Genomic DNA, 112,388 nt, shown 5'->3' with positions numbered 1-112,388 from the left:
AGCGGTAAGCCAGATTCATGCCGACTTCTTCGCACAGCCTCCGCTCGGAACGTATACCGTAGCAATAGCCAATGATCAGCATGCGGGCCATGAGCTCGGGATCGACTGATGGTCGACCGGTATGACTGTACGACTGAGCCAAGTTCTCGCGAAACTCGGTCAGGTCGAGGTACTGATCCACCGCTCTCAGTAGATGGTCTTCGGGAACGTATTCGTTTAGACTAATCAAGACGAACAACTCCCGTTTGGTTTCCTGACGTCCCATCATCGCAGCCTCCGTCTTTTCTTTGCTTAGACAGCGGCAAATCGTGAAGATCGCGTGCTCAACTGGAGTTTTTCAACGCAATAGGCCGGTTGCCGTCGTTGACCGGTTGAATCCGCAGCCGATAGCCGCCCCCCCCCGAGAATAGCAAATTGTCAAACGGAAAACTACACGTATTATTACGCCCGTGCAAATGACTCCCCACGCGCCAGACAGTCGCCGCCATGTCGAAATGCAAGCGGGAACGCCGCTGCCCAGGCCGCCAGCACCGGTATGCCGGTTATCTGGCGCGCCCGCCTGAGCGCTTCCGGACGGCGCCCTGCGGCATGGCCAGTCTGGGCGGTGGCGACGGGTCAGGCGGGTGCGCCATGCGCTCCAGGCCGGTTGCTGCGGCGGCTGCCACTGCTCCACTCGATGCGTGCAGCAGCGCATAGCGTGCCGCTTGCCCTTCGGCCATGGCCGATGCGTGGCAGGTCAATCCGGCCAGCGCGCCACATTCGGCAACCGTGATGGCGCTGCCACTGCGGCAAAGGTCGGATGCCAGGCGGGATGCCGCCTGGCCGCGCAAGGCGTCGGCGACTGGGTGCCTGGACAGTTTGATCCAGGCCTGGAAGCGGCCATGCTGCACTTCCACCACGGCGGCGCTCTGCCAGCCGCGCGCGTCCAGGCGCTGCACATCGGCCTGTTGCAAGCCGTCGAGCAGCAGCAGGCCATGCGGGCCTGCGGGCCGCACGGTGACGTCGTAGCCGCGCGCATTCATGCGCATGAGCCAGGCCAGGCTGCGCAGCAGTTCCAGCCCGCTCCACTGCCGCGTTTCTTGCTTGCCGTTTTTCGCCTCTGCCAGCCTGACGACGAACTGCGCGCAGCCCATTGCCGTCATTTGCCTTCGCACGGCTTCCAGGCTGCGGTCGCGGGCCGGATCAGCGCGGCCAGCTGCTGCGCGTCCAGCACGTTCTGCAGCCTGGGGGCAGGTGCCAGACAGAGCCACAATGCGCTGGCGAGCAGACCCGTCATCATGCCCACCAGCGCGGCCAGCAGGTACTGGCGCTGCGACAGCGTACGGCTGCTGCAGTCGATTGCCTGGGCGCTCTCGCGCGCCGCCTGTTCCGCACTGCGCCAGGCGCTCGTCGCCGCCTCGATCTGGCGCCGGAACTGCTCGCCCTGGCGCGTGCCGTCGAGGCCCAGCTGCTGCATCGTCTGGCGCGCCTCGTCCGTCAGGGCCGCCATCGCCTGCGCCAGCGGTTCCAGGAGCGCCGCCAGCTCCTCGGCGCTGGCCAGCCTGGCCTGGTGCAGCTGCGCCATCCTGCACGCCAGCGCGTCCAGCTGCGCCGTATTCTCGGCAGTGGCCAACTGCCGCAAGGTCTCGCTCTTTGTCATAGTGGACTCCTCGTTTCGCCAATCCCATGGGACTGTATCCGCGTCCCAGATCGCTGCCCTTCATCACTACGCCATCGAGGCGGTAGGACAGGCCCGCCAGGGTGCTGTCATTGCGCTGCGTTACCGGCACCAGGGCCACGCCCACCACTGCCAGGCGCTGCATGAAAGCGGTGAAACTGCCGCAGCCGGTAATGGCGGCATCGCACAGCTGCTGCAGGCGCTGCCGCGTCGAGGCGATGCCGGTGCGCAGGCCTGCCTCGATCTCGCCCCGGCTCGCCGCGCGGCGCGGCGCCTCGACGGAGGGGCGCAACTGCTGCAGGCCGAAGTCGTGTTCGACCGCGCGCATGATGACTTCCTGGCGCCGGTAGTCGTGGCTGTCGCTGGCCACGCCGCCATCGCAGCGCACGCGGTTGACCAGCAGGTGCACGTGTTCATGCAGGGTGTCGGCATGGCGCGTGAGCAGGTACTGGTTGTTGTCCAGGCCCATGCCCGCCAGATAGCGGCCTGCGATCTGCGTCCACTGGGCGTCGGACAGCTGCTCTCCCGGCGCGGCCGACAGCGATACATGCAGCACCGCCTTGCCCAAGCCCGGGCGCAGCTTGCGCACGGCGCCGAATTCCTGCGCCAGTTCGCGCGGCGTGCGGCCGGTCATGTTGGTGTCGATCACGCGCGCGTGCTCCTTGCCCAGGTCATACGCCAGCACGCCGCGAAAGCCGCGTCCCTTGATGGCCTTAGCGATCATCGTCCTGCTCCTTCACTCCCAACAGTGCCAGTCGCAGGCGGCGCGTTTCCGCGATCAGCCGCTGCAGCAGGGCGTCGGCCACGGCGACGCGGCCACCCTCGTTGGCGAGATGGGTCAACTGATTCAGGTTGGACGCCAGGCGGGCCAGTTCCACGTAGTGTTCGCGGTTGACGGCGGCGACGGGCGGCGGGGGCAAGACGCGCGCCAGCGCTGCGGCGCGCAGCCATTGCGCGGGACGCATCTGCATGCGGGCGGCGCGTTCCAGCAGCGCCGCATGTTCGGCGGCCGAGACGCGCACGCCGATGGTGGCGCCACGCACGGCGGCCGGGTCGCCTTTCGGGCGGCCGCCTTGTCGCTTGCGTGGCATGGTCTCGGCGTGCATCGATGCTCCTGGCGTGGTGGGCGAGCGCAGCGAGGATGGCCCCGCAGGGCAAGCCGGTTTGAGCGAAGCGAAAACATGGCTTGCTCCTCGCCAGCCCACGCGCCCGCGGCTCCCCGGTCTTTAATGTAGGCGCGGGCCAGCCGCTTTTCTTACGCGATATCAAACAGCGCGGGCGCTGTCGCGAAACAGGACGACGGCGGATGCGGGTGGACGCACGCCTTGTCGCCCATCGTGGCGCGCAGGCGACAGGCATGCGTATCGCCGCACCTGTTCCTGCCAGCGCCGCCGCTGGTTTTCTTTCTCCAGGCGGGCGTCGCCGTCAGGCTGGCGGCGTGCCGACGCCGTCGCGCAGGGCGTCGAGATAGTCGGCCCAGCGCTGCATCATGGCGCGGCGCGCAGGCAGGTGCGCCGTGCGGTTGTAGGCGCGCCCGTTCGGGTCGATGACGCTGTGCGCCAGCTGGTGCTCGATCAGGTCCACGCGCTCCTGCAGCACTTCGTCGAGGATGGTGCGGGCCATGGCGCGGAAACCGTGGCCGGTCATGACTTCCTTGGCATAGCCCAGGGACCGCAGCGCCGCGTTGATGGTGTTTTCGCTCATGCAGCGCTGGCCGCCGCGCAGGCCGGGAAATACGTAGCGGCCTTCGCCGGTGACAGGCTGCAGCGCGCGCAGGATCGCCACGGCCTGTGTCGGCAGCGGCACCAGGTGTTCGAGCTGCATTTTCATTTTCCTGGCCGGGATGCGCCACTCGGCGGCATCGAGATTGATTTCGCTCCATTCGGCGGCGCGCAGTTCGCCGGGACGCACGAACAGCATGGGCGCCAGTTTCAGCGCCGCCACCGCCGTGACGTGGCCCTGGTAGCCATAAATGGCGCGCAGCAGCGGCGCGACATCGCCCGGTTCCGTCAGTGCCGGATAGTGCGTTCTCGGCACCGGCGTCAATGCGCCTTTCAGGTCCGCCGTGACGTCGCGCTCGACGAGGTCCATCGCCACGCCGAAGCGCAGCACCTGGCCGCACAGCTGCTTGATGCGGTGCGCCGAATCGATCGCGCCGCGCGCCTCGACGCGCTGCACCACGCGCAGCACGTCGCGCGGGCGGATGGTGTTGAGCGGCATCTTGCCCAGGTAGGGGATGACGTCGCCTTCGAGCCAGTTGCCGACTTTCTTTTGCGTGCTGGCGCTGCCGTTGCGCTGGATGGTGAGCAGCCACTGGCGCGCCAGCTTGTCGAAGGTATTCAAGGCGGCGCTGCGCTGCTCGGCCTTCTGCGCGCGCTTGACGGCGTTCGGATCGATCCCTTCGGCCAGAGCCTTGCGCGCGTCTTCGGCCTTGCGCCGCGCCTGGGCCAGGCTCACGCGGGGGTAGACGCCGAACGCCAGCGTTTTTTGCTTGCCTGCATGGCGGTAATTCATGCGCCAGTACTTGCCCGTACGGGTGACCAGCAGGTACATGCCGTACAGGTCGGGATATTTGTCGCCGCTGGGCGTGCCCTTGTAGACGGCATGGCGGATAAGCAGATCGGACAGTGGCATGGCGCACTCCCTGATGGTATTTTTTTAGAGAAAATCCTAAATCCAGCAAAAAGTACCAACAAAGTTCATCGCTTTTAATGTACGCCGATGGACGCGAATGGACAACAAAAAACCCGCTCTCCTATGACGGAGGCGGGTTTTTGGACGTTCTTGGATTTTTACGGCTGAGTTCTTGGTGCCCGGAGCCGGAATCGAACCGGCACGCCCTTACAGGCGGGAGATTTTAAGTCTCCAGTGTCTACCAGTTTCACCATCCGGGCAGCGCGGCAAGATTCTAGCACAGGTGATGCTCAATACGCCATCTTGTGCCTGAGCCACGCTGTCCGGTTTATCTACCCGCCATCAAAACGTCGCCTTGAACTGCACCCCATACGTGCGCGGCTCGTTGACGATGCCCGTCAGGTTGTCGAAATCGATCGCGCCCAGCGACTGGATCTGGTTGGTGATGTTGCGCCCGTATGCGGAGACTTCGTATTTGTCCCATTTGTAGCCGACGCGCAAGCCGCCTTCGAGCAGTTCCTTGGCCTTGTATTCCTTCGCTTCATACAGGAAGAAATTGTAGCTGGTGCGATACGCCCAGTCCGTGTAGGCGTAGAACTCGCCATTGGCCAGGGGAATGCTGTACTTCAGGGTGAAGTTGGTTTGCCATTCCGGCGCGCGCGGCAGCGGGTTGCCGTCGATGTAGGCCGTGCCCTTGAACGGGCCCAGCGGGTCGGTGACGGTGCAGCCGCTGGCCGGGTTGTTTTGCGCGTTGCCGCAGCTTTGCACGAACAGCTTCTTGTCCTGGATTTCCGTGTGGTTGTAGCTGCCGCCCAGGGTCATGCTGAGCGAATCGCTGAGGTTGGCCTGGAAATCGAGTTCCACGCCACGGCCCGTGGCCTTGTCGGCGTTGATCAGCTGGTTCATGTTGACCGCGCCGCTGCCGGCCGTCAGTTGCTTGTCCTTGACCCGGTACTGGAAGACGGCCAGGCTCAGGCGCGCGCGCTTGTCGAACAGGTCTTGCTTGATGCCGGCCTCGACGGACAGGGCTTTTTCGGCGCCCGCAAACGAAGGCCGGTCGGCCAGGCCGTTCAGGCGGCCCTGCATCGACGGAGCGCGGTAGCCGGTGGCGATGCGCGCATAGGCGTTCGTTGCCGGCGTGAGCACATAGGTGCCGCTCAAATCCCAGCTGACGTTGTGCGAAGTGTCGTGCAGGTCGAAGGGGCCGGCCGTGGTCGCTTCCACGCGCTTGGCCGAGAAATCCTTCTTGTCGCTCGTGTAGCGCAGGCCGGCGCGCAGTTTCAGGGCGTCCGAGACCGTGTAGTTGAGCGAGCCGAAGGCCGCGTACGATTTCGAGCTCTGGTTTTGCGTGGCGTAGGCGCTGTTTTGCGGATTGCCGGGCGCCAGGCTGTCAAAGCTGATGCTGTCGATCCGGATATCTTCCTTGAAGTAGAACAGGCCGGCTATCCATTGCAGCGGGCCGCGGGCAGACGATTCGGCGCGGAATTCCTGCGAAATCTGCTTGTGGTTGGGGATCACGTCGGCCGTTTCCACGACGAAGGGGATGTAGCCTGGGCCCATCGGCGGCGCGTACACGGCGCCATAGCCGCCGTCGACGTCGGCGCGGCTGAAGAAATCGAGTTTTTCGTAGCCGGTGATCGAATGCAGGGTGACGCCGGGCAGGTCCCATTTCAGGCGCATGCTGCCGCCCTTGGTTTTCAGGTGCTGGCGGTTGATGCCGTCGGTCGGATAGTTATCGTAATCAAAACCGTCGACCAGGTCGTTGGTCCCCTGCTTGAGAATATTGGCGCGGAACAAGGTGGCCGTGCCGTCGAGGTTGCGCGCGTGCACGTTGAACAGGGCCGTGAAGTCGCGCGTGGGCTTGACCAACACCTGCAGGCGGGCGGCGCTGTCTTCATAGCCTTCGAAGTCGCGCGTGCCGGTGGCGCGCGGGTTGTGCACGCGGTCGTCGCGGCGCTGGGTCTGGCCGGAAAAACGCAGGGCCACGGTGTCGCTGACGGGCACGTTGAAGGCGCCTTCCAGATTCTTCATGCCATCCTTGCCGAAGCCGCCGCTCAGGTAGCCTTCCGTCTTGAAGACGGGCTTGGCGGAATCGAACTTGATCACGCCGGCCGGCGAGTTGCGGCCGAACAAGGTGCCTTGCGGCCCGCGCAGCACCTCGACCTGGTCGACGTCAAACACGGGAAAACCCTTGAGCATGGCGTTTTCCTGCACCACGTCATCCATCACCAGGCCCACCGGCTGCGAGGCGTTCAGGTCGAAGTCGGTATTGCCCAGGCCGCGAATGTAGAAGCGGGGGAAGGTGCGGCCATAATCGGACTCGACGGAGACGCTGGGCGAGCGGCTGTTGAGGAAGCGGATGTCGGCGCCGCCGGCCGTCAGGGTGTCGAGCTTGTCGCCCTTCAGGGTGGCGATGGACATCGGCACGTCCTTGATGTTTTCCGCGCGCCGCTGCGCCGTCACGATCACCGTTTCCAGCTGGCCAGGACCGGCCTGTGCCGCCGGAGCGGCAGGCGCGTCGGCCACTGGCGCCGGGACGCTGTCCTGCGCCATTGCCTGTAGAGGAAAGGCGGCAGCGATTGCCAGGGCAATCAGGGTGTGGCGTACTGTGCTGGCATGCGGTGTCATCATGAAACGGCTCCTGTCGGTCGAGGTTATTGGGGGCATGCAAGCTGGCGCTGGCCAGCTGAACGAAAAATCATGCTAGCACGGAAAGTTTTGGTATTCATGCCATTTTCCAGCGGCGACTATTCATATCCGTTTCGACTGAATGCACAAAAAAAATCGTATTTGTCGTCAATATCTGGCGGGTGCATAGTGGAGTGCCGTCAGGCTTGTGCGGGCGCAAAAACGGGCGGCTATGGCGATGGGGTTTCCTGCGGGAGCGCAAGAAGAGCGATGGTTTTTGCGGTGCTGCCCGTGCCAGGGCACTGGAAATACAACAGCTGCCGCGGATTTTTTTGGGGGAGGGGCGTGTTGTTGCCGCGCTACAGGGGAGGCGCCGCCGGCGGCTATCTCCTCGTGCAAGTGACGCCAGGCATGTGGCCGCATGCCCGGTTTGCTCAATTAAAACTCTTCCCAGTCGCCGGCCGTCACGGCTTCCGCTTGTACGGAACGGTGTTTTGCCGGTGCGGGCTGGCGCTTGACGCTGCTGCTGGCCGGCGCCGGTACCAGGCGCAGCGGCTTGTGGCTGGCACGTGCTGGCGCTGATACTGGCGCGGACGCCGCCACGTGGCTGTCGTGCGTCTTGAAGATGCTCACGGTTTGCACCAGGTGGCTGGCCTGGTCGCGCAAGGATTCGGCCGCGGCCGCCGCTTCTTCCACCAGCGATGCGTTTTGTTGCGTGACGCTGTCCATCTGCGTCACGGCCTGATTGATCTGCTCGATGCCGGCCGACTGTTCCTGGCTGGCCACCGTGATTTCAGCGATGATGTTGCTGACGCGGGCGACGCTGGCGACCACCTCGGACATCGTCGTGCCCGCCTGCGCCGCCAGCCGGGAACCGGCATCGACGCGGCTCACGGAATCGTCGATCAGCGCCTTGATTTCCTTGGCCGCGCTGGCGCTGCGCTGGGCCAGGCCGCGCACCTCGGTGGCCACGACGGCGAAGCCGCGGCCCTGTTCGCCGGCACGCGCCGCTTCCACGGCCGCATTCAGGGCCAGGATATTGGTCTGGAAGGCGATGCCGTCGATGACGCTGATGATGTCGACGATCTTGCGCGACGATTCGCTGATCAGCTCCATGGTGCCCATCACTTGTCCCACCACGGCGCCGCCCTTGCTGGCGACGTCCGATGCCGTTGTGGCCAGCACATTGGCTTCGCGGGCATTTTCCGCATTCTTGCGCACGGTGCTGGTCAGTTCTTCCATCGAGGAAGCGGTTTCTTCCAGTGAACTGGCTTGCTGTTCCGTGCGCAGCGACAGGTCGTTATTGCCGGTGGAAATTTCCTCGGCGGCCAGGGAAACCGTGTCGGAATCCTGGCGCACGGACGACACGACCGTGGTCAGCGACTCCTGCATGCGCTGCAGGGCCGACAGCACGCTGAGGTTATCGTTCTGTGCAACGCTGAGTTTGCCTGTCAGGTCGCCGGCGGCAAGCAGGCTGACGGCGTCGCACAGCTGCTTCGGTTCGGCGCCCAGCGCCTTGAGCAGGCTGCGCGTGATGAGCCAGCCGGCCAGGCCCGCCAGGACGATGGACAGCAAGCTGGCGCCGATGAGGATATTTCTGTTGAGAATGTAGCGTTCGTTGTCTTCCTGCAAGATGATGGCGGAACGCTGGTCCGTCAGGGCGAAATATTCATTGCTGGCGGCGACGAGGGCGGCCAGCAGCGGACGGCATTCCTCGTTCATCTTGACGATGGCCTGTTCGTTTTTCTTTTGCAGCGCCAGGTCCACGATGCCCAGCGCCACGGGAGCATAGCGCTTTTCGATGCCGTCGATCTTGTTGATGATGGCGCGCACGTCGTCCGACACCCCTGGCTGCTGCGCCAGCTGCAGCAGCTGCTGCATGTTCTTGACGACGTCGGCATGCGCCTGCAAGACCTGCTTGCGTTCGATTTCCAGGTCTTCCGGCTTGGTCACGAGCACCAGATTCCTGGCCGCCACGGCACGCATGTCGATCGCATCACGTACGCGGTGCGCCGTGTTGGCGCGGGCCGTGATGCCGTTGACATACTGGTCAAAGCCCGTGTTGAAGGTGGAAAAACTCCGCACGGACAGGGTCGAGATGCCGATGAGGAAAAAGACCAGCAGGCCGAAAGCCAGAGTGAGCTGGGTGCGTACGGTGAATTTATCCATGATGTCTCTCCCAAAATACGTGTGACGATTAGAAAGGGGGCTTGCGCGGGGCGGGCAGCAGGCGCTTGCCTGGTAGCCTGTCGTTCCCTGCGCAGTGCTTCTCTATCCAAAACACGGATTCGTGGTGTGAGGATCGCTTTACTTGAAAACCAATTTCAATGATTTATTTGTTTTATTTATTAAATTCATTGTTGCACAAAAAATTCAGTAGATCAATCAAATTTTTCGTGCCAAAAAACAACTTTTCGACATGGAATGCTTGTTCAAGCGGGTATCGGCGTACCTTGGTGAAAGGTCATCTGCCAGCGGCCGTCGCGCCACTTCCACAGCGAACTGCGCAAGCTGGCGCTGGCGGGCAGGGCGCCCATGGCGTGCCGTTGCGAACGGTAGGTAACGAAGGCAACATCGTGTGCCAGCAAGCGGGCCTGGAAATCGCTGATGCTGCGCGGGCAAAAGTCTTCCGCCGGCAAGTCCGCCAGGGTGGCCGCGCGCGTCCAGAGCGTGCCCGAGCTGCCGAATTCGACGAACTCGTCGGCCAGCAGTGCCGCCACCCTGGCGCTGTCGGCGCGCACGGCCTGGCTTTGCAGCGCCGCTTCCAGCGCCTGCAGCTGCGCCGCCAGATCCGTGGCGTCCGGCCTTTTCGATCCCGTCATCAGATGGGGAACGCGCCCGCGCCCGATACATTCAGGCTGGCGACCTTGTCGCTGGAAAAATACTTGATTTGTCCCAGGCCGATGGCGTAACAGCCGTCAGCCAGCGCGGTGATGGGTCCCGTCAGCTTTTCACCGCTGACCAGGGTGACGACCCAGGGTGTGGTGGCCGGTTTGGCCGCGTGGGCGAGTGCGTGGTGTACCAGGTCAGTCATGCTGCCTCCAAAGGAATGTGGGTGGGCAGATGATAGCAGTGCGCGGCCGTTTTACGCGTCGGCCAGCAGATTCTTCGGCAGCGCCACCGACGTGAGTTTCCAGCTCCACAGGCCGTCGCGCGTCAGGGTCAGTTCGCCGATGTGGCTTTTGCTGTGGGCGCGCTGCACGACGACGCTGTTCCAGGAGGTGTAGCTCAATTTGTAGTCGGGCTTGGTGTTGCGTTGGCGGCCGCTGATGTCGCTGACCTTGGCGAGCGGTTTTTCATAGCGGTCATTGAGCTTCATCAAGGCGACGATGCCTTCGGGCATCAGCATGGTGTCGAGCAGGGGATCGATGACGTCGGGATTGATGTCGTCGGCCACTTCCGGCGCCGAGAACAGGGCATGCAGTTGCTGCCCCAGGCTGCCGCGCAGCTGCGGCAGGTCGATCTGCTCGGCCAGCGCCTGCGTATCTTCCTCCATGGTTGCCGCACGGATCTTGTTCATGGTGACATACGGGCTGCCATAGAAGACGCCGGCCAGCGCGACCAGTACCGCTACAGCGAGAAGCATCATTCTTTTCATCTGCGATCTCTCGGATCCCTGGGACCCCGTGCGCCTGAAGTGTTGGCATTCTACATAATATTTCTCAAAATCAATATAGTGGTTTAGGTAAGTGTTGTTTTGGATCAAGTTTTCTCAGAGTAATTCTGGCGGCAAGGTAATGTCCGTCAGTTTCCAGTCCCAGATGCCGTGGCGGCGCAGCAGGAACTGGCTGGCGGCGGGGCCGGCGCCGCTACGTCGCAGCACCACCTCATTCCACGAACGGTACGCCATGCCGAAGTCGTGGCGCTTGCCGTCCGCTCCCTGCTTGCCGTGCATGATCAATGTCGTGATGCCGGGGGGCGAGACGATGGTGTCGAGCATTTCCTTGAAATCGTCTTCATTGGCTGTCTCGCCGGCCGCCCGCAGCTGGCGCGCCACGCTGGCCCGCACGGCGGGCAGGTCCGCCTGCTGCGCCAGGTTTTCCAGGCGCACGGATTTCGCCGCGATGCTGATGCGGTACATGGCGATGTAGGGGCTGACCCAGGTGAAGCCGATGGCGGCAACGCCAAAAATGATCGCGGTGGCGTACTTTCTTTTCATGTTCCGTATTTTTGTATGAGCTGTGCCGCCGTGATTTTACCCGGCCAGGCATGGCGGATGGTGTAGCATTCGTGCCGGCGCGGACCATCGCGCCGCAATATTGAGGACAACCATGAATATCACTATCAATCAGGTGCTGCAGTCGTATATCGACCCGCTCACCGCCAGCGAGTACGCGGCGCTCGAGCGCAGCTTGCTGGCCGAAGGCTGCCGCGATGCGCTGGTGCTGTGGAACGACGTGCTGATCGACGGGCATAACCGCTACGCCATCTGCCGCCAGCACGGCATCGAATTCAAGACCATCCAGAACACCAGCTTTAGCTCGCTCGACGACGTCATGCTGTGGATGATCGACAATCATTTGGCGCGCCGCAGCGTGTCGGACTTCCAGCGCGGCGTGCTGGCCTTGCGCAAGAAGGAAATCGTCGCCGCGCGCAGCCCGGCACCCGTCAGCGCGGCCGATGCGCCCGAAGGCGAAAACGCGCCCAAGCCCCCCATGAGCACGCGCGAAGAGGTGGCCAAGGCGGCCCGCCTGAGCAGCAACCAGATCAGCCAGATCGAGAAGATCCAGAAGGCCGCTTCGCCGGAACTGGTGGAAGCCGTCCGTTCGGGCACGATCTCCATCAATGCGGCGGCCACCGTGGCGTCCCTGCCGCCGGAAGAGCAGGTGGCGGCCGTCGCCGGTGGCAAGAAGTTATTACGCCAGGCGGCCAAGGAAATCCGCGAACAGCGCGCCGCCACGCGCACGCCGCGCGAGCCGAAAGTCCACGTGTCGCAGGATACGCCGGAAACGGGCAACGAGCCGTGGGCCGAGAATGCAGCCCAGGCGCCGTCCGAAGCGGAGCGCCTGCGCGGCGAGATCGCCAGCCTGAAACAGAAGGTGGCGCAGCTGCAGGCGGAAAATGTGGAACTCAACCAGCGGATTGCCACCCTCATCGACGCATCCTGATTATTGGAGTAGTGCATGCCAGCTCGCCGTGCCTTGTTCGCCGCTATCGCCTGCGGCGCCGTCGCCGCTCCTCCCGTGCTGGCGGCGCCCGCCGTTTCTGTCACGGACATGGCCCGCTGGCAGGCGCAGGCCGCCCATGTCAGCATCGCGCGCGACACCTGGGGCGTGCCCCATGTGACGGGCAAGACGGATGCGGATGCCGTCTTTGGCCTGATGTATGCGCAGGCCGAGGATGATTTCCCCCGCGTGGAACTCAATTACATCAACGCCATGGGGCGCCTGGCGGAAGTTGAGGGCGAGCGGGAGCTGTACCGCGACCTGCGCATGAAACTTTTCATCGATCCGCTTGAGCTGCAGGCGCAGTACCGCGCCAGCCCGCCGTGGCTGCGCAAGTTGATGGATGCGTTCGCCGATGGCCTGAATTTTTACCTGGCCACGCATCCGCACGTCAAACCCAGGTTGATCACGCATTTCGAGCCGTGGATGGCCCTGAGTTTCAGCGAGGGCAGCATCGGCGGCGATATCGAATCGGTCAAACTGGCGCAGCTCGAAGCGTTTTACGGCCAGCAGGCCAGGCCCGCCACCGTGGCGCTCGCCAGCGTGGAAACTGGCTTGGAGCCTGAACCGAGCGGCTCGAACGGCTTCGCCATCGCGCCCGCGATCACGAAAAATGGCCATGCACTGCTGATGATCAACCCGCACACCTCGTTCTACTTCCGTCCCGAAGTGCAGGTCACCAGCGGCGAAGGCCTGAATGCTATGGCGCCGTCACCTGGGGCCAGTTTTTCGTCTACCAGGGTTTCAACGACCGCCTCGGCTGGATGCATACCTCGGGCGGCGGCGACGTCATCGACGAATACCTGGAAAGCATCGTCGACAAGGATGGCGCGTGGTTCTACCGCTATGACGGCGGCCTGCGCCCCTTGAAAGCCGTGCCGATCACCTTGCCATATAATATAAACTGGCGAACGGCGGCATGGGCTCGAAAACCATCACCGTCTACTACAGCCACCACGGCCCCATCGTGCGCGCGCAGGATGGACGCTGGGTGGCCGTGCGCCTGATGAACGAACCGTTGAAGGCGCTCACGCAGTCGTACGCGCGCACCAAGGCGCGCGATTACGCGGCGTTCTACCAGGCCATGGAACTGCGCACGAATTCGTCGAACAATACCGTGTACGCGGATGCGGATGGCAATATCGCCTACTTTCATGGCAATTTCATCCCCGTGCGCGACCCGCGCTTCAACTGGAAGCAGCCCGTCGACGGCAGCGACACGGCCACGGAATGGAAAGGGCTGCACACGGTGGCGCAGACCATCACCCTGTTCAATCCGAAAAATGGCTGGATACAGAACACGAACAATTGGCCGTATTCGGCGGCCGGCGCCAACAGCCCGCGCCAGCAGGACTACCCCGCCTACATGTCCGTGTATGGCGAAAACGCGCGCGGCCTGCACGCCGTCAAGGTCTTCCAGAATAAAACAGGTTTTACCCTCGACAGCCTGATCGCCGCCTCGTACGACAGTGAACTGACGGCGTTCGAAGCGCTGCTGCCGCCGCTGTTCGCGGCCTACGATGCGCTGCCTGAGGGCGATGCGCAAAAGCTGGCGCTGGCCGACAAGGTGGCTCTGCTGCGTGCCTGGGACTGGCGCTATGCGCTGACGTCCACCGCCACCTCGCTGGCCGTATTCTGGGGTCAGGAACTGGCCGAACTGGCGGGCAAGCAGGCGCGCGAGCAGGGCGTGCCCGTGGTCGATTTTCTGGCGACCGAGGAGGTCACGGCGGCGCAGCGGCTGGCGGCCCTGGCGACGGCGGCGGACAAATTGCAACGCGATTTCGGCAACTGGCAAACGCCGTGGGGCGAAATCAACCGCTTCCAGCGCCTGACGGGTGACGTGGTCCAGCCCTTCGACGATGCGCGAGCCAGCTTGCCGGTGCCTTACGCGTCAGGCAACTGGGGCGCGCTGGCCGCGTATGGACAGAGCAGCAAGAGTACCACGCGCAGGATTTACGGCGAGCGTGGCAACAGCTTTGTCGCGGCCGTGGAATTTGGCCCGCGCGTCAGGGCGAAAAGCATCCTCGCCGGTGGCCAGAGCGGCGACCCGACATCGCCCCACTTCAAGGATCAGGCGGCCATGTATGCGCGCGGCGAGTTCAAGGAGGTGTTGTTCTATCCCGAGGACGTAAGCAGGCACCTGGAGCGCAGGTACCGGCCGGGGGAGTGATGTTGGTGGTGCGTCGGATTACGCCCTTGCGGGCTAATCCGACCTACGCTACATGTTGCATGTAGGTCGGATTAGCGCAGCGTAATCCGACAAGCACCGCATTAAAACGCATCAAGTTCGTAGCAGTAGGTCGCATTAGCACAGCGTAATCCGACAATCCCCCACTCAAATCGCATCGAGCGCCGTGCGCAGATCGTGGCGCAAATCCTCGATATCCTCGATCCCCACCGACAGCCGGATCAAGCCATCGCCGATGCCCAGTTTGGCCCGCTGTTCGGCAGGGATGCTGGCATGCGTCATCAGGGCAGGGTGCTCGATCAGGCTTTCCACGCCGCCCAGGCTTTCGGCCAGGGCGAACACTTCGCAGCGCTCGAGGAAGCGCCGCGCGCCGGCCAGGTCCGTATCGAGGTCGATCGAGATGATGCCGCCGAAACCGTCCATCTGGCGCTGCGCCAGCGCGTGCTGCGGATGCGAAGCCAGCCCCGGATAGAAGACTTTTTTCACTTCCTGCTGCTGTTCCAGCCATTGCGCCAGGGCCAGCGCGCTTTCGCAATGGCGCTGCATGCGGATGGCCAGGGTTTTCACGCCGCGCAGCGCCAAAAAGCTGTCGAACGGGCCGGCAATTGCGCCCACCGAGTTTTGCAAAAAGCCCAGTTGCTCGCGCCATTCCGCCTGGCGTTCTTCCGCGCCGACGATGGCGATGCCGCCGATGATGTCCGAGTGGCCGTTCAAATACTTTGTGGTCGAATGCACGACGATATCGAAGCCATGCTCCAGCGGGCGCTGCACGAGCGGACTGGCGAAGGTGTTATCTGCCACGGCGATGATGCCCCGCGCGCGGCAGATGTCGGCAATCGCCCGCAAGTCGGCCAGTTTCAGCATCGGGTTGGTGGGCGTTTCCACCCACACCATCTTTGTTTCCGGGCGCAGCGCGGCCAGCAGGTTTTCTGGATTCGTCAGGTCGACATACGTGAATTCGTGACCGGCCGAGCGCCGGCGCACCCGTTCGAACAAACGGTAGGTGCCGCCGTACATATCGTCGCCGGCGACGATATGGCTGCCCGCGTCCAGCAATTCCAGCACGGACGAAATGGCGGCCAGGCCCGAGGCGAACGCGAACGCCGCGCCGCCGCCTTCCAGGTCGGCCACGCAGCGCTCGAGCGCCCAGCGCGTGGGATTGTGCGAGCGGCCGTAGTCCAGGCCCTTGTGCACGCCGGGGCTGTCCTGCACGAAGGTGGAGGTGGCGTAAATGGGCGGCATGATGGCGCCCGTCGACGGGTCGGGCGACTGGCCGGCGTGGATGACGCGCGTGGCGAGGCGGCTCTTGCGGGTGGTTTCCTGGCTCAAGATAGTGTCCTGCGTAAGTGGTTGAGAAGGTCGAAGCGGGTGATCAGGCCATAGAAGGCGGCGTCGTCGGCAACGACGGCCGTCAAGCCCCGGTCCAGGGTGGCGCGCAGGGCGGGCAAGCCGCTCGAAGGCGCCAGCGTTTCGATCTGCGTCGTCATGGTGGCGCCCACCAGCGAGGCGAAATGCGCGGCGTCGCCCGAGACGTGCAGCAGCAAGTCCGATTCGTCGATGATGCCGACCAGTTGGCCGCCATCGATGACGGGCAGCTGCGCCAGGTCGCTGGCGCGCATGCGGTTGAAGGCCGTGAGCAGGGTGTCGCCCGGCGCCACGCTGACGACGTCGCCTTCGTCGTAGCGGCGCCCGATCAGGTCGCGCAAGTCGCCGGACACGGCCCGCTGCAACAGGCCCTGGTCGCGCATCCAGCCATCGTTGTAGACCTTCGACAGGTAGCGCGTGCCCGTGTCGCAGACAAACGTGACGACGCGCTTCGGCGTCGTCTGCTCGCGGCAGTATTTGAGGGCGGCGGCCAGCAGGGTACCGGTGGAAGACCCGCCGAGGATGCCTTCGGCGCGCAGGAGGGCGCGCGCGGAATCAAAACTTTCTTGGTCCGTGATGGTGTAGGCCTTGGTGACGCTGTCCATGTCGGCGATAGCCGGGATGAAATCTTCGCCGATGCCTTCCACGGCCCATGAGCCGCTCGTGTCGGCTACTTTGCCCGTGTCGATGTATTCGGTGAGGATGGAGCCTTGCGGGTCGGCCAGCACGAATTCGAGCTTCGGCTGCGCCTTGCGAAAGTAGCGGGTCAGTCCCGTCAGGGTGCCGGACGAGCCGACGCCGACGACGATGGCGTCCACGTCATGGCCGCTTTGCTCCCAGATTTCGGGCGCCGTCGTCGTTTCGTGGGCCAATGGATTGGCGGGATTGTTGAACTGGTCGGCGAAGAAGGCGCCCGGCAGTTCGCGCGCCAGGCGCGCCGCGTAGTCCTGGTAGTACTCGGGATGGCCCTTGCCCACGTCCGAGCGTGTGGTGTGCACTTCCGCGCCCAGGGCTTTCAGGTGCAGCACTTTTTCCGTCGACATCTTGTCGGGCACGACGAGAATCACGCGATAGCCCTTGATGCGGCCGACCAGGGCCAGGCCGATGCCCGTATTGCCGGCCGTCGCCTCGACGATGGTGCCGCCCGGCTGCAGGCGGCCGTCCGCTTCGGCCGCCTCGATGATGGACAGGCCGATGCGGTCCTTGATGGAACCGCCGGGATTTTGCGATTCCAGTTTCAGGAACAGCTGGCACAGGCCCGTGTCGAGCCTGGTCACTTCGACCAGCGGGGTATTGCCGATCAGCTTGTATAGCGCTGGCGGCTGGGATGGGGATGGCATTCGATCATTCATGGTGGCTCCTGTCAGAGAAACAACGGCTCCGGATTGTGTCCCGAGCCGCCTTCCGTGCCGCGCAGTGTAGGCGGGTGGACGAGTGCGGCGAACGAATGTTTATATGCTTGCATATGCGCGCTTCGCATATCGGCGGCAAGGTTCGCGATACGAGTATGCGCCGTTTTTTGCCCGCTTGCCGCGCCAATGGCGCGACTATTAAGCTGCCGCAAGCGCGCCATTGCGATTTATAATCACGCCTCGAAAAGGTGCTAAACAGTATCCAGAATAATCAGACAGACAGGGCAGGCGGCAGTGGCAAAACTTTATTTCCGGTATTCCGCGATGAACGCGGGCAAGTCGACGGCCTTGTTGCAGGTCGCGCACAATTATGAAGAGCAGGGCCAGCAGGTGCGCCTGTACACGGCCGCCATCGACAGCCGCTACGGCGTGGGCCGGGTCACCTCGCGCCTGGGCCCGCAGCGCCAGGTCGACATCTTCCACGCCGACACGAATTTCCTCGACGATATTCCCCAGGTGGCCTGTTTGCTGGTGGACGAGGCGCAATTTCTCAGCACGGCCCAGGTGCAGCAGCTGCACCAGCTGGCGCAAGTGAAGGGCGTGCCCGTCATCTGCTACGGCTTGCGCACGGATTTCAAGGGCGAACCGTTCCCCGGCTCGGCCTACCTGCTGGCGCTGGCCGACGATATCGAGGAGTTGAAGAATATTTGTACTTGCGGCAAGAAAGCCACGATGAACATCCGCGTGGATGAGCAGGGCCGCCGCATCAAGGAAGGCGAGCAGATCAGCATAGGCGGCAATGAAGCCTACCGCCAGGCGTGCGGGCGCTGTTTCTATGCCTGATTTACAACCCCTAGCAAAACCGTAGCGAGCGGAAGGAAGTTGTGGTTGAGAAGCGCAACTGTACGAAGGTACAGTGAGCATCGCAGACCGCAAATTACGACGCGCAGTAGGTTTTGATAGGTGTTCTTATTCGGCGACGGGCGCGCCCACGTCGGCATCATCCGATAAGGCCAGGTCGCCCCGTTCGAAGGCGGCCAGGATGTCATTGGCGCGCGCCACGTCGTGTTCGCGCACCATCACGCGGGCGCCGCCGATGGCGGCCGCCAGCAGCATGTCGGCCTGCATGTGCTGGTCGTCCGTCAGCAGCACGTCGATGCCGGCCGCCGCCAGGCAGCCGCGGATGACGTGCGCATCCGTGGGGATCATCAGCCGGGCAATCAAAACATAGTCGTCGTGCATCGCGTCTCCTGACAAGGTGGTATGCGCCATCTTAGCACCGACCCCGCTTTTACAGCTTGAACACGCTCACCACCTGGTTCAGCTCCTGCGCCTGCTCCTGCAAGGCGTCGGCGGCCGCGGCAGCTTCTTCGACGAGGGCCGCATTCTGCTGGGTTACCTGGTCCATCTGGGCGATGGCCTGGTTGACTTGCTCGATGCCGCTGCGCTGCTCTTCGCTCGCCTGCGCGATCTCGGCCATGATGGTGCTCACTTGCCGCACGCTGGCCACCACGGTATCCATGGTGGCGCTGGCCTGGCTCACCTGGGCGTGGCCCAGGTCGACCGTGCTGGCGGACGCCTGGATCAGGTCCTTGATGTCTTTCGCCGCCGCCGTCGAGCGTTGCGCCAGGGTGCGCACCTCGGTGGCGACGACGGCAAAGCCGCGTCCCTGCTCGCCGGCCCTGGCCGCTTCCACGGCCGCGTTCAAGGCCAGGATATTCGTCTGGAAGGCGATGCCGTCGATGACGCCGATGATGTCTGCGATCTTGCTTGAGGAGCTGCGGATGGCGTCCATGGTGCTGGCCACCTGGGCCACGGCCGCGCCGCCTGTCGCTGCCAGGCTGGACGAGTCGTGCGCCAGCCGGCTTGCCTGCTGCGCGTGGTCGACGTTCTGGCGCACGGTGGAGCTCAGTTCCTCCATCGAGGCGGCCGTTTCTTCCAGCGAACTGGCTTGCTGTTCCGTGCGGCTCGACAGATCCAGGTTGCCGCTGGCAATTTCACCGGACGCCGTGGCGATTTGCCCGGCGCTGCCGCGCACGTTGCCGACCACTTGCGACAGGTTGTCGCTGATGCGGTTCATGGCCAGCAGCAGGCGGCCGATTTCATCCAGGCTGCCGGTATCGAGGTGCACCGTCAGGTCGCCGGCGGCGATCTGCGCGGCGGCCGTTTCGGCGGCGGCAAGCGGGCGCGACACCAGGGCGCGCACGAGCCAGTACAGCAGCAGGGCGAAGACGAGCAGGGCGATGAAGCCGGAAACGGCCAGCTGGTTGCGCAACTGGCGCGCTTCCGCCGTGATCTCGTCCGTGAAGGTGCCGCCCGCGATGATCCATTGCCAATCCTTGAATTGGCGGTAATACAGTTGCTTTTCGCGCGCGCTGGCAGCCGTTTCGCCGGGCGCCGTCCACGTGTAGCGCATGGCGCCGTCTTTTTGCGCCAGCATGTCCTGGATGAACAATCGCCCGTCGCTGGCCTTGAACTCGAGCGCGCTCTTGCCTTCGCTGTTCGGGTGCAGCACCAGGTGGCCGTAGTTGGCACCGGGAGCCGTGTCGACGATATAGATGTAGCCCGTCTGGCCGATCTTGACCTGGCGAATCTTCTCTTTCAGCATGGCCAGATTCTGGCTGATATCGAGGCCGATGAACAGCACGCCCACCACCTTGCCGCCCGCGTCGCGCACGGGGTCGTACTGGGTGATGTATTGCTTGCCAAACAAGGTGGCCATGCCGACAAAGCGCTGGCCCGCGCGCAGCGGTGCATAGCTGGGGTGGTTGTGGTCGAGCTGGGTGCCGATGGCCCGTTCGCCATCTTGCTTTTTCAGCGAAGTGCTGATGCGCACGAATTCATCGCCATTGGCGGCAAAAATGGTGGCGATCACGCCCGTCTGGGCCGTGTAGCGGTCGACCAGGGCCGTGTCGAGGTTGAGCACTTTGCCGCCGTTGGCCAGCGCGGGCGTGGCTTTGCCGGCGACGGCCACCATGGCGCCCGTGTCGACCGTGAACGGGCCGGGAAATTCGGCCGCGAACAGGCGCGCGAAGCTGGCCGCCTCGTTGACCATGGCCGTATGGAATACTTGCGTGGTCGTCATGACGCTATTGAGCTCGCTGGTGACGGCCGCTTCGGCGCGCTGTTCCAGGGCGGTCGAGGTGCGGATGCTGATCAAGGTCGTCAGGCTGGCGAGGATCAGGCTGACGAGGGCAAAGGTGAACACGGTAATCTTGCCGCCGACACTCCAGTGGCGGGGGGAGAACGAAATTGTAGGCATAGTTTGAGTCTGGCAAAGGGTAATCAGCTCGGCCATTCCTGGTCATGACATGACACGCGGGGAGGGGATCTGGTGGGGAATACTGTTGAAACGGAGGCGCGCCGGCTGTGGGAGCCGCGCACGGGCAAGCTGGATTTCAGGGCGCGATGATAGCATGTTGCTTGCCTTTTGTTACTAAGTGTTTCCCGCAGGAATTAATATTTCGTGCAAAAACATCATCCATATCAAGGATCGCAAAAGCGACTCATTGACTTTTTTGATTTCAATGAAGATTTTTTCTCTTCATCGCTGATGGGCGATGCAATTTTTGTCACGAATGTTTCACTTTGTAATGAATGAGGCGCCGTCCTTAATCCGCGTTTAAGCTTCCGGGAAGAAACTGATATTCCTTGGGAGACTGCCAGGCCGTATCCTGTAGAATAATATGCAGACCAGTCGTGTATTCCCCTTACTGTCTTGCTGGCTGGCGCGTGAATGTTGCGCCGCCTGGAATTGATTCAACTAATTTTCGGAGAAGCCGATGAAGAAGCAAATGATGCTGGTCACCCTGGTGCTTGCCCTGTCAGCCCACGCTGGCGCAGCCCAGACGGACAAGAGCGCCGCTCCTCCGCCCCCCATGAAGCCGCTGGCCCAGCAAACGCAGGCCGCCTTGTGGGCATCGCGCGTATTGACGCGCGTCCATTACAAGGCCATGCCGCTCGACGACGCCATGTCGGAGAAAATCTTCGACCGCTATTTCAAATCCCTGGACGCGGAAAAACTGTTTTTCGTGCAGGCCGACATCGACCGTTTCGCCCCGCTGCGCACCAAGCTCGACGACGCCATCGTCAATGAAGACCTGACGGCGCCGTTTGCCATCTACAATCTGTACCAGCAGCGTTTCGACGAGCGCATGGCGTATGCCCGTGAATTGCTGAAAACCAAGTTCGACTTCACGGCCGACGAGAGCTACCAGATCGACCGCGAAAAAGCCGCCTGGCCGAAGAATGACGAGGAAGTGCGCGACCTGTGGCGCAAGCGCGTCAAGAACGACTGGCTGCGCCTGAAACTGGCGGGCAAGGAAGACAAGGCCATCCGCGAAACGCTGGACAAACGCTACGAAAGCTACACGACCCGTGCGCGCAAGCTCAACAGCGAAGACGTGTTCCAGATCTTCATGAACGCCTACGCCATGTCGATCGAGCCGCATACCAATTACCTGGGCCCGCGCGCGTCGGATAACTTCGACATCGCCATGCGGCTGTCGCTCGAAGGCATCGGCGCCGTGCTGCAGACGCGCGACGAATACACGGTGGTGCGCGAAGTCGTGCCGGGCAGCCCGGCCGGCCTGTCGGGCAAGCTGAAAGTGGGCGACCGCATCGTCGGCGTGGGGCAGGGCGAAAGCGGCCCCATCACCGAAGTGCTGGGCATGCGCATCGACGACGTGGTCCAATTGATCCGCGGCGCCAAGGATTCCGTCGTGCGCCTCGACATCCTGCCGGCCGACGCCGGCCCGGACGCCAAGCACGTCGTCTTGCCGCTGGTGCGCAAGAAAATCAGCATGGAAGAGCAGGCGGCGAAGAAATCGATCATCGAAGTGCGCGACAATGGCGTCAAGCGCCGCATCGGCGTCATTGCCTTGCCGACCTTCTACCAGGACTTCGAAGCGCGCCGCCGCGGCGACAAAGACTTCAAAAGCGCCACGCGCGACGTCAGCCGTTTGCTGGCCGAGTTGAAGAAGGACAAGGTCGACAACGTCCTGATCGACTTGCGCAACAATGGCGGCGGTTCCCTGAACGAAGCCGTCGAACTGACGGGCCTGTTCATCGACAAGGGCCCTGTCGTGATGCAGCGCAATGCCGAAGGCAAGGTCGACGTGGAAAGCGATACCAATACGGGCCTGGCCTGGGATGGCCCGATGGGCGTGCTGATCAACCGCGGTTCCGCTTCCGCTTCCGAAATTTTCGCCGCCGCCGTGCAGGATTACGGCCGTGGCGTCATCATCGGCGAAGGCAGCTTCGGCAAGGGCACGGTACAAACCCTGTTCAATCTCGACCGTTTCGGCGGCAGCGAGAAAGCCCGCTTCGGCGAGCTGAAAATGACCATCGCCCAGTTCTTCCGCATCAATGGCGGCACCACGCAGTTGCGCGGCGTCACCCCCGACATCAAGCTGCCAGCCATGTCGGACACGGAAAACTTCGGCGAATCGAGCTATGACAATGCCTTGCCATGGGTGGCCATCAAGCCGGCATCGTACATGCCGACGGGCGACCTGAAGGATATCGTGCCGCTGCTGGACAAGAAACATGAAGCGCGCGTGGCCAAGGACAAGGATTTCCAGTACTTGCTCGATGACATCGCCCTCGTCGTCAAGCAGCGCAAGGAAAACCAGATTTCGCTCAATGAAACCGTGCGCCGCAAGGAGCGCGATGCCCAGGAAGCGCGCGCCAAGGCCCGTGAAAAACGCCTGATCGCGCAGATTTCGAATCCTGCCGACGACCTGGTGGTGATTCCCGATCCGAAGGACGTGCTGAAGGGCGCGAAAGCGGCCAGCAAGACGGCCAAGCAGATCGCCGCCGTGAAGGGCGCCTTGCGCACCGACGACGGCTTGCAGGGCGACGAGCGGGCCCTGAGCGCCGAGCTCGATGCCGAGACGGCCGCCAAGAGCGCCAAGGACGTGCTGCTGAACGAAGCGGCGCGCATCCTGGCCGATGAAGTGGCACTGATCAAGGCCGATACGCGCATGGCTTCCAAGGTCTTGCCATATGGCGCGGATGCCAAGGCGACGCCGGTGGCGGCGACGGCGAAGTAATGAATACGGGTCAGACCCGTCGGGTCTGGCCCCAGCTTTTGCTTTGGGGTAAACAGTAGTTATTCGTTTCGCGTATTTCTATCATTCCAACAATCAATTGGATTGATATGCCGCGATGCAGCATAATTCATCTGTCTCCTCTATTCTCCTCCAAGAAAATAGATTCAGCCCGCTCCCGTAGCGGGCTTTTTTTTGCCTCAGATTTTGTGCGCGGGCGGTTGCACGTCGGGGTGGGCCGCCAGCAGGGCCGTGATCCAGCCGGCAAACGCCTGCAGCTTGGGCGTGGCCAGGCGGCCTTGCGGCGTCAGCAGCGACATCGGCATCGGCGTCGGCGAGCAGTTGGGCAGCACGGCCACCAGCGCGCCGCTGTCGAGGTGCTGGCGCACCTGGTACATGGCCGCCTGCGCCAGCCCCAGCCCTTGCAGCGCGCAATCGACGCTGGCGTCCGCGTCGTTGACGGCGATGGGCCCGGCCATCTGCACGCGCACGACCTCTTTGCCTTCCTGAAAATCCCAGTCGAAGGCGCGTCCCGTGCGGCCCGAGTAATGCATGATGCCCTGGTGTGCGGCCAGGTCGGCCAGGGCGTGCGGCGTGCCGTGCCGCGCCAGGTAGGCGGGCGCGGCGCACGTGACGAAGCGCATCAGGCCGACCTGCTTGCCGATGAAGGCGGAATCTTGCAAAGTGCCCACGCGCAAGGCGCAATCGATGCCTTCCTGCGTCAGGTCGACCAGGCGATCCGTCAGGCTCAGCTGCAGTTGCACGTCAGGCCAGGCGGCGTGGAATTGCGCGATATGGGGAATGACGAGGCGCCGGCCCACCGTGCTAGGCAGGTTGATGCGCAACAAGCCGCGCGGTTTTTTCGCGTCGGGGCCGCGAAACGCCAGTTCCGCCGTATCGACGGCTTTCAGGATATCGATGCAATGACCAAAGTATTCGGCCCCTTCCGGCGTCAGCGACAGGCGGCGCGTCGTACGCTGCAGCAATTGCGTGCCCAGGTAGGCTTCCAGCTTTTGCAGGGTGGCCGTCAGCGCGGCGCGCGGCAAATTCAAGGTTTCGGCCGCCTTGGAAAAACTGTTTGCCTCGACGATGCGCACGAAGGTTTGCATGGCCTTGATCTTGTCCATCTTGATTGTTCATCTTATGTGAAAAGTATAAGTGGATTATGCCCTAATTATCTTTGCCACGGCTTTGTCTAGAATGGCCACATCCCTACCGAACCGAGGAAACAACATGAACAAGGCCTCATCTATTACTTCCCACGATATTTCGCCCGCGATGGTGCTGCTGCTGGCCATCGCTTCCGGCCTCATCGTGGCCAATCTGTATTACGCGCAAACTCTCGTCGGGCCCATCAGCGCCTCGACGGGCCTGTCGGCCAAGGCGGCCGGGCTGATCGTCACCTTGACGCAAGTCGGCTATACCCTGGGCCTGCTGTTTGTCGTGCCCCTGGGCGACTTGCTGGAAAACCGCCGCCTGATCGTCACGGCCTTGCTGGTGACGGCCACGGCCCTCGTGGCGGCGGCGCTCTCGACGGGCGCGATCGTGTTCCTGGCCGCCGCGCTGGCCATCGGCCTCGGTTCCGTGGCGGCGCAAGTGATCGTGCCGTTTGCCGCCCACCTGTCGCAGGAAGCGACGCGGGGCCAGACGGTGGGCAAGGTGGTCAGCGGCTTGTTGCTGGGCATCATGCTGGCCCGCCCCGTGGCGTCGCTGGTGGCGGCCCATGCAAGCTGGCACGTGGTGTTTGGCGGCGCCGCCGTGCTGATGGTGCTGCTGGCGCTGGTCCTGCGCCGTGCCTTGCCCGTGCGCCAGCCCGTGTCGAGCATGAAATATTCGGCCCTGATGGCCTCGCTGTGGCATCTGTTGCTGGGCACGCCCGTGCTGCGCCGCCGCGCCGCCTATCATGCGGGCCTGTTTGGCGCCTTCAGCCTGTTCTGGACCGTCACGCCGCTGGTCTTGTCCAGCCCCGCGTTCGGCCTGTCGCAAACGGGCATCGCCATCTTTGCCCTCGTGGGCATGGCCGGCGCCGTCGCGTCGCCCATCGCCGGCCGCCTGGCCGATGCGGGCCACACCTTGCCGGCCACGGCCGTTGCACTGGCGCTGGGCATCGTCGCCTTTGCCTTGCCGATGTTTGCGCCGGAATCGAAACACGTGGCGCTGGGATTGCTGGTGGTCGCTTCCATCGTGCTCGACATGGGTGTCGCGGCCAACCTGGTGCTGGGCCAGCGCGCCATCTTCAGCCTGGGCGCGGAAGTGCGGGGCCGCTTGAACGGCCTGTATTTCGCCCTGTTCTTTGCCGGCGGCGCGGCCGGCTCGGCCATTGGCGCCTGGGTGTACGCGAGCTACGGCTGGCAAGCAACCTTGCTGACCGGTATGGCATTCCCCGGACTGGCCGTGCTGGTGTGGATGGGAGAATTTTTACCGCAAGCCACGCGCCGCACGGCTTGAAACCCTGATGGCGCCTCATTATCACTGGTGAGTATTTCTATCATCATGAAGATAAAGTGGCGTGATATGCCGCGATGCCGCAAGATGCACTTGTCTCCTCTATCTCCTCCAAGGAAATAGATTCAGCCCGCTCCCGCAGCGGGCTTTTTTTTGCCTGCGTTTTCTTAAATCACCACCAGGTCCAGCGCCCGCATGAAGTTCGCCGCCTGCGCATGCGTGATGACGGCACCTTTCAGCAGCGCCGCTTCGTTCAATTTGAAACCGTCGATATCGGCGCCGCGCAAGTCCGCGCCCTGGAACTTCGCCAGTTTGATCGTGGCGTTGCGCAGGCTGCCCCCTTCGAAGACGGCGTCGCGGAAATCGCAGCCGGCCAGGTAGGCGTCGGAAAAATCCAGCTGTTTCAAGGTCGCCTTGCGGAACGAGAATCCCCGCAGGTCGGCGCCCACCAGCAGGCTGTCTTCGAAGGTGAGACCCAGGTGGGCCGCTTCCTCGAAAGACGCGCCCGTCAGCTTGCAGCCGCGGTAGGTGGCCGAGGCCAGCTTGGAACGCCGCCATTTCGTGTTGTTCAGGTCGCAGCCTTCGAAGCTGGCGTCGACGGCATCGACGGATTCGAAATCGGCGCTGCCCGCGCGGCAGCGGCGCCAGGTGCTGCGTGCCAGTTTGCTGGCGAACAAGTTGGTGTCGGCAAAGGTGCAGCGCTCGAAGGTACAGCCCTGCAAGTCGAGGCGCGACAGGTCTTCGCCGTCGAACGCGCAATCGATGAAGTGGCGCGCCGATTGCGCCAGTTGCTGCTCGATGCCGGCGCGGTCCAGGGTCATGCCGGTTACTGCGGTGTCGTGTGTTGCCATCCGTCTTCATTCCTCATCAAAGCAGGGGAGGGATGGCGCGGCGGGAAAATGCACGAACCAGTACACCTCCCCGGCTGGTGGTACAGCCAAGGGTCAGCGCCGCGGGTCCGCGTGGGCGGGAGCATGCCGGACTGTGCCGGGCACTTACCGGGTTACCAACCGGTGCGCTCATTTTCGATCAGCGCGTATTGTAGCGTGTCCAAATCGGCCTTGCCAGTTTCCGCAAGCTCGGGTTAGTATCGCTGCAGGCGCACGCATTGTGCCAACGTCGCTCGGACGGATCCGGGCGCTTACGTATAGAGATACCATGACCGACAGCCAAGCTCCGCGCAGCTTTTCGCGCATCAATCGTCTTCCCCCCTACGTTTTCAATATCACCGCCGAACTCAAGATGGCCGCGCGCCGCCGTGGCGAGGACATCATCGACATGTCGATGGGCAATCCCGATGGCGCCACGCCGTCCCACATCGTGGACAAGCTGGTCGAGACGGTGAAACGCCCCGACACGCACGGCTATTCCGCGTCAAAAGGCATTCCCCGCTTGCGCCGCGCCATTGCGCACTGGTACAAGAAGCGCTACGAGGTCGACATCGACCCGGACAGCGAAGCCATCGTCACCATCGGCTCGAAAGAGGGCCTGGCCCACTTGATGCTGGCGACGCTGGACCGTGGCGACACGGTGCTGGTGCCGAACCCCAGCTACCCGATCCATATCTGGGGCGCCGTCATCGCGGGAGCCGATATCCGCTCCGTGCGCATGGGGCCGGGCGTGGATTTCTTTGCCGAACTGGAACGGGCCATCCGCGAAAGCTACCCGAAACCGAAGATGATGGTGCTGGGCTTCCCGTCCAACCCGACGGCGCAATGCGTGGAGCTGGAATTTTTTGAAAGAGTCGTCGCGCTGGCGAAACAGCACAATATTCTGGTGGTGCATGACCTGGCCTACGCCGACATCACCTTCGATGGCTGGAAGGCGCCGTCCATCATGCAGGTGCCGGGCGCGCGCGACGTGGCCGTCGAGTTCTTCACCATGTCGAAAAGCTACAACATGGCCGGCTGGCGCATCGGCTTCATGGTCGGCAATGCGGAACTGGTGGCGGCCCTGGCGCGCATCAAGAGCTACCACGACTACGGCAGTTTTACGCCCGTGCAAGTGGCTGCCATCGCCGCGCTGGAAGGCGACCAGAGCTGCGTGACGGAGATCTGCGCCCAATACCAGCGCCGCCGCGACGTGCTGGTCAAAGGCTTGCATGAGGCGGGCTGGATGGTGGAAAAACCGAAGGCGTCGATGTATATCTGGGCGCACATACCGGAAGCGTATCGCCACCTGGGCTCGCTGGAATTTTCCAAGCTGCTGCTGCAAAAAGCCAAGGTCAGCGTGTCGCCCGGCATCGGTTTCGGAGAGTATGGCGATGAATACGTGCGCTTCGCCCTGATCGAAAACGAGGCGCGGGTGCGGCAGGCCTTGCGTGGCATCAAGAATATGTTGCGTTCTGGCGACGGGAAAGCGGAAGCGGCTGCATAAAGTTGCCGTACGGAATTGTCCATTGCCCGTAATATCACTGCTGCGTATTTCTGACATCACGAATATAAAGTGGTTTTATATGCTGCAACGCGGCATCATTCACCTGTCTCCTCTATCTTCCTCCAAGGAAATAGATTCAGCCCGCTCCCGCAGCGGGCTTTTTTTTTGCGCGTCGCCATCACCGCTGTCCACCGCCGGCCACACCAGCGGCCCGCCGCCAGATCATCGGGCCAGGCCTTGCCCCTGCAAGAAGATCAGGTTGCCGCCAAAGCTGCAAAAATGACATTGTTGAGTGCTAGTATTTCGACACGCCTGCAGAAGCGGGCAGCCTGTCACCACTCTCCAATATCGGGAATCATCATGCACTCATTCATCAAGCCATTGTCCATCGCCGCCGTCGTGGGCACTTTGTTCGCCAGCGTCGTTCCTGCCAGCCCGGCTTCGGCGGCGGGCGTCGTCAAGCCCACCATCGTATTGGTCCATGGCGCGTTTGCCGATGCATCGAGCTGGGATGGCGTCGCCGCCATCCTGCAAAAAGACGGCTACACCGTCATCGGCGCGGCCAATCATCTGCGCAGCGTCAAGAGTGACGCCGATTCCGTGGCCCGTGTCGTCAACAGCGTGCCTGGCGCGGTCGTGCTGGTGGGGCACTCCTACGGCGGTTCGGTGATCAGCGCCGCTGCCCAGGCAGGCGGCAACGTCAAGGCGCTGGTGTACGTGGCGGCTTTTGCTCCCGATGCCGGCGAGACGGCCGCTGGCCTGTCGGGCAAATATCCGGGCGGCACCTTGGGTACGGCCTTGGCCAAGCCCGTGCCGCTGGCCGACGGCAGCAACGATCTGTTTATCGAGCAGGCCAAGTTCCACGACCAGTTCGCCGCCGATTTGCCGGCGGCCAAGGCGCGCCTGATGGCGGTCGGCCAGCGTCCGATCACCGATGTTGCGCTGAACGAAGCCTCGCCTGCGCCGGCCTGGAAGGGGATCCCGTCCTGGTTTGTCTACGGCAAGGCAGACAAGAATATTCCGGCAGAAGCGCTGGCCTTCATGGCCCGGCGTGCCAATGCGAAGAAAACCGTCGTGATCGACGGCGCCTCGCACGTGGTGATGAGCTCGCACCCAGCGCAAGTGGCCAGGCTGATCGAGGAAGCGGCTGGCAGCGTCAGGTAGGCAAGCAGGGCATCACGCCAAGATATTGATGGAGCTTATCTTGCTCATCACAACACATGATTGGCGTGATATGCCGCAATGCGTCAAGATGCATCTGTCTCCTCTACTTCCTCACAGGAATTAGATTCAGCCCGCTCCCTCAGCGGGCTTTTTTTTGCCCCGACGTTTCTCAGTGTTCTCCATTCCCCGTAAACCGCCGCACGGCCACCTCCCACTGCTGCATCAGGCTGGCCGCCTGGTCGCGCCCGATGGTGGGCAAGAACGTTCGGTCGGCGTACCAGTGCGACGCCAGTTCGTCGGTGCCTTGATACAGGCCGATGGCCAGGCCGGCCAGGTAGGCGGCGCCCAGCGCCGTCGTTTCGATCACCTGTGGGCGCACGACGGGGATGCCCAGCAAGTCGGCCTGGAATTGCAGCAGCAGGTTGTTGGCGCAGGCGCCGCCGTCCACGCGCAGTTCCGTGATCGGTGCTTGCGCGTCGCGCGTCATGGCGCCCAGCAGGGCGGCGCTCTGGAAGGCGATCGCTTCCAATGCGGCGCGGGCGATGTGGCCCACCGTGCTGCCGCGGCTCAGGCCCAGGATGGCGCCCTTGGCCGACGGCACCCAGTACGGCGCACCGAGTCCCGTGAACGACGGCACGAAGACCACGCCGCCGGAATCGGGCACGGAGGCGGCCAGGCCTTCCGCTTCGCCCGCGTGGCCGATGGCACCGAGGCCATCGCGCAGCCATTGCACCACGGCGCCGCCGATGAAAACGCTGCCCTCGAGCGCGTACGTGGGCTGCGCGCCCACCTGGCAGGCGGCCGTGCTGATCAGTCCATGCTGCGATTGCGCGCACTGCTCGCCCGTATTGAGCAGCAAGAAGCAGCCCGTGCCATAGGTATTCTTGGCCATGCCCGGCTTGAAGCAGGTCTGGCCGAACAGCGCCGCCTGCTGGTCGCCGGCGATGCCGCCGATGATGACGGGGCTGCCCAGTACATCCGCATCCGTTTCGCCATACACGTGGCTCGATGGATGGACGGATGGCAGCAGGCTGGCGGGAATGCCCAGCCAATCGAGCAGCTGGGCATCCCAGCAGCCCTCATGCAGGTTCCACAGCATGGTGCGCGAAGCGTTGCTGACGTCGCTCACGTGCAGGCGTCCGCCCGTCATCTTCCACGCCAGCCACGTGTCGATGGTGCCGAAGGCCAGTTCGCCGCGCATGGCCCGCGCGCGGGCGCCGGGCACGGCGTCGAGTATCCAGCGCAGCTTGGTGCCGGAAAAATACGGATCGAGCACCAGGCCCGTCTTGGCATGGATGGCGCCGGCCAGGCCGCGCGCGCGCAAGTCCTCGCACAGCGCTTCTGTTCGGCGGTCTTGCCAGACGATGGCGTTGTAGACGGGTTCGCCCGTGGCGCGGTCCCACACCACGGTCGTTTCGCGCTGGTTGGTGATGCCCAGCGCGCCGAGCGCATCGGCCCGCAGGCCCGTCTTGGCCAGCACTGCGCGGCAGGTCTCGATCTGGCTGTGCCAGATTTCCATCGGATCATGCTCGATCCAGCCCGGCTGCGGGAACAGCTGGCGGAACTCGCGCTGCGCCACGGCGACGATGGCGCCTGATTCATCGAAGACCATGCTGCGCGAACTGGAGGTGCCCTGGTCGAGGGCCAGCAAATACGTCATGCCGCCACCTCTTGCGCCAGATGGACGGCCAGCCACTGCTGCAGGCGCGCCACGTCGGCCGGCGTGCAGCGCAATCCCAGCTTGCTGCGCCGCCACAGGATGTCGTCGCTGCTCCTGGCCCATTCCACCTCGATCAGATAGTACGCTTCGGCCTCGTACAGGCCGGGCGCCAGTTGCGCGCCCAGGTCGGCCATCGAGGTGGCGCCCGTCAGCAGGCGCGTGGCGCGGCTGCCGTAGGCGCGCGCATAGCGGCGCGCCAGCGCGGGCGGCAGCCAGGCGTGGTCGCGCTGGAAGCGGGCAAGGAAACCGTCGAAATCATGGCTGTCCACCAGTTGGTTTTCCTGCTGCAGGTCGCCGCCGGGCAGAGGGGCCTCGGCCGTCCACGCTGCGGCGCGATTGTCCAGCAGGGGCGCCAGCAAGCCCAGTGCTTCCTCGGCCAGCTTGCGGTAGGTGGTGATCTTGCCGCCCCAGATATTGAGCAGGGGCGCACCCGTCGCCACATCGCCGCGCGCCACCTCCAGCAGGTAGTCGCGCGTGACGGCCGAGGCGTTCTGCGCGCTGTCGTCGAGCAGCGGGCGCACGCCCGAATACGTCCACACGACGTCGGCGGGAGAAATCTCGCGCTTGAAATAGCGGTTCGCGGCCTGGCACAGGTAATCGATTTCCATCTGGCTGATCTTCACCTGGCTGACCTCTCCCTTGTATTCCTCGTCCGTGGTGCCGATCAGGGTGAAGTCGTCCTGGTAGGGGATGGCGAAGATGATGCGCTGGTCCGGGTTCTGGAAGATGTAGGCGTGCGGATGCTCGAACAGGCGCGGCACGATGATGTGGCTGCCCTTGATCAGGCGCAGCCCCTGCGTCTTGCCGCCGCCGGCCGCGCCCGCGAATTGCGCCGTCCACGGTCCCGCCGCGTTGACGATGGCGCGCGCGCGCAGCACCTGGCGCTGGCCATCCCCGGCTTGCAGGGTGGCTTGCCAGGCGCCGCCATCGCGGCGCGCATCGACGCAGGCCGTGCGCGTGAGGATGTGCGCGCCGTGTTCCTGCGCGTCGAGCGCATTGAGCACCACCAGGCGCGCATCGTCGACCCAGCCGTCGGAGTACACGAAGCCCTTGCGGTAGCCGGCTTTCAGCGGCGCGCCCGCCGCGTGCTTGTCCAGCGCGATGCCTTGCGAGGCGGGCAAAAAGGCCCGCTTGGCCAGGTGGTCATACAGGAACAGGCCCGCGCGTATCATCCAGGCGGGGCGCTGAGCGGCGTCGTGCGGCATGACGAAGCGCATCGGCCACATGATGTGGGGCGCGGCGCGCAGCAGCACTTCGCGTTCCTGCAGCGCCTTGCGCACCAGCTTGAATTCATAGTATTCGAGGTAGCGCAGGCCGCCGTGTATCAGCTTGGTGGACGCGGACGAGGTGTGCTGCGCCAGGTCGTGCTGTTCGCACAGCACCACGCGCAGGCCGCGGCCGGCCGCGTCGCGCGCGATGCCGGCGCCATTGATGCCGCCGCCGACGACCAGCAGGTCGCAGTCGGCGGGCAGGGAGGAAAAGCGGGAAGCGGACATGGAAGACTCGTCTGGTAAAAGTAAAAGAAAATCAAGTGCCGTCTCAGGCAAGCAGCGACAGCACGGGCGGCAGCACGAGGGCCAGGCCGGCGATCAGCAGCAGCACGAAGACGGCGCGGCGCACGTGTTCGATGGGCAGGCGCGAAGGGTGGCGGCGCGCCAGCCACGTCAAGCCCATCACCAGCGGCAAGGCCTCGAGGGTCAGCCAGAAGGCCGTCATGCTGAACTGGCCGTGCGCCAGCACGAGGGCCAGGCGCAGCACGGCATTCGCGGCGAACAGCACGATCAGCGAATGGCGGATCATGTCGGCCGGCCATGGCTGGCGGTACAGGTGGTACACCATGGGTGGGCCGGCGCTGGCGAACAGGCCGCCCATCACGCCGGATACGCCGCTGAAGAACAGAAACGAGGGCAGGCTTGACTGCCGCGCACGCGCGCTGGCGCGCAGCACCAGCATGAAGGCGCAGACGACGATGGCGCAGCCGAGCAGGAAGCGCAGCAGGCTCACTTGCTGCGCGCTGAACCAGCCCAGCAGGGCCACGCCCGCGCCCACGCCCAGCTGGCTGATGGCCAGCGAGGGGCCGAACACGGGCCAGGCCAGCCGCGGGCGCGTGCGGCCAAACGTGATGGCGGCGTTGACCAGCACCAGCACGCTGACGACGTTGGCCACGTCACCCAGGCTGGCCAGGTGCAGCACGGCCGTCAGGCCCAGCAGGATCAGGCCGAAGGCAAATCCCGTCAGGTTCTGCGCCACGCTGGCCAGCGCCACGCAGGCCAGGAACAGCAGGTGCGACGCCACGCTCATGCCACGCTCATTTCGCCAGCGACAGGAAGAAGTCCTGCTGCGCGCAACCGCGCCGCACGAAGACGGGCGGCTGGCCCAGCGGCGCATCGATTTCCACGCGCTGGCCGCCGTCGAAGACCGTGCCGCTCCACAGGTGGATCCAGGCGTCGCCCTGCGGCAGGTAGGCGCTCCAGCGCGCGGCACCGGCCGCATGCACGGGCGCCACCAACAGGTCGGGGCCGAACAGGTACTGGTCCTGGATGGCGTAGGTGGCGCGGTCGTGTTCATAGTGCAGGAACAGCGGGCGTTGCAGCGGCAGGCCGCGCGCCACGGCCTCTTCGGCCAGGGCGCGGATGGTGGGCGCCAGCGCCACGTGCAGCCGCGTCATGCGGGCGAAGTGGCGGAACACCTCTTCATCCTGGTAGAACTGGAAGTTTTCGTCGGGACGGTTGCCTTCGTGCGTGCGCATCATCGACGTGAAGACGGCCATCTCCGTCCAGCGCTGGAACAGTTCGGCCGTGCGCAGGTTGCCGAACAAGCTCGTATAGCCGCCGATGTCGCTGTGGTGGTAGGCGTTGCCCAGGAGGCCAGACGACAGGGCGCCGCAGATCACCGTTTGCAAGCCGTCGTGTCGGCTGAAGTCGACCGACTGGTCGCCCGCCCACAGCAGCGGGCAGTGCGCCTGCACGCCCGTGTAGCCGGCGCGCATGAAGAAGGTGGCGTCGCCCGTCTTGCCGGCCCGCTCGATGGCGCGCGCATTGACTTCGGCCCACAGGGTCGGCCACGCGTTGTGCATCAGGCGCGCGTCGGCGCCATTGTGCAGGCGCAGGTCGATCGGCAGGTATTCGCCGAAATCGGCCATCCAGCCGGACAGGCCGAAATCGAGCATTTCCTGGCGCAGGATGCGCTCCTCGAACCACAAGGCGGCCGCCGGATTGGTGAAGTCGACGACGCCGCAATCGAATTCGCCGAAGTCGACCAGGTAGGCGCCGCCATCCATGCTGGTCGCCAGAAAGCCCTGCCGCAGCGCTTCCTGATACAGGGTGCCGTCGTTGCACAGGTAGGGATTGACGTAGCCGAGGAAGCGGATGTCCTGCTTGCCCAGGTCGGCGATCCAGTTTTTCAGGTCAGGGTAGCGCTGCGGCTGCCAGCGCCAGTCCCAGAACAAACGCTTGCCGAACGAGGTCTGGCGCAAGCCCACCCAGTCTTCGCACCACAGGGCGCTGACGGGCAAGCCGTGTTCCTGCGCCTGCGCGAGGATGGCGCGCGCATGTTCCTCGCCGCCTTTCAGGCCCAGCATGGCGCCATTTTGCAGCCATGCAGGCAATTGCGGCTGGCGGCCGAAGCGCTGCGAGACGACGCCGACCAGGTCGGCGAAGGTATCGGCCAGCATGAATTCCAGGCGCTCTGGCATGGCCCAGAATTGCAGCTCGTGGAAGTCGGGCTGGCGGAAATCGAAGTCCGCATACGCCGTCGTTTCCGCATGCAGGCAGTAACGCTGCGAAGAGATGAAGCTCGGTTGCGGATAATTCGTGTGATAGTAGTCGCCGCCCGACTTGGACGTCACGTCCGCCTGCCACGTCAAATGCGTCGACTTGTCGCGGCCCACGCCCGGCTCCGACGTCCACAGGGGGAAGTGGCGCCCGCGCAGGTCGAAGTACGACATCTGCTCGCCGCAGCCCCACACATGTTCATCCTGTTCCGCCGGCAGGCGCAGCCACAGGCGGTTCCAGCCCGGCGCCGCATAGCGCACCACCAGGTGCACGCCATGCGGCGTTGCCTGCACGGCCAGCACCAGTTGCGGTGTCTCGCCCGCATGGCGCGCAAAGCGCAGGGTGGTGGCGCCATCGTCCTCGGTGACGGCCAGCGCGCGCAGGGCATTGCGCTCCTCGACGTAATCCTCGATCTCGAAGTTACCGCGGTACATTTCCATGCTTTCGCGGCCCTGGCCGACGAACACGCACGGCGCAGCGGGACTGTGGCGCAGCAGCAAGCGGCCGGCGCAGCGCAGGGCGACGCTGTCATTTTCCTGGTGTAGTGTGTACTGCATGACGATCAACTCCTGTGAAAACCGGCCGCCCGCGTGGTGGCGCATGGCGGGCCGGGGTTACTGCACTAATTAAAAGACGAGGAACATGCCGGCGGTCAGCTCGACGGGGCTGTAGCCGAAGTAGTTATTGTCCCCCCGGAACTGCAATACGCCCAGCTTGGCGTGGCTGTTGTTGGCGATGCGCGTGGCATACGCATAGAACGACAGGGTAGGCTGGAAGTTGTACAGGTAGCCCAGCGAGTAGGCCGTCGACTTTGGCTTGCCCACGCCATCGCCCGTATTCGTGCCGAAAGCGCCTTTGGCGTTGGCGCCGTCATAGCTGATGTGCGCCAGGCTGCCTTCGATGCGATGCTTGCCGATATCGTAGGCGCCCGACACGCCGAAGGCGTCGGCCGCATAGCCGCCCGCGTTCGACACGCGGTAGGACGTGTAGGAGCCGCCCAAGGTAAAGTCGTTCCACTTGTAGCGCGCGCCGACGATGTCCGTGACCTGGTTGCGCTTGATGAAGTTCGGCGTGCCGGCCGTGCTGATGTCGTTGCTCTGCTGGTAATCCATGTGCGCATAGCCGAGGAACAGGTCGCCCTTCTTGTACAGCACGTTGGCGGCCCAGCTGCGGCCATCGTTTTCCAGGTCGGTGGCGGAAGACGCCTGCTGGCCGGCCGAATACGATACTTCGGCCGAAATATTGTTCCAGGTGGGGCTGCGGTAGCGCAGCGCGTTGCCATAGAACAGGGCCGTGCCCGAGTTGTTGCCGGCCAGGCTAGTCGTCTTGCTGGCGTTGCCCGTCACGGGGTCCTTCAGGTAGCGGCCCAGCGATTCGGGGCGCGTGAGCGAGAACAGGGCGCTGAAGTCGTTGGCGCCGTAATTGTGCGCCGATGCCAGGTCGGCGCCCAGCGAAACCCAGAACGGCGCCATGTACATGGTGCCGCCTTCGACCGAGCCCCAGGTGGTCGACGCAAAACCGACGGTGGAGCCGCGGTTGAACAGCACGGACGAGGTGGTGTTGTTTTGCGTGCCGCCGCCCGCATTGCCGTTGAACAGGTTCAAGCCCGTTTCGACGCCGAAGATGGCCTTGTATTCGTCGCTGAAGACCCAGGCGCCCGTCAGGCCCAGGCGGCTGGCCATTTCGCCCTGGTTCAGGCGGTGGTTGGTCAGTTCGCGCCCGCTGGCGTCCTTGCCGCGCGAGACCGTGTAGCCGATGTCGCCACGGCCGTACAGCTTCCAGTTGAAGCCAGTGGCCGCTGGCATGGACGCCGCCGTGGCCGCTGGCGCCATCGCTGCTGCTGGCGCCGGCTGGGCAGCCTTCGCTTCCATCTGCGCCACCCGGTCCTGCAACTGGGCCAGCATGGCTTTCATGTCGCTCAGTTCGTCGGCATGCGCGTTAGCGCTAACAAATGATGCCGAGAAAAGGGCGCCCGTGATGGCCGCGGCCAATGTGGTCTTGCGTAACGTCGTTTGCATGATCTTGTCTCCTGTGTTTTTATAGGTGTATTGTTGCTGATCCCTGCCTTGCCTAATTAAATAATCAAATCCCTCCCATGCACAAATATTTGATATCGAGGAAGTCGTCCATGCCGTAATGCGAGCCTTCGCGGCCCATGCCCGAATGCTTGACACCGCCGAATGGTGCCATTTCATTGGCGATCATGCCCGTGTTGATGCCGACCATGCCCACTTCCAGTTCTTCGGCCACGCGCCAGACCCGGCCCAGGTCGCGGCTGTAGAAATAGCCGGCCAGGCCGAACTGCGTGGCGTTGGCCATGGCGACGACTTCGTCTTCGCTGCCGAAGCGGAACAGTGGCGCCAGCGGGGCGAAGGTTTCCTCGGTGGCGACCAGCATGTCGCTGTTCGCTTCCAATACCACGCTGGGCTCGAAAAAGCTGCCGCCCAGCGCGTGGCGCTTGCCGCCGATGGCCAGCTTGCCGCCCTTGGACAGCGCGTCGGCGATGTGCTGCTCGATCTTGCGCACGGCGTTTTCATCGATCAGCGGGCCTTGCGTGACGCCAGCGTCCAGGCCATTGCCCAGTTTCAGCTCGGCCACCTTGGCCACGAGGCGGGCGGCGAAGTCGTCGTAGATGCTGTCCTGCACGTAGATGCGGTTGGCGCACACGCAGGTCTGGCCGCTGTTGCGGTATTTCGACATCAGCACGCCTTCGACGGCCGCGTCGATGTCGGCATCGTCGAAGACGATGAAGGGCGCGTTGCCGCCCAGTTCCAGCGACAGCTTCTTGATGGTGCCGGCCGCCTCGCGCGACAGCCAGGCGCCCACTTCCGTCGATCCCGTAAACGTGATCTTGCGTACCAGGTCGTTGTGGCACAGTTCCGTGCCGATCGCTTGCGCCGCGCCCGTCACCACATTGAAGACGCCGGGCGGCACGCCGGCGCGCAGCGCCAGTTCGCCCAGGGCCAGGGCCGACAGCGGCGTTTGCGACGCCGGTTTCAGGACCATGGCGCAGCCGGCCGCCAGGGCGGGGCCGGCCTTGCGCGTGATCATGCCGTTCGGGAAATTCCATGGCGTGATGGCCGCGCACACGCCGATCGGCTGCTTGATGACGACGATGCGCTTGTCGTTCGACGGCGGGGCGATCACGTCGCCATACGCGCGCTTGCCTTCCTCGGCAAACCATTCCAGGTAGGCCGCGTTCGAGACGATCTCGCCCTTGGCTTCCGCCAGCGACTTGCCTTGCTCGCTGGTGAGGATCAGCGCCAGGTCGTCGGCGTGCTGCAAAATCAAGGCATGCCAGGCGCGCAGCACCGTGGCGCGCGCCTTCACCGTCTGCTTGCGCCACAGCCGGAAGGCCGCGTGCGAGGCGGCGATGGCGCGCCGCGTCTCGGCCGCACCCATGCGCGGCACGGTGGCGATCACTGCGCCCGTGGCCGGGTTGGTGACATCGATGGTGGCGCCATCATCGGCATCGCACCAGACGCCGTCGATCAGGCATTGCTGTTTCAACAGGCTTGCGTCTTGCAGGTTCAACATGAGGGTTCTCCTTGGATGGGGGGATGCGGTTTAACCCGCGACAGAGACTTGGGCGAGGCCGGCGTCGACGATGATGTTCTGGCCCGTGATGCCGTCCGAATCGTCGGCCGCCAGGAACAGGGCCGTGCGCGCCACGTGGCCCGCGTCGAGCCGGTATTTCAGGCATTGCAGCTCGATGAAACGCCGGTCTTCTTCCGGATCGCGCCACAGGGCGGCCTGGCGGTCCGTGGCGATGGCGCCCGGGGCGATGGCGTTGACGCGGATATTCTGTTCGCCCAGCTCGCGCGCCAGGGTGCGCGACAGGCCCGCGATGCCGGCCTTGGAGGTGGTGTAGCCGACCAGGTTGGGACGCCCGCGCATCCATGAGATCGAGCCGAGGTTGATGATGGAGCCGCCGCCGGCCGCCGCCATGCCGGGCGCCACCTGCTGGATGGCGAACACGTGGTGCTTGAGGTTCAGGGCCAGGCAGTTGTCCCAGTACTCGGGCGTCAGTTCGGCCAGCGAATGGCGGTCGTCGCGGCCCGCGTTATTGAGCAGCACGCGGATGGCGCCGAAACGCGCCTCGACGTCGGCCAGGCTGGCCTGGTAGGCGGCGATGTCGCGGATGTCGCTGTAGACGAAATGCGGCGCATGGCGGCACAGGGGCGCCATGCGCGCGGCCAGGGCGGCGCTGGCGTCGCGGTCGATATCGCAAAAAGCCACTTGCGCGCCTTGCAGGGCGAAGTGTTCGACCAGCGCAGCGCCGATGCCGGAGCCGCCGCCGGAGACGAAGACCACGCGGTCCTGCAGGCTGGGGTAGAGAGTGATGTTGGCGTTCATGCTGTCCTCGGGAGGGTTGTGTGGGGTATCAATCCCGGTAAAGGGGCTCGGCGCGGCCTGCCACGTCCAGGCGCACGGCAAAGAGGCCGCCGGCCTGCGGCTGGCGCGCCAGTTCGTCGTCCGCCGCGCCTTCGCGCGCGCTGGTGATGTACAGGGTGCGCAGATCGGCGCCGCCAAAGGCGATCATGGTGGGGCGCGTGACGGGCACGCGCACGATGCCGATGATTTCGCCCTGCGGCGAAAAGCGCAGCACCCGGCCGCCTTCGTACTGCGCGCTCCAGTAGCAGCCTTCGGCGTCGATGGCCGCGCCATCGGGACGGCCGCCATACACGGCTTCTTCGCCCTTGACGGGCAGGCGCGCGAACACCTGGCGCTCGCCCACCTGGCCGCTGGCCGCGTCAAACGCGAAACGGTAGATCACGTGGTTCGGCGTGTCGGACTGGAACAGTGATGCTCCATCGGCCGCGAAGGCCAGGCCGTTGCTGACCTTGACGCCGAAGCCTTGTTGCGGTCCCCAGCCCAGGCGCGTGGCGCCCCGTTCCAGGCAAAACATGGCGGCCAGTTTCGCCGTGCGCGGCTCGTACATGGCGCCGGCCCAGAAACGCCCGGCGCTGTCGCAGCGGCCATCGTTGAAACGCATGTCGCTACTGTCGTACGGCGCATCGGCCAGCTTGTCGAGCAAGCCTTCCTGCGGATAAAAACGGTAGAAACCGTCGCGCAGGGCCGCCACCAGGCCGCCCTTTTCAGCCAGGGCGATGCAGCCCGGCTCGCACGGCACCCACCAGACGCGGTCGAGGTTTGTGGCCGGATCGTAGCGGTGCAAACGGCGCCCGGCGATGTCGATCCAGTACAGACACTGCTCGGCCACGCTCCACAGCGGGCATTCGCCCAGCTGGGTGCGCGCATCAAGCACGAGTTCGGCTTGCCATTCACGCATGCTGGGCCTCCGCAGTGTCTTTCATGGCCAGGCGCATGGCGATGTGCAGGCTTTCGCCGGGCGCCAGCACGCGCATGCCCGTGCCCTGCGCGCCGCGCGCGGCCAGCGCAAACGCGTTATTCGCATGCGTGACGGGTTCCAGCGCAATGAAGCCGCGCTCGTCGTTCGGCGCGAAGCAGACCAAATGGCCGCAATTGTCGCTGGCCGACAGCTGCACGCTGTAATTGCCGTAGTCGAGGCTGGCGCGGCCCGTCCAGCCGCTGTAGCAGTTGTCCGCCTGCCAGCCGGCCACCGGCTGCGGCGTGGCGAATGGCGACGCTTGCGCCACGGGTGCCAGGCCGGCCGGCAAGCGGTCGGCGCCCATGCTCCACACGCCATCCCATTGCGCCTGCAGGCGCAGGCCAGGGGCCAGCGGAAAATAGGGGTGGAAACCCAGGCCGGCCGGCATGGCGCGCGTGTCGTCATTGCGCACCGATAAGGTCAGGCGCAGGCCGGCATCGTCGAGCAGCACGGTTTGCTGCACCGTGCAGGCAAATGGCCAGTCCGCGTCGCCGCCATGCACGAGCAGCAGTTCGGCGCTGTCGGATGTGCGCGCCGCCACGTGCCAGGCGCGCTGCCAGCCAAAGCCGTGGATGCTGTGCGGCTCGGGCGGGAAGTTGGCGCGCAGCGCATGCGCGTGGACATCGGCTTGCAGCACGGCGTTGCCGATGCGGTTGGAATACGGCGCCAGCGGATAGCAGGCCATCTGCCGCACACCGGCGTTGGCCGGCGCGGCGCGCAGGATGTCGCGCCCGCGCCAGCGGAGCGCCGCCAGCGCGCCACCGGTGGCCGGGTGGACGTCGGCGCGGCAGTCGCCGTGCGCGAGGGTGAAGGGAGACTGGTGGTCCATGTCTTACCTCAGCCCTTCAAGCCGCCCGAGGTCAGGCCGCTGACGACCTTTTCCTGGAAGATCACGATCAGCACGACGATGGGCACGATGGCCACCACCAGCGCCGCCGAAATGATCGGCCAAGGGAAGGCGAACTCGCCTTGGTACAGCTGGATGCCGACGGGCAGGGTACGGTATGCCACGGCCGAATTCATCGACAGCGCCAGCAGGAACTCGTCCCAGGAATTGACGAAGGCGAGGATGGCGGCCGTCGCCACGCCGGGCGCGGCCAGCGGCAGCACGATGCGCCACAGGGCGCTGATGCGGGTGCAGCCGTCGAGCATGGCCGCGTTCTCGATGTCGCGCGGGATATCCTGGAAAAAGCTCACCATCATCAGGGTGCAAATCGGCAGGTTCAGCACCGTGTACGGCAGCACGAGCGCCCAGTAGGAGTTCAGCAAGCCCAGGCTGCGCATGATCTCGAACAGCGGCACCATCAGGGTCACCAGCGGGAACATCGACACGCCGATGATGGCCGTGAGGATCAGGCCGCGGAAACGCAGGCGCAGGCGGGCGATCGCATACGCGGCCAGCGCGCTGATGAACAGGCTGAGCAGGGTCGACAGGCCGGCCACGATCAGGCTGTTGGTCAGGAACGTCAGCAGCGGCTGGTCCTGGAAGGCGGAGATGAAATTGCCCATGGTCGGTTCGTGCGGCCAGTAGGTGATCGGCTTTTGCGTCAGTTCGCTCTCGGTCTTCAATGAGGTGAACAAAATCCACAGGGCGGGGAAGACGCCATTGAGGATGACGATCGCGGCGGCGAACCAGCGCAGGCGCTTCGATGAAAACAGGCCGCTCATTCTTTGTCTCCTCTTACATATTTCAGATACACAAACGTGGTGGCCATCGACAGCAGGAACATGAACACGGCCAGGGTCGAGCCGTAGCCCACGTCAAGGTAGTCCACCGTATTGGACTGGATGTACATGGCCAGGGTCTTGGTTTCATCGCCAGGGCCGGGCATGTTGTACGGAATATCGAAAGACTGGATGGCCGTCAGGGTGCGGAAGATCAGCGCCACCAGCATCGATGGCACCAGCAGCGGCAGGGTCACTTCCGTAAATTGCTTCCACTTGCTGGCGCCGTCCACTTCGGCCGCTTCATACAGCGAGGCGGGGATGGTCTGCAGGCCGGCCAGCAAAATCAGCGCCATGAACGACGAGGTTTTCCAGATGGTCGTGATGCAGATGGCGGCCATGGTCAGCGCGGGCGAGTTGAACCAGATTTGCGGCTCCCAGCCCAGGCCGGGGATCAGCAGGTCGATGCGGCGGATGATGTCGTTGACCAGGCCGTATTCGCTGTGGAAGAACCAGGCGAAGATCAGGCCGACGAAAGCGAGCGGCAGTGCCCACGGCAGCAGCAGCGCCAGGCGCACGGGCCAGCGGTATTTGAACGGCATGTTGGCCAGCATGGCCAGGCCCAGGCCCGCCACCAGCGCGCCCGGCACGGTGACGACGGTGATGATGACGGTGTTTTTCAGCGACTTCCAGAACAGGCTGTCTTCCAGCGCCATCTTGTAGTTATCCAGGCCCACGAAACTGGGCAGGCTGCCGCCGGACAGGCGGATGTCGAAAAAGCTGTTGTAGATCAGTTTGCCGACCGGGTAGGCCACGATCAGCAGTAAAAACAGAATCGCCGGCGTCAGCAGGACCCAGGCCAGCGTCGTTTCGCTGGGGTCCGTGATGCGGCTTTTCAGGGTGCGTTGCCTCATGATTTCCTCGTCTGTTGCGGTGTGCGTATGCGTGTGCCGCCCGGACCGCCGTCGTGGCGGCCGGGCGCATGCCGGTTAGCGCAGGATGCGCTTGACCCGGTTTTCGATCTCGCCCACGGCCGCCGCCGGCGTTTTCACGCCCGCCATCACGGCATTCGTGTTGACGCGCACGGCTTCGGACACTTCGCTGTAGCGCGGCGTGACGGGGCGCGAACGGGCGCTTTGCACGACCGGCAGGGCATCGGCGAACCAGCCATTGACGGCCAGCACTTCCTTGTCCTGGTAGACGGACGGGTAGACGGGCAGGTTAGAGGCCTTGATGGCCAGCTGCTTCGACACTTCCGGACTCGACAGCCAACGCACCAGCTTGGCCGACGCTTCCTTGTTCTTCGAATACGAAGACACGGCCCACTGCCAGCCGCCGATGCACGAGGCCGGCTTGCCGCCCGCCATGGCCGGCAGGCTGACGACGCCCACTTTATCTTTCACGCTGCTGTCGGCGCCATCCTGGAAATGGTTCCAGGCATAGCCCCAGTTGACGGCGAACAAGACGTTGCCGGCCTGGAATTCCTTGCGCGTATCGTCGGTGGCCACTTCGGCGATGTTTTTCTTGGCCACGCCTTGCTGCACCAGCTTGCTCCACATGGCCAGGCCCGCTTCCGCCTTGGGCTTGTCCAGGGTCAGCTTGCCATTGGTGACCAGCTCGCCGCCCTGGCTCCAGTACGGCAGCAGGAAGGTGCACACGGCGCCTTCGATGGCCTTGCCCTGGAAGCTGATGCCTTGCAATTCCGGATTCTTTTCGCCGGCCTGGATGGTGCGCGCCACGGTGGCCAGCTCATCCCAGGTTTTCGGCGGCGCCAGCTTGTACTTGGCCAGCAAGTCCTTGCGGTAATAGAGGAACATGGCGTCGGCAAAGGCGGGCAGTGCGACGACCTTGTTGTCGACCATATTCGCCTGCTTGTAGGCGGGCAGGTACTGGCCCATGATCTTGTCGCGGTCGGCGCCCAGGTATTTGTCCAGGCTTTCGATCCAGCCTGCCGAGGCATATTGCGCCGGGCGGATGATGTCGATCAGGAACACGTCCAGGGTCGAGTCGCCGGCCGACAGCACCGTGTTCAGGTATTTCTGCTGCAGCTCGGACGTGGCGCCGCCCGTTTCCAGGTCGATCTTGACGCCGGGATTGGCGGCCATGAACTTGGCGAACAGTTCGCGCATGACTTCGGGGCGCTCCTGGCCGCCGACAAAGACCTTGACGGTTTGCGCGTGGGCCGCAGTGGCAAGGACGAACGTGGCGCCGAGCGCCAGGACGAGGGATTTGATACGCATGATGTTTGTCTCCTGTTTTGGTATGGGAATGCCGCTTGTGCGCGGCTTATCGGGATGGCAGTACCGCGCCGCCCTGCGGATCGAACAGATGGAATTTCTCCATGTCCAGCTGTACCGTGACTTGCTGTCCTGGCGCCAGTGCAAACGTGGGTGGCAGGCGCGCCGTCAGTTCGCCGCCTTCGCACTGGAAGATCACCAGGGTTTCCGCGCCCAGCGGTTCGACCACGACCACGGTGGCGGCCAGCGCGGCGCTGGCGTTGCCGGCCGCTTCCAGGGTGATGTCTTCCGGGCGGATGCCGAATTCCACGGTGCGGCCGTCGAGCTTGCCGCAGGCTGCCTGGCGCTCAAGCGGCAGGGCCAGGCGGGCCTTGCCCAGGACGATATCAAACTGGCCGGCTTCATTGCGCGCCACCTTGGCGCCAAGGAAGTTCATCGGCGGCGAGCCCGTGAAGCCCGCGACGAATTTCGACACGGGTTCGTTGTAGATCTGGTCCGGCGTGCCGACCTGCATGATGTTGCCGCCGGACAGCACGACGATGCGCTCGGCCAGGGTCATCGCCTCGACCTGGTCATGCGTGACGTAAATCGTCGTGGCGCCGATGCGCTGGTGCAGCTTCTTGATTTCCGTGCGCATTTCCGAGCGCAGCAGGGCGTCCAGGTTCGACAGCGGTTCATCGAACAGGAACAGCTTGGCCTGGCGCACGATGGCGCGGCCCATGGCCACGCGCTGGCGCTGGCCGCCGGACAGGGCGCGCGGCTTGCGGTCGAGCAAGTGGTCGATTTTCAGGATGGCGGCCGCGGCGCGCACGCGCTGTTCGATTTCCGCCTTCGGGAACTTGCGCAGCTTCAAGCCGAAGCCCAGGTTGTCGAACACGGACTTGTGCGGGTACAGCGCATAGTCCTGGAACACCATGGCGATGTCGCGCTCGCGCGGCGGCAGGTCGTTGACGACCTGTCCTTCGATGGAGATGGTGCCGCCCGTGATGGACTCGAGCCCCGCGACCATGCGCATGAGGGTGGACTTGCCGCAGCCCGAAGGGCCCACGAAGACGACGAACTCGCCTTGCTTGATTTCCAGGTCGATGCCATGAATGACTTCGACGCCGTTGTCGTACTTCTTGACGACCTTTTCCAGTTTTACACCTGACATGCTTGTCTCCAAAAGATGCGAATGACGCGTCTGAGCGCGCTACGTGCGTTGCAACAGAAATAGATTAGTAGGCGCCCGTGTCGAGGGCTTTCGCCAGTGACGGTTTCAGGGCCGTGATAAAGGCATTGGCCTGGCGCATCATCATGCCCATGTCCGAGGCGATGGCCACGTAGTCATAGCCGTAACTAATGAAAGTGTGCACCATTTCCGGCGAAGGGCCGACAATGCCGATGGGTTTGCCGATGGCGCGGGCACGGCGGGCCGCGTCGGCAATCGCCGCCTGCACGTCGGGATGGCCGATATTGCCGATATGGCCCATGGCCGCCGACAGGTCGCCGGGACCGACGAATAGCGCGTCGACGCCATCGACGGCGGCGATCTCTTCCAGTTGCGCCAGGGCGGCAGGCGTTTCCAGCTGGATAATCGAGAAGACGGCGCCGTTGGCGCGGGTGGCGTAGTCGGGCACGGTGCCGTAGCGGCTGGCGCGGTGCATGGCGGCAAAACCGCGCGTGCCGGGAATAGCCTGGCCCGGCTGCGGATAGCGGGTGGCGGCCACGGCGCTACGCGCTTCTGCCGCGCTTTCCACGAACGGGAACATCAGGGTCTGCGCGCCGATGTCGAGCGCGCGCTTGATCTGCACCAGGTCGTTCCAGGCCAGGCGCACGACGGGGCAGGCCGGTGTGCCGCCCACTGCCTGCAGGATCTGGTAGGCATCCTGGTAATCGATGGGCACGTGTTCCATGTCCAGCACCAGCCAGTCGAAACCGGCGCAGCCCATGGCTTCGGCCGTCACGGGCGTGCCGGCCATCAGCCAGCTGCCCAGCGGTACTGCTTTGTCCGCCAGCAAGGCGCGGAAGGGGTTGTCGAGGATATCCATAATTACTTTGTGCTCTCTATATATGTCGGAAGATGGCGGCGTCAGAAGATCGGCGGCTCGGGCGTGGCGGCGTTGCCCAGCAAGAAGTCGAGGTCGCAGCCCTGGTCGGCCTGCGTCACGTGCTCCATGTACAGCTTGGTGTAGCCGCGCGCATATTTTTGCGCCGGCGCCTGCCACTCGGCGCGGCGGCGCGCCAGTTCCTCGTCCGTCACGTCCATGTTCAGGCTGCGCGCGGCGATGTCCAGCTCGATCATGTCGCCGTTGCGCACCAAAGCCAGCGGACCGCCCACGGCCGCTTCCGGCGTCACGTGCAGCACGCAGGTGCCGTAGTGGGTGCCGCTCATGCGCGCGTCGGAGATGCGCACCATGTCGCGTATGCCCTGCTGCAGCAGCTTTTTCGGCACGGGCAGATTGCCCCATTCCGGCATGCCGGGCGCGCCGATGGGGCCGCCATTGCGCAGGATCAGCACCGTGTTTTCATCGATGTCCAGGTCCGGCGCGTGGATCTGCGCCAGCATTTCCGCGTTCGAATCGAACACGAGGGCGCGGCCCCGGTGCTTGGCGAATTTCGGATTCGCGGCCGACGGCTTGATGACGGCGCCGCCAGGACACAGGTTGCCGCGCAATACGGCCAGCGCGGCGCCGTCGGCCACCGGCTGCGATACCTTGCGGATGACGCTGTCGTCGAGGCAGACGGCGTCGGCGATGTTCTCGCCCAGGCTGCGGCCCGTGACCGTCAAGGCCGTCAATTCCAGCTGCGGCGCGATTTCCTTGAGCAGGGCCGGCATGCCGCCCGCATAGAAGAAATCTTCCATCAGCTTGTCGCCGGACGGGAAGAGGTTGGCGATGACCGGTACTTTTTGCGCCATCGCATCCATTTCATCGAGCGACAGGGCCAGGCCGGCGCGCCCGGCGATGGCGACCAGGTGGATGGCCGCATTGGTCGAGCCACCGAGCGCCATGTAGGCGGCCACGCCGTTCGACAGCGCGGCGCGGGTGAAGAAGCGCGACGGCTTCAAGTCTTCCCACACCATGCCGACGATGCGCTCGCCGCATTGCGAAGCCATGCGCACGTGATTGGCGTCCATGGCGGGAATGCTGGTGGCGCCCGGCAAGGTAAAGCCCATCGCTTCGACGATGGACGTCATGGTCGAGGCCGTGCCCATGGTGTTGCAGGTGCCGGGCGAGCGCGTCATCTTCGCTTCGAGCTTGATCCACTCGGGCTTGGCGATGTCGCCGGCCACGTAGTCGTCCCAGAATTTCTTGGTGTGCGTGCCCGCACCCACGCTCTGGCCGCGGTAGCGGTCGTTGAGCATGGGGCCGGCAGGGCAGAAGATGGCGGGGATGTCCATGCTGATGGCGCCCATCAGCATGCCGGGTGTCGTCTTGTCGCAGCCGCCCAGCAGTACGGCGCCGTCGATCGGCAGCGAGCGCAGCAGTTCTTCCGTTTCCATGGCGAGGAAGTTGCGGTAGATCATGGTGGTGGGCTTGACCATCACTTCGCCCAAGGACAGGGCAGGCAGCTCGACGGGGAAGCCGCCGGCCAGCAGGATGCCGCGCTTGACGGCTTCGGCCCGTTCGCGCAGGTGCGAGTGGCACGGCGACAGGTCGCTCCAGGTATTGATGATGGCGATGACGGGGCGGTCGAGGAATTCCTCGCGGCGCAAGCCCATCTGCTGCAGGCGCTGGCGGTGGGCGAACGAGCGCATGTCGTCTGGGGCCAGCCAGCGCTGGCTGCGCAGGGATTCCAGCGTGCGGCGGGAGGTAGCGGAGCTCAATGTGTGTCCTTTTTGGTTGCCTGGCGCGCTGCGTATGGCGTTCCAGTGCTGCTGTCTCGGGTCTTGCTAGCCGCCTTTGTTAGCGCTAACATTGCAAGTACAGCGAAATATAATTTGAATCGCGGGGGGCTGTCAACAGATTTAATGCAGGGTACAGGCGCGCAGCCCTTACACTATCGGCATGATTTCATTGACGCCAATTTCCAGGGTGGAATTTCCGCGGTCCGGCCGAAATGCCGTAAAGCACCGGCGTTACGCTGGCGTCCCCCGTGCGCCCGGCCATGGCATGATGCGTGGTGATCACCGATTTTTGAGAAGGCAGTACCCATGAACGACCCAGTACGCAAGCGGCGCGGCCTCGGCCGCAGCACCGTGTTCGATGTGGCCAAATTGGCACAGACCTCGGCCATTTCCGTGTCGCGCTATTTCAAGGAACCGGACCGCGTGTCGCAGGAAACGCGCGACCGTATCAAGAGCGCCATCGACCAGCTCGGCTACATCCGCAATGAGGCGGCCGGCGGCCTGGCCTCGACCCAGGGCCGCATCGTGGGCGCCATCGTGCCCAGCGTGTCCAATTCCATCTTTGCGGAAACCATCCAGGGCTTGTCGACCACCTTGTCGCAGCACAATTATCAGTTGCTGCTGGCCACCCACGATTACTCGATCGAGACGGAAGAAAAGGTCGTGCGCGCCTTTCTCGGCTGGTCGCCGCGCGCGCTCGTGCTGACGGGCGCCGACCACAGCGCCGCCACGGAAACCTTGCTGGCGGGCTTGCAGATTCCCGTCATCGAAACGTGGGATATCCGCCCCGAGCGGCCGTATCCGCAGATCGGTTTTTCGCATATCGCCACGGGGCGCGACATGACCTTGTATTTGCACGGGCAAGGCTACCGGCGCATCGTCTACGTCGACAGCGGCATCGGCAGCGATTTCCGCGCGCGCAAGCGGGCACAGGGCTATGAGGAAACCATGCGGCAGCTGGGTTTGCGTGCGGAAATCGTGTCAGCGTCGGTGACGGCGCCGCTCGACGCGGGCGGGCAAGTGTTCAGCGAGCAAATGGCGCGCGCCGAGCGGCCCGACGCCCTGTTTTTTGCCAACGACAACATGGCCGCCGGCGCCATCTACGAGGCGGCACGCCTCGGCATCCGCATCCCCGAGCAATGCGCGGTGGCGGGCTTCGGCGACTTCCCGTTTTCGGAAAAACTCATGCCGGCGCTGACGACGATACGCGTGCCCCGCTATGACATCGGCCGCCTGGCCGCGCAAGCCATCTTGCAGCGCCTGGGCGAAGTGGACGAGGGCGCCGCGCCGCCGGCATTGGCGCCGCTGGCGTACGAACTGATCGCGCGGGCCAGTGCTTGAGACACCGTGCTTGCCGCAGATATTGATGAATCATATTTCTATCATCACAACATACAATTGGCTTGATATGCTGCGATGCGGCATGATGCACCTGTCTCCTCTACTTCCTCACAGGAATTAGATTCAGCCCGCTCCCGCAGCGGGCTTTTTTTTTGCCCGCCGGTCGCACAAGGGATAGCGACCCGCCGTGGGCACCATGCCGCTGACCGATGGCAGGCAAGCGCTGCGGTCATCCTTGCCCCCATCCGATATGTTTCTGCATGCTTTCCTTGTCCAAGTGCCCGGTGCGCGTTGGCAAACGGGCGTATGCATGAGCGAGCGCAGGGGCAGTGGAGGCCGGCATGGCCCAGATATAGGGGGATCGTATTTCTATCATCACAACATGCAATTGGATAATGATGCTGCGATGCGGCATCATGCACCTGTCTCCTCTACTTCCTCACAGGAATTAGATTCAGCCCGCTCCCGCAGCGGGCTTTTTTTTGCCCGTTTTTATGGCACAAACGTGCGCACGCTTGCTTGTCATCCTCGCCATCGTGTTGCTTTTGTGCATGCTAAACTGGGCCTTCCCCAGAATAAGGCTGCCCCATGCTTGAACTTTTCCGCCATACCCTGGAGTCGACGCCGATCCTCGCCCTGTTTCTCGTCATCGGCGCCGGTTATGCGCTGGGGCGCATCAGCGTGTTCGGCTTTTCGCTGGGCGTGGGCGGCGTGCTGTTCGCGGGGCTGGCGCTGGGCGCCTTTGCTCCCGGTTCCGTGCCGCCGCCCATGGTCGGCTCCATCGGCCTGCTGCTGTTCCTGTATGGCATCGGCGTGCAATACGGCGTGCAATTTTTCGCCGGCTTGCGCGGCGCGGGACAGAAACACAATTTGATCGCCTTTGTCGCCGTCATGGGCGGCCTGGCCGTGTCCATCTGGGGCGGGCAGTGGATCGATATCTCGTTGCGCATGGCCAGCGGCGTGTTTGCCGGCGCCATGACCAGCACGGCCGCCCTGCAGGCGGCGCTGGAAGCGTCGCACGGCAATGGCGACGCGGCCGTCGGCTATGCCGTCGCATATCCGTTCGGCGTCGTCGGCCCCATGCTGGGCCTGTACCTGGCCGGGCGCATCTTGAAACCCGTACTGACGCCGCCGCCGGCGCCCATCGTCGTCTCCGAAATCACCATCGACGCAGCCAAATTGGCGGGCGCCACCCTGTCCGAGCTGGCCGACGGCCCCCTGGCGGGCGTGCAAGTGATCGGCGTGCGCCAGGGCCACCAGAACCGCTTGCCCGACCCAAGCCTCGTGCTGGGCGTGGGCGACGCGCTCATGGTGTCGGGCACGGTGGCGGGCGTGGAAGCGGCGCGCACGGCGCTGGGCCACCTGGACCCGGGCCGCCTGATGAAGGACCGCAGCGATTTCGATGGCACGGAAGTGTTCGTGTCCGACGCGGAAATCGTCGGCGTGCCCCTGGGCGAGCTGAACCTGGCAAAAGACTTCCCCCTGCAGATCGCCTTCATCCGCCGCGGCGACGCCATGATTTTGCCGCATCCCTTCCTGACCCTGGAATTTGGCGATCGCGTGATGGCCATCGCGCCGGCCAGACATGCGGCCGAGGTGCGCAAGCTGTTCGGCAATTCCATCACGGCCACGGCCGAGTTCAGCTATGTATCGCTGGGCATGGGCATGGTGCTGGGCGTGCTGCTGGGCCTCGTGCCTATCCCCTTGCCATGGATAGGCTCGTTCAGCCTGGGCCTGGCCGGCGGGCCGCTCGTGATGGCGCTGATTTTGGGCCGCCTGGGCCGAGTCGGCAGGATCAGCTGGCGCCTGCCCCTGTCGGCCAACCTGGTCATGCGCAACTATGGCTTGACGATATTCCTCGCTTCCGTGGGCATGGCGTCCGGCTTGCCCTTCGTGCAGCAAGTGGGCGCCGACGGCTTGCCCATGCTGGCGCTGGGCGCCGTGACGGTGCTGGTGGTGGTGGCCCTCGTCGTCATCCTGGGCAAGGTCTTCCTGCGCCTGCCGTTTCCTGAATTGCTCGGTATCGCGGCCGGCGCCACGGGCAACCCGGCCGTGCTGGTGTTCGCCAACCGCCTGGCCAAGTCGGACCGGCCGAACCTCGGTTATGCGATGATTTTCCCCAGCATGACCATCGTCAAGATCGTGGCCGTGCAAGTGTTGCTGCATTTGTACGGGTGATTACTGACAGGAGCGGGCTTGTCAGGGCGCGTTTTGAATGTTTCAATCGTTGGCAAGGAGGAAAAAAACATGCAAGTCAAGCGTATCGTTGCCAACATCCCCGCGTCGGATTTGGGCCTGGCGCGGAGGTTTTACGAGGAAGTGCTGGGCCTGGGCCTGTTGATGGACCACGGCTGGATCATGACGTATGGATCGCCAGCCGAGATGAGCGTTCAAGTGAGCTTTGCGACGCAAGGCGGCTCGAACACTGCCGTGCCCGACCTTTCCATTGAAGTCGATGACGTCGATACCGCCTTTGAACGCATGGTCGCCGCAGGCTTTGCCATCGAATATGGGCTCACCGATGAACCTTGGGGCGTCAGGCGCTTTTTCGTGCGCGATCCTTTCGGCAAGCTCATCAATATTCTGTCGCACACATAGGCGACGTGCCAACGGCGGCAGTCAGCCAATTCACCCAGCGCCAGCCATTGTAAAACCCCTGGCGCCGCTCCCAATCTGTTGTACAATCCTTGAGAACGGTCGTGCTTTTTTGTGCGCTGAGCTTCCTTGCGTGCAGTCATCACGGCAACCGATAAGAACAAGGAGACAGACATGGACTTGCATTACACGGCCGAGGAGAGCGCCTTCCGCGACACGGTGCGCGCCTTCCTCGATACCCATTTGCCTGAGGATTTGCAGCGCAAGGTGCGCCGGCATCTGCGCCTGAACCGCGATGATTACGTGCGCTGGCACAAGATCGTCGCGCAACAAGGCTGGGCCGCGCCGGCCTGGCCCGTCGAATATGGCGGCACGGGCTGGACGTCCGTGCAGCGCCACATCTGGGAAGACGAGTGCGCGCGCGCCGCCACGCCGCCGATTTTGCCATTCGGCGTCAACATGGTGGCGCCCGTCATCATGGCTTTCGCCAACGCCGAACAAAAAGCATATTATCTGCCGCGCATCCTGAATTGCGACGACTGGTGGTGCCAGGGCTATTCCGAGCCGGGCGCCGGCTCCGACCTCGCCTCGCTGAAAACCACGGCCGAACGCGACGGCGACCATTACATCGTCAATGGCCAGAAAACCTGGACGACGCTGGGCCAGCACGCGGACATGATCTTTTGCCTGGTGCGCACGGACAGCACGGTGCGCAAGCAGGAAGGCATCAGTTTCTTGCTGATCGACATGAAAACGCCGGGCATCACCGTGCGCCCCATCATCATGCTCGATGAAGAGCATGAAGTGAACGAAGTCTTCTTCGACAATGTGCGCGTGCCGGTCAGCAACCTGGTTGGCCAGGAAAACAAGGGCTGGACCTACGCCAAGTATCTGCTGGGCCACGAACGCACGGGCATCGCCGCCGTCGGCCGCTCCAAGCGCGAACTGACCTTCCTCAAGCAGCTGGCCATGCAGCAGAACAAGCGCGGCGCGCCGCTGCTGCACGATCCCGCCTTTGCCGCCAAAGTCGCTACTCTGGAAATCGAATTGATGGCGCTGGAAATGACGGTCTTGCGCGTCATCAGCGAAGAGGGCAAGGGGCCGGGACCGCAGGCGTCGATGCTGAAAGTGCGCGGTTCGGAACTGCAGCAGCAGCTGACGGAGCTGATGCTTGAAGCCATCGGCCCGCAAGCCTTGCCGTTCGACCCGGATTTTCTTGATGGCAGCGTGCCGCACGGCGCTGGCGGTGACGACCTGGCCGCGCCGCTGGCCGCGTATTACTTCAATTACCGCAAGACATCGATCTATGGCGGCTCGAATGAAATCCAGAAAAACATCATCACGCAGATGATCCTGGGCCTGTAAGCCAGAAGGAGACGACATGGACTTTCAATTTAATCAGGAACAGCAGCAATTCGCCGATGCGCTCAGGCGCTGGGTCGACAAGGATTACCCGTTTGAAACGCGCAAGCAGATCGTCCACTCGGCCACGGGTACGTCCGATTCCGCCTGGGCCACCCTGGCCGAGCTGGGCATGACGGCCTTGCCGCTGCCGGCCGGCGCGGGCGGCTTCGACGGCACGGCCGTCGACATGCTGCTGGTGATGCAGGAACTGGGCCGTGGCCTGGTGGTCGAACCCTATTTCGCCACCGTGCTGGGCGCGCGCTTCCTGAGCCTGGCGGGCGGCCACGATGGGGTACTGGAACAGGTCGCCAGCGGCAGCCTGAAACTGGCTTGCGCGCTGGGCGAACGCCAGTCGCGCCACGACATGCACGATATCGCCACCACGGCCACCGCCAGCGGCGATGGTTTCGTGCTCGACGGCGAGAAAACCGTCGTCATCCATGGCGCCCAGGCGGGCGCGCTGATCGTCTCGGCGCGCAGCAGCGGCGGCCAGAGCGATACGGATGGCATCTCGCTGTTCCTCGTGCCTGTCGATGCGCCCGGCGTTACCGTGCGCGACTACCGCACCATCGACGGCCAGCGCGCCGCTACCGTGACCCTCGTGCAAGTGGTGCTGGGGCATGACGCCCTGATCGGCCAGGCGGGGCAGGGCTGGCCCGTGCTGGACGCGGCAGTGGATTACGGCGCCGCCTTGCTGTGCGCGGAAGCCGTGGGCGCCATGGATGCCATCTTTGCCGCCACCCTCGAGTACCTGAAGACGCGCCAGCAGTTCGGCGCGCCGATCGGCAAGTTCCAGGCCTTGCAGCACCGCATGGCCGACATGTTCATCCACCTGGAACAGGCGCGTTCGATGGCCATGCTGGCCGCCGCCAGGGCCGATAGCGAGGATGTGGCCGAGCGCCGCCGCACGGTGTCGGCCGCCAAGGCGCGCGTGAGCCTGGCCGCCACCTTTGTCGGCCAGCAAGCCGTGCAATTGCATGGCGGCATGGGCGTCACCGATGAATTGCCCGCCGCCCACCATTTCAAGCGCCTCTCCATGATCGCCCTGACCCTGGGCGACATGGACCATCACATCGAGCGCTTTATCGCCCAGCCGGGCTTCTTGCCGACGGAGACCGCATGACCGCATCGCCTGCCATCACCCCGAAACACTGGTATTTCGAAGACTTTACGCAAGGCCTGGAAATCGACCTGGGCCAGCGCCACGTAACGGAAAAGGAAATCATTGCCTTCGCCACGGATTTTGATCCGCAACCGTTCCACGTCGATCATGCGGCCGCCGAAAAGACGATTTTCAAGGGCGTCATCGCCAGCGGCTGGCATACCTGCGGCATGATGATGCGCCTGGTGGTCGATAACCTGCTCAAGCATTCGTCCAGCATGGGCTCGCCCGGCCTGGACAGCATCCGCTGGCTCAAACCCGTGCGCGCGGGCGACACCTTGCAGCTGACCTACCAGGTCAAGGAAGTGCGCCCGTCCACGTCGAAGCCGGACCGCGGCATCGTCATTTCCGTGTGGAGCGTGCGCAACCAGCATGGCGAAGTGGTGACGACAGTCGAAGGCATGGGCATGTTCGGCCGCCGTCCTGCCGGAGAGCAGCATGCGTGATATCGCCGGTATCGCCGGTTTCCAGGCGCTGGCGGGGCAGCACGTGGCCGTCTCCGACTGGCTCACCATCACCCAGCAGCGCATCGACACCTTTGCCGACGCCACGGACGACCATCAGTGGATACACGTCGACGCGGAGCGCTGCGCGCGCGAGTCGCCGTACGGCTGCACCGTCGCGCACGGCTTTTTGACCTTATCGCTGCTGCCGGCCATGCTGCAGGGCGCCTTGCACATGGCCGGCATCCGCATGGCCATCAACTACGGTTTAAATAAGGTGCGCTTTCCCGCGCCCGTACCCGTCGGCAGCCGTTTGCGCGCGCGGCTCGACATCCTGTCCGTCGACGACCTGCCGGAAGGCGCGCAAGTGAACTGGGCCGTCACCATGGAGAGGGAAGGCGACACCAAACCCGTGTGCGTGGCGGAGTTTTTGATGCGCTGCTATCCCTGAGCGATAAGCCTGGCTCGCCGCGCAGGTTGGGGTAGGTCGGCGTAGGTCGGCTTAGCCCGCAGGGCGTAAGCCGACGCAAAGAGCCTATAGCCTGCCTGCTCACTCCCCCTCCGACGCGCAATACCTGTCCCGTCCCGTATGCTTGGCGCGGTACAACAGGGCGTCGGCGGCGCGGATCAGGGCGCTGGGGTCCATGCCTTCCGTGGGCATGACGCTGGCCATGCCCAGGCTGACGGTGACGTGCGGGCCGACGCTCGATCTGGCGTGGGGAATCTGCAGCGCGCGCACTTCGTCGAGGATGCGCTGGGCCACCACTTCGGCGCCGTCGCGCGTTTCCTGCGGCAGCAGGATGATGAATTCCTCGCCGCCATAGCGCGCCAGCAGGTCGGGCGGGCGCACGGCGCAGCGGCGCAGGGCGGCGCTCACCTGCTGCAGGCACAGGTCGCCCGCCTGGTGGCCATACGTGTCGTTGTAATCCTTGAAGTGGTCGATATCGGCCATGATGAGGGCCATCGGCACGCCGTCGCGCGCGCAGCGCCGCCATTCGCTGTCCATCGTGTCGTTGAAGCTGCGCCGGTTGGCCACGCCCGTCAGCGAATCCGTCAGCGACAGTTCGCGCATGGCGTCGGCTTGCCGCTTGATGGTCAGCTGGCTGCGCACGCGGGCCCGCACGACGGCCGCGTTGAACGGTTTCGTGATGAAATCGACGGCGCCCGCTTCCAGCGCCCGCGTTTCGTCCTCGGGCTGGTTCAGGGCCGTGACGAAGATGACGGGGATGGCGCTGAGGATGGCCGATTCGCGCAGCGCGTTGCAGACGGCATAGCCATCCATGCCGGGCATGACGGCGTCGAGCAGGATCAGGTCCGGCAGTTGATTATGCGCAATTTCCAGCGCCTTCACACCGCTCAGGGCGAACAGCACGTCGTGTTCCTCGCGCAGCAGCTGGTGCAGGATCTGGATGTTTTCCATGGCGTCATCGACGATGAGGATGCGCCCGTTCATGGCAAGGTTGGTCCAGCTCACTTGTTTTCCTCTCGTTTCAGCTGATCGAGCACGAGTTTTTCCGCTTCGGAAAAATTCAGCGTCTCGATCGCGTTTGCCAGCGCCAGGGCCGCTTCCCGGTCTGATTGTTGTAGGGCGGGCTGCAGGGCGTGGAATTGCGCCAGCGCCTTCAGGTTATTCTTGCGGATCAGGACGAGCAGCTCGGCCAGTCCGCCATGCAGGTCGAGCGGTGCGCCGCCGGGCGTGGCCTGGGCCGGCTGCCCGCGCCGCAGGGGCGAGGGCAGGGTGCGCGCCGCTTCGATGACTTCGGCCATCGCCCGTTCCAGCTGTCCCAGCAAGGCGGCCGTGGCGTGCGATTGCCCCGTTTTCAGCGCCTTTTCCGCCTCGCCGGCGAGGCTGGCGACGTGCGTGGCGCTCAGGTTGGCGGCCACGCCGCAGACGCGGTGCAGCAGTTGCGCCGCCTCCCGCGCCTGGCCCGCGGCCAGGCGGCGCCGGGTTTCCTCGACGGCGTCGCCCTGCGAATTTTCAAAGCGTTTGAGCAGGGCCAGGAAGGCGCCATAATCGCCGCCGAAGCGGTGCAGGGCCGCCGCCAGGTCGATGCCGGCTATCGAAGCCGGCACTTCCAGCACCTCTGTGGCGGCGCTGCCTGGCTCAGCGGCGCTGCTGCCGCGGCCACGGGGCGCCGGCACCAGCCGGGTCAGGGTCTCGATCATGTCGTCGACATCGATGGGCTTGGCCACGTGCGCATTCATGCCGCTGGCAATCGCGCGCAGGCGGTCTTCGTCCATGGCATTGGCCGTCATGGCGACGATGGGCAGGTCCGGCAAGCCCAGCGCGCGGATGGCCAGGGTGGCGTCGTAGCCGTTCATGACGGGCATCTGCAAATCCATCAGCACCACGTCCCACGCTTGCGGGCTGTGCGCCAGCATGTCGACGGCCAGCCTGCCGTTGGTGGCCACGGCCACGCGCGCGCCCGAGTGCAGCAGGATGTACTGCGCCACTTCCTGGTTGATTTCATTGTCTTCCACCAGCAGGACGCGCATGCCTTCCAGCAAGCCCGACAGGGGTGTGGAAACGGGCAGCATGGATGGCGCGCTGCGGCCATTGCGTCCATCCCGCACGGCGGTGACGGCCGCCAGCAGGCGTGCCGGCGTGGCCGGTTTCGAGACGATGCCGGCCAGCATCAGGCTGTCGGCCAGGCGTTCGAGGTTTTCGCTGTCCTGGTCGGCCACCAGCATGATCACGGGCGGCAGCGCCAGGAGTTCGTCGGCGCGCGCCTCCGTGAGCATGGAAATGCCGTCCATGCCGGGCATGGCCGCGTCCAGCAGCACAAGATCGGCCGCCGGTTCGTCGCCGGCATGGGCGCGCAGCAGGGCCAGGCCGGCCGCGCCGCTGTCGGCGCTGCGGCTGTGCCAGCCCTGCGCCGCGCACCAGTTCTCGAGCATGGCGCGCACGCTGGCGTTGTCGTCGATGATCAGCAGCGACAGCGCCCTGGACGCGCCCTTGCCGTGCGCCTCGGGCGGCGGCGCCACCTTGTCGAAGCGGCAGCGGAAGCGGAAGTCGGAACCCTGGCCCAGCGTGCTTTTCACGGTGAGTCTGCCGCCCATCAATTCCACCATGCGCCGGCAGATGGCCAGTCCCAGTCCCGTGCCGCCGTATTTGCGGCTGGTGCCGCTGTCGCCCTGGGAAAACGCGTCGAAGATGTGTTCCTGCTCGGCCGCGCCGATGCCGATGCCCGTGTCGCGCACGGAAAACTCGAGCGTCGCGCTGGCCGCATCCTCGGCCCGCATGGCGATGGACAGCACCACTTCGCCATGCGAGGTGAACTTGACGGCGTTGCCCATGAGGTTGATGAGGATCTGTTCCACGCGCAGGGCGTCGCCGATCAGTTCGTCCGGCACGCCGGGGCCCAGCACGAACACGGGCTCCACGCCGCGCGCCCAGGCGCTGCTGGCCAGCAAGACGCCGACGCTGCCCAGCATGCGTTCGAGCTGGAAGCGGCGCTGTTCCAGCACCATCTGTCCCGCCTCGATCTTGGAAAAATCGAGCACGTCGTTGACGATATTGAGCAGCGACTGCGTGGCCATCTGGATCTTGCCGACATAGCTGCGCTCGCGCCGTTCCAGCGGCGACTCTTCCAGCAGGCGCGCCAGGCCGATGATGGCATTCATCGGCGTGCGGATTTCATGGCTCATGTTGGCGACGAATTCGCTCTTCGCCGTGCTGGCCGCCTCGGCCTTGTCGCGCGCGCGCACCATCTGCTCGTTCAGTTCGTGCAGGCGCAATTCCGTGCGCTTGAGCTCGGATACGTCCGAGGCCAGCACGAAGAAGCCGCGCACGCCGCCGCCGTCGTCGATGTCGGGAATGTAATTGGTCCACGTGTGGCACACCTGGCCCGTCGGGTCGGGCAGGTCGCGCTCGAAGCTTTGCGGCCGGCCCGCCAGCACGCCCTCGACATGGGGCGCGTACACGTCGAACAGTTCCTGCCCCAGCAATTCGCTCATGTGGATGCCGGCCATTTCGGCGCTGCTGCGGCCAAACCACTCATTGTAGAAATTATTGGCGAAGCGGCAACGCAGATCGGCGCCCCAGTACGACACCATGCCGGGCAGGTTGTCGGTGACGGTGCGGATGAAGCGCTCGCTCTGTTCCAGGCGCAAGGTGGTGGCGTGCAGCACCTCGGTGGCGCGCTTGCGTTCCGTGATATCGATCGACACCCCCAGCACGTGGCTGGCGCGTCCCGCATCGTCGCGCAGCACCACCTTGCGCGTGGTGAAGTGGCGCGTCGTGCCGTCGGCCGTGTTGATCGCCTCCTGTTCGATTTCCACCATCTGCCCCGTGGCCAGCAGCTTGCGGTCGGCGCTCACAAAAGCGGACGCCTGCTGCGGCGGGAAGAAATCGTGGTCGGTCTTGCCCAGCAATTGCTCGCGCGAGCGTCCCAGGGTCAGTTCCGCGTGGCGGTTGATCATTTCAAAACTCAGCTTGTCGGCGCGCTTGACGAAGACCATGGCCGGGATGTTTTCGATAATGGTGCCGAACAAATGTTTCGAACGGCGAAACTCCGCTTCGCTGCGCTTGCGCTCGCTGATGTCCAGCCACAGGCCCGACACCCCCAGCAATTGCTGCTCGGGGCCGAAGATCGGGTGAAACGAGACGATCCAGTGGCTCAGCTGTTCGCGTGGCTGCCCGCCATGGCCTTGCAATTCCAGGTCGACGATGGGCGCTCCCGTTTCCAGCACCTGGCGCACGCAGCGTTCCACCTCCGCGCGCACGGCGTCGTCGCACAGCATGGCGCCCACGGGACGGCCCAGATGCTGCGCCACGCTGGCCCCGCTGATGGCGGCCAGGTAGTGGTTGATCATGACGATGCGCAAGTCCAGGTCCACGAACAGCATGCCGATGGGCGCCGTCGCGTACACGGTTTCCAGCAGGCGCGTGGATTTTTCCAGGGCCAGCGTGCGTTCGGCCACCAGGCTTTCCAGTTGCGTGCGGTGGCGGCGCAAGTCGCGTTCCAGCGCGCCCAGGGCGCCCGCCATGTCGCCCGATTCGCGGTCCGCATGCCGGTGCGACAGCAAGGGCTTGCCCTGCGCCAGCGCGTGTATCTGCTGCGTCAATTCCTGCAAGGTGCGGGCCAGGCGGCCGCCCACGCGCCAGGCCAGGGCAAAGCCGGCGCCCAGCAGCAGGGCCAGGATCAGGGAGCCGGTGACGACGGAACCCAGCAGGGCTTCGGCCACCGTGCTGGTGCGCATGGTGACGGCGGCCGTCCAGGCGTCGTCGGGGGCGCGGCGAAAGCCCGTATACACGTCGAGGCCTTCCAGGGTGGCATGGCGCAGCACGCCTTCGCGCGCCTGGCGTATCTGCTCGAGCAGGGGCGCCACGGTGCGCTGGCCCACGTAGCGCTGCGGCGCCAGGGTGCGCGCCACGTTGATGCCGTCGGCATTGACGATGGCCGCGCCCAGGTAGGCGGGCAGGTGCAGCTCGCGCAGCAGCACGGGCAGGTAGTCGGGCGGGTACAGCGCCGTCAGCACATAGGCGGCACCCTTGTCACGCGGCAAGGGCAGGTTCAGGGCCAGCCGCGGCACCTCGTCCGGCGCCATGAGCAGGCTGGTCAGTCGGGGCTTGCCGGCCTCGCGCGTGCGCTCCATGCTGGCGGCCCATTTTTGCGGCAACGGTGGCGGCGTCTGGCTGGCGGGCAGGGCGGTATTGACCAGCTGGCGTCCCTTGGCGTCGGAGACGATGAAGGCGCTGACGGCCAGGCCCGGCTGCAGCAGGCTGCCGGCCAGGGCGCGCAGGGCGCCGATGTCGTCGGTTTGCAGGGCGGGCGAGGCGGCCAGGATGCGCGCGGCCATCTGGGCGCCGCTCAAGTCGCGTTCGACGGCGGCGGCGACGGCCCGCGCCGCCTGCGCCGTTTCGTTGACGACGTGGTCGCGTTCGCGCGTGTAACTTTGCGCCACGAGCAGGAGAAACACGAGTGCCGTCGGAATGACCCAGGCGAGCACCAGCCATGAAATTCTTGAGCGTATCGAAGGCAAATCTTGCACCCGGAAAGCTCCCAGAATGGATGAGTCGACAGGCAGGCTGACGCTGGCACTGGCTGACCTTGAATGAAAAGATGCTAGACGAAATTGATTGTTCTGACAAGCCTAGTTTCTGGAATGAAAAAAAGCTTGCGCAAGGCATACAGAGGAGGGGGGATGCCATCCCGCCATGGCGGCGGGATGGCAAGGCAGCTTACGGGACGATGGTCAGCACGTCGACGTCGATTTCCGGGCTTTCCATGAAATCTTTTTCCACTTCGCCGCGGATTTCCACGCGGGTCCTGGCGTCGATCTTGCGGTTCATGAAGACCTTGTCGTCGATGTCCACGCGGATTTCCGCCGTGCCGTCGGAGAAGGTGTATTTCTCGTTGCCCACTTTGCGCAGCAAATGGCCGCGCAGCACGACGGCCTGGTCGTCGACGGGATTTTTCAGGATGGCGGCCACATTGGCGGGCGCGGCCGGGCCGGCCGTCGGTCCCACGTATTGGGCGTGCGCGCCGCCGGCCAGCAAGGCGCAGGCGGCCAGGGAGACGATGAGTGTGCGGTGCGGTGGCATGGTATTCCTTCGATAGTGACTTGCGGCTCAGAAAAAGACGGCGGTGCGGGGGATGATAGCACCGGCATTACCATAGGGCATGTTCGCCCGCACGCTGCCCGTGCCGGCCACGCCATCGTCGAGTTTGCTGTCGATCTGCTCCGCGTAGCTTTCGGGCAGGTTGTCGAAACGGATGCCGTTGCCGGCCCGGCCGCCCACTTCGTCGTTGTACAGGTAGACGGCGCCGCCCTGGGCGCTGGTCATGAATTGCGAGGTGCCGTTGAACGAGCCGGTAATGAAGCCGCCCAGCGCCAGGTGCTGCGGCGCCAGGGTGAATTCGCGCGGCTGGCCGTCGCCGATCTGGCCGTCGCCATTGCCGTTGCCGGCCGAATTGGGCACGTGCACGGTGCCCTGGATATCGTCGCCGGGCAGGGCGTGGAATTTGTCCTGGTAGGCGTTGACGGCGGCCGTCAGCGCATTCGACTGCTGGATGATGTTCTTCACCTTGGCGCTGTCGATCAAGCCTTGTCCCTTCAGTACGCCACCGAGCAGCAAGCCGATGATGACCAGGACGATGGCGATTTCTACGAGCGTAAAGCCGTGCTGGCGGCGTGGGAGCATGGGGTTTCCTTGGAAAAAAGTGCTGGTGCCTGGCATGGCATCTTAGGGTGGCAGTTTACTGCAAATGGCGCCGCGCGCGCATGGCCTGGCTTTCTTTTTGGCCAGTTCGTCGAGCTTGCGCGCGAGGAAAGCGAGCTCGTGCGGATCGCTGATCTGGCCGCCGGCGATCAGGCCGCCGATCACCAGGCGCGCGCTGTCGAGCTGGTCCATGTCTTCCAGGATGAACGCTTCCATCTCGCGCACCCACGGCGGCACGTGCGGCCCCGTCGCCAGCTGGCGCAGCGCGCGCGCATAGCCGAGCGCCAGCGGCAGGTCGTGCAACTGGTGCTTGGCCACCAGCACGGCCTGCGCCATGGCGGGCCAGCGGTGCTGCGGGTCGGCCGCGAAGCTGGCGGCGACAAAGGCCAGCATGCGCCGCGCGCGCCGCGGGTCGGCCACGCCCGCATACACCTCGCTGGCGGCCACCAGCGCGTAGCGGCTGCGCGGATCGAGCGTTTGCGCCGTCTCCAGCCAGCCAGCCAGGCGGTCGTAATCGAGCGCACGCCACGGCAGGCTGACGCCGGGCTGGTCTTCGAACGATTGCAGGTACAGCAGCATCGCCTTCGACATGGCCAGCGGCTCGCCCAGGCTGGCCAGGCGCGCCACGCCAGCTGGCGGCGCGGCGGGCAGGGGCTGCGCCTGTGCGGGCGCCTGCTGCTGCGCCAGGCGCCAGCCCAGCTGCAGCAGCAGGCAGGCGGCCAGCAGCCAGCACAGGGGGCGCGGCACGCTGGTCCAGGGACGCTGGGCGGCAGCCATCAGATGTTCCTGCGGTAAAAGTCGCACAGCGCGCAGCTGGCCAGCAAGCCGACGTAGATGATGGTTTGCGTCGCCACGCCGGCCAGGGCATGCCAGTCGCCCGTCGCGTACAGCAGCCATTCCGTGCGGGTAAACGCGTCGAGGCGGGGCAGCAGCAGGGCCAGCACGTCGATGGCGCCGGCCGTGGCCCGCTGCGGCCAGGAATCGCCCGCCTGCGGCCCGTGCGCCAGCAGTTGCAGGCTGCCCAGCATGCGCGCCAGCACATAAAAGCCCCCCGTGGCGGCCAGCGCGGGCAGGGCGTGCTGCAAGCTGGCCGCGCACAGCAGGCTGAAGGCAGCGACGATCCATAATTCACCCAGCAAGGACAGCGCCCACAGCGCGCTTTGTGCGGGGGCGGCGAACAGCGCCATCAACAGGCCGAACAGCACGGCCGGCACGGCCGCCAGCGCCCCGTAGCCCAGCAGTTTCCCCAGCAGGTAGGCCGCGCGCGGCATGGGCAGAGCCAGCAGCAATTCGTGGCCCCGGTCGGCCGCTTCGCGCGCCATGCTGGTGATGATGAAGGTGGCCAGCAGGAAGACGCCGGCCAGGCGCAAGGTGGCCGCCAGCAGGGCCGCCTGCACGGCGCCGCTTTCCGTCAGCGCCAGTTGCTGCAGGAAGCCGGCCAGGCCGGCCGCGGCGCAGGCCGCCAGCAGGAACAGCCACGGCAGGCGGCTGCGCAGCGCTTCGAGCAGCGTGTAGCGGGCGATGGTGAGGGAAGGAAAGAACATCGGCATCAGCGGGGCAGCCTTTGCGCGGCCACCATGCGGTTGAACAGGATGTTGGGCGACAGCCAGACGACGATATCGTCGAACTCGCCGCCGGGCTGCTGCGGGCCGCTGGCGGCGCGGCTGATGACGGTGGTGGCGTTCGATGCATTGTTGCGCTCGTCGACATTGTTGCCGAAAGCCACGGCCTGGCGCTGGCCCTGCACGCCCGTGGCGCCAAAGCCGTTCTTGCCGTGCGACATGATCATGGCGGGGATGTCGCTCAAGGCCGTCGCCTGCAGCAGCGCGCCGCCGTTGCGCGTGACGATGCTGATGTCGCGCGGCGTGCCCAGGTTGAATTGCTGCTCGCTGTCGCTGAAGGCCGGCGTGACGCTGTAGCGGAACAGATTGTTCCAGCTGTCGCCCTGGCGCAGTCCCAGGGTGGCCCAGGGCAGGAAGCCGGCCCGTTTTTCGCCCGTGCAGCGGGCGCCGCGCCGGTCTTCCAGGCCGTTGCCGGCGGAGATGGCGGGACAGGGCAGGTAGCCGTAGCGCAGCGCAAAGCCCGTCAGCGCTTCCTTCGCTTCATTGAGCGCCTGCTGCGTCTCGGCCACCTTGCGCTGTTCCAGCTGCACCGTCAATGGCGTCACCAGGCCGCCTATCATCAGGCCGACGATGACGAGCACGATGGCGATCTCGATCAGGGAAAAGCCGCCCTGGCGGCGCCGGAATCGATCCATATGGCTCATGGCAGGTTGCGCGCGGCGCGCATGCGTTGGTACAGGGTGGGCAAGGTAATCCAGGTGAGCATGTCGTCAAAGGCGCCGCCGGGCGGCGTGGCCAGTCCGGTGGCGGGGCGGGTAATGAAACTGCGGCTGGCGCCGTCGTTGGCCGCTTCGTCGCTATTGCCGCGCGCCGTATTGATCTGCGGCACGCCGCTGGCGGCCGTGCCGTAGTGATCCTTGCCTTGCGAGAACAGCACGACGGGCAGGCATTGGGCGCTGACGTCGCACTGTTCCTGTCCCGCCACGTAGGCGAAGGCGCCGCGCCCGTCGCGCGTGAGCACGACTCTGTTGGCGACGGCGGAAAACGAGACGATGGGGGCGCGCGCCATTTCCGGCGTGACGCTGTAGCGCAGCAGCTTGCCCCAGGCATCCACGCCGTCCACGCCCAGCGCCACCCACGGCAAAAAGCCGCTGCAGTCGGTGTCGCCGGCGCAGTCGGCGGCCCGTTCGCGCCCGTCGAGGGCGGAGGCGGCGGGACGGGGCAAACGGCCGTTGGCCGCCGCAAAGCCCAGCAGGGCGTCGCGCGCCTGCGCCAGGGTGGCCAGGGTGCGCAGCTGGCGTTCCGCTTCGCCCGTGTTGCGGCCAAAGGCGCTGATCAGCAGGCTGGCCGTGCCCAGACCCAGCACGGCCACCAGCAGCAACAGGGCGGCGCCGCGCTGGCGCCTTGGCTGCGGCGTCATGGCCGCGTCTCCTGCGCCTCGGTGACCGTGCCGCTGGCCGGGTCATAGCGCTGGCCCGGCTTCAGCAGCACCACCTGGCCGTTCGACAGGGTCAGGCTCAAGGTGTTGTCCTTGCCGCGCGCCAGGCTGTTGTGCGGCTCGTTTTGCGGCGCCTGGTTCAGCCAGACGGTGGAGCGCCCGCTGCTGCGCCGCATCACGCCATTCAATTCGACGGGCGGGCCGGGCGGTGGCGGCGGTGGTGGCGCAGGCGGCGCCGCCAAGGCGGGGTCGGCCGCCGGCTTGCCATAGCGCTGCGCATCGAGCGCACTGCGCTGTTCCGGCGTGGAAAACAGACGCCCCAGCTGCGGCCCCTGGGCCTGGATGGAAGGCACGGCACCGGCCAGCAGCGCACACAGGAGGACGGCGCGCTTCATGGCCGCCCCAGCACGGGCACGGCCACGCTGCCCAGCGTCAGCCACAGCAGGCGGCAATCGGCGCTGAGGACCGGGGGCATGGCGCCGCCTGTGCCCGGCGCGACACCGGCTCCGCTGCGCTTGAGCGCGCATTCCTGCACGGCGAAATAGCCGGCCTGGCGCAAGTCGTCGAACAGGTTCAGCAAATCCATTTCATGCAGTAAATCCATGCGCAGCTGCATCTGGCTGCCGCGCAGCTGGTACTGGCCCATCACCATGGGCAATGGCACGGACAGCACTTGCTGCGGGCCGATGTCATAGCTGATCGGCAACAGCTTGCGTTGTTCCTGGCTCAGGCGGATGGCGTCGATCCACGCCAGGCGGTTTTCCTCGCCGATCAGGCCGCGCTGGCGCAGGGCCAGGAATTGCGGTTCGTAGGCGCGGATTTCCTGCTTTTCCGCTTCCGCATGGTTGAACAGGGTCGCGGCCGCCGAGCTTGTGCGCTGGGCCAGGTCCAGCTGCTGCGCCTCGCGCTCGCGGTAGGCGATGCTCAGGCTGAGCAGCAGCAGGCTGGCCAGCATGGTCAGCGTAAAGCACAGCAGGGCGCGGCGTATCAGGTGCAGTTCGCCCAGCCAGGCGGGCAGGGCGCGCGCGGGTGCCGCCGCTTTCTTCATGCCGGGCAGCGGTGGCTGCTTGACGGGGCCGCTCATGGCTGCCACGCGAGCAAAAGGGTGAAGCGGGCCTGGCTGGCCTGGGCCGGCGTGACGCTCTTGCCGGACAGGCTGGCGCTGGAACGCAAGTCCAGCGGCGCTTCCTCGATCGCCACCCGCAGGCCGGGCTGGCGCGCCAAGGTTTGCGCGAAGGACGTGATGGCGGACAGGGCCGCGCGGTAGTCGTTGTTCGGCATGTCCACGTCCGCTTCCAGGCGCAGCGCCTGCGGCGGCGCGACGGGAATGCCGGCCAGGGCGCTGCCGGGCGGCGCGCCCTTGCCTTGCTGTAGCGGCTGTGGCTGGCCGCCGGGCGCGCGCGCGGGCGCCGGGCCCGCATTCCACTGCAACTGACCCAGCTTGACTTGCGGCGCCTGGTCCAGCGCCGCGCTCAGCACGCCCAGCAGCCTGCCCGGTTCGGGCGCCTGGCTGGCGATCATGTGGCCCAGCGTCACGGCCACTTTCATGTTCTGCGTCTTGGCCGGCGCCGGCGGCTGGGTCGACATGACGCTGCGGTAGCGCTCCTGGTAGGACGCCGTTTCCTGCGCCAGGCGCTGTGTGGCGGCCCCGTCGGCTATACCGCCAAGCAAGTTAATCGCGCACCACAGGGCTGCCGATGCGCCGATCAGCGCGCTGGCGCCATACAGCGTCTTGCGCGCGCGCTGGAAGTGGTAATAGCGGGCCAGTGCGCCCGGTGGATAGTGGCTGGGCGGTGGATGCTTGCCCAGCAAGGTCAGCAGCAATTCGTCGGCCAGCGCCGGCGTGCGGCGCAAGCCCACCCGTTCGCCGGCCAGCTGCAGGTCGATGAAATGGTAAGCCACTTCGACACCGTTATCGCACAGCAATTCGAGCTTGGCGATCTGCGGCGCCGGCGCGAGGATGACGGTATTCAGGACGTCGCCGCGCGCCAGCATGCGCGTGCTGGTGAGAAATTGCCGCGTCTTTTCCGTTTCCAGCGCGATATTCACGGCCACGCCGTCGAGTGCGATGGTGGCCGTCTGGCGCGAAAAGCGCAGCTGGCCCTTTTCATAGTAACTTTGCCGCAAGCCGCCCGATTGCTGCGTCACCAGCAGCAGGTGTTCGTGCGCGATCGACAGTTTCTTGACGAGCGCGATACTGAGCAGGCTGGTCGAATAAATGCCGGCCACGGGCACGCGCAAGTGTTCGAGCGCCTCCGTCCATGGCTGCAGCAAGGACGGGTTCGTCAACGCAAAGAACAGCACCTGGTCGTCGTGGCGGCCCGTGCTTTCGCGGCCCAGCAGGGCGCTGCCCCGGTAGGGCGTATCGCGGTGCAATTGCTGCTTGCGCCGATCGAGCAAGGCACGGCCCGCCTTGCCGCGCACGTGGGGCAGCAACTGGTGCTGGAAATCTTCCTCGATCAAGTCCGTCAGCAGGTAGGCGGGCACGTCCAGCCGGTGCGCCTGCGGGTCTTCCAGCCACGCGGCGAAGCCGTCCAGCCCGGCCGCGCTGGCAGGGAAGGTATGGCCCGGGCCCAGCACGCCGTGGTTCCAGTCGTAGGCGCACAGGGCGTCGCTGGTGATGTAGAGTAATTGTTTGCGGAACACGGCGGCCTCAGGTCTTGATTGTACTGATGGTGTCGTAGATCGGCCCCAGCACCGACAGCATGATCCAGCCCAGCAGCAGGCCGAGGATGACCGTCATGGCCGGCTCGATCATGGCTTGCACTTTCTCAATCAATTCCTTCACTTCGCGGTTGTAAAAATAGCTGACATTGCGCAAGGCCGTGTCCAGCGAACCCGTTGCCTCGCCCACCTTCAGCATGCGGATCACCAGCGGCGGGAAGATGCCCGTGTGCTGGAAGGCGGACGTGACGCCGTAGCCCTCGCTGATCAGCTGGGCGGCGCGGCGCAGGCCGGCCGCCACCACCTGGTTGCCGGCGATGCCTTCGGACAGGCGGATGCATTCGAGTATCGTGATGCCGGAAGCATACATGAGGGCGAAAAACGTGGCGAAGCGGGCCAGGATGATCTTGTGCAGCACGGGGCCGACCAGCCACAGCCGCAGCTTCAAGCCGTCCCAGGCATAGCGGGCGCTTTCGCTGCGGCGGATGAGCGCGCGCAGGCCGAAGAACAGCAGCACGGGCAAGGTCAGCAGCACATACCAGTAATCGATGAACACATTCGAGACAAAAATCAACACGCGCGTGTGCAGCGGCAGCTCGCCGCCCATGTTGCGAATAAAAGCCGTCAGCTGGGGCACCAGATAGATCATCAGGAAAAACGTCACGGCCGCCACGACGATGGCCACGATGATCGGGTACATGACGATCTTGCGCGTCTGCGACGCCAGCTCGTCCTGCCATTTCAGACTTTCGGACAGATTCCTGAAGACCTCGGCGATCTTGCCGCTCTGTTCGCCCGCCAGTATCAGGCTCGTGAACGTGGCGTCGAAGATGTCGCCGTGCTGGGCCAGTGCGCCCGACAGGGGCAGGCCGCCCTCGATGCTTTCGATCAGGTCCGTGACGACTTCGCGCAGGCGCGGGTGGTCCGTGCTTTCGCGCAAGTCGTTCAAGCCTTCCAGGATGGGCACGCCCGCGCCCGTCAATTGCTCCATGTGGAAGCAGAAATTGATGAGGTCGCGGCGGTGGATGACCCGTTTGCCCAGCAGCACCAGGTACTGGCCCGTGATCTTGCAGTCGATCAAGTCGAGCTGCATGCGGTGCAGGCGCGCTTCCAGGTCCGGCACGTTGGCCGCCTCCATGCTGCCGGGAATCAATGTGCCGGCGGCATCCATGGCGCGGTAGACATATTGCGCCATCAGGCCAGCCTTTCCGTCAGGTCGACCACGCGGCCCACTTCTTCCAGGGTGGTGACGCCTTCCATCACGCGGCGCACGCCGTCGTCGACGATGCCCTTGAAACCGGCCGCGCGCGCCGCGTTCTTCAGTTCGCGCGAACTGGCGCGGCGCGCCGTCAATTCGTCGAGCTCGGCCGTCATCTTGAGGATTTCCATGATGGCCAGGCGGCCCTTGTAGCCCTGGTGCGCGCAACGCTCGCAGCCGACGGCGCGGCAGATGGACACGGGCGCGTCGGTTGCCGCCAGGCCCAGCAGGCGGCGCTCGACGTCGTCGGCGATCGCGGTTTCCTTGCAATGCGGACAAAGGCGGCGCACGAGGCGCTGCGCCACGATGCCGATGATGTTGCCGGCCATGATGTCGGGCAGGATGCCGATATCGAGCAGGCGCGAGATGGAGCCGATGGCCGAGTTCGTGTGCAGGGTGGAATACACCTGGTGGCCCGTCATGGCGGCGGCAAAGGCCATTTCCGCCGTTTCGCGGTCGCGGATCTCGCCCACTAAAATGATGTCCGGGTCTTGCCGCATCATCGAGCGGATGCCGTCGGCAAAGCCCAGCTTGACGGATTCGTTGACGGAGGTCTGGCGTATCATGTTCATCGGATACTCGACCGGATCCTCCAGCGTCATGATGTTGACGCTTTCCGTATTGATGTGGTTGATGATCGAATACAAGGTCGTCGTCTTGCCACTGCCCGTCGGGCCCGTCACGAGGATCACGCCGTCGGGCCGCGCGATCATCAGTTTGAGCAAGTTCAGTTCCGCCTCGGCCAGGCCCAGGGCGTCGAGCGGCACGATGCCTTTCTGGCGGTCCAGCACGCGCAGCACGAAGTTTTCGCCATGCGTTGTGGGCTGCGCCGACGCGCGGAAGTCGATTTGTCGCCCGGAAAACTTGATGCTGATGCGTCCATCCTGCGGCGCGCGCGCCTCGGCGATATTCATGTTCGACATCACCTTCAGGCGCACGGCCATGGCCGGCCAGTACGATTTGTGCAGGCTGCGGATTTGCCGCAGGATGCCGTCGATGCGGTAGCGGATGCGCAGGAACGACTGTTCCGGCTCGAAATGGAGGTCCGACGCGCCGTTCTGCACGGCGTCGGCCAGCAGCGCATCGATCAGGCGCACCATGGGCTGGCTGTACTCGTCCGATGGCGAGGCCATGCTTTGATAGCTGACTTCGCCCGTTTCGATCTCGTGCAGGATGCCGTCGATCGACAGTTCAAAGCCATAGTACTGGTCGATGGCGCGCGAAATATCGGATTCGTTGACGAGCACCGTGGAAATCGTGATGCCCTTGACCAGCATGGCGCTGATCTGGTCGAGCGCGACGATGTTGCTGGTGTCGGCCATGGCCAGTATCAGATTGTCCGCCTGGCGTTCGTAGACGATGGGGAAGACGCGGTAGCGCTTGGCCACGTCCTTCGGGATCAGTTTCAAGGCAATGGCGTCGACCACCAGGCTCGACAAGTCCGCGCTGACCTGTTTCAGGTTTTCGCTGAGCGCCTCGCGCACGGTCGCTTCCGTGACGAAGCCCAGGGTAATCAGCAGCTTGCCCAGCGGTTCGCTGCTGCGCCGCTGCTCGATCAGGGCGATGCGCAACTGGTCTTCGCTGATCACGCCTTTCTGGATCAGCAATTTGCCGAGCGGAAGTTTTGCCTGTTCTGCCATGTAATGCTTATTCCTGACGGGGGGGGATGGTGGCCGGCGTGGTGGCCGGGGCCGCCAGCTCGCGCAAGCGCGCTTGCACGACGGCATGGTCGAAGGCGGCGGGCGCCGTTTGCGCCAGGGTCAAGGCGCGCTGGTAGTAGGTGGCGGCCAGCTTGGACTGGTTCAGCCGGTCCAGGCCCACGGCCAGGTTGAAGGCATAGTCGGGATTGCCGGGCGCGGCGCTGTAGGCGCGGAAAAATTGCTGCTGCGCTTCGTTCCAGCGGCGCTGCTTGGCGTACACGTTACCCAGTGCAAACAGCACGGGGCCGCTGTCGGGGCTGCGCGCCAGGATGGCTTTCAGTTTTGCCTCGCTTTGCACGACGTCGCCCTGGCGCAGGCCGATCAGGCCGGCCAGCGCCACGCCATCGTCGGGATTGATCTCGAGCAAACGCACGTACAGGGCCGCCGCCTGCGCGCCCTGGTTCTCGCGCAAGGCCACGGCCGCCAGGCCCAGCAGCGCATCGCGGTTGTTGGCGTCCTGCTGCAGCACGGCTTCATATTGCTGGCGCGCCGTGCCCAGCTGTCCGCTGTTGAAGGCCTGGTAGGCTTGCTGCACGCCTGGGTTGATCTGCGGCGCCGTATCGTTGCGCAGCACCTGGATCTGGCTGTTGTCGGGCGCGGCCACCGGCGGCAGGCTGGGCGGCGCAGGCGGCGGCAGTTGCGCCAGCTGGGCGGCCACGGCCGCTTGCGCGGCGGCCTGGATCATTGCCTGCTGTTCAGCCGCGTTCGCTTGCTGGCGCTGTTCGCGCGGCGCCTCCTGCGGCAGCGGCGCGGGTGCGGGGGCTTCCGGCATGGCGCCGCCGGCCGCTGGCGCCACCACGACGGGACCGGCAACGCCGCCCGTGCCCGGCGCATCCGTCAGCGGCATGGGCACGCCGGGCAGGTTGGCGCCCGCGCCGGGGCTGGTGCTGGCGCGCCAATACCAGTACGCCATGGAGCCGGCCACCAGCAGCAGGATCGCCAGCAGCACGGCCAGGCGCACGGTGGCCGGGTCGACGCTGATGGGGCCGGTGGGACCTTTCGGCGGCGGATTGCTGCGGCTGGCGCGGGGCCGGGCGGGCGGCGGTTCCGCACGGGCGCGCGGCGGCTCGGGGGGCGGACCGGGCTGCGCGCCTTGCTGCGGACCGGGCTGGGGGCTTGGCCGGGAGGCACTGGCTTGCGGCTGCGGCGCGGGGGCGTCCGCCAGCGGTTCCAGGCTCAAGCCGCTTGCCGGCTGCACGGGCGGCGGCGCAACTGGCGCGGGACGGGGCGGCAGGGCGTCTGCCGGCGCCAGTTCCAGCACCTGGTCGTAGGCTTCGGACGGCTTTTCCAGTTCCTCGTCGGACAGGCTGTTCTGTTTGGCGCGCTCGGCCTTCTTGAGCGCCTGCATGAGCAAGCTCATGGAAAGTCTCCCTGCAGGCGTGCCTGCGGCTGGACGGCCGGCGCCGGCGGGCCATCCGTGTATGGCTGGCTGTTGAGCGGCGCCTGGCCGGGCAGCAGGTAGCGGTAGTCGCGGTAATCGCCCTCGATGCTGGCATCCTTGACCACGACGGGGCGCATGAAGATCACCAGTTCCGTCTTGCTGCTTGCTTCGTTACGATAGGTGAACAAATTGCCGACCAGGGGCAGGCTGGACAGGCCGGGCACGCCATCCTTGGCATTGTCGACGGAATCTTGCATCAGGCCGCCCATGACGGCGATCTGGCCATTGCCCACTTTCATGATCGACTCCAGTTCGCGCGCCTGGATCACGGGTACCCTGCTGATCACGCTGGCCGTGGCCAGGGCCGGATTCGGGTCTTGCACGTAACCGACGATGCGCGTGATGGTGGGGCGCACGTTCAGGGTCACTTCATCGCTGTCGGAAATCTGCGGCGTGACGCTCATGACGAAGCCGACGGGCACGGTTTCCAGTTTCGACTCATAGGTGGCCGGTGTGGTGATGGTGCCCGTCGAGCTGATTACGGCGGGCGTCACCTTGATGGTAAAGAAGACGTTGTTGTCGACCACCTTCAGCATGGCCGTCTGGTTGTTGAGCACGCTGATCTTCGGGCTGGACAGCACTTTCACCTTGCCGAATGATTCCAGCAGCTGGATGGTCGTTCTGAAACTGTCCTTCAGGTAATCGAGCACGAAGATGCCGGGCGTGGAGCCGGGCGTGACGCCGCTGCTGAGCGCAGAGGTGCCCACCTGCTTCTGCGTCAGGCTCAGGTTGCCCGTCAGGCGCGACCAGTTGATGCCTTGCTGGTATTCATTGCTCAGGCGCACTTCGAGGATGGTCGCCTCGATCAGCACTTGCCGTTTGGCGCTATGCACCACGGCGTCGAGGAATTCGGCGACTTTTTCGTGCTGGCGGCCCGTCGCGCGCACGGCGATCAAGCCGCCTTCCACGTTGACGACGACGGACGAGGGGCTGCCCTTGTTGGCCAGTTTCAGCAGCGGCATGCCGTTCGCATCGAGCGACTGGCCAGGATTCGCGTTCTGGATGGGCGCCTGCTGCTGGCCTGGCGCATACTGGCCGCCAGTCTGCATCGGCGCCTGGCTGCCGTATTGATTGCCGGCCTGATTCTGCTGCTGTCCCGGCTGTCCTGACTGGCCTGGCTGGCCCGCTTGCCCCTGCTGGCCTTGCGCATTCCCCTGGGCATTCGTCAATTGCTGGTTCAGCTGCGCCAGCGGGTCCACCTGCACGTCGTTGAGCGTCGTCTCGCGCAGCAGGTCGCGGATATTCTTTTCCAGGCTGTACCAGAAATTATTTTCCGAACGATTCACGACCAGGGTGGTCGAGTTGTTATTGCCATTGCCGCCGCTGCCTTGCGTGCCGCCGACCGGGTTGCTGGCGTTGTTCGACCCGCCGCCCGCCGTGGAAATTTGCGTGGCGATATTCACGCTGCTGTTGGTGCTGCGCGCCATGTTGACGTAATCGACCTTGTAATTGCGCCACACGGGCGCATCGGGCAGCACCGTCAGGTTCTTGCCATCGATTTCGTAGCGCATATCGACTTGCTTGCCGATACGCGCCAGCAATTGCGGCAGGGTCTGGTTCAGCGCATTCAGGGTGACGCTGCCTTCGATCTGCGGGTGGATGTCGATATTCATGCCCGCGTCGCGCGCGAGTGCAAACAGCAGCGATTGCACGGGCACCTTGTGCACGGTAACGCTGTAGGTTTCCACTTTGGGCGCGGGCAGGGGCGCGGCCAGCGCACTGCTTTGCTGCACCGGTTCGGGAATGGCGCCGCCGGGGACGGGCGCGGCATTGAGGTGGGCAGGCGACAGCGGCATTTGATGCGAGGCGCAACCGGACAGCACGGTGCTGCAGGCGAGGGCGACCCAGGAGGCCAGCACAGGAATAGGGTGTTGATTCATGAAAAAGTTCGCCCTTGGAGTCGTGTTGTGCTTTGGTAGTTTTAGCCAGCATGATCGCCTAAAAGCAATCGGCTGTGCAGGCTCTGGATGCAATATACCGAAATAAAGTCAGGGGGCGCCACGCCCCGTTTGTGCCGGCGTCACGGCTTTTATTTCCGTACGGATACTGTCTATGTCGCTTAGCAATATTTTCTGTGGCGACGCAGGGGCCAGCCTGGCCCGGACGGCTTCGGCGCTGGCTTGGTCGGCGAAGCTGCCGTAGACGATGTCCAGGCGCGCGGCGGCATTTGCGGGCGCTGCGCCAGGCAGGCGGAACACATGGAGGTCGCGCAGGCCAATCGCTTGCTGCGCCTGCTGCAGGAACGTTTCCGCCGCGGCCGTTTCGGTGGCGGGCAGGCTGGCGACGTGCAGCACCAGCTGCCGCGGTCCTTGCCTTGCCAGCCAGTCGCGCGATTCGGCCAGTTTGCTGTCGAGCAGCGTCGATGGTGCCGGCAGCGGTGCACGTGGGACTGCTGCCTGGCCCGGCGCCAGCCATTGCCACAGCAGCGCGGCGGCCAGCAGCAGCATCAGCGCGCTCAAGGCGCCCGCCAGCAGCTTGCCCGCATGCCAGGGCGGACGGTGGAAGGGGCTGTCGGCAATGGCCAAGCGCACGTGGCGCGCGCTGATTTGCTGCGCATCGTCCGCAAACGCGGCCAGCAAGGCCTTGTCGGCCAGGATATTGACCCTGCGCACGATGCCTTGCGCGGCGCGCGCCAGCCGGCGCAGCGCGGCCGGCGTGAAGACGAGCGGCGCCATGCGGCCGGCGGCGGCCAGGCGGCATGCCAGATAGTCGTCCAGCAAGGCTTGCGGCAGGCGCGGCACGGTAAAACTGTGGGTGATGCGTTCCTTCAATTGGCGGAACTGGGGCAAGTCCAAAGTGTGCTGCAATTCCGGCTGGCCGAACAGCACGATCTGCAGCAGCTTGTGGCTGGCCGTTTCCAGATTCGTCAGCAGGCGCAGCGCTTCCAGGGTGGCGCCCGGCATGGCTTGCGCTTCTTCGGCCAGCAGCAGCACCTGGCGTCCCGCCGCATGCCGTGCGATCAGCTCGCCGTGCACGGCGCGCAGCACGGCGTCGGCGCGGCAGCCGTCCAGTTCCAGGCCCAGTTCGGCGGCGATGGCGTGCAGGACTTCATCCGGTTCCAGCCGGGGATTGAGCAGATACAGTACGTCGACCCGGGGCGGCAGGCGTTCGGCCAGCATGCGGCACAGCATGGTCTTGCCGCTGCCCACTTCGCCCGTCAGCTTGATGATGCCTTCGCCTTGCATGACGGCATACAGCAGCGCATCGAGCAGTTCGCCCCGCGTATTTCCGGCATAAAAAAAGGCCGGGTCCGGCGTGATGCCGAACGGTGCCGTGCGCAAGCCGAAATGGCGCAGATACATGCCGTGCGGCGAGGGCGCGTAGTGGATGGGGACGTGCGTGTCGGTGTTCATGCCGCGATGCAATTGAGGAAAGCCTGTTCCAGGCTGGCGTCTTGCGCACCGCCGTGGCGGGCACGGCATTCGGCGGGCGTGCCCATAAACACGATGCGGCCCGCATGCAGGATGGCCATGCGGTCGCACAATTCTTCCACGTCGGCCAGCGCATGCGAGGTGAGCAGGGCGCCGCGACCCTGCGCGCGCGCTTGCCGCAGCACTTGCTTGAATTGCGCGCGCGCCTTCGGATCGAGTCCGCTCATCGGTTCATCGAGCACCAGTTGCCGCTTGCCCGACAGCAGGCAGGCGGCCAGCCCCAGTTTCTGCATCATGCCTTTCGAATACGCGCGCGCGGGGCGCAGCAGAACGTCCGGCGCCAGGTCCAGCGCGTCCAGGGTTTGCCGCACGGCTTGCGCATCGGGACGCACGTCGTGCAGACGCGACAGGTAGCGCAGGAAGTCGCCGCCCGTCAGGTAGTAGGGCGCCTGGAAGCGTTCCGGCAAAAACGACAGGGGCTGGCGCGCCGCGCCTTGGCGGTGCGGCTGGCCGAAAATGGCGATGTCTCCCCGCTCGGGCGTGCAAAAGTCGAGCAGGCATTTGAGCAGGCTCGTCTTTCCCGCGCCATTCACGCCGACCAGGCCGAACAGTTCTCCCGCGCGCACTTGCAGGTCGACGCCGCGCAGCACGGCGCTGCCCGCCAGTTGCAGGTGCACATTGTGAAACTCGATGGCGCAGGCGTTCATAGGGGTAATGGTCGGCAGCGAAGACGGGGAACGACCGCCATTATTGCCATGGGCGCAGGTGCGCGGCAAGTGTTTCCTTGCCGAGCGTTGAAATGCGCGAAAATCAAGCGACGCAATGTATTTTCTTTAAGAAACAACAGGTTCTGGAATAAAATGCCTGTGCGCGCCGCGGGCGTGTATCGTCTGTCGAATATGTTTGTCGAGGAGTAAGCATGGCAAGGCCAGAGAAAGTCCGGCTCGGTGAAATTTTGGTGCAGCAGAAATTGCTGACGGAAGAACAGTTGGGCCAGGCCTTGACGGAGCAGAAGCGTTCGGGACGCAAGCTGGGCCGCGTTTTTGTCGAGCACGGCTTCGTCACGGAAGAGCAGATTTCGGGCGCGCTGGCGCGCCAGCTCGACATTCCCTACATTAATCTGAAGTTTTTCAACATCAATCCCGAACTGGTGCGGCTGCTGCCGGAAACCCAGGCGCGGCGCTTTCGCGCGCTGGTGCTGGAAGACCGGCGCGAGGGCTTGCTGGTCGGCATGTCCGACCCGACCGACCTGTTCGCGTATGACGAGATTTCGCGCCTGGTCAAGCGCCAGATCGAGCTGGCCGTCGTCAATGAGACGGAAGTGCTGGCCGCCATCGACCGCATCTACCGCCGCACGGAAGACATCTCCACCCTGACGCGCGAGCTGGAGCAGGACCTGGGCGACGTTTCCGTCGACTTCGGCGCGCTGGCCGCCAATCCGGGCCTGGAAGAAGCGCCCATCGTCAAGCTGCTGCAATCCGTGTTCGAGGATGCCACCCAGGTGCGCGCCTCGGACATCCACATCGAGCCGCAGGAAGGCCGGCTGCAGATCCGCTTCCGCATCGACGGCGTGCTGCACCTGCAGACGGAAGCGGACAGCAAGATCGCCAGTTCGCTGGCGCTGCGTCTGAAACTGATGTCGGACCTCGATATTTCCGAGAAGCGCCTGCCGCAGGATGGCCGCTTCGCCATCCGCGTGAAAAACCAGCGCATCGACGTGCGTATTTCCACCATGCCCACGCAGTACGGCGAATCCGTCGTCATGCGTCTGCTCAACCAGGGCGGCACGACCTTGCGCCTGGACGCCATCGGCATGCCGCCTGCGCTGGTGGCGCAGTTCCGCGCCATCGTCAGCCGCCCGAACGGCCTCGTGCTGGTGACGGGCCCGACCGGCAGCGGCAAGACGACGACCCTGTATTGCGCCTTGTCCGAACTCAATTCGGTGGAAAAAAAGCTCATCACGGTGGAAGACCCCGTCGAGTACCGGCTGGCCGGCATCAACCAGGTGCAAGTCAATGACAAGATCGAACTGAACTTCGCCAGGGTGCTGCGCTCGGCCCTGCGGCAAGACCCGGACATCGTGCTCGTCGGCGAGATGCGCGACCAGGAAACGGCGCAGATCGGCTTGCGCGCCGCCATGACGGGTCACTTGGTGCTGTCGACCCTGCATACGAACGACGCCATCAGCACGCCGCTGCGCCTGATGGACATGGGCGTACCCCGCTACATGGTGGGCAGTTCGCTGCAAGCCGTGCTGGCGCAGCGCCTGGTGCGCGTGATCTGCGAAAGCTGCAGCACGCCGTACCAGCCCACGCCGAACGAATACGAATGGCTGCGCCTGGAACTGGGCGAGCTGGTCGAGCGCAACCAGTATTTCCACGGCAAGGGCTGTTCGCATTGCAACGGCATGGGTTACCGGGGCCGCACGGGCGTGTATGAATTGCTGGAAATCACGCGCGCCGTGGCCGATGCCGCCAACCATGCCGATCCATCGCACTTCATGAAGGTGGCGACGGCGCAGATGGCGGGCGAAACCTTGCGCCGCCACGCCGTGCAATTGGTGGTCCAGGGCCGCACGACGGTGATGGAAGCGATGCGCATCAGCAACCAGAGCGAGGATTGAGGTGCCATTTTTTGCTTACAAGGCGCGCAATGCCAGCGGCGAACTGCTGACCGGCGTGATGGAAGGCGCCGACAGCGGCGCCGTGGCGGACCAGCTGTTTTCCACCGGCGCGACGCCGGTGGAAATCCTGGTGACCAAAAAAGCCGCCACCACGGGCGCCGATATCGGCTGGTGGCAAAAGCTGACGGAGAAAAAAGTCAGCTCGATGGATGTGCAATTGTTCAGCCGCCAGTTGTACACCCTGCTCAAGGCGGGCGTGCCCATCATGCGCGGCCTGGCCGGCCTGCAGGAGTCCGCCATCAGCCCCGCGTTCGGACGCATCATCAAGGACGTGCGCGAATCGCTCGACGCGGGCCGCGAACTGTCGGCCGCCATGGCGCGCCACCCCGCGATCTTTACGCCGTTTTATTTGTCGATGGTGCGCGTGGGCGAAATGACGGGGCGCCTCGACGAGGTTTTCCTGCGCCTGTTCGACCACCTGGAATTCGACCGCGACATGCGCGCGCGCGTGAAATCGGCCACGCGCTATCCCAGTTTCGTGATCGTGGCCATGCTCATCGCCATGGTCGTCGTCAATATGTTCGTGATTCCCCAGTTCGAGAAGGTGTTCGCCAGTTTCCATGCGGAACTGCCCTTGATGACGCGCATCCTGATCGGCACGTCGGCCTTCATGGTCGCGTATTGGCCTTTGCTGCTGGCACTGACTATCGGCGCGATAGCCGGTTTCCGGGCCTGGCTGCGCACGGTCAGGGGGCGTTACGCGTGGGACCGGTACAAGTTGCGTTTCCCCATCGCCGGGAAGATCATCCTGAAAGGCACGATGGCGCGCTTCGCACGCAGCTTCGCGCTGTCGAGCACCAGCGGCGTGCCCATCGTGCAGGCGCTGACGGTGGTGTCGCAGACGGTGGACAACGCCTATCTGTGCGCCCGTGTCGAGCAGATGCGCGACGGCGTCGAGCGCGGCGACAGCATTTTGCGCACGTCGGTGACGGCGGGCGTCTTCACGCCGGTGGTGCTGCAAATGATCGCCGTCGGCGAAGAGTCCGGTTCACTCGATGACTTGATGAATGAAATCGCCCAGATGTATGAACGCGAAGTCGATTACGAATTGAAGACCCTGTCCGCGCAGATCGAACCCATCCTGATCGCCTTTCTTGGCGCCATGGTGCTGGTGCTGGCGCTGGGCATCTTCTTGCCGGTATGGGATCTGGGCAAGGTGGCCCTGCATAAATGAGGTCGTGCATTTCGCCAAAAAACAACAGCGTGGCAGTCAAGGCAGGGCAGAGCGGGTTCACCCTGTTTGAACTGGCCGTTGTCGTGTCCGTCATTGCCGTGCTGGCGGCTGTGCTGCTGAGCCGGCTGTTAGCGGTCCAGCAGGAGGCGGAGCGGGTCGCCGTGCAGCAAACGGTGCTGGCGCTGCGCGCGGGTCTGCGCATGAAAGTGCTGGAACTGTATGCGGCTGATCGGCAAAATCAGTTGCCGGCGCTGGCGGGGCAAAACCCCATCGATTGGCTGGCGGAAAGGCCGTCCAATTATTTAGGTGAATATACGGCGCCGGAGATAGCAAAACTTCCTCAAGGTCATTGGTTTTTTGATAGAAGTAATGCAGAATTGATATACGTATTAAATCGAGGCAACACTTTCGGCCTTGGCCGTTCCGAGTTGCTTCGATTCAAGGTAAGCTTGCGGCAAGCGTCCGCTACCCTGGCCCGGCCCTCAACCCCGGTGGATGCGCCTGATCTGGCGTTGATACAGCTGGGCGAGGCGGATGGGCTGAAATAGTTTTTTATTTTGCCGGCACATTTTGCCAGCATCGTTTTTTTGATTTTTTGGAGATCAGCATGAAACTGCAGTCAATTCGTCGTTTTCAACAAGGTGGCCAAGCGGGCTTTACGCTGATCGAGTTAGTCGTCGTCATCGTCATCCTGGGCATCTTGGCGGCCACCGCGATTCCCCGTTTTATCAATCTGTCGGCCGATGCCCGCCTGGCGAAAGTCAACGGCGCTCGCGCCACAGTGCAGGCCGCCGCTTCCCTGGCTCATGCGCAATGGCTGGTCAACAACACTGCCGTCGGCACAATTCCTCCTGTGGTAATGGAAGGTACGACCATCACCATGGCGAACGGCTATCCTGATGCGGCCGGCATCGTGTTGGCGGCAGGTGGTTTGGCCGACTACAATGTCACGGGCACGGCGCCAGTATCGATCGCCGCCGATGCCAACCATCTTGCCTGCGCGGTTACCTATACAGTCGCTACGGCGACTGCGGCGGCGGCGGTGGGCCCCGCGCCTGTCCTTAGCAATTGCTAATGACGTGAATCTGCATGCAGCGGCAGGTCGCGCCGCATGCAATCCGCCTGGCTTGCCAGGCGTTTTTTTATTCTTTCTGGCATGCTTGAGCCAGCATGCCGCTCATTGCCATAGGTGCGAGTACACGATGCCGTCTCCTGCAGGTTTGATGTTTGCCGGGCCTGCCAATCGTGGGCGCCTGCAGCGCGGCTTTACCCTGGTCGAACTGATCGCCGTGCTGGTGGTGGGCGGGGTGCTGGCTGCCGTCGCCGCCCCTCGTTTCTTTCAGCAGGATACTTTTGACGCGCGCAGCTTTGCCGACCAAAACATCGGCATGCTGCGCTATGGGCAAAAACTGGCGATCGCGCAAAACCGGCCCGTTTTCGTGCAGCTTAACGGCAGCCGCATTGCCCTGTGTTTCAATACGGCCTGCGACGCGGTCAACCGCGTCTTGCCGCCTGCTGGCGGCAACAGCGGCCGCAGCGCCACCATGAGCGCCTGCGCCAATACCACCGCGTGGCTGTGCGAAGCACCGCCCAACAATATCAGCTACAGCGTGCCGGCCGATGCCGCCGCTTTTTATTTCAATGCCCTGGGCCGGCCGTTCAAGGCGAGCGACGCCGAGCCCGTCTCGAGCTTTCCCGCGCGCGTCAGCATCGGCATCAGCGGCGGCGGCATGACGCGCAACATCATCGTCGAAGGGGAGACGGGCTATGTCCATTACTAGGATAGCCGTCTTGCCGGCTCGCAGGTTGGCGCAGCGCGGCGTGACTCTGATCGAACTGATTGTCTTCATCGTCATTGTCTCCATCGCCGTGATTGGATTGCTGCAAATTTTTACCCGTACCACAGCCAGCAGCGCCGATCCGCAATTGCGCAAGCAGGCGCTGGCGCTGGCCGAGGGCATGCTGGAAGAGGTAACCATGGCGCGCTTCACGTTTTGCGACCCGGTCGCCGATCCGGCCGCGGATGCGGCGACGAATGCCGCGCCGTTCGACAGTGCCACCAATCCCACCGGCTGCAACACGCCGCAGAATGTCAGCGCGACGGTGCCCGCCACGGGGCGACCCTACTACAATGTCAGCGACTACGTGCGCGCATTCAATACTCCCGTGAGCTACACGACCGACGCGGCCGGCAACAGCTTTCCTGCGGGCTATGCGGTGAGCGTGGCCATCAGCCCCGAGGCGGGACTGGGGCCGGCAGGCGCCACCTTGCCTTCGGACGCCACGCCCGTCAACATGAATGTGCTGCGCGTCACGGTCACCGTGACTTACGGCGCGAATCAGCAGCTGGTGCTGGCCGGTTACCGCACGCGTTACGCAGGAAATGCCGTCCCATGATGACTTTTTTACGCCCCCGGCAGCGCGGTTTTACCTTGATCGAACTGATCGTGGTGATCATCATCACGGCCATCGTGGCGGGCATGGTGACGGTATTCATCCGCGCGCCCATGCAAGGCTACCTGGACGTGGCCGCCCGCGCCGAACTGGCCGATGCCGCCGATACGGCGGCGCGTCGCATCACGCGCGACGTGCGCCTGGCGCTGCCCAACAGCGTGCGCGTCGCGAACAATGGGGGCGACAGCTATCTGGAGCTGCTGCTGACCAAGACGGGCGGACGCTATCTGTCGGAAGACGACCCGGCCACAATGCCGGGCAATGTGCTGGCCTTCGATCCCCTCACGCCGGTGAGCAACGCGAAGGTGTTTACCATCGTCGGCGCCGTGCCTGCCGGCCGGCAGGCCATCGTGGCCGGCGACTTTATCGTCGTCAACAACCTGGGCGCACAGCCTCCCGTGGATGCCTATAACTGCAGCGGGCAATGCAACCGCGCCCAGGTCGCTTCCATCAGCGGCAACGAAGTCACGCTGGTCAATAACCCCTTCGTCGCGCAAACGCCGTCCATGCCTTCCCTCAGCTATCGTTTCCAGGTGGTCAGCACGGTCGTGACCTACCACTGCGCACCGAATGCGAACGGCACGGGCACGCTGACGCGCTATGCCGGCTATGCGATCCAGCCAGCCCAGCCGGTGAGCGCCACCGCCGCGCCCCTCAATGGCGCGCCGTCGGCAGCGCTGATGGCGATGCAGGTTGCCGCTTGCGATTTTTCCTTCGATACGCTGCCCAACATGCAGCGGGGCCTGGTCAGCATCGGCCTGACCCTGGGCGCGCCCGGCGGCAATGCCGGCCAGATCACGCTGGTGCAGCAGGCACAGGTGAATAATTCGCCATGACGATATCCGCTACCGCCACCTCCATGCCGCATCGCCGGCGCCCATGCCGCCCGGCGCGCGGCTTCAGCATCATCACCGCCATCTTTCTGCTGGTGGTGCTGTCCGCGCTGGGCGCGGCGCTGGTTTCCATTTCGACCATGCAGCATGCCGAGTCGGCGCTGGACGTGCAGGGCGCGCGCGCCTACCAAGCGGCCCGGGCCGGCATGGAGTGGGGACTGTACCAGCAGCGCGTCAACGGCAGTTGCGCCGCCAGCAGCAGTTTCGCCTTGCCCGCGAATGGCGCGCTGGCTGGTTTTTCCGTCACCGTGCGCTGCACGCAGACCGCTGGCGCGGTACCGCGCTTCCAGGTGATCGCCACGGCGTGCAATCAGCCCGTTGGCGGTGTGTGCGCCACCGCCAACGCCACCAATCATCCCGATTACGTGCAGCGCGTCGTACAGGCGGAGTTTTAGGCGAGGCAAACCAAAGGAGCGACATGCGGGCAGTCACGGCAGTATGGATACATGCATTGGGGCGCTTGGCCCTGCTGGCCCTGCTGTACTGCGCCCCGGCGCAGGCAGTGACGTACGCCAATACCAGTTTTGCCTACAACTGGATCGACGCCAGCAATCATGCCAGGCTCGGCTACAACACTTCGCCGTACAAATTCAACGGCGCCACCGGCTGCGGCACCACGCCGCCCATCCTCGACGACACGCTCAGCGACGCCTTGCCCATCGGTTTCAGCTTCATGTATTCGGGTGTGGCCTTCAGCAGCCTGCGCGTGATGACGAATGGCCGGGTGCAGTTCAATAACAACGTCACGTGCGGCTACGGCAGCCCGGTGCAGACGCTGCCGTATCCGGACAGCAGCTTGAACTACACCATGCGCATCTATGGCAACGATCTCGATCCCACCTCGAAGCTGGAATTGCCCACCTACAATACCGCCTGCGCCAGCCGCACGACCTGCTATGTCAGCTACGCCACGGTCGGCACGGCGCCGTACCGCAGTTTTGTCGTGACGTGGAATAACGTGCCCGAATGGACGACGGGCGCCAATCCCACCGGTTCCTACAGCCTGCAATTGATACTGCAGGAAAACGGCGAATTCATCTACCAGTACGGCGCCGCGGTGGCGGGGCCTTCCGCCAAGCTGGGCCAGATCGGCTGGCAGGCCGACAGCAACGATTACGACACGCCGCAAACCGGCTTTCCCGTCAGCAATTCGGCCATCAAGTTCTACATCCCCCGTCCGGTGCTCGAATACCGGATGGAGCAGCCCAGCTGGGACAATACGCCGGGGCAGGTCAGCGACACCAGCGGCAACGGACGCGACGGCACGGTGCTGGGCGGCGCGCAGACCATCGCCGCCGGCCGCGTCTGCCGTGCGGCCAGCTTTCCCCTCAATACCAGCGCCGCGGCCATCGACGCCATCGACAGCGCCCTGTCCGTGCCTGGCACCATGGGCGGCGCCGGCACCATCACGTTCTGGTACAAGGCCAATACGGCCTGGTCCGGCAGCGGCGCACGCGATGCGCAATTGCTCGACGCCACGCAGATGAACAATGAATGGTTTTTCCTCGTGCGGCGCAGCACGGGCGCCTTGCGCTTCGTCGTCACGGATAGCCTGGGCAACCAGCGCACGGTGGAAACGGCCGCCAATACGGTGGCCGCCGGCACCTGGAAGCATATCGCCGTGAGCTGGAGCTTCAATGCGCTGGCCGCCGCCAACAGCGACCATTTGCGCGTGTACGTCGACGGCGTGCTGCAAAAGGAAGCGGCGTTTACCACGGCGGCCGTGGTGTCGCCGCGCGTCGGCACCTTGTTTATCGGCGACAACCGCAGCGCGCTCACGGGGCAGAACGGCAGCGGCAATTCCACCGATGGCGCCATCGATGAATTGCGCGCCTATAACTATGAAGGCGGTCTGGCGCTGGTGCAGCGCGACCAGAATCTCAGCCAGGCCGGCTGCCTGAACCATTATGCGGTGACAAATACGGGCACCGGCCTGACGTGCCAGCAAAGCACGGTCACGGTTACGGCGCATGACGTCAATCACAACAATATCGTGATGCCGAACAACACCACGCAAATCCAGCTGAGCACCTCGAACGGCATCGGTGACTGGGCCCTGATCTCGGGCTATGGCGTGCTTGCCAATGGCACGCTGAACGACGGCGTGGCCACCTATCTGTTCAACGGCGAGTACCAGGCCGTGTTTGGCCTGAGCAGCGGCACGGCCGCCACCGTCAGCGTGAATGTGACGGACGGGCAGTTCACGGAGCAGGAAGACCAGTCGCTGGTGATCAAGGCGTGCGCCGTGGCGCGCTTCAACGCCTGCGAGGCGACGTCGCCCCGTTGCGTGCCCAGCACCAGCAGCCTGAGCTACGCGCGCCTCAATACCAAGCTGGCCGACACGGCCTTCAAGCTGGACCTGGTCAAACTGAAGTCCGACGCCAGCCTGGAAACGGCGTTCGCCGGCGCGGCCACCGTGGATTTGCTGGTCAATACCGCCACCGGCGTGGCGCTGGGGGCGAACAACTGTCCGCTCACCCAGACCGCCGTCATTCCGCTGGGCCTGGTGGCGTTTACGGGCGGCTATTCGACCACCAATGTGAGCATCCCTGCCACTGCCATCAGCGCCGTGGCGCCCAGGTACAGCGCCTACCGCGACGTGCGCGTGCGCGTCACTTGCACGGCGGCCGTGTGCGGCACCGCCAATGTGGGATGCTCGACCGATAATTTCGCGGTGCGGCCGCAGCAGTTTGCGCTCAGTTCCAACATGAGCAACAGCGGCCTGAGCGGCACCCCCAGCCTGGCGGCGGGCGCCCAGTTTACCCTGAGCGCCGCCGCCGCGGCCGGCTACAACGGCACGCCGCTGGTCGACAATACCTTGGCCGGCCAGAAAATCACCGGCTTCCTCAGTACCGCCGACTACACCGACCGCCTCGCGTCGGCCTCGAATGCCAGCCCGTTTCCGCTGGGGCAGGCCGTGCTGGCCAGCGGCCTGGCCAGCAACAGCGGCGTCACCTACGGCGACGTCGGCACTTTCCGCATGCTGCCCGAGGCGGTACTCGACAATGCCTACACGAGCGTCGACCAGCCCGGCGACTGCGTGATCGGCAGCAGCGGCAATACGGCCGTCAATGGCAAATTCGGCTGCAATATCGCCAACCAGGCGCAGACCCCGGCCCCCGTCTTTGGCCGCTTTTTTCCTGACCATTACGCGCTCACGGGCGCGCTGAGCGGCGCCTGCGGCGACGCCACCTACATGGGCCAGCGCGAACTGGGTATCGTGCTGGGCGCGACGGCCTTGAGCAAGGGCAACCAGATCCTCGCACGCTATGGCAGCGCCTATCCCGGACTCGCCAGCGTCACCATGGGGGCGGGTAATGCCGGTGTGGCGCTGGCCATCGGCCGCCTGACGCCGGCATTGCCCGCCTTTGCGTGGAGCCAAGGACGCAGCGGGCGTTCGTACGCGACCGACGGCGCCGCGTATGCCGCCGGCAGCACGCAAGTGGTGGTGGCCGGTAGCGGTGGCCTGTCGGCGGGTGAACTGATCAAGTTCGGCGGCGACGGCGCCATCTACACGGTGCAGGCCGGCACTGCCGGTGCGGGCAGCATCACGCTCGCCGCGCCTGGCCTGCTGCAGGCGATGCCCAGCGGCGCGACCGGCATCACGGTGCTGCACAGCTTTGACCGGCTGGCCAGCGGCCAGGATGGCCCATACGACGATTTTTCGCTGGTGGTGGGCATCAGCGACAGCGATGGCGCGCTCATTTCCAGCGTGAATGGGCTGGCCGTCGCGCCGGCCGCCAGCGTCGCCATCGGCGACACCAGTCTGCGTCACGGCCGCTTGCGCATCAACAACATGTACGGCTCGGAACAGCGTGCGCTGCTGGTGCCCCTGGCCGCGCAATACTGGAACGGCAGCGCGTATGCCGTCAATACGCTGGACAATTGCACGGCTCTGCTGCGCAAGAATTTCGTCTTGAAGGATTACCTCAACCTGACGGATGCCCAGTTGCCCGCCGCTACCACCTTGCCGCTCGACAGTAGCTTGCTGAAGCTGGGCGCCGGCAGCGTGCTGATGGCCAAGCCCGCCGCACCGGTGACGAAAAAAGGCACGCTCATGCTGCAGTCGCTGATTCCCTATCTGCCGGGACAGGCGCGCCAGACCATAGGCGCATTCAAGAGTGATTCCAGGCTTATCTTCATGCGCGAAGTATATTGAAGGGCGCGATTTTTCGGCGCGTCGTGACATTCGTGGGGTTTTCCTGAAAATCTGTTGTCAATTATTTCTTTTTTAACCTGTTCATACCTGCGATGAATTAAAATTGATTCAATGCATCATTCGGACGGCACCGCTGTCGTCGCATTTCATTACCTGGATCGGTGGCATGGGTTTATTCGCAAAAGCAAAAAAACACGAGGGTTGGCTGGCGACGTCATTTTCAGCGGAAGGCGTGTGCGCCGCCGTGGTCAAGCGGCGCGCGGACGACAAGCCGCTGGTGCAGGCGGTGGCCACGTATGCCGGACGCAAGCCGCTGGCGGCGGCCATCCTCGAAAAAATGAACCGGGATGTGCATGCCCAGTCGTATCGGAACACCACCTTGCTCGGTGCGGGCGAGTATCAATTGCTGACCCTCGATGCGCCGAACGTGCCGCCGGAAGAACTCAAGACCGCCGTCCGCTGGCGCCTGAAGGACATGATCGACTTTCCGGCGGCGGAGGCCACCGTCGACGTCTTCGATATTCCAGCCGACAGGAACGGACCGGGCCGCGCGCAATCGCTGTTCGCCGTCGCGGCGCGCAACAATGCCGTAGCCCAGCGTCAGGCGCTGTATGGCGAATGCAAGATCGCCCTGTCCGTCATCGATATCCCGGAAATGGCTCAGCGAAATATCGCGGGCTTGATGGAAACGCAGGGGCGGGGCCTGGCCATGCTGTCTTTCGATGGCGAAGGGGGACTGCTGACCGTGACCTTCGATGGGGAGCTGTATCTGGCGCGGCGCATCGACGTGACCGTGACGCAACTGGCCGATGCCAGCGACACCCAGCGGCAGCAGTGTTACGACAAGATCACGCTTGAACTGCAGCGTTCCTTTGACCATTTCGATCGTCAATTCCATTTCATCACCATTGCCAGGCTGGTCCTGGCGCCTACCGGCAGCGATGGCCTGCATGGCTACCTGGCGGACAATTTGTACATGCCTGTCGAGGCGCTGGATCTGGCGACCCTGTTTGACTTTTCCAAGGTGCCGGACTTGTCGGCCGCTGCCGGCCAGGCACGCTTTTTCCTGGCCCTGGGCGCGGCCTTGCGGCAGGAGGGGATGCCAGCGTGAGCCAGCAAATCAATCTGTTCAACCCTGCGTTTGAAAAGCGGAAGCAGGCGCTGTCGGCGCAGGGCTTGTTGCGGGGACTGGGGCTGGTCCTGGCCGCCAGCGCCGCGCTGGTCTGGTTTGGCGCGCGCCAGGTGGCCGCGCTGGAACGGGCGGCGGCCGACGCCAAGGTCATGCTCGACGCGCGCGAGGCGCGCCGGACCGATGTGTTCGCGCGGTTTCCCGTGCCCGGCAAGGACCCTCTGATCGCCAGCGCGCTGGGCCAGGCCGAGGCCGACCGCAGCGCCTTGCAGGAAGCGGGGCAAATTTTGCAGGGCGCTGAACTGGGCACCACGCGCGGCTATGCCGATTATTTCCGCGCGTTCGCGCGCGCCAGGGTCAACGGCTTGTGGTTGACGGGCGCGAGCATTGCCGGCGCCGGCAACGAGATCGGCTTGCAGGGGCGGGTCGTGCAGCCGGACTTGCTGCCGCAATACATCAGCGCCCTGTCCAGGGAATCGGCCTTGCAGGGCAAGTCGTTTGCGCGCCTTGACATGACCACCGCTCAGCCTCCAGCTGCCCAGGCTTCCGCGCCGGCGCCGGCGCCAGCGTTACCGGGCGCAGCGTCTGCCGCCGCCGTACCGGCACCGGCACCGCGCTTTATCGAATTCAGTTTGCAATCGTCGGCGGCGCCCGCCAGCGGCGCAGGGACGGTCAAGCAATGAAGCAGCAATGGCAACAATTCGCCTTGAAATTCGATGCACTCAGCGTGCGGGAACGTATCATGATCTTCGGCGCCAGCGCCGCGCTGCTCATGTTCATCGTCTTTTATCTGTTCATCGATCCGCAGCTGGCCAGGCGCAAGGCGCTGGCCGACACGATTGCCCAGCGGCAGCAAGCCGTCGCGGCCATCGATGCCGAGATGGCGCAAAGAATGGCCGCGCATGCGGCCGACCCCAACGTGCAGGACCGCATCCGGCTCGAACGGATCAGGCAGGAAGTCCTGCAGATGCGGCATGGCTTGCAATCGGCGCAAAACGGCCTGGTGGCGCCCGAGCGCATCGTGCCGATGCTGCAGCAATTGCTGAAACAGCAGGCCCGCCTGCACCTGGTGTCGCTCACTACCCTGCCATCGGGCGCCATGGGGCAGGGCGGCCATGCCGCTGCCAGCGCAACAGCGGCGTCCGCGCCTGTCGCCGCGCCTGCCGCGAAGTCGCCAGCGGAAGCCGAGCCGGCCAGGGCACCGGCCCTGCTCTACCGTCATGGCGTGGAAATCGTATTGCGTGGAAATTATCTGGATATGGTGAATTATATGGATGCCGTCGAGGCCATGCCGGCCCATGTGTTCTGGGGCAAGGTCAACATGCAGGTCGAGCAGTATCCGAACGCCACGCTGAGCCTGACCTTGTACACGCTCAGCCTGGACGAGAAATGGATCGCGCTGTGATGCGCGCCGGCCGCTGCGCCTTCCTTGCCTGTGCGCTGCTGGCGCCGGCGCCGGGTGTGCTTGCCCAGGCGCTGGCCGATCCCACGCGGCCGCCCGATGCGGCGCCTGTCCAGGGTAGCACGGCCTCTGCCGGCGTGGCGCGTCCGCAGCTGCAATCGGTGCTGATTTCCAATCAGCCCGGCGGACGGCGCCTGGCCGTGATCGATGGTCGCAGCGTGCGCGCTGGCGACAAGCTGGGCGGAGCAGTCGTCGTCGCCATCGGCGAGACCAGCGTGACCTTGCGACGCGGCAAGACACTGGAAACGCTGCGGCTGTATCCGAAGACGGTCGACGCAAATGATGCAATGCATGTACGAAGGAAACAGGTTCATGTCACCCAATAAATACAAGGCGGGAATGCGGAAGATACTTGAAATCAGCAAGCGGGCGGGCGTCCTGGGACTTGCAGCGGGTTTGTGCGCCTGCAATGTCGCGCCTGTAAAGCGCGATACCTACAATGCGATCAAGGAACAGGTGGCCGGCGCGGCAGCGACCACCGGCCCGGCGGCGCAATCCGACGCGGTGGAAAACGCGCTGCTGCCGCCCGCGTCCACGCTGGCCGCGCAGTTGCCCAAGGCGCGCGGCGTGCTCGACGAGCGTTTCAACGTCGCTTTCAACAACGTGCCGGCCCGCCAGTTCTTCCACTCGCTCGTCAACGGCACGCGCTACAACATGCTCGTGCATCCGGACGTGCAGGGCAGCATTTCGGCCAACCTGAAGGATGTGACCCTGTTCGAGGCGCTCGACGCCGTGCGCGAGATGTATGGCTATGATTACAAGGTCGACGGCACGCGCATTACGATACGGCCGCTCACCATGCAAACCCGCATGTTCCAGGTCAATTACCTGACGGGCAACCGCAAGGGCATGTCGAACCTGCGCGTCTCCTCGACGTCGGTATCGAATGCCGGCACGAGCACCAGCGGCCAGAGCGGGAGCAACGGCGGCCAGCCGGCGCAGCAGAACCAGCCGCAGCAGCCAGGCCAGTCGGGCCAGCAAGTGGCGCAGGACAGTTCCAACCTGAGTACCACGTCCGACAGCAATTTCTGGGCCGAACTGAAGGATTCGCTGGGCGCCATCATCGGCGGCACGGCCGACGGCCGCAAGGTGGTGATCAGCCCGCAGTCCGGCGTCGTCGTCGTGCGCGGCATGCCCGACGAGCTGCGCGCCGTCGATCTGTACCTGAAGGCAACGCAACTGTCGGTGGACCGCCAGGTGATCCTGGAAGCCAAGATTCTCGAAGTGGAATTGAACGATAACTTCCAGACCGGCATCAACTGGGCCTCGTTCGCCTCCATCAAGAGCGGCCACACGAACCGCATCTCGACGGGCTTCATCCAGCCGGGCGGCACCCTGGCGCCGCTGCCGTTCAATGGCGGCCAGCCGCCGAACATGACGAATGGCAGCGGCCTGACGGCGAGCAGCGGCTTTGGCCTCAGTTCGGCGGCGAATGCGGCCGGCTCGATGTTCGGCCTGGCGTTCCAGACGGCCAATTTCGCCGCCATGATCACCTTCCTCGAGTCGCAGGGGGCCGTGCACGTACTGTCGAGTCCGCGCATCGCCACCATGAACAACCAGAAGGCCGTGCTGAAGATCGGCACGGATGAATTCTTCGTCACCGGCGTAAGCACCACCGTGACTTCCACCGGCACCACGGGCGGCACCACTTCCAGCCCGAACGTCACCTTGCAGCCGTTCTTTTCCGGCGTCGTGCTCGACGTGACGCCGCAGATCGACGAGCAGGGCAACATCATCCTGCACGTGCACCCGTCCGTCAGCCAGGTAACGACCGTCAACAAGCAAATCGACCTGGGCAGCGCCGGTTCGCTGAAGCTGCCGCTGGCCGCCTCCAGCACCTCCGAAATGGACAGCATGGTGCGCAGCCAGGATGGGCGCATCGTCGCCATCGGCGGCCTGATGCGCCAGGCCACCACGTCGGACCGTTCGCAAGTGCCGGGCGCGGGCGACATTCCCGTGCTGGGCGCGCTGTTCCGCAACACGGGGCAGGTGATCCAGAAGCGCGAGCTGGTGGTGCTGATCAAGCCGACCATCGTCGAGGGCGCCAACAGCTGGAACGAGGACTTGCTGGAATCGGGCAAGCGCATCGAGGCGCTCGACCCGCGCCGGCCGTCGGAGCGGCGCTAAATGTACCAGGTCCATTTCGGCTTGCGCGAGGCGCCGTTCGGCCTCACGCCCGATACCAGTTTCTTCTTCAATGGCCCGCAGTCGCAAAAGGCGCTCAATACCCTGCTGGTGGCGGCGCGCAATGGCGAGGGCTTCATCAAGATCACTGGCGAAGTGGGCACAGGCAAGACTTTTCTTTGCCGCAAGTTCATGCAATCGTTGGGACCGGACTTCGTCACGGCTTACATCCCGAATCCGAACCTGCCGCCCCGTTCGCTGATCCTGGCGCTGGCGGACGACCTCGATGTGCTGCTGGAGAAAGACGCCGATCAGCATCAGCTGCTCAAATCCCTGAACCTGCGCCTGCTCAACCTGGCCGCGCAGGGCAAGCGCGTGTTGCTGTGCCTGGACGAAGCGCAGGCGATTCCCGTCGACAGCCTCGAAGCGCTGCGCCTGCTGACGAACCTGGAAACGGAAAAGCGCAAGCTGCTGCAAATCGTGCTGTTCGGCCAGCCGGAACTCGACGTCAAGCTGGCCCTGCCGGAAATCCGCCAGCTGGCGCAGCGCATCACCTTTCACTACCACCTGGGCCCGCTGTCGCGCGACGACGTGGATTTCTATGTGGCGCACCGCCTGCGCGTGGCCGGCTTCGACGGCGCGCGCCTGTTCAGCCGTGGCGGCGTGCGCAAGCTGTACCAGGCTTCCGGCGGCATCCCGCGCCTGATCAACATCATGGCGCACAAGGCGCTGATGGTGGCGTATGGGGAAGGGCGGCAGCAGGTCAGCGGGCGCCACGTGGCGCTGGCCGCCAGCGATACTCTGGCCAGCACGCCGCGCTTCTGGCGGAGGCCTTGGCCATGGCTGGCCGGCGCCGGCGTGCTGGCTGCCGCCAGTGCCGTGAGCTGGACTTTATTGAACCGATGACGAAGATGAGCCTGTAGATGAGCCTGATTAACAAGATGTTGCAAGACCTCGATGCGCGCGGCACCCCTGATGGTCGCGGCGACGCGGCCGGCATCCGCTCCGTGCCCGAACGCGAGCGGGGCCTGCCGCGTGTGCTCGTCTTCGGCGGCGCGGCCGGCCTGACGGCGGCGGCCATCGCCCTGGGCTGGGTGTACTGGAAGCGCCCGGCCGTGCCGCCCGTGCTGGTCAATGTGGCCAGTATTCCGGTCCCGGCCCCGGTCCCGGTCCCGGCGCCTGCGGTGGTTGCGCCCGCGCCGGCGGCCGCGCCTGCCGCGCCCGTCGTTGTTGCGGAACCTGAACCCGTGTTCCGGGCCGAGGACGCCGCCCCGGCGCCCGCCAGAGCGCGGCCCGCCGAATTGCGCCGCATCACGGAAAAAGCCGCCAAGCCTGCCGCTGCGCCCGTCGTCAAGACGCCAGTATCCGCCGCCAGTGAGCGTATCGTCGACGGCAAGCAAGTCACCGCCCAGCAGCGCGTGGAGAACGAATACCGGCGCGCGCTGGCCCAGTTGCAGGATGGCCGCGTTTCCGACGCCATGCTGGCCTTGCAGCAGACCTTGCAGCTGGACCCGCGCCACCAGGGCGCGCGCGAAACCCTGGTGCGCCTGCTGCTCGAAGTCCAGCGCCCGGACGAGGCGGCCCGTCAATTGCAGCTGAGCCTGGCATTGGACCCGAAACAGCCGGCGCAAGCGATGATGCTGGCCCGCTTGCAGCTGGACAAGGCCAACGGCGGCGCGGCCGCCCTCGAGACTCTCATGCGCAGCCTGCCGTACGCCATCGACAACGGCGAATACCAGGCTTTCCTGGCCGGCGTGCTGCAACGCGAGCAGCGCTACCGCGAAGCGTCCGAACATTACCAGCTGGCCTTGCAGACGGCGCCCGACAACAGCGTCTGGTGGATGGGGCTTGGTATCGCCTTGCAAGCGGACAACCACCCGGCCCAGGCGCGTCAGGCGTTCGAGCGGGCCAAGGGCTTGCAAACCCTGTCGCCGCAATTGCAGGCGTTTGTCGAGCGCAAGCTGGTGCAGCTGACGGCGGCTGCGGCGAAGTAACTTTGATCTCAATGGAAGAAACCAGCTTGAAACCTTTCAGTTTGCTCATCGTCCTTTGCTGCCTGGCCAGCGGCGCAGTTGCCGCGCCCGCCAGCTACGTTCTGGAAAATACGGAAGTGCGCGACATCCGTGCGCAAGCCTTGAAACGCGACTATCAGCTATATGTCGCCTTGCCCGATTCCTATCGGCAGGGAAATAAACGCTATCCGGTGCTGTTCGTCGTGGACGCCAATTATGCGTTTCCCGTCGTGCGCAATATCGCGCAGCGCCTGAACAAGCATGCGGGGATGGAAGAAGTCGTGGTGGTCGGCCTGTCGTACGCCAACGGCGATGGCGGGGTGTACAGCCGCCGTCGCGACTACACGCCCACCACGCCGCGCAAGCACGATTACCGTTCGGACATGCCGGGGCGGCAGCCCGCGTTCGGCGAAGCGAAGGCCTACGGCCAGTTCATCTCGGGCGTTGTGTTCCCCTTCATCGCCAGTAACTATCGCGTCGACATGCAGCGCAAGGTGTTCATCGGCCATTCCTACGGCAGCCTGCTGGGCCTGCAATTTCTGCTGACGGAACCGCGCACCTTCGAGCACTACATCCTCGGCAGCCCGTCGCTGTGGTACGACGCCGGCGTCATGTTCGACCGCGAGCAGGCGTATGCGGCCAGCCACAAGGACTTGCCCGCGTCCGTGTTCTTCGGCATTGGCGGCCTGGAAAAGCTGGCGGCCGGCAAGAAGCGTTCGCGTTCGGAGGAAGACGCCGACATGGTGGCCGACCTGCGCGAGTTCGACGGCAAGCTGAAATCGCACAAGTACCCGGGCCTGAAGACGCGTTTGCGCGTGTTCGAGGATGAAGACCATGCGAGCGTGTTTCCTTTTGTGCTGACGCATGGCTTGCGGACGTATTTGACGTCTTCAAAATGACGGTTCCGGTGCCGGCCGTGTGCATTCGCAGCCATGCAGGGGGCGAGGGTATAATTTTCCCGGTTGACGTTCTTAAACCAAACGACGATATCCCCATGAAAACTTCTGATGCTGCCGGAAAAGCGACTTCGCCACTCGCCATATTGGCGATTTCATTTCTAGCGATAAGCGCTGTATTTGCCGATGTCCATGCTGAAAATATTGCATATGCAGACAAGCCGGATGACTACGCCGCTCAAATTGACAGCTTGCTCAAGGAAACAAGTCCACGAAGTTTCAACGGGGTGATTCTCATCACGCAACATGGGAAAACGATATATTCAAAAGCCCATGGTTATGCGGATTTTGAAAATAAAGTGCCGTTGAAACTGGACGATAACTTCCGCATCATGTCGAATAGCAAGCAGATCACGGCAGCGCTGATTTTAAGGGAAGTTGAAAAAGGCAGGATAGACTTGCATGGTCCCGTTAGAAGATACCTGCCTGATTTGCCGCGGGCCTGGGCCGACACGGTGACCGTGCATCAGCTGCTCAACTTTTCGGCAGGAATCACTGACATTGACGCGCCGCTGAGTTTCAAGCCGGGCATGGGCTTTTTGTACGGCGTGACAACGTATGCCATGCTGGGGCATATTCTTGAAAAAGTAAGCGGCAAAAAGTATATCGAAGCGGCAAATGACTTGTTCAAAGAGCTGGCAATGGACAATAGTTTTTGCTATGAGGAAGGCAAGAAGAATAACGTTATCAATGGCTATGTCAATTCGAAAAATGTATTCGAATTGAAAACGCATCCGGTTCAGGGGGCAGGCTGGGTTGACTTCATTCCTGCTGGAGGCATTGTTTCAAATGCAAGGGACTTGACTATCTGGGATGAAAAACTTCATAAAGGACAAATTTTAAAGCCGGAAACCTACAAGTTGATGACGAATTACGATATATCCAGCCAGCACGTCGCTTTCGGTGCGGAAAAAATTGGCTATGGATATGGTGTCTATGTGAACGACAGGACACCGGTCAACTACATCGGCCACTCCGGAAAAGGGCTGGGGTTTGCATCAATCAAAATGTATTTTCCTGAAAAAGATGTCGACGTTGTTGTCCTGGAAAATCAGTTTAGCGAAGACAGTGCCCTTCATTACTATTATGAAATAAAAATAAGAGAAATAGTAATGAGCAGCAATCTTGTAAAATAGTCAGGTCTCTCTGCCATAAGCATTGCCGAAGGTTGCGGCTGCGGGCATGTTTTCGAGGCTGGCAGATGCCGGAAATACCTGTTCTCCCCTGGGGGCAATTGCAGGAGGAGGCATCTTGGTGGAGGACGCCTGGCTTTGCATGCCGCGATCGCCAGCATGGCCAGTCAAGCCGGCGAAACGGCGTTTCAATCCCCCGGTCCAGCAGTTTGTCTCAATGGCATGTGACGGAAAATGGCAAGCGGATAGCATGCGGTGGCTTACTCATGATCGGCTGCCCGCAAGCGAGTGTTCGATGCTGACGGTAGCGCCGTCATCAACGGATGTTTCTCAATGACCTTGACCAGGATGAAATACGCATGAAATTATCCCTTTCACCTATTCTTTCCACCTGCCTGCTTGGCAGCTTGGGCGTTATCGGTAGTGCGAGCGCGGCGCCCGCCGACGCCGAACTGCTGGCCCTGGTGCAGCGCCATGCGCAGGCCCAGAGCAGCTTCGATCAAGCCGCCTTGAAAGCCACCACAGCCGAGAATTATGTGGAAATATCGCCGGTCGGCGAGGTGGACGGGCGTGAAAAAATGCTGTCCTTCTATGCGCCGGAGCAGAAGCGGCCGAGCCCTCAAGTCCAGGTCGATGAGCCGGTAGTGCGTCTTTTTGGCGATACGGCGCTCATCTCGGCACGGCTGTCCTATCGTGTCAATCAAGCGGAGGTTGTACGCACCTTCGCCCTGCGCGCCGGCTATGTCGCCCGGCTTGTCGACAAGCAATGGCTGCTCGTCAGCGCACAGTACACGGGTATCCGCCCGCCGAAACCGTGACGTGACAGCTTGCGGCTCCGGCCTCCGGGCCTTGCCCAGCGAGGCTAGAGCCGCGCCTCATCGCCCCACACATGCCGCATGCTGAAGCGCATGCCCGCGTCATCTTCGTGCAGCGACGAGACGATGGCGAACTGGCTGTCTGTCGTGTCGCGCGGCGTCATTTGCGATAGCTGGGCGGCGGCCAGCGGCGCGCCCAGCGGGTCGCTGAGCGGATGCACGTGGCCGGCGCCCCGTTGCGTCACCACCCCCAGTTCGCCGCTGCGCAGGCGCACCAACGTTCCGGGCGGATATTTGCCCAGCAGGCTGACGAATTGCTCGCCCAGCTGCGGGTCGATGGCCACGCCCTGGTCGAGGAAGATGTGCTGCAGCGCCTGGTCGGGCACGATGGAGCGCCGGTAGTTGCGCGCCGAGACGCGGGCGCAATAGCGGTCGGCCAGGCCGATCAGTTTGGCGTTTTGCAAGATTTCATCGGCCGTGCGCCCCTGCGGGTAGCCGCTGCCGTCGTCGTTTTCATGGTGCAGCAGTACACAGCTCAGCCATTCCTCGTCGTCGACACCGGCGCAGCGCAACAATTCCGTGCTTTCCTGCGGATGCAGGCGCACGATGCGCATTTCCTCGTCGTTCAGGGGGCCGCGCCGGTCCTGGAAACTGTCGTGGTGGCGCAGCATGCCCACGTTCATCGTCAGCGCGGCGGCGCCGATCAACAGCAATTCGTCGTGGGACTTGTGCATGCTGCGGCCCACCAGCATGGCCAGCAAGGCCGTTTCGATGCAGTGGCGCACGGCGTAGCTGCCGGCGATCTGGTTGAGCAGGATGCTGGCCAGCGCGATGTCGGCATCGTGCTCGAGCGCGCGCAGCAGTTCGCGGGCGATGTTGCGCACGTCGCGCTCGGCATTGTTTTCGCTGCGCAAGGCCAGCAACAGGCGCTCCAGGCGCTGCGCCGCCTCGTTGAGCAGGCGCAGGACGGACGGCTGGTCCGGCGCGCCCACGTACAGGCCCAGCTGCAGCAAACGGCCCAGCTGCGCGCCGTCCGTGATGATCTGCCCCTTGCGCAGTTGCGGGCCGGCACTATGGTCCGCGAGAAACAGATCCCAGGGCAGGGGTTCGCCGGGAACCAGGTCGGCAGGGCCGATGCGACGCTGTACCATGCTTGTCATCCTTTGCCCCGCCGCAGCGGAGCAGTGCGGTATTAAATGCTGCGCAGGCGCTCGAGCGCCAGGCGCAAGGTCTCGTCCTTCTTGGCAAAGCAGAAGCGCACGATGCCCGACTCCTTACCCTGCGCATAAAACGCGGACACGGGAATGGCGGCCACCTTGATTTGCGTCGTCAGCCATTCGGCGAATTGCGCCTCGGTCTCTTGCGAAATGGCATCGTAGCGCACGCACTGGAAATACGTGCCGTCGGCCGGCAACAAGGTAAAACGGCTGCCCGCCAGGCCGTCGCGGAACACATCGCGCTTGCGCTGGTAAAACGCGGGCAAGTCCAGATAGGGCTGCGGGTCCGCCATGTAGCCGGCCAGGCCGTGCTGCATCGGCGTGTTGACACTAAACACGTTGTACTGGTGCACCTTGCGAAACTCCGCCGTCAGGGGGGGCGGGGCCGCTACATAGCCTATCTTCCAGCCCGTCACGTGATACGTCTTGCCGAAGCTGGAGACGATGAAGCTGCGCGCCGCCAGTTCCGGGTTGCGGCTCAATGAGGCGTGCGGCACGCCGTCGTACACCATGTGTTCGTACACTTCGTCGGACAGGATCAAAATTTGCGTGCCGCGCACGATGTCGGCCAGCGCCGCCACATCGGCGGGGCGCAGGATGGTGCCCGTCGGGTTGTGCGGCGTGTTGATGATGATCAAACGCGTCTTGCTGCTGACGGCAGCGGCCAGCTTGTCCCACGGCACGCTGTAACCGTGTTCACCGACTTCCATGGCCACCAGCACGGGCACGCCGCCGGCCAGCGCGATGGCGGGCAGGTAGCTGTCGTAGGCCGGCTCGATGACGATGACTTCGTCGCCCGGATGCACGCAGCACAGGATGGCGGTGGTGAGCGCCTGCGTGGCGCCGGCCGTGACCGTGATTTCCGTGTTTGCATCATAGCTGTGGCCGTACAGGCTGGCGATCTTCGCGGCAATCGCCTCGCGCAGGGGCGCGGCGCCCGTCATCATCGGATACTGGTTGTGGCCGGCGCGCATGGCGTCGCCGACCAGGTCGACCAGGGCCGGGTCGCAATCGAAATCGGGAAAGCCCTGGCCCAGGTTGACGGCGCCATGCTGGGCCGCCAGGCTGGACATGCGGGTAAACACGGTGGTGCCGACAGCAGGCAAGCGGGTGGTCAGGGCGGGAGTCGTGTAGGGCAGGGACGGGCTGTTCATGAACGGTAGGGGCGCGGTGCGGAAAGTGGAATCGTGCCCCATTCTAGCGCAGCGCGCCCCGTCGCGTGCGGGGCTTTGGCGGCTTCAGGCTGGCAAGGCCCAGCCTTCCGGCACCATGATCCTGAACATGCCGGCCTTGGCCGTCTTGCGGGCCAGTTTCAGCAGGGCCTTGTCCTTGGTGATGAGGATGTCGGCGTTCGCGTCGCGCGCCAGCTCGAGGAACTTCTGGTCATCCTTGTCCGTGCAGACGGGCAGGCGCACGCCGGAAACAGGCGGCGCCACGACGGTGATGTGCGCGTCGAAGCGGGCGGCGGCAACGGCCCGACTGGCTTCATCAAGGGGCAGATGCTTGTAGTGCAGCACGACCAGGTATTCCTCGCGGCAATCCGCACGCGTGATGGCGTGCACGGCGCCACTTTCCATGGCCGCCAGCAGGCCCGCCCAGCGCGGGTCGTTGAAGACGAAGAGGTCGAGGCAAACGTTGGTGTCGAGGACGAGTTTTTGTGGAGCAGGTATCATGTCGGCAATTCTATTCTGTAGTGATAATTTATGTTGATCGTGCTTTCGCCCGCCAAGAGTCTCGACCTGGAGACGCCGCCAACAACCTCGTTGCACAGCACCCCCGATTTTCTCGACCATTCCGCCCAGCTCATCGCCCGCATGCGCCAGTTTTCCCCTGCCGAAGTGGGCAGCCTGATGGGTATTTCCGACGCCTTGTCGGCCCTCAACGTGGCCCGCTACGCATCCTGGACCCCGCAGCTTGACGACGCGCGCCAGGCCATCATGGCCTTCAATGGCGACGTGTATGCCGGTTTCGAGGCGCGCAGCCTGCAGCCTGCCCAGCTCGACTATGCCCAGTCGCGCGTGCGCATCCTGTCGGGCCTGTACGGCTTGCTGCGCCCGCTGGACCTGATCCACCCGCATCGCCTGGAAATGGGCACGCGGCTGTCGACCGCGCGCGGCAAGGATTTGTATGCGTTCTGGGGCGACACCATCACCAACGGCCTGAACCGTACGGCCAAGGAGCAGGGCGCGAAAGTGCTGGTCAACCTGGCGTCCGAAGAATATTTCAAATCCGTCAAGCCGCGCCAGCTGGACGTACCCGTCATCGCGCCCGTGTTCGAGGACTGGAAGAATGGAAAATATAAAATCATCTCGTTCTACGCCAAGCGCGCGCGCGGCATGCTGGCCCGCTATGCGGCCGTCAACCAGATCCGCGATCCGCAGCAGCTGAAGCAGTTCGACGTCGACGGCTACGCGTATGTGCCGGAGGCATCGAACGATACTAACTGGGTGTTTCGGCGCAAGGTCGGAGAGTAACCCTAAAGCAAATGCTGGGGTCGTACCCTCAGGGTACGACCCCGGATTTTGCCGTTGGGCTAAGAAAAAACCGGGCTAGCCCGGTTTTTTATTGCAGCTTACTGCCAGAATTTCCACCACTTGCGTTCCTTGTTCACCCCTTCCGGGCTGAGGAATGCCGTGTTCGGATAGTTCTTGGTCAGCACGCGCAAGGCATCGTCGCGCAAGTCGGTCAAGCCCAGCTTGTCATACGAGCGGTACATGATGAACAGCGCTTCTTCGATGGCCGGCGAGGCGGAAAAGTCGCTGATCGTCGTTTGCGCGCGGTTGGCGGCGGCCAGGTAGGCGCCGCGGCGGTAGTAATAGCGCGCCACGTGCACTTCGTATTTCGCCATCGCATCGATCAGATAGTTCATGCGGGCCAGCGAATCGGGCGCGTATTTACTGTTCGGGAACTTGTCGACCAGTTGCTTGAAGGCGGCAAACGCTTCGCGCGTGGCTTTCGGATCGCGCTCGGTCGGATCTTGCTCGTACAGGAAGTTCAGGAAGCTGATCTGGTCGTTAAAGCTGATCAGGCCACGCAAGTAGTACATATAGTCGACATTGGCGTGGTTCGGATGCAACTTGATGAAGCGTTCGACGGCAGCCAGTGCCTGTGCCTGGTCTCCCGACTTATAATACGCGTAAGCGATCTCCATCTGCGCTTGCAGAGCATAGTTGCCGAAAGGATAGTTAGCCTCCAGCTTCTGGAACAGGCCGATTGCAGCTTCATAGTGCTGCCCGGCCATTTCTTCACGCGCCTCCGAGTATAATTTCGTAACGGACCAGTTTTTGGTCTCATCCACTTTTTCAGGCAACAAGCTGCAAGCGGACATGCCGAGCAGAACGACTGAAGCGACTACCAACGATAATTTTTTTTGCATGACGTTTTGCAAGAAGGTTTTAACCAAGATTTTACAATAGGCTGATTATAGCCGATGGGAATGCTGTGATATTAACTCCGAAGCCTAATTTGGCTGACCCCGCGTTTGACTCCCTTTCTGACCATGCCGCTGAAGAGGCGTTTGACGGCGATTTTGCCGCCGACGACGTCTTCGAGGAAATGGCCCCGATTACATTGGAACTGACGCCGGACGCCTGCGGCCACCGCCTCGATAAAGTCATCTCCAAGCTGGTGCCGCAATACTCGCGCAGCCGCTTGCAATTGTGGCTGGAAGCCGGTTTCGTGACCGTCGATGGAAAAGTTGCCAAACGCAACATGACCGCCTATGGCGACGAAAAGATCGTCATTCTGCCGCAAAGCGCGCCGGAAGACGAGGCTTTTAAGCCGGAAGCGATGGAATTGAACATCGTGCACGAAGATGAGCATATCATCGTCATCAACAAACCGGCCGGACTGGTCGTGCATCCGGGCCCCGGCAACTGGTCGGGCACCTTGCTCAACGGCTTGCTGCACCACTGCCCGCAGCTGGCTGGCGTGCCGCGCGCCGGCATCGTGCACCGCCTGGACAAGGATACGAGCGGCCTGATGGTCGTCGGCAAGACACTCGCTTCGCAAACGGACCTCGTGCGCCAGTTGCAGGCGCGCACCGTCAAGCGCGAGTATTTCGCGCTCGTGTGGGGCACGCCAAAAATGGCGGGCACCATCGACGCATCGATCGCGCGCCACCCGCGCGACCGGGTCAAGATGGCCGTCTCGGAAAACTTTACGGCCAAGCCCGCCATCACGCACTATGAATTGATCGGCAGCGGCGAACTCGACCGCCGTCCCGTGAGCCTGATGCAATGCCGTCTGGAAACAGGCCGCACGCACCAGATCCGCGTGCACATGCAGCATCTGGGCTTTGCTCTGGTCGGCGATTACGTGTACGGCAAGCAGCACCTGGTATCCGTATTCTCGCGTCAGGCGCTGCAGGCGCGTCGCCTGGGTCTCGTGCATCCGGGCACCCTGGAAGCGTGCGAATGGATCGTGCCGCTGGCCGATGATTTCGCGCAACTGATCGCCACGGCCGGCATTCCCGAGCCGGAACAGGTCTGATGACGTCGCCGTTGCCTTGCATTGTTCCCCATTGGCCAGGCTTGCCCGCGAACGTGGGTGCGCTGGCGACCGTGCGCGCGGGCGGTGTCAGTGAAGGTCCGTACGGTGACGGGCAGGGCGGCGGTGGCTTGAACCTGGGCACGCACGTGGGCGACAACCCTGTGCACGTGGCCGCCAACCGGGCGCGGCTGGCGGCCATCTTGCCTGCCGAGCCGGCCTGGCTGTCGCAGGTGCATGGTGTGACAGTTGCCGATGCTGCCAGCTTGCACGGCTGCGTGCCGGACGCCGATGCCAGCATCGCCGCCTTGCCTGGCGCCGTGTGCGTGGTGATGACGGCCGATTGCCTGCCAGTGCTGTTCTGTTCGACCGATGGCCTCGTCGTCGGCGCGGCCCATGCGGGCTGGCGCGGCCTGGCCAATGGCGTCTTGCAGCGCACGGTGGCAGCCATGCGGGCGCAGGGCGCGACGGACATTCTCGCCTGGCTGGGGCCGGCTATTGGTCCACAGCAATTCGAAGTGGGGCAGGACGTGTTGCAAGCGTTCCGCGACGGCGCGCGCGACGACGCCGAGCGGCAAGTGTTGAGCGCGGCCTTCGCCGCCATCGCTGGCAAGCCGGGCAAGTACCTGGCCGATATCTACGCGCTGGCACGCACCCTGCTGTTGCGCGATGGCGTGGCGCAAGTGGCGGGAGGGGAATATTGCACCGTCAGCGACGCGGCGCAGTTTTACTCGTACCGGCGCGATGGCGTCACGGGAAGACAGGCCAGCTTGATCTGGCGCAAATAATCCGCACGGCAGACACTTATGTGTCTGCCGTTTTTGTTTTATCGTCTGCTGAGGCTTGGGCGCCCGCTCTCAGTTCCGCGATGCGCGCCGCCTTGCGTTTGCGTCGCCGCGAGCCCGTCAGATAGAATAGGATGGACAGGGGGATGACGCAGTACAGCACAAAGGTCATCACCCCGGCGACGATGGACGGTTCCGTCAGCGCCATGAGGCCGACGACATAGATCCAGGCAACAGCGGTCATGAGCATCATTGGTATTGCCAGTCAGTAAAAGTTTGCATGCAGGTGGCCCGGAAGTAATTGTTTATTAATTCTTGAATGGATTTTATAGCTATGAATATGCCCGATCCTCAAATGATGACCAAAGAATGGATGGCGCAGATCAGCAATCCTGAGCAGTGGAAGACGTGGTTCAACATGGTACCGCAGCCCCAGGGCAATCCGATTGCCGGCATTTTGCAGGATGCGGGCGCCAGCATCAAGCCGGAAGCGATCGAGCAACTGAAAAATGCCTACGTGGCCAAGCTGACGGGCTTGTGGGCCGACTTCATGGCCGGCAAGGCCCCGGAGCTGAAGGACCGCCGCTTCGCCGCGCCCGCCTGGCACGCCAGCCCTTTGTCTGCCTTCAATGCGGCCGCCTACCTGCTCAATGCGGAGTTTCTCAGCGCCATGGCCGACGCCGTGGAAGCGACGCCGCACCAGAAGCAAAAGATTGCGTTTGCCGTGCAGCAAATCGTCGACGCCATGTCGCCCGCCAATTTTCTTGCCACCAATCCCGACGCCCAGCAAACCCTGATCGAGACCAAGGGCGAAAGCCTGGCCAAGGGCCTCAGCAATATGCTGGCCGACATGCAGAAGGGCCGCATCTCGCAATCCGACGAATCGGCCTTCGAAGTGGGCCGCAACGTGGCCACCACGCCGGGCACGGTGGTGTTTGAAAATGCCTTGTTCCAGCTGATCCAGTACACACCGACGACTGCCACGGTACACCAGCGTCCCCTGCTGATGGTGCCGCCATGCATCAATAAGTTCTATATCCTTGACTTGCAGCCGGAAAATTCGCTCGTGCGCTATGCGGTGGAGCAGGGCAATACCGTGTTCCTCATGTCCTGGCGCAATCCGGACATGAGCATGCAGCACCTGACGTGGGACGATTACGTCGAGCAAGGCGTGATCGAAGCCATCAAGGTCACGCAGGATATTTCCGGTCAGGACAAGCTCAATATGTTCGGCTTTTGCGTGGGCGGCACCATCGTCTCGACGGCGCTGGCCGTGCTCAAGGCGCGCGGCGAGAATCCCGCCGCCAGCCTGACCCTGCTGACCACTTTCCTCGATTTCTGCGACACGGGCGCGCTCGACGTCTTTATCGACGAGCCGCAGGTGGCGCTGCGCGAGCAGACCCTGGCCAAGGGCGGCCTGATGACGGGCCGCGACCTGGGCAGCACTTTCTCGAGCCTGCGGCCGAACGATCTCGTGTGGAATTATGTGCAGTCGAATTACCTGAAGGGCAAGGAGCCGCCCGCGTTCGACTTGCTGTACTGGAATGGCGACGGCACGGGCTTGCCGGGCCCCATGTTCTGCTGGTATCTGCGCAACACTTACCTGGAAAACAGCCTGAAAGTGCCGGGCAAGCTGACGGTGGCGGGCGAAAAGGTCGACCTGAGCAGCATCGACGCGCCCGCTTTCATCTACGGTTCGCGCGAAGACCATATCGTGCCCTGGGGCGCGGCTTACGCCAGCACGGCCTTGCTGAACCCGAAAAAACCGAAAGCCAACCGTTTCATCCTCGGTGCGTCGGGCCATATCGCCGGCGTGATCAATCCTGCCTCGAAGAAAAAGCGCAGTTACTGGAGCAACGACCAGCCCCGCACGGCGAAAGCCAAGCCCTTGAGCGCCGAGCAATGGATGGAAGGCGCGACCGAACATGTGGGCAGCTGGTGGCCCGAATGGGCAGCGTTCCTGGCCGAACACGGCGGCGCCCAGGTGAAGGCGCCAGGCAAGCCGGGCAACAAGCGCCACGCGGCTATCGAGGCGGCACCGGGGCGGTATGTTAAAGTCAGGGCGGATTAATTTACAAAGCGTTTTTGCTGACGAGGCCGGCGTAATCTCCGGTCTGGTCAGGAATCTACTTTTAGTTGCGTTGCAATAAATAAGGGAATCTACTACCCTGATGTGCAATGGAGTTGTTTTCCCCTCTATAATGCAAAAAGTAGGCAGGTGCGAAAGCGGACCCTGGTTCGCTTTTTTTTCGAATCAACTCAGTATGCGCTGCGGCGCAATAAGTGGAACTTGTGATGAGTAGTGCAAAAAAAAGTATAGACCGCCTGATTAAAAAATATCCCAACCGCCGTCTGTACGACACGCAAACCAGTTCCTACATCACCTTGACGGACGTCAAGCAGCTGGTGTTGGACAATGAAGTGTTTACCGTCGTCGATGCCAAATCCAATGAAGATTTGACGCGCAGCATTTTGCTGCAAATCATTTTGGAAGAGGAAGCGAACGGCGCGCCCATGTTCTCGAGCAGCGTGTTGTCGCAGATCATCCGCTACTATGGCCACGCCATGCAGGGCATGATGGGATCCTACCTGGAAAAGAACGTGCAAGCGTTCACCGATATCCAGCACAAATTCACGGGCACGTCGGCCGGCAGCTTCGAAGGCAAGCCATTCAGCCCGGAAATGTGGACCCAGTTCATGAATGTCCAGGGTCCGATGATGCAAGGCATGATGAACAACTACATCGACCAGAGCAAGAGCCTGTTCGTGCAGATGCAGGAACAGATGCAGAACCAGAGCAAGAATCTGTTCGGCACCTTCCCGTTTGTGCCGCCGGTTCCGCCGACGGACAAAAAGTAAGCCGCAGCCCATGCGGTCCACGCAACGGCACGGGAACTCCTGTGCCGTTGTGCTTTGCGGGTGCCATGCCGGCTGCTGTCGATGGCGAGTGCGGAAGCGCCTATCGTTTCAGCTGTTGCAGCGTGGAGAGCAGATCCTGGTTTGAATGCTCGAGCTTCCATTTCCTGGCATTGTCCATGGAGCTGTAAATGCTGACGTTACCCTTGAAATCTTCCTGAATGCTGAGAGCCAGGCCGGAGGGGAAAATCAATGGGGCGTGGCGCAGTGTGTATGGCGCATACGGTCCCCAGGTTTTACCTTCGTCGCTACTGACCAGCAGTGCGCCCTCGTTATACATGCCGGCCTCCATCAGCAATCTGCCGTCATTGAGGGGTGCCACGGGCGACATCAGGACTTTGAATGGCGACACGACAGGTGTCCAGTTCTGGCCACGATCCCGTGAAACATAGGCGTCCGGAAACCGTCCTCCCAGACCAGCCGCTACCAGAACGCTTTGCGTGCCATTGGCTTGATGGATAAACTCTGTCAAGCTTTTCTTGTGCGGGCTAAAGCGCTCGGTCAACTTGCCCGTGCTGTAATCGAATTCGCCGATCACGCCGCTTTCCAGCGCATAGCCGATGTGGCCCGCGTCTTGCCATGTCCATAACAAGCCCGGGCCATGCAGCCACGAGCCGGGCAAGGTGGAACGGTGCACGGAGCGCCAGTCGCCAGCGTCCAGTTGATTCGCATGGAAAATGTTCAATGCGTCTCCCTTGCGATGCATCACGTACCAGCCATCCTTGGGGTTGCCACCGATGCGCAGCAGGTTGCCGGGCGGCAGGTTGCCTGTGTCGACAGGAAACAGCTCGTCACTGTCACGCGCCTTGCGCAGCAGGGAGCCGGATTCGCCTACCGCGATCAACTCGGCATTCGGCAGGTCTACGGGGAACACGCAAGACAGCGACTCCACCGATGGGGCATTGATGATCTTCCATTGGCCTTGCGTCGAGCGCATCAGGACGGCGCCCATGCGGCTGGCGGCAGCCACCCGACCATCGGGCATTTCGGTGGCGCACTCGGCCCCGGCCGGGTGGGCGCGGGCAAATTGCTCGACATTGTCCTGCGCGTGGTGCGGGGTGCTCCAGCCCAGGCTGGCAGCGGCGCCGAATAGCTTGCTGTAGTCGGGGGCAAAGCGCTGGATCAATTCCGCATTGGATACCACGTGCGCGCTGCGACCGTATTGCACGCCGAAATCGCCGCGTGTCACAATCAGCCGACCCAGATCCGCCGATTTTCCCGTTCCGATTTTGAAGCTTCCTACGATGGTCGAGTACACATGCAAGAGCTTGTTGGCCCGGGTGTCGATCAGTTCGACAAACTCATATTCGCCAGGGGGCAGGGCGCCAATAAACAGGGAGGTATCCCCTGCCATCGCGCTCTCGACCTTTGTCATCACCAGGTTTGCGGAGACCAGCTTGAAATCACTGCGCTGCTCGCCCGCCACCACCTGGCGTAACTTGATCGTATTGAATCCGTAAATATCTTTGGTGTTCGACGTGATGCTGACCACCACCGGGGTCTCTCCCGATTGTGCGCTCATTTTCAGTGGGTCAACGACCGACGTGTTGACGACGCAGCCGCTCAGCAGCAATACAGACATGCCGCAAGCCGCGACAGCCAGGCGTCGCGCTTTCAGATTGGAAAAGGAAAAAGACATGGAATTGATTTAGTTTTTTAAAAAACAATTATATGTCAGGCCATTAATTTCCCTAAGGCATTATTTTTAATTTCTTGATACCGATGATGCATGGTGGGAGCTTGTTCGGCCACTGCCTCGATGGCAGCGGCCGGAACAAAACGGCAGTTGCAGCGTTGCAGATGCGCCAGCAAAAGAAGCCGGCCCTGACAGCATGGGGCGGCTCGGGGTACAATAGCCGATTCGCCTCACCATTTTATTAGCTGCCAACCATGTCTGAAATTCACCGTATTCCCGTTCCTTCCGCCCAGCCCGAGGCCATGCTGGCCATGCCAGGTGCGGCGCCGAAAGTGGGCTTTGTCTCGCTCGGCTGCCCGAAAGCGCTGGTCGACTCCGAACAAATCCTGACCCAACTGCGCGCCGAAGGCTACGAAACGGCGAAATCCTACGCTGGCGCCGATCTGGTGATCGTCAATACCTGCGGTTTTATCGATGCCGCCGTACAAGAGTCGCTCGACGCCATCGGCGAAGCGCTGGCTGAAAATGGCAAAGTGATCGTCACCGGCTGTCTGGGCGCCAAGAAAGATGCTGCCGGCGACGACATCATCATGAAGGTACACCCGAAAGTGCTGTCCGTCACGGGCCCGCACGCTTTGGCCGAAGTGATGGATTCCGTCCACTTGCACCTGCCGAAGCCGCATGCGCCGTTCCTCGACCTGGTGCCGCCGCAAGGCGTCAAGCTGACGCCGAAGCACTATGCCTACCTGAAAATTTCCGAAGGCTGCAACCACCGCTGCAGCTTCTGCATCATCCCGTCCATGCGCGGCGACCTCGTTTCGCGCCCGATCGGCGAACTGATGATGGAAGCGGAAAACCTGTTCAAGTCCGGCGTCAAGGAATTGCTGGTCATTTCGCAAGATACTTCGGCATATGGCGTGGACGTGAAATTCCGCTCCGGCTTCTGGAATGGCCGTCCCGTGAAAACCCACATGACGCAGCTGACGGAAGCGCTGGGCGAGCTGGCCAAGTCCTACGGCGCCTGGGTGCGCTTGCACTATGTGTATCCGTACCCGCACGTGGACCAGATCATCCCGATGATGAGCGGCGGCCACATCCTGCCGTACCTCGACATTCCGATGCAGCATGCGCATCCTGACGTCCTGAAGCGCATGAAGCGCCCGGCCAGCGGCGAGAAAAACCTCGACCGCATCCAGGCCTGGCGCGCCATCAACCCGGACCTGACCATCCGCTCGACCTTCATCGCCGGTTTCCCAGGCGAAACGGAAGCGGAATTCGAGTACCTGCTTGATTTCCTCAAGGAAGCGCAGATCGACCGCCTGGGCTGCTTCGCGTACTCTCCTGTGGAAGGCGCGACCGCGAACGAAATCGCCAACCCCGTGCCGGAAGAGCTGCGCGAAGAGCGCCGCGGCCGCGTCATGCTGCTGCAGGAAGAGATTTCTCGCAAGCGCCTGCAAGCGAAGGTCGGCAAGACCGTGCGCGTGCTGATCGATGAAGTCACCCGCTCCGGCGGCGTGGGCCGCTCGTCCGCCGATGCGCCGGAAATCGACGGCGTCGTGTATGTGAAACCGCCGTTCGAGCCGCACCGCAAGCTGGTCGTTGGCCAGTTTGTTGACGTGACCATCACCTCAGCGGACGCGCACGACCTGTGGGGCGCCGCAGAATAAAAATTTTATGCAGGTGTAACACTCTGTCATACGTACGGCAGGCAAGGGCATAAGCCCTTACAATCAAGGCGGACCAGCACAGACTGGCCCGCCTTTTTATTTTTGCCGACGACGCCATGACCACACCCAAATCCCTCCAGACGGCGCTGATCCACAGCGATTACCAGGCGCCGCAAGGCTTTGCCGCGTTTCCCAACGCCATCCATCACGCCTCGACCGTGCTGTTCAAGGACGTCGCGGCCATGCGCTCGGGCGACTGGAAAGACAAGAACGCCTACACCTACGGCTTGCACGGCACGCCCACCACGTTCACCCTGGAAGCGCGGCTGGCCGAGATCGAAGGGGGCAAGCATTGCCTGCTGGCGCCGTCGGGGCTGGCGGCCATCGCCATGGCGGACTTTGCCCTGTTGAAAACGGGCGACGACGTTTTATTGCCGGAAAATATATACAACCCGAACCGCGAACTGGGACGCTGGCTGGCGCAGGATTTCGGCATCACGGCCCGCTATTACGATCCGCTCATCGGTGCCGGCATTGCCGCCCTGATCCAGGAAAATACCAAACTCATCTGGACGGAAGCACCGGGTTCCGTGACGATGGAAGTGCCGGACTTGCCCGCCATCTGCGCGGCCGCCCGTGCGCGCGGCGTGCTGGTGGCTTTGGACAACACCTGGTCGGCCGGCCTGGCCCTGCGCGGCTTCGACCTGGGCGTGGACATCATCATGCAGGCGCTGACGAAATACCAGTCGGGCGGCTCGGACGTGCTGATGGGCGCGCTCATTACGCGCGAGCGGGCGCTGCACGAGCGCCTGGCGCAGGCGCACATGCGTCTGGGCATGGGCGTGGGGGCGGACGACGCCTATCTGGTGCTGCGCGGCTTGCCGACCATGAAGCTGCGCTTCGACGCCCATGACGCGGGCGCGCGCACGGTGGCCGCCTGGCTCAAGGGCCGCAGCGAGATCGCCACGGTGCTGCATCCGGCATTCGAGGATTGCCCGGGCCACGCCATCTGGCAGCGCGACTTTACGGGCGCGGGCGGCCTGTTTTCCGTGCTGTTCGATGCCCGCTACACGGAGGCGCAGACGGACCGTTTCGTCGATGCCTTGCAGTTGTTCAAGATTGGCTACAGCTGGGGCGGCGCGAACAGCCTGGTGATGCCGTACCGCATCGCCGCCATGCGCAAGGGCTGGCAACTGCCGGGCCAGCTGGTGCGCCTGAACGTGGGGCTGGAAGATCCGCAGGACTTGATCGCCGATATCGAACGGGCGTTCGCGGCGATGTAGCCCTGTGTGGGCAAGCACGATGGCTTGCCCACAAGCATTTACATGGGGACGGGGCTGTTGTTGTTCAGGTCGATGAAGCCGCGCAGCAGGCGGTAGGCTTTCCACAGCCAGGCCACGCCCCACACGATGAGCGCCAGCGGAATGCCGATCAGCGTGACCCACAAGATGGCGCCGACGACGATCCAGACCACGTACCACCAGAAGGAGCGGATCATCCAGCTGTGATGGCTGTGCACGAAGGTCCCGGCCGCCTCGTCCCGCTTCACATAATTGATGATGAGCGGAATGAAGGAAAACGCGCCCAGCGAAAACACGAAGCTGGCGCCATGTATCAGGTACAACCACCAGGCCAGTTTCTTGGTCTGCTGAAGTTGGGTATCCAAAATAATATCTTGTGACATGCGGGCTCCTGCTTGATTGTTTGCTCAGGTTTTGATTGTAACAAGCTATCTTGCGCGGGAGCGCAGTCCATGGAAAAGGCGGAATACATTGTTGAAACGAGATCGATATCCGACCCTGGCCGCGCGCGCCAGGTCGTGGCTGCAGCGGGCCGTGTCGGCCTTGCTGCTGTGCTGTGCCACCGTGGCCCACGCCGCCGGCCCTACCTTGGAGGCGGAGTTTGCGGCCGGCTTGAAGGACGAGGGCCTGGCGGGTGCCGTCTGGAGCGAAGTCTTGCCCGACGGAACAGTCAAAGTCGGCGCGTCCGGCTTGCGCGATGCCGCCAAAAAAATGCCGATGCAGGCGGACACGCGCATGCAGGTGGGCTCCGTGGGCAAGGTGGCGCTGGCACTGGGCGTCCTGCGCCTCGTCAGCGAAGACAAGCTGACTCTCGACACGCCCTTGCAGCAGGTGCTGCCGGAACTGGCGCTGAAAAACCCGTGGCAAGCCAGCGACCCCGTGCGCATCCGCCACTTGCTCGCGCATACGTCGGGTATCGATAACGTGCGCTTCTGGCAGGCGTTCAGCCTGAACCCGGCGCCGGACACGCCGCTGGCCGAGGCTTTCGACGGCGGGCGCAATCTGCTGCGCGTGCGCGCGCGGCCCGGCAGCCGCTATGCGTACTCGAACATGGGCTATGGCTTGCTGGGCATGGTGATCGAGAAGGTCACGGGCCAGCCCTATGAGCGCTACCTCGATGCGCAGCTGCTGCAGCCGCTGGGCATGGCGGACAGCACGTTTGCTTTCGTCAGTCAGGCGGGATCGCTCGCGGACCCGCGCCTGGCCATGGGCCACTTCGAGCATGGCGTGGCGCAGCCGGCCGTGCCCCAGTATTTGCGTCCGGCCGCGCAGTTCACCACCACGGCGGCCGACATGGGCAAGCTGGCGCGCTTCCTGATGGGAGACGGCAAGCTGCAGGGCGCGCAGTTCATCGACCTGGCCCTGATGGGCGCCTTGTCCGAGCCGGCCGGCACGGATGCGGCGCAGGCGGGCCTGGCCACGGGCCACGGCCTGGCGCTGGCCGTGCGCGACCGCCATAACGTGGTCGGCGCCTGCCACCCTGGCACGGCCGTCGGTTTTCGCGCCATGCTGTGCATCTACCCGGAACAGGACAGCGCCTTCTTCGTGGCCTTCAATACGGATGCCGAGCGGGCCGACTATGAACGCTTCAACCGCCTGCTGCTGCGCGACCTGGAGCTGCCGCTGCGCGCGCCGGCCCCGCGCGGCACGCCCGCACCCACGGTGGAAAACTGGCAGGGCGTCTACGTGCCGGCGCCGAGCCCCATGGCCAGCATGGCCTGGGTCGATGCCGTCTTCGGTTTTACGCGGCTGAAATGGGATGGCGAGTCGCTGTTCCTGATCCCGTTCCAGGGCGAGCCGAAGGAACTGGAACCGGTGGGCGGCCTGCTGTTCCGCGCCAGCGACCGCAGCACGCCGTCGCACGTGCTGATGCAGGAAGACGGCAAGCATATCCTCAGCGACGGTTTGCGCAGCTATGAGCGCGCGTCGATGCTGCGCATGCTGGTGCTGTGGGGCAGCCTGGCCCTGGGGGCTGCCGGCTTGCTGTACGTACTGGTGGTGGGCGTGTGGCGCGCCGCGCTGCGCAGCCTGGAGCGGGGCGACCATCTGTTCGCGCCTTTGCTGGCCATGCTGGCGCTGCTCTTGCCGCTGCCGTTTTTCTATTTCCAGTCCTACCTGCGCCTGGGCGACGTCACCATCGCCAGTGTGCTGCTGGTATTGGTGACGGGCGCGCTGCCGCTGGCGACGGCGTTCGGCCTGGCCCGCTGCTGGCGCAGCCGCGGCACGGCGGCCGAGGCGG

At 64.0% G+C, this 112,388-nt stretch carries 98 protein-coding genes, 1 tRNA gene and 2 pseudogenes (1 of these 101 running past the window's edge); 43 read left to right on the top strand and 58 right to left on the bottom strand.

The window, feature by feature from the left end; all coding sequences use genetic code 11:
• From BLU39_RS03575 to BLU39_RS03525, 13 genes and pseudogenes are all read right to left on the bottom strand, one after another.
• On the bottom strand, positions 1-268 hold a 268-nt coding region (locus BLU39_RS03575; protein ID WP_139178141.1), incomplete at its 3' end, for a transposase.
• Between the two features lie 274 nt (positions 269-542).
• Complete coding sequence (locus BLU39_RS29245; RefSeq protein ID WP_368087018.1) at positions 543-1,142, bottom strand: DNA-primase RepB domain-containing protein; 600 nt, start codon at positions 1,140-1,142, stop codon at positions 543-545.
• Positions 1,139-1,489, bottom strand: coding sequence for a hypothetical protein (locus tag BLU39_RS29240; protein ID WP_368087017.1), 351 nt, complete (start codon positions 1,487-1,489; stop codon positions 1,139-1,141). The genes BLU39_RS29245 and BLU39_RS29240 overlap by 4 nt, the downstream gene beginning before the upstream one ends.
• A gap of 172 nt (positions 1,490-1,661) precedes the next feature.
• Positions 1,662-2,381, bottom strand: a pseudogene (locus BLU39_RS29235) (relaxase/mobilization nuclease domain-containing protein); the annotation flags it as partial.
• Positions 2,371-2,763, bottom strand: coding sequence for a plasmid mobilization protein (gene mobC / locus BLU39_RS03565; RefSeq protein ID WP_092709758.1), 393 nt, complete (start codon positions 2,761-2,763; stop codon positions 2,371-2,373). The pseudogene BLU39_RS29235 and the gene mobC, both read right to left, overlap by 11 nt.
• Positions 2,764-3,082: 319 nt before the next feature.
• Complete coding sequence (locus BLU39_RS03560; protein WP_092709755.1) at positions 3,083-4,291, bottom strand: tyrosine-type recombinase/integrase; 1,209 nt, start codon at positions 4,289-4,291, stop codon at positions 3,083-3,085.
• A gap of 173 nt (positions 4,292-4,464) precedes the next feature.
• Positions 4,465-4,551: transfer RNA gene (locus BLU39_RS03555), tRNA-Leu, on the bottom strand.
• An 82-nt stretch (positions 4,552-4,633) separates the two neighbouring features.
• Complete coding sequence (locus tag BLU39_RS03550; protein ID WP_092709943.1) at positions 4,634-6,919, bottom strand: TonB-dependent receptor; 2,286 nt, start codon at positions 6,917-6,919, stop codon at positions 4,634-4,636.
• A 438-nt stretch (positions 6,920-7,357) separates the two neighbouring features.
• Complete coding sequence (locus BLU39_RS03545; RefSeq protein ID WP_092709751.1) at positions 7,358-9,088, bottom strand: methyl-accepting chemotaxis protein; 1,731 nt, start codon at positions 9,086-9,088, stop codon at positions 7,358-7,360.
• 263 nt (positions 9,089-9,351) lie between these two features.
• Positions 9,352-9,741, bottom strand: coding sequence for a nuclear transport factor 2 family protein (locus BLU39_RS03540; RefSeq protein ID WP_092709748.1), 390 nt, complete (start codon positions 9,739-9,741; stop codon positions 9,352-9,354).
• Positions 9,741-9,953 (bottom strand): hypothetical protein, encoded by a 213-nt coding sequence (locus BLU39_RS03535; RefSeq protein WP_092709745.1) that lies wholly within the window; start codon positions 9,951-9,953, stop codon positions 9,741-9,743. Before BLU39_RS03535 ends, BLU39_RS03540 begins: the two co-directional genes overlap by 1 nt.
• Positions 9,954-10,004: 51 nt before the next feature.
• Positions 10,005-10,508, bottom strand: coding sequence for a DUF2939 domain-containing protein (locus BLU39_RS03530; protein ID WP_175539198.1), 504 nt, complete (start codon positions 10,506-10,508; stop codon positions 10,005-10,007).
• A gap of 123 nt (positions 10,509-10,631) precedes the next feature.
• Positions 10,632-11,078: a DUF2939 domain-containing protein gene (locus tag BLU39_RS03525; RefSeq protein ID WP_092709737.1), complete on the bottom strand. Its 447-nt coding sequence runs from the start codon at positions 11,076-11,078 to the stop codon at positions 10,632-10,634.
• Positions 11,079-11,190: 112 nt separating this feature from the next.
• Between BLU39_RS03525 and BLU39_RS03520 the strand changes: the two genes are divergently transcribed.
• The 4 genes and pseudogenes from BLU39_RS03520 (at position 11,191) to BLU39_RS28855 (ending at position 14,254) form a co-directional block, all read left to right on the top strand.
• A complete protein-coding gene (locus tag BLU39_RS03520; protein ID WP_092709734.1) occupies positions 11,191-12,027 on the top strand; it encodes a hypothetical protein in 837 nt (278 codons plus the stop codon).
• 15 nt (positions 12,028-12,042) lie between these two features.
• Positions 12,043-12,954, top strand: coding sequence for a penicillin acylase family protein (locus BLU39_RS28865; protein WP_368087015.1), 912 nt, complete (start codon positions 12,043-12,045; stop codon positions 12,952-12,954).
• A pseudogene (locus BLU39_RS28860) lies at positions 12,840-13,091 on the top strand (penicillin acylase family protein); the annotation flags it as partial. The gene BLU39_RS28865 and the pseudogene BLU39_RS28860, both read left to right, overlap by 115 nt.
• On the top strand, positions 13,004-14,254 hold the full coding sequence (locus tag BLU39_RS28855) for a penicillin acylase family protein (protein ID WP_254788877.1): 1,251 nt from the start codon (positions 13,004-13,006) through the stop codon (positions 14,252-14,254). The pseudogene BLU39_RS28860 and the gene BLU39_RS28855, both read left to right, overlap by 88 nt.
• 165 nt (positions 14,255-14,419) lie before the next feature.
• On the opposite strand, the gene BLU39_RS03510 is transcribed toward BLU39_RS28855, so the two are convergent.
• Both BLU39_RS03510 and BLU39_RS03505 read right to left on the bottom strand, forming a co-directional pair.
• Positions 14,420-15,601, bottom strand: a complete 1,182-nt coding sequence (locus tag BLU39_RS03510; protein ID WP_092709731.1) for a trans-sulfuration enzyme family protein — start codon at positions 15,599-15,601, stop codon at positions 14,420-14,422.
• Positions 15,598-16,977, bottom strand: coding sequence for a pyridoxal-phosphate dependent enzyme (locus tag BLU39_RS03505; RefSeq protein WP_092709728.1), 1,380 nt, complete (start codon positions 16,975-16,977; stop codon positions 15,598-15,600). The genes BLU39_RS03510 and BLU39_RS03505 overlap by 4 nt, the downstream gene beginning before the upstream one ends.
• 306 nt (positions 16,978-17,283) lie before the next feature.
• Here BLU39_RS03505 and BLU39_RS03500 point away from each other — a divergent pair, with 306 nt between their 5' ends.
• On the top strand, positions 17,284-17,832 hold the full coding sequence (locus BLU39_RS03500) for a thymidine kinase (RefSeq protein WP_092709726.1): 549 nt from the start codon (positions 17,284-17,286) through the stop codon (positions 17,830-17,832).
• A 126-nt stretch (positions 17,833-17,958) separates the two neighbouring features.
• On the opposite strand, the gene BLU39_RS03495 is transcribed toward BLU39_RS03500, so the two are convergent.
• Together BLU39_RS03495 and BLU39_RS03490 are read right to left on the bottom strand one after the other, a co-directional pair.
• On the bottom strand, positions 17,959-18,231 hold the full coding sequence (locus BLU39_RS03495) for a putative signal transducing protein (protein ID WP_092709723.1): 273 nt from the start codon (positions 18,229-18,231) through the stop codon (positions 17,959-17,961).
• 49 nt (positions 18,232-18,280) lie between these two features.
• Complete coding sequence (locus tag BLU39_RS03490) at positions 18,281-20,251, bottom strand: methyl-accepting chemotaxis protein (protein WP_175539197.1); 1,971 nt, start codon at positions 20,249-20,251, stop codon at positions 18,281-18,283.
• A gap of 520 nt (positions 20,252-20,771) precedes the next feature.
• Between BLU39_RS03490 and BLU39_RS03485 the strand changes: the two genes are divergently transcribed.
• The gene (locus tag BLU39_RS03485; protein WP_092709720.1) at positions 20,772-23,042 is read left to right on the top strand and encodes a carboxy terminal-processing peptidase; all 2,271 of its coding nucleotides are present in this window, start codon (positions 20,772-20,774) and stop codon (positions 23,040-23,042) included.
• A gap of 197 nt (positions 23,043-23,239) precedes the next feature.
• On the opposite strand, the gene BLU39_RS03480 is transcribed toward BLU39_RS03485, so the two are convergent.
• The gene (locus BLU39_RS03480; protein ID WP_092709717.1) at positions 23,240-24,166 is read right to left on the bottom strand and encodes a LysR family transcriptional regulator; all 927 of its coding nucleotides are present in this window, start codon (positions 24,164-24,166) and stop codon (positions 23,240-23,242) included.
• A 106-nt stretch (positions 24,167-24,272) separates the two neighbouring features.
• Here BLU39_RS03480 and BLU39_RS03475 point away from each other — a divergent pair, with 106 nt between their 5' ends.
• Positions 24,273-25,487 (top strand): MFS transporter, encoded by a 1,215-nt coding sequence (locus BLU39_RS03475; RefSeq protein WP_092709714.1) that lies wholly within the window; start codon positions 24,273-24,275, stop codon positions 25,485-25,487.
• Between the two features lie 164 nt (positions 25,488-25,651).
• Here the strand turns inward: BLU39_RS03475 and BLU39_RS03470 are convergent, their stop codons facing one another.
• Positions 25,652-26,335, bottom strand: coding sequence for a pentapeptide repeat-containing protein (locus BLU39_RS03470; RefSeq protein ID WP_232731117.1), 684 nt, complete (start codon positions 26,333-26,335; stop codon positions 25,652-25,654).
• 307 nt (positions 26,336-26,642) lie between these two features.
• On the opposite strand from BLU39_RS03470, the gene alaC reads away from it, so the two are divergent.
• Complete coding sequence (gene alaC / locus BLU39_RS03465; RefSeq protein ID WP_092709708.1) at positions 26,643-27,860, top strand: alanine transaminase; 1,218 nt, start codon at positions 26,643-26,645, stop codon at positions 27,858-27,860.
• A 360-nt stretch (positions 27,861-28,220) separates the two neighbouring features.
• Complete coding sequence (locus tag BLU39_RS03460) at positions 28,221-29,024, top strand: alpha/beta fold hydrolase (RefSeq protein WP_092709704.1); 804 nt, start codon at positions 28,221-28,223, stop codon at positions 29,022-29,024.
• Positions 29,025-29,193: 169 nt separating this feature from the next.
• Here the strand turns inward: BLU39_RS03460 and glpK are convergent, their stop codons facing one another.
• The 15 genes from glpK to araD form a co-directional block, all read right to left on the bottom strand.
• Positions 29,194-30,684, bottom strand: a complete 1,491-nt coding sequence (gene glpK, locus BLU39_RS03455) for a glycerol kinase GlpK (protein ID WP_092709701.1) — start codon at positions 30,682-30,684, stop codon at positions 29,194-29,196.
• Positions 30,681-32,240 carry a glycerol-3-phosphate dehydrogenase gene (glpD, locus tag BLU39_RS03450; RefSeq protein ID WP_092709698.1) on the bottom strand — a complete coding sequence of 520 codons (1,560 nt, stop codon included), beginning with the start codon at positions 32,238-32,240 and terminating at the stop codon, positions 30,681-30,683. Before glpD ends, glpK begins: the two co-directional genes overlap by 4 nt.
• Before the next feature lie 43 nt (positions 32,241-32,283).
• Positions 32,284-33,045: a TSUP family transporter gene (locus BLU39_RS03445; RefSeq protein ID WP_092709695.1), complete on the bottom strand. Its 762-nt coding sequence runs from the start codon at positions 33,043-33,045 to the stop codon at positions 32,284-32,286.
• Positions 33,046-33,052: 7 nt separating this feature from the next.
• Positions 33,053-35,074, bottom strand: coding sequence for an alpha-glucosidase (locus tag BLU39_RS03440; protein WP_092709692.1), 2,022 nt, complete (start codon positions 35,072-35,074; stop codon positions 33,053-33,055).
• A 69-nt stretch (positions 35,075-35,143) separates the two neighbouring features.
• On the bottom strand, positions 35,144-36,535 hold the full coding sequence (locus BLU39_RS03435) for a porin (RefSeq protein ID WP_175539196.1): 1,392 nt from the start codon (positions 36,533-36,535) through the stop codon (positions 35,144-35,146).
• 64 nt (positions 36,536-36,599) lie between these two features.
• Positions 36,600-38,054, bottom strand: a complete 1,455-nt coding sequence (locus BLU39_RS03430) for an NAD-dependent succinate-semialdehyde dehydrogenase (RefSeq protein WP_092709685.1) — start codon at positions 38,052-38,054, stop codon at positions 36,600-36,602.
• Positions 38,055-38,084: 30 nt separating this feature from the next.
• Complete coding sequence (locus tag BLU39_RS03425; protein WP_092709682.1) at positions 38,085-38,873, bottom strand: SDR family NAD(P)-dependent oxidoreductase; 789 nt, start codon at positions 38,871-38,873, stop codon at positions 38,085-38,087.
• Positions 38,874-38,901: 28 nt separating this feature from the next.
• Entirely contained in the window at positions 38,902-39,810 is a 909-nt protein-coding gene (locus tag BLU39_RS03420) for an SMP-30/gluconolactonase/LRE family protein (protein WP_092709679.1), read from the bottom strand.
• The gene (locus BLU39_RS03415) at positions 39,803-40,699 is read right to left on the bottom strand and encodes an aldose 1-epimerase (RefSeq protein WP_092709676.1); all 897 of its coding nucleotides are present in this window, start codon (positions 40,697-40,699) and stop codon (positions 39,803-39,805) included. Before BLU39_RS03415 ends, BLU39_RS03420 begins: the two co-directional genes overlap by 8 nt.
• An 8-nt stretch (positions 40,700-40,707) precedes the next feature.
• Positions 40,708-41,538, bottom strand: a complete 831-nt coding sequence (locus BLU39_RS03410) for a carbohydrate ABC transporter permease (protein WP_092709672.1) — start codon at positions 41,536-41,538, stop codon at positions 40,708-40,710.
• Positions 41,535-42,449, bottom strand: coding sequence for a carbohydrate ABC transporter permease (locus BLU39_RS03405; protein WP_092709668.1), 915 nt, complete (start codon positions 42,447-42,449; stop codon positions 41,535-41,537). The genes BLU39_RS03410 and BLU39_RS03405 overlap by 4 nt, the downstream gene beginning before the upstream one ends.
• A gap of 75 nt (positions 42,450-42,524) precedes the next feature.
• On the bottom strand, positions 42,525-43,775 hold the full coding sequence (locus BLU39_RS03400) for an ABC transporter substrate-binding protein (RefSeq protein ID WP_092709665.1): 1,251 nt from the start codon (positions 43,773-43,775) through the stop codon (positions 42,525-42,527).
• Positions 43,776-43,821: 46 nt separating this feature from the next.
• Positions 43,822-44,925: an ABC transporter ATP-binding protein gene (locus tag BLU39_RS03395; protein ID WP_092709662.1), complete on the bottom strand. Its 1,104-nt coding sequence runs from the start codon at positions 44,923-44,925 to the stop codon at positions 43,822-43,824.
• A 64-nt stretch (positions 44,926-44,989) separates the two neighbouring features.
• On the bottom strand, positions 44,990-45,802 hold the full coding sequence (locus BLU39_RS03390) for an HpcH/HpaI aldolase family protein (RefSeq protein WP_092709658.1): 813 nt from the start codon (positions 45,800-45,802) through the stop codon (positions 44,990-44,992).
• Positions 45,803-45,843: 41 nt separating this feature from the next.
• Entirely contained in the window at positions 45,844-47,580 is a 1,737-nt protein-coding gene (gene araD / locus BLU39_RS03385) for an L-arabinonate dehydratase (RefSeq protein WP_092709654.1), read from the bottom strand.
• Positions 47,581-47,907: 327 nt separating this feature from the next.
• Between araD and BLU39_RS03380 the strand changes: the two genes are divergently transcribed.
• From BLU39_RS03380 to BLU39_RS03345, 7 genes are all read left to right on the top strand, one after another.
• Positions 47,908-48,942 (top strand): LacI family DNA-binding transcriptional regulator, encoded by a 1,035-nt coding sequence (locus BLU39_RS03380; protein ID WP_092709651.1) that lies wholly within the window; start codon positions 47,908-47,910, stop codon positions 48,940-48,942.
• 588 nt (positions 48,943-49,530) lie between these two features.
• Positions 49,531-51,120, top strand: coding sequence for an aspartate:alanine exchanger family transporter (locus BLU39_RS03370; protein ID WP_092709645.1), 1,590 nt, complete (start codon positions 49,531-49,533; stop codon positions 51,118-51,120).
• Between the two features lie 69 nt (positions 51,121-51,189).
• On the top strand, positions 51,190-51,540 hold the full coding sequence (locus BLU39_RS03365) for a VOC family protein (RefSeq protein WP_092709642.1): 351 nt from the start codon (positions 51,190-51,192) through the stop codon (positions 51,538-51,540).
• 171 nt (positions 51,541-51,711) lie between these two features.
• Entirely contained in the window at positions 51,712-52,902 is a 1,191-nt protein-coding gene (locus tag BLU39_RS03360; protein WP_092709638.1) for an acyl-CoA dehydrogenase family protein, read from the top strand.
• A gap of 16 nt (positions 52,903-52,918) precedes the next feature.
• The gene (locus BLU39_RS03355; protein ID WP_092709635.1) at positions 52,919-54,064 is read left to right on the top strand and encodes an acyl-CoA dehydrogenase family protein; all 1,146 of its coding nucleotides are present in this window, start codon (positions 52,919-52,921) and stop codon (positions 54,062-54,064) included.
• Complete coding sequence (locus BLU39_RS03350) at positions 54,061-54,549, top strand: MaoC family dehydratase (RefSeq protein WP_092709632.1); 489 nt, start codon at positions 54,061-54,063, stop codon at positions 54,547-54,549. Before BLU39_RS03355 ends, BLU39_RS03350 begins: the two co-directional genes overlap by 4 nt.
• Positions 54,542-54,997 (top strand): MaoC family dehydratase, encoded by a 456-nt coding sequence (locus tag BLU39_RS03345; protein WP_046683056.1) that lies wholly within the window; start codon positions 54,542-54,544, stop codon positions 54,995-54,997. Before BLU39_RS03350 ends, BLU39_RS03345 begins: the two co-directional genes overlap by 8 nt.
• A gap of 99 nt (positions 54,998-55,096) precedes the next feature.
• Here the strand turns inward: BLU39_RS03345 and BLU39_RS03340 are convergent, their stop codons facing one another.
• From BLU39_RS03340 to BLU39_RS03260, 17 genes are all read right to left on the bottom strand, one after another.
• Positions 55,097-56,020, bottom strand: a complete 924-nt coding sequence (locus BLU39_RS03340; protein ID WP_092709629.1) for a diguanylate cyclase domain-containing protein — start codon at positions 56,018-56,020, stop codon at positions 55,097-55,099.
• Positions 56,017-60,468, bottom strand: a complete 4,452-nt coding sequence (locus BLU39_RS03335) for a PAS domain-containing protein (RefSeq protein ID WP_139178139.1) — start codon at positions 60,466-60,468, stop codon at positions 56,017-56,019. Before BLU39_RS03335 ends, BLU39_RS03340 begins: the two co-directional genes overlap by 4 nt.
• Positions 60,469-60,730: 262 nt before the next feature.
• Complete coding sequence (locus tag BLU39_RS03330; RefSeq protein ID WP_092709623.1) at positions 60,731-61,093, bottom strand: YgiW/YdeI family stress tolerance OB fold protein; 363 nt, start codon at positions 61,091-61,093, stop codon at positions 60,731-60,733.
• A gap of 27 nt (positions 61,094-61,120) precedes the next feature.
• Entirely contained in the window at positions 61,121-61,693 is a 573-nt protein-coding gene (locus tag BLU39_RS03325; RefSeq protein ID WP_092709620.1) for a prepilin-type N-terminal cleavage/methylation domain-containing protein, read from the bottom strand.
• Between the two features lie 42 nt (positions 61,694-61,735).
• Positions 61,736-62,488 carry a hypothetical protein gene (locus tag BLU39_RS03320; protein ID WP_092709617.1) on the bottom strand — a complete coding sequence of 251 codons (753 nt, stop codon included), beginning with the start codon at positions 62,486-62,488 and terminating at the stop codon, positions 61,736-61,738.
• Entirely contained in the window at positions 62,488-63,255 is a 768-nt protein-coding gene (locus BLU39_RS03315; protein ID WP_254788875.1) for an ABC transporter permease subunit, read from the bottom strand. Before BLU39_RS03315 ends, BLU39_RS03320 begins: the two co-directional genes overlap by 1 nt.
• A gap of 5 nt (positions 63,256-63,260) precedes the next feature.
• Positions 63,261-63,968, bottom strand: coding sequence for a type II secretion system protein (locus tag BLU39_RS03310; protein WP_175539195.1), 708 nt, complete (start codon positions 63,966-63,968; stop codon positions 63,261-63,263).
• A gap of 5 nt (positions 63,969-63,973) precedes the next feature.
• Complete coding sequence (locus BLU39_RS03305) at positions 63,974-64,693, bottom strand: hypothetical protein (RefSeq protein ID WP_092709608.1); 720 nt, start codon at positions 64,691-64,693, stop codon at positions 63,974-63,976.
• The gene (locus tag BLU39_RS03300; RefSeq protein ID WP_092709605.1) at positions 64,690-65,106 is read right to left on the bottom strand and encodes a hypothetical protein; all 417 of its coding nucleotides are present in this window, start codon (positions 65,104-65,106) and stop codon (positions 64,690-64,692) included. The genes BLU39_RS03305 and BLU39_RS03300 overlap by 4 nt, the downstream gene beginning before the upstream one ends.
• Positions 65,103-65,795, bottom strand: coding sequence for a hypothetical protein (locus tag BLU39_RS03295; RefSeq protein ID WP_232731115.1), 693 nt, complete (start codon positions 65,793-65,795; stop codon positions 65,103-65,105). The genes BLU39_RS03300 and BLU39_RS03295 overlap by 4 nt, the downstream gene beginning before the upstream one ends.
• Complete coding sequence (locus BLU39_RS03290; RefSeq protein ID WP_092709602.1) at positions 65,792-67,357, bottom strand: hypothetical protein; 1,566 nt, start codon at positions 67,355-67,357, stop codon at positions 65,792-65,794. The genes BLU39_RS03295 and BLU39_RS03290 overlap by 4 nt, the downstream gene beginning before the upstream one ends.
• Before the next feature lie 7 nt (positions 67,358-67,364).
• Complete coding sequence (locus BLU39_RS03285) at positions 67,365-68,570, bottom strand: type II secretion system F family protein (RefSeq protein WP_092709599.1); 1,206 nt, start codon at positions 68,568-68,570, stop codon at positions 67,365-67,367.
• A complete protein-coding gene (locus tag BLU39_RS03280) occupies positions 68,570-70,273 on the bottom strand; it encodes a GspE/PulE family protein (RefSeq protein WP_092709596.1) in 1,704 nt (567 codons plus the stop codon). Before BLU39_RS03280 ends, BLU39_RS03285 begins: the two co-directional genes overlap by 1 nt.
• A 7-nt stretch (positions 70,274-70,280) precedes the next feature.
• Positions 70,281-71,693 carry a tetratricopeptide repeat protein gene (locus tag BLU39_RS03275; RefSeq protein ID WP_254788874.1) on the bottom strand — a complete coding sequence of 471 codons (1,413 nt, stop codon included), beginning with the start codon at positions 71,691-71,693 and terminating at the stop codon, positions 70,281-70,283.
• A complete protein-coding gene (locus tag BLU39_RS03270) occupies positions 71,690-73,654 on the bottom strand; it encodes a type II secretion system protein GspD (RefSeq protein ID WP_092709593.1) in 1,965 nt (654 codons plus the stop codon). The genes BLU39_RS03275 and BLU39_RS03270 overlap by 4 nt, the downstream gene beginning before the upstream one ends.
• 108 nt (positions 73,655-73,762) lie before the next feature.
• Positions 73,763-75,127 (bottom strand): ExeA family protein, encoded by a 1,365-nt coding sequence (locus tag BLU39_RS03265; RefSeq protein ID WP_254788873.1) that lies wholly within the window; start codon positions 75,125-75,127, stop codon positions 73,763-73,765.
• A complete protein-coding gene (locus BLU39_RS03260; protein ID WP_092709590.1) occupies positions 75,124-75,852 on the bottom strand; it encodes an ABC transporter ATP-binding protein in 729 nt (242 codons plus the stop codon). The genes BLU39_RS03265 and BLU39_RS03260 overlap by 4 nt, the downstream gene beginning before the upstream one ends.
• A 212-nt stretch (positions 75,853-76,064) precedes the next feature.
• On the opposite strand from BLU39_RS03260, the gene BLU39_RS03255 reads away from it, so the two are divergent.
• From BLU39_RS03255 to BLU39_RS03165, 19 genes are all read left to right on the top strand, one after another.
• Positions 76,065-77,768 (top strand): GspE/PulE family protein, encoded by a 1,704-nt coding sequence (locus BLU39_RS03255; protein ID WP_092709587.1) that lies wholly within the window; start codon positions 76,065-76,067, stop codon positions 77,766-77,768.
• Position 77,769: 1 nt separating this feature from the next.
• On the top strand, positions 77,770-79,002 hold the full coding sequence (locus BLU39_RS03250) for a type II secretion system F family protein (protein WP_092709584.1): 1,233 nt from the start codon (positions 77,770-77,772) through the stop codon (positions 79,000-79,002).
• Between the two features lie 29 nt (positions 79,003-79,031).
• Complete coding sequence (locus tag BLU39_RS03245; RefSeq protein ID WP_175539194.1) at positions 79,032-79,550, top strand: type II secretion system protein; 519 nt, start codon at positions 79,032-79,034, stop codon at positions 79,548-79,550.
• Positions 79,551-79,609: 59 nt separating this feature from the next.
• Positions 79,610-80,077, top strand: coding sequence for a type II secretion system protein (locus BLU39_RS29145; RefSeq protein ID WP_092709577.1), 468 nt, complete (start codon positions 79,610-79,612; stop codon positions 80,075-80,077).
• A gap of 127 nt (positions 80,078-80,204) precedes the next feature.
• Positions 80,205-80,783, top strand: coding sequence for a pilus assembly FimT family protein (locus tag BLU39_RS03235; RefSeq protein ID WP_092709574.1), 579 nt, complete (start codon positions 80,205-80,207; stop codon positions 80,781-80,783).
• A 10-nt stretch (positions 80,784-80,793) separates the two neighbouring features.
• Complete coding sequence (locus tag BLU39_RS03230) at positions 80,794-81,399, top strand: prepilin-type N-terminal cleavage/methylation domain-containing protein (protein WP_254788872.1); 606 nt, start codon at positions 80,794-80,796, stop codon at positions 81,397-81,399.
• On the top strand, positions 81,396-82,292 hold the full coding sequence (locus tag BLU39_RS03225) for a prepilin-type N-terminal cleavage/methylation domain-containing protein (RefSeq protein WP_092709568.1): 897 nt from the start codon (positions 81,396-81,398) through the stop codon (positions 82,290-82,292). The genes BLU39_RS03230 and BLU39_RS03225 overlap by 4 nt, the downstream gene beginning before the upstream one ends.
• Entirely contained in the window at positions 82,289-82,744 is a 456-nt protein-coding gene (locus tag BLU39_RS03220; protein WP_092709565.1) for an agglutinin biogenesis protein MshP, read from the top strand. The genes BLU39_RS03225 and BLU39_RS03220 overlap by 4 nt, the downstream gene beginning before the upstream one ends.
• Before the next feature lie 23 nt (positions 82,745-82,767).
• Positions 82,768-86,508, top strand: a complete 3,741-nt coding sequence (locus BLU39_RS03215; protein WP_092709562.1) for a LamG domain-containing protein — start codon at positions 82,768-82,770, stop codon at positions 86,506-86,508.
• Between the two features lie 166 nt (positions 86,509-86,674).
• Positions 86,675-87,619: a type IV pilus biogenesis protein PilM gene (locus tag BLU39_RS03210; protein ID WP_092709928.1), complete on the top strand. Its 945-nt coding sequence runs from the start codon at positions 86,675-86,677 to the stop codon at positions 87,617-87,619.
• Positions 87,616-88,320 (top strand): MSHA biogenesis protein MshA, encoded by a 705-nt coding sequence (locus tag BLU39_RS03205; RefSeq protein WP_092709558.1) that lies wholly within the window; start codon positions 87,616-87,618, stop codon positions 88,318-88,320. The genes BLU39_RS03210 and BLU39_RS03205 overlap by 4 nt, the downstream gene beginning before the upstream one ends.
• Entirely contained in the window at positions 88,317-89,042 is a 726-nt protein-coding gene (gene gspM, locus BLU39_RS03200) for a type II secretion system protein GspM (RefSeq protein ID WP_092709555.1), read from the top strand. The genes BLU39_RS03205 and gspM overlap by 4 nt, the downstream gene beginning before the upstream one ends.
• Positions 89,027-89,425: an MSHA biogenesis protein MshK gene (locus tag BLU39_RS03195; RefSeq protein ID WP_254788871.1), complete on the top strand. Its 399-nt coding sequence runs from the start codon at positions 89,027-89,029 to the stop codon at positions 89,423-89,425. Before gspM ends, BLU39_RS03195 begins: the two co-directional genes overlap by 16 nt.
• Positions 89,412-91,226, top strand: coding sequence for a pilus (MSHA type) biogenesis protein MshL (mshL, locus tag BLU39_RS03190; RefSeq protein WP_232731110.1), 1,815 nt, complete (start codon positions 89,412-89,414; stop codon positions 91,224-91,226). Before BLU39_RS03195 ends, mshL begins: the two co-directional genes overlap by 14 nt.
• Positions 91,227-92,129: an ExeA family protein gene (locus BLU39_RS03185; protein WP_092709546.1), complete on the top strand. Its 903-nt coding sequence runs from the start codon at positions 91,227-91,229 to the stop codon at positions 92,127-92,129. It begins immediately after the preceding gene.
• 17 nt (positions 92,130-92,146) lie between these two features.
• On the top strand, positions 92,147-93,217 hold the full coding sequence (locus BLU39_RS03180) for a tetratricopeptide repeat protein (RefSeq protein ID WP_254788870.1): 1,071 nt from the start codon (positions 92,147-92,149) through the stop codon (positions 93,215-93,217).
• 26 nt (positions 93,218-93,243) lie between these two features.
• The gene (locus BLU39_RS03175) at positions 93,244-94,134 is read left to right on the top strand and encodes an alpha/beta hydrolase (protein WP_254788869.1); all 891 of its coding nucleotides are present in this window, start codon (positions 93,244-93,246) and stop codon (positions 94,132-94,134) included.
• A 95-nt stretch (positions 94,135-94,229) separates the two neighbouring features.
• Entirely contained in the window at positions 94,230-95,327 is a 1,098-nt protein-coding gene (locus BLU39_RS03170; RefSeq protein WP_092709921.1) for a serine hydrolase domain-containing protein, read from the top strand.
• Positions 95,328-95,683: 356 nt separating this feature from the next.
• A complete protein-coding gene (locus tag BLU39_RS03165; RefSeq protein ID WP_175539193.1) occupies positions 95,684-96,142 on the top strand; it encodes a nuclear transport factor 2 family protein in 459 nt (152 codons plus the stop codon).
• Positions 96,143-96,186: 44 nt separating this feature from the next.
• Here the strand turns inward: BLU39_RS03165 and BLU39_RS03160 are convergent, their stop codons facing one another.
• The 3 genes from BLU39_RS03160 to BLU39_RS03150 all read right to left on the bottom strand — a co-directional run bounded on the left by BLU39_RS03160 (position 96,187) and on the right by BLU39_RS03150 (position 99,029).
• On the bottom strand, positions 96,187-97,290 hold the full coding sequence (locus BLU39_RS03160) for an HD-GYP domain-containing protein (RefSeq protein WP_092709538.1): 1,104 nt from the start codon (positions 97,288-97,290) through the stop codon (positions 96,187-96,189).
• Between the two features lie 41 nt (positions 97,291-97,331).
• Entirely contained in the window at positions 97,332-98,510 is a 1,179-nt protein-coding gene (locus BLU39_RS03155; RefSeq protein WP_092709535.1) for a pyridoxal phosphate-dependent aminotransferase, read from the bottom strand.
• A gap of 84 nt (positions 98,511-98,594) precedes the next feature.
• A complete protein-coding gene (locus BLU39_RS03150) occupies positions 98,595-99,029 on the bottom strand; it encodes a putative toxin-antitoxin system toxin component, PIN family (protein ID WP_092709532.1) in 435 nt (144 codons plus the stop codon).
• Between the two features lie 30 nt (positions 99,030-99,059).
• Between BLU39_RS03150 and yaaA the strand changes: the two genes are divergently transcribed.
• On the top strand, positions 99,060-99,830 hold the full coding sequence (yaaA, locus tag BLU39_RS03145) for a peroxide stress protein YaaA (RefSeq protein ID WP_092709529.1): 771 nt from the start codon (positions 99,060-99,062) through the stop codon (positions 99,828-99,830).
• Positions 99,831-99,928: 98 nt separating this feature from the next.
• On the opposite strand, the gene BLU39_RS03140 is transcribed toward yaaA, so the two are convergent.
• The gene (locus BLU39_RS03140; protein WP_086140734.1) at positions 99,929-100,732 is read right to left on the bottom strand and encodes an outer membrane protein assembly factor BamD; all 804 of its coding nucleotides are present in this window, start codon (positions 100,730-100,732) and stop codon (positions 99,929-99,931) included.
• Positions 100,733-100,821: 89 nt separating this feature from the next.
• Between BLU39_RS03140 and BLU39_RS03135 the strand changes: the two genes are divergently transcribed.
• Together BLU39_RS03135 and pgeF are read left to right on the top strand one after the other, a co-directional pair.
• Positions 100,822-101,847: an RluA family pseudouridine synthase gene (locus BLU39_RS03135; protein ID WP_046683027.1), complete on the top strand. Its 1,026-nt coding sequence runs from the start codon at positions 100,822-100,824 to the stop codon at positions 101,845-101,847.
• Positions 101,847-102,632 (top strand): peptidoglycan editing factor PgeF, encoded by a 786-nt coding sequence (gene pgeF, locus BLU39_RS03130; protein ID WP_092709526.1) that lies wholly within the window; start codon positions 101,847-101,849, stop codon positions 102,630-102,632. Before BLU39_RS03135 ends, pgeF begins: the two co-directional genes overlap by 1 nt.
• A 16-nt stretch (positions 102,633-102,648) precedes the next feature.
• Here the strand turns inward: pgeF and BLU39_RS03125 are convergent, their stop codons facing one another.
• Positions 102,649-102,882, bottom strand: a complete 234-nt coding sequence (locus BLU39_RS03125) for a hypothetical protein (RefSeq protein ID WP_314607287.1) — start codon at positions 102,880-102,882, stop codon at positions 102,649-102,651.
• Between the two features lie 102 nt (positions 102,883-102,984).
• On the opposite strand from BLU39_RS03125, the gene phaC reads away from it, so the two are divergent.
• On the top strand, positions 102,985-104,700 hold the full coding sequence (gene phaC / locus BLU39_RS03120; protein WP_092709523.1) for a class I poly(R)-hydroxyalkanoic acid synthase: 1,716 nt from the start codon (positions 102,985-102,987) through the stop codon (positions 104,698-104,700).
• Positions 104,701-104,924: 224 nt separating this feature from the next.
• Positions 104,925-105,488: a polyhydroxyalkanoate synthesis repressor PhaR gene (phaR, locus tag BLU39_RS03115; RefSeq protein ID WP_092709520.1), complete on the top strand. Its 564-nt coding sequence runs from the start codon at positions 104,925-104,927 to the stop codon at positions 105,486-105,488.
• A gap of 100 nt (positions 105,489-105,588) precedes the next feature.
• Here phaR and BLU39_RS03110 read toward each other — a convergent pair whose 3' ends face one another.
• A complete protein-coding gene (locus BLU39_RS03110) occupies positions 105,589-107,184 on the bottom strand; it encodes a hypothetical protein (protein WP_139178137.1) in 1,596 nt (531 codons plus the stop codon).
• Positions 107,185-107,492: 308 nt separating this feature from the next.
• Between BLU39_RS03110 and rimO the strand changes: the two genes are divergently transcribed.
• Positions 107,493-108,848, top strand: coding sequence for a 30S ribosomal protein S12 methylthiotransferase RimO (rimO, locus tag BLU39_RS03105; protein WP_175539203.1), 1,356 nt, complete (start codon positions 107,493-107,495; stop codon positions 108,846-108,848).
• Positions 108,849-108,964: 116 nt separating this feature from the next.
• Positions 108,965-110,131: a cystathionine beta-lyase gene (locus BLU39_RS03100; RefSeq protein ID WP_092709511.1), complete on the top strand. Its 1,167-nt coding sequence runs from the start codon at positions 108,965-108,967 to the stop codon at positions 110,129-110,131.
• Between the two features lie 38 nt (positions 110,132-110,169).
• Here the strand turns inward: BLU39_RS03100 and BLU39_RS03095 are convergent, their stop codons facing one another.
• Positions 110,170-110,532, bottom strand: a complete 363-nt coding sequence (locus tag BLU39_RS03095; RefSeq protein WP_046683021.1) for a DUF4870 family protein — start codon at positions 110,530-110,532, stop codon at positions 110,170-110,172.
• Positions 110,533-110,623: 91 nt separating this feature from the next.
• On the opposite strand from BLU39_RS03095, the gene BLU39_RS03090 reads away from it, so the two are divergent.
• Positions 110,624-112,388, top strand: the 5' portion of a protein-coding gene (locus tag BLU39_RS03090; RefSeq protein ID WP_175539191.1) for a serine hydrolase domain-containing protein. The gene runs 104 nt beyond the window's last position; only the first 1,765 of its 1,869 coding nucleotides appear in the window; its start codon is at positions 110,624-110,626; the stop codon falls past the right edge of the window.

Origin of the sequence: Janthinobacterium sp. OK676, from assembly GCF_900103595.1 — a bacterium.
GTDB lineage: Bacteria > Pseudomonadota > Gammaproteobacteria > Burkholderiales > Burkholderiaceae_D > Janthinobacterium.
This window is presented reverse-complemented; position numbering and strand designations above follow the sequence as displayed.

Bases quoted from the DNA above. Each gene is read 5' to 3' on its own strand.
- BLU39_RS03390 (WP_092709658.1), bottom strand. From the start codon at position 45,802: ATGGATATCCTCGACAACCCCTTCCGCGCCTTGCTGGCGGACAAAGCA.
- gspM (WP_092709555.1), top strand. From the start codon at position 88,317: ATGAAGCAGCAATGGCAACAATTCGCCTTGAAATTCGATGCACTCAGC.
- BLU39_RS03440 (WP_092709692.1), bottom strand. From the start codon at position 35,074: ATGCAGTACACACTACACCAGGAAAATGACAGCGTCGCCCTGCGCTGC.
- BLU39_RS03350 (WP_092709632.1), top strand. From the start codon at position 54,061: ATGACCGCATCGCCTGCCATCACCCCGAAACACTGGTATTTCGAAGAC.
- BLU39_RS03160 (WP_092709538.1), bottom strand. From the start codon at position 97,290: ATGGTACAGCGTCGCATCGGCCCTGCCGACCTGGTTCCCGGCGAACCC.
- BLU39_RS03445 (WP_092709695.1), bottom strand. From the start codon at position 33,045: ATGAGCGTGGCGTCGCACCTGCTGTTCCTGGCCTGCGTGGCGCTGGCC.
- BLU39_RS03110 (WP_139178137.1), bottom strand. From the start codon at position 107,184: ATGTCTTTTTCCTTTTCCAATCTGAAAGCGCGACGCCTGGCTGTCGCG.
- BLU39_RS03550 (WP_092709943.1), bottom strand. From the start codon at position 6,919: ATGACACCGCATGCCAGCACAGTACGCCACACCCTGATTGCCCTGGCA.
- BLU39_RS03280 (WP_092709596.1), bottom strand. From the start codon at position 70,273: ATGGCAGAACAGGCAAAACTTCCGCTCGGCAAATTGCTGATCCAGAAA.
- BLU39_RS03330 (WP_092709623.1), bottom strand. From the start codon at position 61,093: ATGCCACCGCACCGCACACTCATCGTCTCCCTGGCCGCCTGCGCCTTG.
- BLU39_RS03140 (WP_086140734.1), bottom strand. From the start codon at position 100,732: ATGCAAAAAAAATTATCGTTGGTAGTCGCTTCAGTCGTTCTGCTCGGC.
- BLU39_RS03305 (WP_092709608.1), bottom strand. From the start codon at position 64,693: ATGACGCCGCAGCCAAGGCGCCAGCGCGGCGCCGCCCTGTTGCTGCTG.
- BLU39_RS03320 (WP_092709617.1), bottom strand. From the start codon at position 62,488: ATGGCTGCCGCCCAGCGTCCCTGGACCAGCGTGCCGCGCCCCCTGTGC.
- mshL (WP_232731110.1), top strand. From the start codon at position 89,412: ATGTCACCCAATAAATACAAGGCGGGAATGCGGAAGATACTTGAAATC.
- BLU39_RS03255 (WP_092709587.1), top strand. From the start codon at position 76,065: ATGGCAAGGCCAGAGAAAGTCCGGCTCGGTGAAATTTTGGTGCAGCAG.
- BLU39_RS03180 (WP_254788870.1), top strand. From the start codon at position 92,147: ATGAGCCTGATTAACAAGATGTTGCAAGACCTCGATGCGCGCGGCACC.
- alaC (WP_092709708.1), top strand. From the start codon at position 26,643: ATGACCGACAGCCAAGCTCCGCGCAGCTTTTCGCGCATCAATCGTCTT.
- BLU39_RS03365 (WP_092709642.1), top strand. From the start codon at position 51,190: ATGCAAGTCAAGCGTATCGTTGCCAACATCCCCGCGTCGGATTTGGGC.
- BLU39_RS03170 (WP_092709921.1), top strand. From the start codon at position 94,230: ATGAAAACTTCTGATGCTGCCGGAAAAGCGACTTCGCCACTCGCCATA.
- BLU39_RS03405 (WP_092709668.1), bottom strand. From the start codon at position 42,449: ATGAGGCAACGCACCCTGAAAAGCCGCATCACGGACCCCAGCGAAACG.
- phaC (WP_092709523.1), top strand. From the start codon at position 102,985: ATGATGACCAAAGAATGGATGGCGCAGATCAGCAATCCTGAGCAGTGG.
- BLU39_RS29240 (WP_368087017.1), bottom strand. From the start codon at position 1,489: ATGGCGGCCCTGACGGACGAGGCGCGCCAGACGATGCAGCAGCTGGGC.
- BLU39_RS03195 (WP_254788871.1), top strand. From the start codon at position 89,027: ATGGATCGCGCTGTGATGCGCGCCGGCCGCTGCGCCTTCCTTGCCTGT.
- BLU39_RS03505 (WP_092709728.1), bottom strand. From the start codon at position 16,977: ATGCCATCCCCATCCCAGCCGCCAGCGCTATACAAGCTGATCGGCAAT.
- BLU39_RS03535 (WP_092709745.1), bottom strand. From the start codon at position 9,953: ATGACTGACCTGGTACACCACGCACTCGCCCACGCGGCCAAACCGGCC.
- BLU39_RS03275 (WP_254788874.1), bottom strand. From the start codon at position 71,693: ATGAGCTTGCTCATGCAGGCGCTCAAGAAGGCCGAGCGCGCCAAACAG.
- BLU39_RS03155 (WP_092709535.1), bottom strand. From the start codon at position 98,510: ATGAACAGCCCGTCCCTGCCCTACACGACTCCCGCCCTGACCACCCGC.
- BLU39_RS03265 (WP_254788873.1), bottom strand. From the start codon at position 75,127: ATGAACACCGACACGCACGTCCCCATCCACTACGCGCCCTCGCCGCAC.
- BLU39_RS03430 (WP_092709685.1), bottom strand. From the start codon at position 38,054: ATGTTGAACCTGCAAGACGCAAGCCTGTTGAAACAGCAATGCCTGATC.
- BLU39_RS03225 (WP_092709568.1), top strand. From the start codon at position 81,396: ATGATGACTTTTTTACGCCCCCGGCAGCGCGGTTTTACCTTGATCGAA.
- glpK (WP_092709701.1), bottom strand. From the start codon at position 30,684: ATGACGTATTTGCTGGCCCTCGACCAGGGCACCTCCAGTTCGCGCAGC.
- BLU39_RS03310 (WP_175539195.1), bottom strand. From the start codon at position 63,968: ATGGATCGATTCCGGCGCCGCCAGGGCGGCTTTTCCCTGATCGAGATC.
- BLU39_RS03470 (WP_232731117.1), bottom strand. From the start codon at position 26,335: ATGGCAACACACGACACCGCAGTAACCGGCATGACCCTGGACCGCGCC.
- BLU39_RS03530 (WP_175539198.1), bottom strand. From the start codon at position 10,508: ATGATGCTTCTCGCTGTAGCGGTACTGGTCGCGCTGGCCGGCGTCTTC.
- BLU39_RS03460 (WP_092709704.1), top strand. From the start codon at position 28,221: ATGCACTCATTCATCAAGCCATTGTCCATCGCCGCCGTCGTGGGCACT.
- BLU39_RS03485 (WP_092709720.1), top strand. From the start codon at position 20,772: ATGAAGAAGCAAATGATGCTGGTCACCCTGGTGCTTGCCCTGTCAGCC.
- BLU39_RS03125 (WP_314607287.1), bottom strand. From the start codon at position 102,882: ATGATGCTCATGACCGCTGTTGCCTGGATCTATGTCGTCGGCCTCATG.
- BLU39_RS03300 (WP_092709605.1), bottom strand. From the start codon at position 65,106: ATGAAGCGCGCCGTCCTCCTGTGTGCGCTGCTGGCCGGTGCCGTGCCT.
- BLU39_RS03480 (WP_092709717.1), bottom strand. From the start codon at position 24,166: ATGGACAAGATCAAGGCCATGCAAACCTTCGTGCGCATCGTCGAGGCA.
- BLU39_RS03270 (WP_092709593.1), bottom strand. From the start codon at position 73,654: ATGAATCAACACCCTATTCCTGTGCTGGCCTCCTGGGTCGCCCTCGCC.
- BLU39_RS03095 (WP_046683021.1), bottom strand. From the start codon at position 110,532: ATGTCACAAGATATTATTTTGGATACCCAACTTCAGCAGACCAAGAAA.
- BLU39_RS03210 (WP_092709928.1), top strand. From the start codon at position 86,675: ATGGGTTTATTCGCAAAAGCAAAAAAACACGAGGGTTGGCTGGCGACG.
- BLU39_RS03360 (WP_092709638.1), top strand. From the start codon at position 51,712: ATGGACTTGCATTACACGGCCGAGGAGAGCGCCTTCCGCGACACGGTG.
- yaaA (WP_092709529.1), top strand. From the start codon at position 99,060: ATGTTGATCGTGCTTTCGCCCGCCAAGAGTCTCGACCTGGAGACGCCG.
- BLU39_RS03400 (WP_092709665.1), bottom strand. From the start codon at position 43,775: ATGCGTATCAAATCCCTCGTCCTGGCGCTCGGCGCCACGTTCGTCCTT.
- BLU39_RS28865 (WP_368087015.1), top strand. From the start codon at position 12,043: ATGCCAGCTCGCCGTGCCTTGTTCGCCGCTATCGCCTGCGGCGCCGTC.
- BLU39_RS03295 (WP_232731115.1), bottom strand. From the start codon at position 65,795: ATGAGCGGCCCCGTCAAGCAGCCACCGCTGCCCGGCATGAAGAAAGCG.
- BLU39_RS03235 (WP_092709574.1), top strand. From the start codon at position 80,205: ATGCCGTCTCCTGCAGGTTTGATGTTTGCCGGGCCTGCCAATCGTGGG.
- BLU39_RS03495 (WP_092709723.1), bottom strand. From the start codon at position 18,231: ATGCACGACGACTATGTTTTGATTGCCCGGCTGATGATCCCCACGGAT.
- BLU39_RS29145 (WP_092709577.1), top strand. From the start codon at position 79,610: ATGAAACTGCAGTCAATTCGTCGTTTTCAACAAGGTGGCCAAGCGGGC.
- BLU39_RS03100 (WP_092709511.1), top strand. From the start codon at position 108,965: ATGACCACACCCAAATCCCTCCAGACGGCGCTGATCCACAGCGATTAC.
- BLU39_RS03415 (WP_092709676.1), bottom strand. From the start codon at position 40,699: ATGGACCACCAGTCTCCCTTCACCCTCGCGCACGGCGACTGCCGCGCC.
- BLU39_RS03425 (WP_092709682.1), bottom strand. From the start codon at position 38,873: ATGAACGCCAACATCACTCTCTACCCCAGCCTGCAGGACCGCGTGGTC.
- BLU39_RS03520 (WP_092709734.1), top strand. From the start codon at position 11,191: ATGAATATCACTATCAATCAGGTGCTGCAGTCGTATATCGACCCGCTC.
- BLU39_RS03220 (WP_092709565.1), top strand. From the start codon at position 82,289: ATGACGATATCCGCTACCGCCACCTCCATGCCGCATCGCCGGCGCCCA.
- BLU39_RS03165 (WP_175539193.1), top strand. From the start codon at position 95,684: ATGAAATTATCCCTTTCACCTATTCTTTCCACCTGCCTGCTTGGCAGC.
- BLU39_RS03185 (WP_092709546.1), top strand. From the start codon at position 91,227: ATGTACCAGGTCCATTTCGGCTTGCGCGAGGCGCCGTTCGGCCTCACG.
- BLU39_RS03545 (WP_092709751.1), bottom strand. From the start codon at position 9,088: ATGGATAAATTCACCGTACGCACCCAGCTCACTCTGGCTTTCGGCCTG.
- BLU39_RS29245 (WP_368087018.1), bottom strand. From the start codon at position 1,142: ATGACGGCAATGGGCTGCGCGCAGTTCGTCGTCAGGCTGGCAGAGGCG.
- BLU39_RS03260 (WP_092709590.1), bottom strand. From the start codon at position 75,852: ATGAACGCCTGCGCCATCGAGTTTCACAATGTGCACCTGCAACTGGCG.
- BLU39_RS03345 (WP_046683056.1), top strand. From the start codon at position 54,542: ATGCGTGATATCGCCGGTATCGCCGGTTTCCAGGCGCTGGCGGGGCAG.
- BLU39_RS03490 (WP_175539197.1), bottom strand. From the start codon at position 20,251: ATGCCTACAATTTCGTTCTCCCCCCGCCACTGGAGTGTCGGCGGCAAG.
- BLU39_RS03410 (WP_092709672.1), bottom strand. From the start codon at position 41,538: ATGAGCGGCCTGTTTTCATCGAAGCGCCTGCGCTGGTTCGCCGCCGCG.
- phaR (WP_092709520.1), top strand. From the start codon at position 104,925: ATGAGTAGTGCAAAAAAAAGTATAGACCGCCTGATTAAAAAATATCCC.
- BLU39_RS28855 (WP_254788877.1), top strand. From the start codon at position 13,004: ATGGGCTCGAAAACCATCACCGTCTACTACAGCCACCACGGCCCCATC.
- BLU39_RS03370 (WP_092709645.1), top strand. From the start codon at position 49,531: ATGCTTGAACTTTTCCGCCATACCCTGGAGTCGACGCCGATCCTCGCC.
- BLU39_RS03150 (WP_092709532.1), bottom strand. From the start codon at position 99,029: ATGATACCTGCTCCACAAAAACTCGTCCTCGACACCAACGTTTGCCTC.
- BLU39_RS03380 (WP_092709651.1), top strand. From the start codon at position 47,908: ATGAACGACCCAGTACGCAAGCGGCGCGGCCTCGGCCGCAGCACCGTG.
- BLU39_RS03215 (WP_092709562.1), top strand. From the start codon at position 82,768: ATGCGGGCAGTCACGGCAGTATGGATACATGCATTGGGGCGCTTGGCC.
- BLU39_RS03325 (WP_092709620.1), bottom strand. From the start codon at position 61,693: ATGCTCCCACGCCGCCAGCACGGCTTTACGCTCGTAGAAATCGCCATC.
- BLU39_RS03395 (WP_092709662.1), bottom strand. From the start codon at position 44,925: ATGTCAGGTGTAAAACTGGAAAAGGTCGTCAAGAAGTACGACAACGGC.
- BLU39_RS03525 (WP_092709737.1), bottom strand. From the start codon at position 11,078: ATGAAAAGAAAGTACGCCACCGCGATCATTTTTGGCGTTGCCGCCATC.
- mobC (WP_092709758.1), bottom strand. From the start codon at position 2,763: ATGCACGCCGAGACCATGCCACGCAAGCGACAAGGCGGCCGCCCGAAA.
- BLU39_RS03420 (WP_092709679.1), bottom strand. From the start codon at position 39,810: ATGCGTGAATGGCAAGCCGAACTCGTGCTTGATGCGCGCACCCAGCTG.
- BLU39_RS03355 (WP_092709635.1), top strand. From the start codon at position 52,919: ATGGACTTTCAATTTAATCAGGAACAGCAGCAATTCGCCGATGCGCTC.
- BLU39_RS03475 (WP_092709714.1), top strand. From the start codon at position 24,273: ATGAACAAGGCCTCATCTATTACTTCCCACGATATTTCGCCCGCGATG.
- BLU39_RS03540 (WP_092709748.1), bottom strand. From the start codon at position 9,741: ATGACGGGATCGAAAAGGCCGGACGCCACGGATCTGGCGGCGCAGCTG.
- BLU39_RS03560 (WP_092709755.1), bottom strand. From the start codon at position 4,291: ATGCCACTGTCCGATCTGCTTATCCGCCATGCCGTCTACAAGGGCACG.
- BLU39_RS03285 (WP_092709599.1), bottom strand. From the start codon at position 68,570: ATGGCGCAATATGTCTACCGCGCCATGGATGCCGCCGGCACATTGATT.
- BLU39_RS03315 (WP_254788875.1), bottom strand. From the start codon at position 63,255: ATGTTCTTTCCTTCCCTCACCATCGCCCGCTACACGCTGCTCGAAGCG.
- glpD (WP_092709698.1), bottom strand. From the start codon at position 32,240: ATGTCCGCTTCCCGCTTTTCCTCCCTGCCCGCCGACTGCGACCTGCTG.
- rimO (WP_175539203.1), top strand. From the start codon at position 107,493: ATGCCAGGTGCGGCGCCGAAAGTGGGCTTTGTCTCGCTCGGCTGCCCG.
- pgeF (WP_092709526.1), top strand. From the start codon at position 101,847: ATGACGTCGCCGTTGCCTTGCATTGTTCCCCATTGGCCAGGCTTGCCC.
- BLU39_RS03435 (WP_175539196.1), bottom strand. From the start codon at position 36,535: ATGCAAACGACGTTACGCAAGACCACATTGGCCGCGGCCATCACGGGC.